105 protein-coding genes, 4 tRNA genes and 1 pseudogene (2 of these 110 cut by a window edge) are annotated in these 115,343 nt (G+C 57.1%); 56 read left to right on the plus strand and 54 right to left on the minus strand.

What is annotated here, in order from left to right:
* The 9 genes from MTP43_RS01385 to pgsA form a co-directional block, all read left to right on the plus strand.
* Positions 1-668: the 3' portion of a hypothetical protein gene (locus MTP43_RS01385; protein ID WP_249235005.1), read on the plus strand. The gene continues 646 nt to the left of window position 1, outside the view; 668 of the gene's 1,314 nt are visible here — the last part of the coding sequence; the start codon falls outside the window, past its left edge; it ends in the stop codon at positions 666-668.
* A gap of 17 nt (positions 669-685) precedes the next feature.
* A complete protein-coding gene (locus MTP43_RS01390) occupies positions 686-1,390 on the plus strand; it encodes a response regulator transcription factor (RefSeq protein ID WP_249235006.1) in 705 nt (234 codons plus the stop codon).
* Between the two features lie 89 nt (positions 1,391-1,479).
* Complete coding sequence (locus tag MTP43_RS01395) at positions 1,480-2,904, plus strand: sensor histidine kinase (protein WP_249235007.1); 1,425 nt, start codon at positions 1,480-1,482, stop codon at positions 2,902-2,904.
* Positions 2,905-3,133: 229 nt separating this feature from the next.
* The gene (locus tag MTP43_RS01400) at positions 3,134-4,081 is read left to right on the plus strand and encodes a DUF1385 domain-containing protein (protein ID WP_249235008.1); all 948 of its coding nucleotides are present in this window, start codon (positions 3,134-3,136) and stop codon (positions 4,079-4,081) included.
* Positions 4,075-5,046 (plus strand): N5-glutamine methyltransferase family protein, encoded by a 972-nt coding sequence (locus MTP43_RS01405; RefSeq protein WP_249235009.1) that lies wholly within the window; start codon positions 4,075-4,077, stop codon positions 5,044-5,046. The genes MTP43_RS01400 and MTP43_RS01405 overlap by 7 nt, the downstream gene beginning before the upstream one ends.
* A 116-nt stretch (positions 5,047-5,162) precedes the next feature.
* Complete coding sequence (gene recA, locus MTP43_RS01410) at positions 5,163-6,341, plus strand: recombinase RecA (RefSeq protein WP_112090925.1); 1,179 nt, start codon at positions 5,163-5,165, stop codon at positions 6,339-6,341.
* Complete coding sequence (locus MTP43_RS01415; protein ID WP_249235010.1) at positions 6,342-6,848, plus strand: regulatory protein RecX; 507 nt, start codon at positions 6,342-6,344, stop codon at positions 6,846-6,848.
* Positions 6,849-6,904: 56 nt separating this feature from the next.
* Positions 6,905-8,230 carry a 30S ribosomal protein S12 methylthiotransferase RimO gene (gene rimO / locus MTP43_RS01420; protein WP_015537255.1) on the plus strand — a complete coding sequence of 442 codons (1,326 nt, stop codon included), beginning with the start codon at positions 6,905-6,907 and terminating at the stop codon, positions 8,228-8,230.
* A gap of 20 nt (positions 8,231-8,250) precedes the next feature.
* Complete coding sequence (gene pgsA, locus MTP43_RS01425; RefSeq protein WP_015537256.1) at positions 8,251-8,850, plus strand: CDP-diacylglycerol--glycerol-3-phosphate 3-phosphatidyltransferase; 600 nt, start codon at positions 8,251-8,253, stop codon at positions 8,848-8,850.
* A 753-nt stretch (positions 8,851-9,603) separates the two neighbouring features.
* Here the strand turns inward: pgsA and MTP43_RS01430 are convergent.
* Positions 9,604-10,767: a trigger factor gene (locus MTP43_RS01430; protein ID WP_223473967.1), complete on the minus strand. Its 1,164-nt coding sequence runs from the start codon at positions 10,765-10,767 to the stop codon at positions 9,604-9,606.
* A 263-nt stretch (positions 10,768-11,030) separates the two neighbouring features.
* Between MTP43_RS01430 and MTP43_RS01435 the strand changes: the two genes are divergently transcribed.
* The 8 genes from MTP43_RS01435 to MTP43_RS01470 all read left to right on the plus strand — a co-directional run bounded on the left by MTP43_RS01435 (position 11,031) and on the right by MTP43_RS01470 (position 21,190).
* A complete protein-coding gene (locus MTP43_RS01435) occupies positions 11,031-12,203 on the plus strand; it encodes an NAD(P)-dependent malic enzyme (RefSeq protein WP_015537257.1) in 1,173 nt (390 codons plus the stop codon).
* A 15-nt stretch (positions 12,204-12,218) separates the two neighbouring features.
* A complete protein-coding gene (locus tag MTP43_RS01440) occupies positions 12,219-13,058 on the plus strand; it encodes a fumarate hydratase (RefSeq protein WP_005921212.1) in 840 nt (279 codons plus the stop codon).
* Positions 13,059-13,071: 13 nt separating this feature from the next.
* Entirely contained in the window at positions 13,072-13,626 is a 555-nt protein-coding gene (locus MTP43_RS01445) for a Fe-S-containing hydro-lyase (protein WP_005921214.1), read from the plus strand.
* A 206-nt stretch (positions 13,627-13,832) separates the two neighbouring features.
* Positions 13,833-14,222 (plus strand): metal-dependent transcriptional regulator, encoded by a 390-nt coding sequence (locus tag MTP43_RS01450; RefSeq protein ID WP_015537258.1) that lies wholly within the window; start codon positions 13,833-13,835, stop codon positions 14,220-14,222.
* 189 nt (positions 14,223-14,411) lie between these two features.
* Entirely contained in the window at positions 14,412-15,572 is a 1,161-nt protein-coding gene (locus MTP43_RS01455) for a GGDEF domain-containing protein (RefSeq protein WP_015537259.1), read from the plus strand.
* Between the two features lie 383 nt (positions 15,573-15,955).
* Entirely contained in the window at positions 15,956-19,252 is a 3,297-nt protein-coding gene (locus MTP43_RS01460; protein ID WP_212792392.1) for a DEAD/DEAH box helicase, read from the plus strand.
* A gap of 15 nt (positions 19,253-19,267) precedes the next feature.
* On the plus strand, positions 19,268-20,257 hold the full coding sequence (locus tag MTP43_RS01465; protein ID WP_005921228.1) for a dipeptidase: 990 nt from the start codon (positions 19,268-19,270) through the stop codon (positions 20,255-20,257).
* Positions 20,258-20,416: 159 nt separating this feature from the next.
* Positions 20,417-21,190, plus strand: a complete 774-nt coding sequence (locus MTP43_RS01470; protein WP_005921231.1) for a TSUP family transporter — start codon at positions 20,417-20,419, stop codon at positions 21,188-21,190.
* Positions 21,191-21,364: 174 nt separating this feature from the next.
* Here the strand turns inward: MTP43_RS01470 and MTP43_RS01475 are convergent, their stop codons facing one another.
* The gene (locus tag MTP43_RS01475) at positions 21,365-22,222 is read right to left on the minus strand and encodes a DegV family protein (protein WP_005921232.1); all 858 of its coding nucleotides are present in this window, start codon (positions 22,220-22,222) and stop codon (positions 21,365-21,367) included.
* Between the two features lie 200 nt (positions 22,223-22,422).
* Between MTP43_RS01475 and MTP43_RS01480 the strand changes: the two genes are divergently transcribed.
* From MTP43_RS01480 to MTP43_RS01495, 4 genes are all read left to right on the plus strand, one after another.
* Positions 22,423-22,812 (plus strand): CPBP family intramembrane glutamic endopeptidase, encoded by a 390-nt coding sequence (locus tag MTP43_RS01480; RefSeq protein ID WP_005921234.1) that lies wholly within the window; start codon positions 22,423-22,425, stop codon positions 22,810-22,812.
* A 13-nt stretch (positions 22,813-22,825) separates the two neighbouring features.
* Positions 22,826-23,326, plus strand: coding sequence for a nucleoside deaminase (locus tag MTP43_RS01485; RefSeq protein WP_044959752.1), 501 nt, complete (start codon positions 22,826-22,828; stop codon positions 23,324-23,326).
* A 240-nt stretch (positions 23,327-23,566) separates the two neighbouring features.
* Entirely contained in the window at positions 23,567-24,568 is a 1,002-nt protein-coding gene (ymfI, locus tag MTP43_RS01490) for an elongation factor P 5-aminopentanone reductase (protein ID WP_236130749.1), read from the plus strand.
* A 51-nt stretch (positions 24,569-24,619) separates the two neighbouring features.
* On the plus strand, positions 24,620-25,993 hold the full coding sequence (locus MTP43_RS01495) for a sigma-70 family RNA polymerase sigma factor (RefSeq protein ID WP_015537266.1): 1,374 nt from the start codon (positions 24,620-24,622) through the stop codon (positions 25,991-25,993).
* 66 nt (positions 25,994-26,059) lie between these two features.
* Here the strand turns inward: MTP43_RS01495 and MTP43_RS01500 are convergent, their stop codons facing one another.
* Both MTP43_RS01500 and MTP43_RS01505 read right to left on the minus strand, forming a co-directional pair.
* Positions 26,060-26,410, minus strand: coding sequence for a type II toxin-antitoxin system PemK/MazF family toxin (locus tag MTP43_RS01500; protein ID WP_005921241.1), 351 nt, complete (start codon positions 26,408-26,410; stop codon positions 26,060-26,062).
* A gap of 140 nt (positions 26,411-26,550) precedes the next feature.
* A complete protein-coding gene (locus tag MTP43_RS01505) occupies positions 26,551-26,958 on the minus strand; it encodes a holo-ACP synthase (protein WP_015537267.1) in 408 nt (135 codons plus the stop codon).
* A gap of 164 nt (positions 26,959-27,122) precedes the next feature.
* Between MTP43_RS01505 and MTP43_RS01510 the strand changes: the two genes are divergently transcribed.
* Positions 27,123-27,368, plus strand: a complete 246-nt coding sequence (locus MTP43_RS01510) for an IreB family regulatory phosphoprotein (protein ID WP_005921243.1) — start codon at positions 27,123-27,125, stop codon at positions 27,366-27,368.
* A gap of 223 nt (positions 27,369-27,591) precedes the next feature.
* Here the strand turns inward: MTP43_RS01510 and MTP43_RS01515 are convergent, their stop codons facing one another.
* Positions 27,592-28,542, minus strand: coding sequence for a tRNA dihydrouridine synthase (locus MTP43_RS01515; RefSeq protein WP_005921245.1), 951 nt, complete (start codon positions 28,540-28,542; stop codon positions 27,592-27,594).
* A 646-nt stretch (positions 28,543-29,188) separates the two neighbouring features.
* Positions 29,189-30,121 (minus strand): cysteine synthase A, encoded by a 933-nt coding sequence (gene cysK / locus MTP43_RS01520; RefSeq protein ID WP_113620718.1) that lies wholly within the window; start codon positions 30,119-30,121, stop codon positions 29,189-29,191.
* A gap of 236 nt (positions 30,122-30,357) precedes the next feature.
* Between cysK and MTP43_RS01525 the strand changes: the two genes are divergently transcribed.
* The 4 genes from MTP43_RS01525 (at position 30,358) to MTP43_RS01540 (ending at position 32,830) form a co-directional block, all read left to right on the plus strand.
* The gene (locus MTP43_RS01525; RefSeq protein WP_005922796.1) at positions 30,358-30,789 is read left to right on the plus strand and encodes an RrF2 family transcriptional regulator; all 432 of its coding nucleotides are present in this window, start codon (positions 30,358-30,360) and stop codon (positions 30,787-30,789) included.
* 10 nt (positions 30,790-30,799) lie between these two features.
* Complete coding sequence (locus tag MTP43_RS01530; protein ID WP_113620719.1) at positions 30,800-31,558, plus strand: nuclease-related domain-containing protein; 759 nt, start codon at positions 30,800-30,802, stop codon at positions 31,556-31,558.
* A 248-nt stretch (positions 31,559-31,806) separates the two neighbouring features.
* Complete coding sequence (locus tag MTP43_RS01535) at positions 31,807-32,130, plus strand: CidA/LrgA family protein (RefSeq protein WP_154252096.1); 324 nt, start codon at positions 31,807-31,809, stop codon at positions 32,128-32,130.
* Complete coding sequence (locus tag MTP43_RS01540; protein ID WP_055186729.1) at positions 32,123-32,830, plus strand: LrgB family protein; 708 nt, start codon at positions 32,123-32,125, stop codon at positions 32,828-32,830. Before MTP43_RS01535 ends, MTP43_RS01540 begins: the two co-directional genes overlap by 8 nt.
* A gap of 169 nt (positions 32,831-32,999) precedes the next feature.
* Here the strand turns inward: MTP43_RS01540 and MTP43_RS01545 are convergent, their stop codons facing one another.
* Both MTP43_RS01545 and MTP43_RS01550 read right to left on the minus strand, forming a co-directional pair.
* Positions 33,000-33,257, minus strand: a complete 258-nt coding sequence (locus MTP43_RS01545) for a heavy-metal-associated domain-containing protein (protein ID WP_097782938.1) — start codon at positions 33,255-33,257, stop codon at positions 33,000-33,002.
* 121 nt (positions 33,258-33,378) lie between these two features.
* Entirely contained in the window at positions 33,379-34,236 is an 858-nt protein-coding gene (locus tag MTP43_RS01550) for an AraC family transcriptional regulator (RefSeq protein WP_113620721.1), read from the minus strand.
* Positions 34,237-34,423: 187 nt separating this feature from the next.
* On the opposite strand from MTP43_RS01550, the gene MTP43_RS01555 reads away from it, so the two are divergent.
* Positions 34,424-36,685, plus strand: a complete 2,262-nt coding sequence (locus MTP43_RS01555; RefSeq protein WP_113620722.1) for a glycogen/starch/alpha-glucan phosphorylase — start codon at positions 34,424-34,426, stop codon at positions 36,683-36,685.
* Between the two features lie 154 nt (positions 36,686-36,839).
* Here the strand turns inward: MTP43_RS01555 and tatC are convergent, their stop codons facing one another.
* From tatC to MTP43_RS01580, 5 genes are all read right to left on the minus strand, one after another.
* Positions 36,840-37,637, minus strand: coding sequence for a twin-arginine translocase subunit TatC (gene tatC / locus MTP43_RS01560; RefSeq protein ID WP_005922805.1), 798 nt, complete (start codon positions 37,635-37,637; stop codon positions 36,840-36,842).
* A 2-nt stretch (positions 37,638-37,639) separates the two neighbouring features.
* Positions 37,640-37,837 carry a twin-arginine translocase TatA/TatE family subunit gene (tatA, locus tag MTP43_RS01565; protein ID WP_015537270.1) on the minus strand — a complete coding sequence of 66 codons (198 nt, stop codon included), beginning with the start codon at positions 37,835-37,837 and terminating at the stop codon, positions 37,640-37,642.
* Between the two features lie 101 nt (positions 37,838-37,938).
* Positions 37,939-38,481, minus strand: coding sequence for a twin-arginine translocase TatA/TatE family subunit (locus tag MTP43_RS01570; protein WP_113620723.1), 543 nt, complete (start codon positions 38,479-38,481; stop codon positions 37,939-37,941).
* 257 nt (positions 38,482-38,738) lie between these two features.
* On the minus strand, positions 38,739-40,514 hold the full coding sequence (locus MTP43_RS01575) for an ABC transporter ATP-binding protein (RefSeq protein WP_015537272.1): 1,776 nt from the start codon (positions 40,512-40,514) through the stop codon (positions 38,739-38,741).
* Positions 40,511-42,250, minus strand: a complete 1,740-nt coding sequence (locus MTP43_RS01580) for an ABC transporter ATP-binding protein (RefSeq protein ID WP_302183093.1) — start codon at positions 42,248-42,250, stop codon at positions 40,511-40,513. The genes MTP43_RS01575 and MTP43_RS01580 overlap by 4 nt, the downstream gene beginning before the upstream one ends.
* 147 nt (positions 42,251-42,397) lie before the next feature.
* Between MTP43_RS01580 and MTP43_RS01585 the strand changes: the two genes are divergently transcribed.
* The 5 genes from MTP43_RS01585 to mscL all read left to right on the plus strand — a co-directional run bounded on the left by MTP43_RS01585 (position 42,398) and on the right by mscL (position 47,470).
* Complete coding sequence (locus MTP43_RS01585) at positions 42,398-43,495, plus strand: SseB family protein (protein ID WP_097782943.1); 1,098 nt, start codon at positions 42,398-42,400, stop codon at positions 43,493-43,495.
* A gap of 82 nt (positions 43,496-43,577) precedes the next feature.
* Positions 43,578-45,395 carry a molecular chaperone DnaK gene (gene dnaK / locus MTP43_RS01590; protein ID WP_097782944.1) on the plus strand — a complete coding sequence of 606 codons (1,818 nt, stop codon included), beginning with the start codon at positions 43,578-43,580 and terminating at the stop codon, positions 45,393-45,395.
* 79 nt (positions 45,396-45,474) lie between these two features.
* Positions 45,475-45,702, plus strand: coding sequence for a DUF1653 domain-containing protein (locus tag MTP43_RS01595; RefSeq protein ID WP_044960207.1), 228 nt, complete (start codon positions 45,475-45,477; stop codon positions 45,700-45,702).
* A gap of 88 nt (positions 45,703-45,790) precedes the next feature.
* Positions 45,791-46,819, plus strand: coding sequence for a hypothetical protein (locus MTP43_RS01600; protein ID WP_113620724.1), 1,029 nt, complete (start codon positions 45,791-45,793; stop codon positions 46,817-46,819).
* 201 nt (positions 46,820-47,020) lie between these two features.
* Positions 47,021-47,470 carry a large conductance mechanosensitive channel protein MscL gene (gene mscL / locus MTP43_RS01605; protein WP_005922823.1) on the plus strand — a complete coding sequence of 150 codons (450 nt, stop codon included), beginning with the start codon at positions 47,021-47,023 and terminating at the stop codon, positions 47,468-47,470.
* Between the two features lie 139 nt (positions 47,471-47,609).
* Here mscL and MTP43_RS01610 read toward each other — a convergent pair whose 3' ends face one another.
* Positions 47,610-49,157, minus strand: coding sequence for an alkaline phosphatase (locus MTP43_RS01610; protein WP_044960210.1), 1,548 nt, complete (start codon positions 49,155-49,157; stop codon positions 47,610-47,612).
* A gap of 309 nt (positions 49,158-49,466) precedes the next feature.
* On the opposite strand from MTP43_RS01610, the gene MTP43_RS01615 reads away from it, so the two are divergent.
* The 3 genes from MTP43_RS01615 (at position 49,467) to MTP43_RS01625 (ending at position 52,060) form a co-directional block, all read left to right on the plus strand.
* Entirely contained in the window at positions 49,467-50,288 is an 822-nt protein-coding gene (locus tag MTP43_RS01615; protein ID WP_005922828.1) for a Cof-type HAD-IIB family hydrolase, read from the plus strand.
* 7 nt (positions 50,289-50,295) lie between these two features.
* Entirely contained in the window at positions 50,296-51,288 is a 993-nt protein-coding gene (locus MTP43_RS01620) for a 3'-5' exonuclease (protein WP_097782948.1), read from the plus strand.
* 109 nt (positions 51,289-51,397) lie between these two features.
* Positions 51,398-52,060, plus strand: coding sequence for a TVP38/TMEM64 family protein (locus MTP43_RS01625; protein WP_015537280.1), 663 nt, complete (start codon positions 51,398-51,400; stop codon positions 52,058-52,060).
* 115 nt (positions 52,061-52,175) lie between these two features.
* Here MTP43_RS01625 and MTP43_RS01630 read toward each other — a convergent pair whose 3' ends face one another.
* Positions 52,176-53,129: a hypothetical protein gene (locus tag MTP43_RS01630; protein ID WP_005922833.1), complete on the minus strand. Its 954-nt coding sequence runs from the start codon at positions 53,127-53,129 to the stop codon at positions 52,176-52,178.
* A gap of 16 nt (positions 53,130-53,145) precedes the next feature.
* Complete coding sequence (locus MTP43_RS01635) at positions 53,146-53,523, minus strand: DUF3592 domain-containing protein (protein WP_005922835.1); 378 nt, start codon at positions 53,521-53,523, stop codon at positions 53,146-53,148.
* A gap of 398 nt (positions 53,524-53,921) precedes the next feature.
* Between MTP43_RS01635 and MTP43_RS01640 the strand changes: the two genes are divergently transcribed.
* Positions 53,922-54,008, plus strand: a tRNA-Leu gene (locus MTP43_RS01640).
* A gap of 57 nt (positions 54,009-54,065) precedes the next feature.
* On the opposite strand, the gene MTP43_RS01645 is transcribed toward MTP43_RS01640, so the two are convergent.
* The 4 genes from MTP43_RS01645 to MTP43_RS01660 form a co-directional block, all read right to left on the minus strand.
* Positions 54,066-55,775, minus strand: a complete 1,710-nt coding sequence (locus MTP43_RS01645) for a recombinase family protein (protein WP_249235011.1) — start codon at positions 55,773-55,775, stop codon at positions 54,066-54,068.
* A gap of 98 nt (positions 55,776-55,873) precedes the next feature.
* The gene (locus MTP43_RS01650) at positions 55,874-56,128 is read right to left on the minus strand and encodes a hypothetical protein (protein WP_442900579.1); all 255 of its coding nucleotides are present in this window, start codon (positions 56,126-56,128) and stop codon (positions 55,874-55,876) included.
* Positions 56,129-56,439: 311 nt separating this feature from the next.
* The gene (locus MTP43_RS01655; RefSeq protein ID WP_020990051.1) at positions 56,440-56,682 is read right to left on the minus strand and encodes a helix-turn-helix domain-containing protein; all 243 of its coding nucleotides are present in this window, start codon (positions 56,680-56,682) and stop codon (positions 56,440-56,442) included.
* The gene (locus tag MTP43_RS01660) at positions 56,675-57,223 is read right to left on the minus strand and encodes a sigma-70 family RNA polymerase sigma factor (protein ID WP_249235013.1); all 549 of its coding nucleotides are present in this window, start codon (positions 57,221-57,223) and stop codon (positions 56,675-56,677) included. The genes MTP43_RS01655 and MTP43_RS01660 overlap by 8 nt, the downstream gene beginning before the upstream one ends.
* 373 nt (positions 57,224-57,596) lie before the next feature.
* Here MTP43_RS01660 and MTP43_RS01665 point away from each other — a divergent pair, with 373 nt between their 5' ends.
* On the plus strand, positions 57,597-57,926 hold the full coding sequence (locus MTP43_RS01665) for a helix-turn-helix domain-containing protein (protein WP_020990050.1): 330 nt from the start codon (positions 57,597-57,599) through the stop codon (positions 57,924-57,926).
* Between the two features lie 112 nt (positions 57,927-58,038).
* Here MTP43_RS01665 and MTP43_RS01670 read toward each other — a convergent pair whose 3' ends face one another.
* The 6 genes from MTP43_RS01670 to MTP43_RS01695 form a co-directional block, all read right to left on the minus strand.
* Positions 58,039-59,787, minus strand: a complete 1,749-nt coding sequence (locus MTP43_RS01670) for an ABC transporter ATP-binding protein (RefSeq protein WP_249235014.1) — start codon at positions 59,785-59,787, stop codon at positions 58,039-58,041.
* Positions 59,788-61,572: an ABC transporter ATP-binding protein gene (locus tag MTP43_RS01675; RefSeq protein WP_249235015.1), complete on the minus strand. Its 1,785-nt coding sequence runs from the start codon at positions 61,570-61,572 to the stop codon at positions 59,788-59,790. It abuts the gene before it with no gap.
* Positions 61,573-61,587: 15 nt separating this feature from the next.
* Positions 61,588-63,060 (minus strand): ABC transporter ATP-binding protein, encoded by a 1,473-nt coding sequence (locus MTP43_RS01680; protein ID WP_249235016.1) that lies wholly within the window; start codon positions 63,058-63,060, stop codon positions 61,588-61,590.
* On the minus strand, positions 63,057-63,830 hold the full coding sequence (locus MTP43_RS01685) for an energy-coupling factor transporter transmembrane component T family protein (RefSeq protein WP_005922853.1): 774 nt from the start codon (positions 63,828-63,830) through the stop codon (positions 63,057-63,059). The genes MTP43_RS01680 and MTP43_RS01685 overlap by 4 nt, the downstream gene beginning before the upstream one ends.
* Positions 63,831-63,944: 114 nt before the next feature.
* On the minus strand, positions 63,945-64,547 hold the full coding sequence (locus MTP43_RS01690) for an MptD family putative ECF transporter S component (RefSeq protein WP_097778663.1): 603 nt from the start codon (positions 64,545-64,547) through the stop codon (positions 63,945-63,947).
* A gap of 139 nt (positions 64,548-64,686) precedes the next feature.
* Positions 64,687-65,667 (minus strand): helix-turn-helix domain-containing protein, encoded by a 981-nt coding sequence (locus MTP43_RS01695; RefSeq protein WP_097778664.1) that lies wholly within the window; start codon positions 65,665-65,667, stop codon positions 64,687-64,689.
* Between the two features lie 241 nt (positions 65,668-65,908).
* On the opposite strand from MTP43_RS01695, the gene MTP43_RS01700 reads away from it, so the two are divergent.
* The 4 genes from MTP43_RS01700 to MTP43_RS01715 all read left to right on the plus strand — a co-directional run bounded on the left by MTP43_RS01700 (position 65,909) and on the right by MTP43_RS01715 (position 68,765).
* The gene (locus MTP43_RS01700; protein WP_249235017.1) at positions 65,909-66,238 is read left to right on the plus strand and encodes a plasmid mobilization protein; all 330 of its coding nucleotides are present in this window, start codon (positions 65,909-65,911) and stop codon (positions 66,236-66,238) included.
* A complete protein-coding gene (locus MTP43_RS01705; RefSeq protein WP_249235018.1) occupies positions 66,199-67,527 on the plus strand; it encodes a relaxase/mobilization nuclease domain-containing protein in 1,329 nt (442 codons plus the stop codon). The genes MTP43_RS01700 and MTP43_RS01705 overlap by 40 nt, the downstream gene beginning before the upstream one ends.
* Positions 67,528-67,638: 111 nt before the next feature.
* Positions 67,639-68,529: a BRO-N domain-containing protein gene (locus tag MTP43_RS01710; RefSeq protein ID WP_118564493.1), complete on the plus strand. Its 891-nt coding sequence runs from the start codon at positions 67,639-67,641 to the stop codon at positions 68,527-68,529.
* A 20-nt stretch (positions 68,530-68,549) separates the two neighbouring features.
* Positions 68,550-68,765 (plus strand): hypothetical protein, encoded by a 216-nt coding sequence (locus MTP43_RS01715; RefSeq protein WP_005935981.1) that lies wholly within the window; start codon positions 68,550-68,552, stop codon positions 68,763-68,765.
* Between the two features lie 117 nt (positions 68,766-68,882).
* Here the strand turns inward: MTP43_RS01715 and MTP43_RS01720 are convergent, their stop codons facing one another.
* Complete coding sequence (locus MTP43_RS01720; protein ID WP_156072421.1) at positions 68,883-69,083, minus strand: transposon-transfer assisting family protein; 201 nt, start codon at positions 69,081-69,083, stop codon at positions 68,883-68,885.
* 2 nt (positions 69,084-69,085) lie between these two features.
* Entirely contained in the window at positions 69,086-70,030 is a 945-nt protein-coding gene (locus MTP43_RS01725) for a hypothetical protein (RefSeq protein ID WP_442900580.1), read from the minus strand.
* Positions 70,031-70,285: 255 nt separating this feature from the next.
* Between MTP43_RS01725 and MTP43_RS01730 the strand changes: the two genes are divergently transcribed.
* Complete coding sequence (locus MTP43_RS01730) at positions 70,286-71,461, plus strand: IS110 family transposase (protein WP_113620654.1); 1,176 nt, start codon at positions 70,286-70,288, stop codon at positions 71,459-71,461.
* Between the two features lie 229 nt (positions 71,462-71,690).
* Here MTP43_RS01730 and MTP43_RS01735 read toward each other — a convergent pair.
* The 14 genes and pseudogenes from MTP43_RS01735 to MTP43_RS01800 form a co-directional block, all read right to left on the minus strand.
* A pseudogene (locus MTP43_RS01735) lies at positions 71,691-74,219 on the minus strand (YodL domain-containing protein); the annotation flags it as partial.
* Between the two features lie 105 nt (positions 74,220-74,324).
* Complete coding sequence (locus MTP43_RS01740) at positions 74,325-76,403, minus strand: DNA topoisomerase 3 (protein ID WP_249235019.1); 2,079 nt, start codon at positions 76,401-76,403, stop codon at positions 74,325-74,327.
* Complete coding sequence (locus MTP43_RS01745; protein ID WP_249235020.1) at positions 76,400-77,122, minus strand: DUF4366 domain-containing protein; 723 nt, start codon at positions 77,120-77,122, stop codon at positions 76,400-76,402. Before MTP43_RS01745 ends, MTP43_RS01740 begins: the two co-directional genes overlap by 4 nt.
* On the minus strand, positions 77,112-77,363 hold the full coding sequence (locus MTP43_RS01750; RefSeq protein WP_005942334.1) for a DUF4315 family protein: 252 nt from the start codon (positions 77,361-77,363) through the stop codon (positions 77,112-77,114). The genes MTP43_RS01745 and MTP43_RS01750 overlap by 11 nt, the downstream gene beginning before the upstream one ends.
* 18 nt (positions 77,364-77,381) lie before the next feature.
* Positions 77,382-79,367 carry a C40 family peptidase gene (locus MTP43_RS01755; RefSeq protein ID WP_249235021.1) on the minus strand — a complete coding sequence of 662 codons (1,986 nt, stop codon included), beginning with the start codon at positions 79,365-79,367 and terminating at the stop codon, positions 77,382-77,384.
* Positions 79,364-80,260: a DNA cytosine methyltransferase gene (locus MTP43_RS01760; RefSeq protein ID WP_249235022.1), complete on the minus strand. Its 897-nt coding sequence runs from the start codon at positions 80,258-80,260 to the stop codon at positions 79,364-79,366. The genes MTP43_RS01755 and MTP43_RS01760 overlap by 4 nt, the downstream gene beginning before the upstream one ends.
* Positions 80,257-82,659: a VirB4-like conjugal transfer ATPase, CD1110 family gene (locus MTP43_RS01765; protein WP_249235023.1), complete on the minus strand. Its 2,403-nt coding sequence runs from the start codon at positions 82,657-82,659 to the stop codon at positions 80,257-80,259. The genes MTP43_RS01760 and MTP43_RS01765 overlap by 4 nt, the downstream gene beginning before the upstream one ends.
* Positions 82,586-83,011, minus strand: a complete 426-nt coding sequence (locus MTP43_RS01770) for a PrgI family protein (protein WP_249235200.1) — start codon at positions 83,009-83,011, stop codon at positions 82,586-82,588. Before MTP43_RS01770 ends, MTP43_RS01765 begins: the two co-directional genes overlap by 74 nt.
* A 20-nt stretch (positions 83,012-83,031) precedes the next feature.
* Positions 83,032-83,895 carry a VirB6/TrbL-like conjugal transfer protein, CD1112 family gene (locus MTP43_RS01775; RefSeq protein WP_112116565.1) on the minus strand — a complete coding sequence of 288 codons (864 nt, stop codon included), beginning with the start codon at positions 83,893-83,895 and terminating at the stop codon, positions 83,032-83,034.
* Between the two features lie 86 nt (positions 83,896-83,981).
* Complete coding sequence (locus tag MTP43_RS01780) at positions 83,982-84,197, minus strand: Maff2 family mobile element protein (protein WP_005922889.1); 216 nt, start codon at positions 84,195-84,197, stop codon at positions 83,982-83,984.
* Positions 84,198-84,245: 48 nt separating this feature from the next.
* Complete coding sequence (locus MTP43_RS01785) at positions 84,246-86,051, minus strand: VirD4-like conjugal transfer protein, CD1115 family (protein ID WP_249235024.1); 1,806 nt, start codon at positions 86,049-86,051, stop codon at positions 84,246-84,248.
* A complete protein-coding gene (locus MTP43_RS01790; RefSeq protein WP_005933691.1) occupies positions 86,048-86,518 on the minus strand; it encodes a PcfB family protein in 471 nt (156 codons plus the stop codon). The genes MTP43_RS01785 and MTP43_RS01790 overlap by 4 nt, the downstream gene beginning before the upstream one ends.
* 100 nt (positions 86,519-86,618) lie before the next feature.
* Entirely contained in the window at positions 86,619-87,533 is a 915-nt protein-coding gene (locus tag MTP43_RS01795; protein WP_249235025.1) for a DUF6017 domain-containing protein, read from the minus strand.
* Positions 87,534-87,960: 427 nt separating this feature from the next.
* Positions 87,961-89,361 carry an MATE family efflux transporter gene (locus tag MTP43_RS01800; RefSeq protein ID WP_005922916.1) on the minus strand — a complete coding sequence of 467 codons (1,401 nt, stop codon included), beginning with the start codon at positions 89,359-89,361 and terminating at the stop codon, positions 87,961-87,963.
* A gap of 303 nt (positions 89,362-89,664) precedes the next feature.
* On the opposite strand from MTP43_RS01800, the gene MTP43_RS01805 reads away from it, so the two are divergent.
* The 9 genes from MTP43_RS01805 (at position 89,665) to MTP43_RS01845 (ending at position 99,047) form a co-directional block, all read left to right on the plus strand.
* Positions 89,665-90,168, plus strand: a complete 504-nt coding sequence (locus tag MTP43_RS01805; protein ID WP_005922920.1) for a CarD family transcriptional regulator — start codon at positions 89,665-89,667, stop codon at positions 90,166-90,168.
* A 306-nt stretch (positions 90,169-90,474) separates the two neighbouring features.
* Positions 90,475-91,443, plus strand: a complete 969-nt coding sequence (locus tag MTP43_RS01810; RefSeq protein ID WP_341271151.1) for an ABC transporter permease — start codon at positions 90,475-90,477, stop codon at positions 91,441-91,443.
* Positions 91,440-92,408 carry an iron chelate uptake ABC transporter family permease subunit gene (locus tag MTP43_RS01815; RefSeq protein WP_117526607.1) on the plus strand — a complete coding sequence of 323 codons (969 nt, stop codon included), beginning with the start codon at positions 91,440-91,442 and terminating at the stop codon, positions 92,406-92,408. The genes MTP43_RS01810 and MTP43_RS01815 overlap by 4 nt, the downstream gene beginning before the upstream one ends.
* 4 nt (positions 92,409-92,412) lie before the next feature.
* Positions 92,413-93,165 (plus strand): iron ABC transporter ATP-binding protein, encoded by a 753-nt coding sequence (locus MTP43_RS01820; protein WP_098924066.1) that lies wholly within the window; start codon positions 92,413-92,415, stop codon positions 93,163-93,165.
* A gap of 29 nt (positions 93,166-93,194) precedes the next feature.
* Positions 93,195-94,223 (plus strand): siderophore ABC transporter substrate-binding protein, encoded by a 1,029-nt coding sequence (locus MTP43_RS01825; protein WP_117526606.1) that lies wholly within the window; start codon positions 93,195-93,197, stop codon positions 94,221-94,223.
* A 124-nt stretch (positions 94,224-94,347) separates the two neighbouring features.
* Entirely contained in the window at positions 94,348-94,587 is a 240-nt protein-coding gene (locus MTP43_RS01830) for a hypothetical protein (RefSeq protein ID WP_249235026.1), read from the plus strand.
* Positions 94,588-94,764: 177 nt separating this feature from the next.
* Entirely contained in the window at positions 94,765-95,865 is a 1,101-nt protein-coding gene (locus MTP43_RS01835) for a leucine-rich repeat protein (protein ID WP_117526602.1), read from the plus strand.
* Between the two features lie 167 nt (positions 95,866-96,032).
* Positions 96,033-97,490 carry a vWA domain-containing protein gene (locus MTP43_RS01840; protein ID WP_333529172.1) on the plus strand — a complete coding sequence of 486 codons (1,458 nt, stop codon included), beginning with the start codon at positions 96,033-96,035 and terminating at the stop codon, positions 97,488-97,490.
* An 18-nt stretch (positions 97,491-97,508) separates the two neighbouring features.
* Positions 97,509-99,047: an AAA family ATPase gene (locus MTP43_RS01845; RefSeq protein WP_249235027.1), complete on the plus strand. Its 1,539-nt coding sequence runs from the start codon at positions 97,509-97,511 to the stop codon at positions 99,045-99,047.
* Between the two features lie 141 nt (positions 99,048-99,188).
* Here the strand turns inward: MTP43_RS01845 and nifU are convergent, their stop codons facing one another.
* From nifU to MTP43_RS01865, 4 genes are all read right to left on the minus strand, one after another.
* Positions 99,189-99,632 (minus strand): Fe-S cluster assembly scaffold protein NifU, encoded by a 444-nt coding sequence (gene nifU / locus MTP43_RS01850; RefSeq protein WP_005922938.1) that lies wholly within the window; start codon positions 99,630-99,632, stop codon positions 99,189-99,191.
* 2 nt (positions 99,633-99,634) lie between these two features.
* Positions 99,635-100,852, minus strand: coding sequence for a cysteine desulfurase family protein (locus MTP43_RS01855; RefSeq protein WP_097785377.1), 1,218 nt, complete (start codon positions 100,850-100,852; stop codon positions 99,635-99,637).
* Positions 100,853-100,985: 133 nt separating this feature from the next.
* A complete protein-coding gene (locus tag MTP43_RS01860; RefSeq protein ID WP_005922940.1) occupies positions 100,986-101,426 on the minus strand; it encodes a hypothetical protein in 441 nt (146 codons plus the stop codon).
* A gap of 52 nt (positions 101,427-101,478) precedes the next feature.
* Complete coding sequence (locus tag MTP43_RS01865; protein ID WP_015537291.1) at positions 101,479-101,802, minus strand: rhodanese-like domain-containing protein; 324 nt, start codon at positions 101,800-101,802, stop codon at positions 101,479-101,481.
* A 132-nt stretch (positions 101,803-101,934) separates the two neighbouring features.
* On the opposite strand from MTP43_RS01865, the gene MTP43_RS01870 reads away from it, so the two are divergent.
* The 5 genes from MTP43_RS01870 to MTP43_RS01890 all read left to right on the plus strand — a co-directional run bounded on the left by MTP43_RS01870 (position 101,935) and on the right by MTP43_RS01890 (position 104,759).
* A complete protein-coding gene (locus tag MTP43_RS01870) occupies positions 101,935-102,408 on the plus strand; it encodes an RrF2 family transcriptional regulator (RefSeq protein ID WP_015537292.1) in 474 nt (157 codons plus the stop codon).
* Between the two features lie 63 nt (positions 102,409-102,471).
* Positions 102,472-102,547: transfer RNA gene (locus MTP43_RS01875), tRNA-Trp, on the plus strand.
* Positions 102,548-103,161: 614 nt separating this feature from the next.
* Positions 103,162-103,238 (plus strand) — tRNA-Asp (locus tag MTP43_RS01880).
* 3 nt (positions 103,239-103,241) lie between these two features.
* Positions 103,242-103,317, plus strand: a tRNA-Thr gene (locus MTP43_RS01885).
* Positions 103,318-103,541: 224 nt separating this feature from the next.
* Positions 103,542-104,759 carry an iron-containing alcohol dehydrogenase gene (locus MTP43_RS01890; protein ID WP_015537293.1) on the plus strand — a complete coding sequence of 406 codons (1,218 nt, stop codon included), beginning with the start codon at positions 103,542-103,544 and terminating at the stop codon, positions 104,757-104,759.
* Positions 104,760-104,918: 159 nt separating this feature from the next.
* On the opposite strand, the gene cysS is transcribed toward MTP43_RS01890, so the two are convergent.
* The 8 genes from cysS to MTP43_RS01930 all read right to left on the minus strand — a co-directional run.
* Entirely contained in the window at positions 104,919-106,316 is a 1,398-nt protein-coding gene (gene cysS, locus MTP43_RS01895; protein ID WP_055186840.1) for a cysteine--tRNA ligase, read from the minus strand.
* A 572-nt stretch (positions 106,317-106,888) separates the two neighbouring features.
* Positions 106,889-107,641, minus strand: a complete 753-nt coding sequence (gene pflA / locus MTP43_RS01900) for a pyruvate formate-lyase-activating protein (RefSeq protein ID WP_097782972.1) — start codon at positions 107,639-107,641, stop codon at positions 106,889-106,891.
* On the minus strand, positions 107,628-109,880 hold the full coding sequence (pflB, locus tag MTP43_RS01905; RefSeq protein ID WP_015537295.1) for a formate C-acetyltransferase: 2,253 nt from the start codon (positions 109,878-109,880) through the stop codon (positions 107,628-107,630). The genes pflA and pflB overlap by 14 nt, the downstream gene beginning before the upstream one ends.
* Before the next feature lie 577 nt (positions 109,881-110,457).
* Positions 110,458-110,916 carry a hypothetical protein gene (locus tag MTP43_RS01910; protein WP_097782974.1) on the minus strand — a complete coding sequence of 153 codons (459 nt, stop codon included), beginning with the start codon at positions 110,914-110,916 and terminating at the stop codon, positions 110,458-110,460.
* A 4-nt stretch (positions 110,917-110,920) separates the two neighbouring features.
* Positions 110,921-111,958 (minus strand): lysylphosphatidylglycerol synthase transmembrane domain-containing protein, encoded by a 1,038-nt coding sequence (locus MTP43_RS01915; protein WP_113620735.1) that lies wholly within the window; start codon positions 111,956-111,958, stop codon positions 110,921-110,923.
* Positions 111,959-112,135: 177 nt separating this feature from the next.
* Positions 112,136-113,743 carry a glycosyltransferase family 4 protein gene (locus tag MTP43_RS01920; RefSeq protein ID WP_113620736.1) on the minus strand — a complete coding sequence of 536 codons (1,608 nt, stop codon included), beginning with the start codon at positions 113,741-113,743 and terminating at the stop codon, positions 112,136-112,138.
* Between the two features lie 34 nt (positions 113,744-113,777).
* Positions 113,778-114,572 (minus strand): hypothetical protein, encoded by a 795-nt coding sequence (locus MTP43_RS01925; RefSeq protein ID WP_170126657.1) that lies wholly within the window; start codon positions 114,570-114,572, stop codon positions 113,778-113,780.
* 66 nt (positions 114,573-114,638) lie between these two features.
* Positions 114,639-115,343, minus strand: partial view of an acyltransferase family protein gene (locus MTP43_RS01930; RefSeq protein WP_005922967.1) — the 3' portion only. The gene runs 411 nt beyond the window's last position; the window shows 705 of its 1,116 coding nt (coding positions 412-1,116); its start codon lies beyond the right edge, outside the window; the stop codon is at positions 114,639-114,641.

Below are 115,343 nucleotides of genomic sequence, written 5' to 3' on the forward strand. Positions count from 1 at the left end.
AGGTGGCGGTCAACGGCCTTTCCGCAGATAAGTTTTCCGGCTGCGCTTCGGTGGCGGCGGGTGCAGGCGCAGACGGGCGGCATTATCTGGTGCTGGACGGCTGGACCGGCATTTCCGGCAACAATCTGGCTTCGGTGCTGTTGTGCTACGACGAGAACAGCCAGCAAATGGTGCCCGCCACAAGGATCAGCAGCCAGCGGCTGTATAACGTCTCTCTGCGCAACGTGCCCACGCTGGTCAGCCGGGATCTGGACGGAGACGGCATCGTGGAGATCCCCACCCAGCCGGACGAGGCGGGTCTGCTGAACCTGAGCCAGAGCCGTCGCATGGATTTTATCGTCTGGATGGACTACACCAGCAGCCACCCGGAAAAAAGCTTTGGCCTGCTGGACGAGGAGACCAACTGTTATATCGAGCTGCCCGCCGAGTGGGAGGGCAACCTGAAACTGACCGACAGCGAGGAATATGACGGTGCAGTGGAGCTGCGCACCGTAGACGAGGATGAGCTGGTGCTGACGGTACGGCTGGCAAGGACCTCGGCCAATTCTACCGGCTGGACAAGGCTCGGCGTGGTGGCGTCCCGCCAGCTGCAGGCCAGAATGGGCCCGGACGTTTTGCTTGCCGACACAAACTATCGCCTTTCCAAGGCGTTGTATCTGCTGAATTAAGGAATGGAGGATGCTGCATGGTACGAGTGCTTGTTGTAGAAGATGAAACCAATATCCGCGATATGATCGCCCTGAACCTGCGCCATGCGGGGATGGAGGTGGTGGAGGCTGAAAGCGCCGAAGCCGCCCTGCCGCTGCTGGCGCAGAAACCCGGCTGCGATGCCGCCATTCTGGACGTGATGCTGCCGGGCATGAACGGATTCTCGCTGTGCGAGACCATCCGCCGCACCGACCAGCAGATCGGCATCATCATCCTCAGCGCCAAGGGGCAGGAGCAGGATAAGATCCGCGGGCTGTCCATCGGCGCAGACGATTACATGACCAAGCCTTTCAGCGTCAGCGAACTGCTGGCGCGGGTGGAGGCGCTGTGCCGCCGGGTGATCCGCACCAAGGAGGAGGACAGCAACGGGAACACCCCACTGGGCACGTTGACCAGCGGCGAGTTCGTGCTGGACGAGAACCGCCGCGTGCTGCTGAAGGCCGGTCAGCCCATTGAGTTGACACAGGTAGAGTTCCAGATTATGGAGCTGTTCTTCCGCAACCCGGGCACTGCGCTGGTGCGCGAAAAGATCCTGAAAGGCGTCTGGGGCGAGAACTACTTCGGCGATGTAAAGATCGTGGATGTGAACATCCGCCGCCTGCGCATGAAGGTGGAGGACGAGCCCAGCCACCCTACCCACATCATGACCGTGTGGGGCTATGGCTACCGGTGGGAAGAATAAAAATGTGATTCAGGAAAGTCCTACGGACTTTCCTGAATCACAAAAAAATATTTTTTATTATCTATACTCACCGAAAGGAGGACACTGTTATGCGAAGCGGTATCACCCGCCGCTGGCTGCGGGGCAACCTGCTCATCACCGTACTGGTGGTGCTGCTGGCCGAGGCAATGTTTTTGTACAGCTATACCCGCAGCTACTACGGCAGTGTGCAGCAGATCATGTACCGACGGTTCTCCTCGGTGACCGGTCAGCTGAAAATGTATACCGGCGATACCGCCCAGAGCGCGGCGGTCAGCCGCAGTCTGGCGCTGCGGCGCATGGTGGAACAGTTTGCCGATAAGGATAAATACGAGTTCATGCTGCTGGACAGCTACGGCAGCGTGATCGCCTCCTCCAGCGGTACGGACGCGGAGGGCATCGTCAGCAGCAGGGACTTTGAACAGGCGCTCGGTGCGCCGGACGGTCTGGGCGTGGCGGTGTACCGCACCCAGTCCGGCGAGATGGTCATGGCGGCCTGCTCGCTGGTGCCCTACGACGCCGAGGACGTGGCGGCTCTGCGGCTGGTCACCAGTCTGGCGCTGGTGGAGCGGCAGGTCAAAAACGCCGTCATCGTCAGTGTGTTCATTGCGGTGGCGATCCTGCTGTTCACGGTCATGTCCGGACTGTACTTTGTGCGGGGCATCGTGGTGCCGCTGGGGCAGGTGGAGCGCACCGCCGCCGGCATCGCCCGGGGCGAACTGGATGTGCGTCTGCCCCTGACCGGCGACCCCCACGACGAGGTGGACCGGCTGCGCGGCACTATCAACCAGATGGCTGAGGGTCTGGAAGAGACCGAGAAGATGAAGAACGAGTTCATCAGCTCGGTGTCTCACGAACTGCGCACCCCGCTTACCTCCATCCGGGGCTGGGTGGAGACCTTGATGACCTTGGACGACCCCACCGACGAGAACTACCGCAAGGGGCTGGAGATCATCAACAATGAGACCGGGCGGCTGAACAATATGGTGGAGGAGCTGCTGGATTTCAGCCGCCTGCAGAATGGACGCATCCGCATGGAGTGCCGCCCGCTGGACTTGGTGGCAGAGCTGACCGATGCGGTGCTCTTCTGCGAGGCGCGCATCCGGCAGGAGGGGCTGCTGCTCCACTACACCGAGCCGGAGGAGATGATCCCCGTCTACGCCGACCCGGACCGTCTGCGGCAGGTGTTCATCAATATTCTGGATAATGCCATCAAATACTCCGCCCCCGGCGGGCGCATTACGGTCAAGCTGTGGGCAGGGGAGTACAAAGCCTTTGTGGAGATCATCGATCAGGGACGCGGCATTCCGCCGGAGGATCTGGAAAACGTAAAGACCAAGTTCTACAAGGGCAGCAACTCGGTGCGCGGCAGCGGCATCGGTCTGGCGCTGGTGGATTCCATCATGACCGCGCTGGACGGCATGCTGGATATCAAGAGCACCCTCGGGCGCGGCACGGTAGTCACCTTGGGTCTGCCGCTGTACCATAAGGCGTGAGCAGCGCCATAAAAAGCAATTTTCTGGATGAAGGCTTCCCCCGGACGGGGGAAGGCTTTTATCTCAGGTCAAGTGGTATCATTTGATTTTCGTACAGCAGTGCCACGGACTACAGATTTTGTCACATTTGTGTGCTAGAATGAGCTTTGCTCGGGGATATGCCCCGGATAAAATACAAAAAAGACCGTTCTTTGCTGCAAGCGGCAGGGACGGATATCGGGAGAAGCCAATGAATCAACCTAAAAAGGAACGCTTTAAGACCAGCGTGGGCGGGCAGGCACTGATGGAAGGCATCATGATGCGCGGCCCCAAGCAGATGTGCTGTGCCGTGCGCAAACCGGACGGGACCATTGAGACCAAGCTCGACCCCACCCCCACCCACGGGGTATGGACGAAGATTCCGCTGGTGCGCGGCGCCATTTCCATGATCGAGAGCATGATCGTGGGCTATCGCTACATGATGTACTCGGCACAGGTAAGCATGGGGGACGATTACGACCCCGCCGAGGAGGAGACCGCCTTTGAAAAATGGGTGGGGGAGCATCTGGGCGAAAAAGCTGAGAACGCGCTGCTGACCGTGGCGGCGGTGCTGGGCGGTCTGCTGGCGATTTTGCTGTTCACCGTGCTGCCCACCTTCCTTGTGGGCGGGGTGAACCGTCTGCTGCCGCTAGGGCGATGGGGCAAGGTGGTGCTGGAAGCCGTGCTGAAGGTGGCCATCTTCCTGACCTATATGGTGGGCATCTCTAAAATGAAGGAGATCCACCGCGTATTCGAGTACCACGGTGCAGAGCACAAGACCATTGCCTGCTACGAGGCGGGCGACCCGCTGACCGTGGAGAATGTGCGCAAGTACACCCGCTTCCACCCCCGCTGCGGCACCAGCTTCCTCATTCTGGTGGTCATCGTCAGCGTGTTTTTGTACAGCGTGCTGCCGTGGGGCAGCATCGGCCTGCGGGTGGTGTGCAAGCTGCTGCTGCTGCCGCTGGTCATGGGCATCAGCTACGAGCTGCTCAAGTGGTGCGGCCGGTCGGATAACATTGCTACCCGCATCATCCGTCAGCCGGGCATCTGGGTGCAGCATCTTACCGTCTTTGAGCCGGACGACAGCATGATCGAGGTAGCCATTGCCGCCATCACCCCCGTGCTGCCCGAAAACCCGGAGGAAGGCAAATGGTAAACGAAGCAATGCTCCCCCGCACAGCGGTGCGGGAGGTGGAACAGCGGCTGACCGCCGCAGGCTGCCCGGACGCGGACTTTGACGCGCGGGAGCTGTTCCGGCTGGCGACCGGGCGGGACGTGCGGCTTTCCGACCGTCCGCTGACCGCAGAGCAGGCGGCGGCGCTGGAAGCCCTCTGCACCCGCCGCGCCGCGCGGGAGCCGCTGCAATACCTCTGCGGCAGCTGGAGCTTTTTAGATTTTGAGCTGGCGGTAGGCTCCGGGGTGCTCTGTCCCCGGGCAGATACCGAGGTGGTGGCGCAGGCCGCCGCCGAGACCCTTGCGGGCATTGCAGCGCCCCGGGTGCTGGACCTGTGCGCCGGGACAGGCTGTCTGGGGTTGGGAGTCAAGCGCTTTTGTCCCGCCGCGCAGGTGACCTGCGTGGAAAAAAGCCCTGCGGCCTTTGTCTATCTGGAAAAGAACGCCCGCTGCGCTCTGACCGGGCAGGGCAGACAGACCGAGAACGTGCTGGAACCCTCTGCGCTTGAACAGGCAGATGCCCCGGCCTTGGACTGGGGCCCGGCGCTGAACGCGCTGCGGGCAGGCAAAAAGCCCGTCTACGCGGTGCAGCCGGTGCAGGGCGACCTGTTCACCTACTGGGAAACCCTGCCGGAGGGGCAGCTGGAACTCATCGTCTCGAACCCGCCCTACCTGACCGCCGCCGAGATGGAGCAGCTGCAGCCCGAGGTGGCGCAGGAGCCTGCTATGGCGCTGGAAGCCGGGGAGGACGGCCTTGTGTTCTACCGGGCGCTGGCGCAGCACTACCAAAATGCGCTGTGCCCCGGCGGGGCGCTGGTGTTGGAGATCGGCTGGCAGCAGCGGGAAGCTGTAAGCGCCCTGCTGGCAGAGAACGGATGGGCAGATATCCGCTGCATACAGGACTTTGGCGGCAACGACCGCTGCGTGATCGCCTATCGCGCAAAATAAATTGGAAAAAACAAACAACTTCTTGTTGTAATATTTTGATTTTGTGTTATACTAAGAAGGAAAGCGAAGGACAGCCCGCCCTCTGCGGGCCCAAAGGATAAAAGGAGCAGCAGGCTATGGCAAAAAATCAGAACAACAACGTTGCACCGGCCACCCAAAAGACCGAGCCGGAAGCCAAGAAGGACGCGCTGGCTACGGCGCTGGCGCAGATCGAAAAGCAGTTCGGCAAGGGTGCCGTCATGAAGCTGGGCGACAACGCCTCCATGCAGGTGGATGCCATTTCCACCGGCAGTCTGGGGCTGGATCTGGCGCTGGGCGTGGGCGGCGTGCCGCGCGGGCGCATCATCGAGGTGTACGGCCCGGAATCCAGCGGTAAGACCACGCTGGCACTGCACATCCTTGCTGAAGCCCAGAAGAAGGGCGGCGAGGTGGCCTTTATCGACGTTGAGCACGCACTGGACCCCACCTATGCCGAGGCGCTGGGTGTGGATATCAACAACCTGCTGGTCAGCCAGCCGGACACCGGCGAGCAGGCCATGGAGATCTGCGAAGCACTGGTGCGCTCCGGTGCCATCGACGCCATCGTAGTGGACTCGGTAGCCGCCATGGTGCCCCGCGCCGAGATCGAGGGCGAGATGGGCGACAGCCATGTGGGTCTGCAGGCACGTCTGATGAGTCAGGCCATGCGCAAGCTGACCAGCGTCATCGGCAAGACCAACACGGTCTGCGTGTTCATCAACCAGCTGCGTGAGAAGGTGGGCGTCATGTACGGCAACCCGGAGGTGACCACCGGCGGCCGCGCCCTGAAATACTACGCCTCGGTGCGTATCGACATCCGCCGCGTGGAGGGTCTGAAGGACTCCTCCGGCCAGTTCATCGGCAACCACACCCGTGCCAAGATCGTCAAGAACAAGGTGGCTCCGCCGTTCCGTGAAGCCGAGTTCGACATCATGTTCGGTGAGGGCATCTCCAAAATGAGCGAGCTCATTGATGTGGGCGTCAAGCTGGGCATCGTGCAGAAGAGCGGCGCATGGTTCAACTACGGCGATATCCGTCTGGGTCAGGGCCGCGACAACGCCAAGCAGTTCTTAAAGGATAACCCCGAGATCGCCAATGACATCGAGGGTCAGATCCGCGCCAACGCCGATAAGCTGTACGCCACCCGCCGCCCGGCAGGCCGCGCCGCAGCCGCCGCAGCGGAGAAGCCCGCCGACCCTGCCGCCGCAAAAGAGCCGGTGGTCAAGGCACCCGCCCGCAGCAGCGAGAGCGAGCTGGATATCATGGTGGAGGACTAAATGGCCTTCTACCGCCGCCGACCCCGCCCGGATGCGGAAAAGTGTGCAGACCCCGCCAAGGCGCGGGCCAGCGCGCTGGAAACGCTGGCCGGGCAGGAGGTCTCTGCCAATATGCTGTATGAGCGGCTGTGCCGCCGCTATACCGAGCAGGCTGCTGCTGCCGCTGTGGCGGAGATGGTGCAGCTGGACTATGTGAACGATGCCCGCTACGCCGAAGCACGGGCACACAGTCTGCTGGCTGCCCGCAAAAGCCGCCGCGCCGCCGCCCAGAGCCTGCGCCAGAAGGGGCTTGCCCCCGCCGAGGTGGCAGGTGCGCTGGAAGCGGTCTACGCCCCGGAGGACGGCGGCGACGACCCGGAGCTGGAAGCCGCCGCCGCGCTGGTGGACAGCCGCTACCGCAAAAAGCTTGCTATCGGCCGTCGCGACCTTGTGGTGGCGGCGCTGCAGCGCCGCGGCTTTGCCTACACCACCATTAAAGAAGCCATCCGCAGGGTGGAGGAGGAATGACCCTCCCGTAAAATTTTAAAAGCATCCCTCAAAAGAGAAAGAGAGTATCATCCCTTATGAAAATTGCGTGTATTTCCCTTGGCTGCCCGAAGAATCAGGTGGATCTGGATGTGATGGTGCACATCCTGCTGTCTGCCGGGCACGAGACTGTGGCCGATCTGGCCGAAGCCGATGTCATCCTTGTGAACACCTGCGGCTTTATCGAGAGCGCCAAGACCGAGGCCATTGAAAACATTCTGGAAGCCTGCGCTTATAAGCAGCAGAACCCGAACCTGAAGGTCATCGTTACCGGCTGCCTTGCCGAGCGCTACCGCAGCCAGATCGAGGAAGAGATCCCGGAGGTGGACGCCGTTGTAGGCTGCGCCTCCAACAAGGCCATTGATACCATCGTGGAGCGGCTGTTCCACGGCGAGGATCATCTGGAAAGCTACGGCGCCAAAAAGGACTTCCCGCTGGGCGGCAAGCGCGTCATCGGCACGCCCGCCCACTATGCGTACTTAAAGATCGCCGAGGGCTGCAACAACCGCTGCCACTACTGCGCCATCCCGGGCATCCGCGGCCCGCTGCACAGCCGCGATATGGCCGACTGCGTTGCCGAAGCCCGCTGGCTGGCCGGTGAGGGCGTGAAGGAGCTTATTGTTGTGGCGCAGGACCCCACCGCCTACGGCGAGGACTGGGGCAAACCCGGCAGCATCTGTGAGCTGCTGGACAAGCTGAACAAGGTGCCGGGGCTGGAATGGATCCGCATCATGTACGCCTACCCGGAGCGCATCACCGATGAATTCATCGCCGCCATGAAGCGCAACGAGAAGGTGGTGCCCTACCTCGACCTGCCCATCCAGCACTGCAACGATACCATCCTCAAGAACATGAACCGCCGCTCCACCCGTGCGGAGCTGCTGGAGGTCATCGGCAAGCTGCGCCGCGAGATCCCCGGCATCACCCTGCGCACCACCCTGATCGCGGGCTTCCCCGGCGAGACCGAGGAGCAGTTCGAGGATCTGTGCAACTTCGTCAAGGAGGTGCAGTTCGACCGTCTGGGCTGCTTTGCCTACTCCGCCGAGGAGAACACTGTGGCAGCCAAGATGGACGGTCAGATCGAGCAGGAAGTCAAGGACAAGCGCGCCGAGCTGGTAATGCAGATCCAGACCGGCATCATGGCGCAGAAGCAGGCCGAAAAGGTGGGCCAGACCGTGCACGTTCTGTGTGACGGCATCGACGAGGAAAACGGTCTGTACCTCTGCCGCACCACCGGCGATGCGCCGGAAGTGGACGGCTGCGTCTGCGTTTCCAGCGAGGAACCGCTGTACCCCGGCCAGTTCTATGATGTGCTGGTAGAGGACAGCGACCTTTACGATCTGTATGGTACAGTCGTAAAATAACGAATTGGAGGATAAAACCTATGAATCTGCCCAATAAACTTACCCTGACCCGTATTATTCTGGTGCCGGTGTTCATGATCTTTGTGTCCCTGACCAGTCTGGACAGCATCGTGGATGGCAATTTTAACGCCACCTTCTACCTGCTGGCCGGCATCGTGTTCGCTGCTGCCAGCTTTACCGACTATCTGGACGGCCATCTGGCACGCAAGTGGCACATGGTCACCGATTTCGGCAAGTTTGCCGACCCGCTGGCCGACAAGCTGCTGACCACCGTGGCCTTTATCTACATGCTGCGGGACGGCGTGTGCAGCCCCGTGGTGCTGTGCATCATTCTGGCCCGCGAGTTTGCGGTGTCCGGCCTGCGCATGGTGGCCGCCGGTGCCAAGGACGGCAAGGTCATCGCCGCCAATATGTGGGGCAAGGTAAAGACCGTGCTGCAGATGCTGAGCATCATCTTCTACTTCTTTGGCACGGCACTGAGCTACCGCGGTACGGTGGACAGTGTTTCCATCGTGGTGGTGGTCTCCATCGCCCTGTGCTGGCTGGTGGCCGCTGTGACCGCCATCTCCGGCATCAAGTACCTGTGGGATAACCGCAGCTTTATCAACACCGCCAAGTAAAAATGTGGAAAACCAAAGGCCGCTGCACTTCACCGTGCAGCGGCCTTTTGACTGTGTGGGATGATTTGGAATGCCCTCCGCAGGGGTAGCAGGTGGTAGCCGGGGATGTTCTCTTTTGACACCAAAAGAGAACCAGAAAAGTGCCAGCGATTTCGACGCGCTGGAGCCACGAAAAAGGGGCTGCTCGCCCCTTTTAACCCCAAAGAAGTGAGCTACACCGGAAAAGACTGAAGATTCACGCCTGTTCGGCGTGAATCTTCAGTTTTTTCCGGCTCCGCCGATTTGAAGCCCCTCAGTCTCGCTACGCTCGACAGCTCCCCCCGGGGAGCCTTTGGCATGGCGACAAAGTTTCCGGCTCAACCGCAAAGTGTGCGGGCGTGCCCGCTCCCCCTCGGGGGAGCTGTCGCGTAGCGACTGAGGGGCTATAAATGGAGAAGCGAAAAAAGCGTTAAAGCGATAGCGCCGACTGGCGCAGCGCTAGCTTTTTTGTGCTTCGACTTCTTCTTTAGGATTGTCAAGGGCGAGCAGCCCTTGGCCCGTTGCGGGGTGGGTGGAGTCCAGAGGTAGGGAGGGGGGACTCGGAACACCCCTCCCTGCCTCTGGCCCAGCGGAGCGTCTTTGCACGCTGAAAGCAAGCAGAAAGTTGCCATAGCAGCAACGCTACATCTGCTGCTTCCCTTCACGCCCCTCTCGTGAAAAAGAAAAACCCGGTGCATCCGCAGACGCTCCGGGTTTCTAAAATTATAGATGCTGTCAGGAAAGCACGGCGCTTTCCTCCACCTTGTCCAACACTGCCAGCTGCAAGGCGTTCAGCATACTGCGCTGTGCGCCGTAGGTGTCGGCGTAGGAGCTGTTGGCGCTGTCGATCTGCTCCTGTGTGGGAGTGATGTCCAGCTGCTCCGCAATGGCCTGAAAGACCAGATCCTGCTTGGCCAGATGCTCAAAGTAAGCGTCGGAATCCGCCAGCATCGCGTCGGCATCGGCGTAGCCCTTGGCCTGTGCGTAGGCGTCCAGCTCCATGCCGTACTGGGTAGCCAGCTGAGAGTGGTAGTTCAGGAACATCCGGATGTAGTAGCTGGTGATCTGGGTGGGGACTTCTTTAAAGGTGGAGTTCGTGAGCAGGTAGTCCATCGCGGCGTTGTCCAGATTGTTGGCGTACAGGGCGCTGTCAAAGTACTGGCGCAGGGCGTCTGCGGTGTGCAGGTCGTCGCTGGCGGCAAAATTGGTCTCCACCCACTTGTCGGTCAGGGTGGGGACAACGCTCTGGGTGATGGCGTTCAGGGTCACGCTGAACACGGCCTCCTTGCCGCTGAGGGTGATGGTGTTGCCCTCGGCATCGGTGGAGTCGCCGTAGCCCTCCGGGAAGGTGACGGTCACATCAAAGGTGTCACCGATGTTGTGGCCGATGATCTGATCCTCGAAGCCGTCAATGAAGGAGTGGCTGCCCAGCGTCAGGTCGTAGCCGGTGGCGGTGCCGCCGGTAAAGGCTACGCCATCCACCGCGCCGGAATAGTCGATGTTCACGGTGTCGCCGCTCTGGGCTGCCCGGTCGGTGATGTTCTGGGTGGTGGCGTACTGGTTCAGCAAAGTGTCAATCTGAGTCTGGATCTCGGCCTCGGTGGGCTCGATGTCGGCCTTGGAAAGCGGCAGCGCGGACACATCCTCCGGCAACGTCACATAGTCCAGTGCGCGGATGCCGGTCCAGTGGCCGTTATCGTCCAGCCCCTCAGAATAATCGAAGCTGGCGTAGTCGAAATCTGACACCTTGCCGTAGATGGACACGCTTGCGCCGGATGCGGCAGAGGATGCCGTGGTGCCGCTCTGCTTTTTGAGCAGCATAAAGCAGGCCGCAGCTACGCACAGCACAGCAGCCACCGCGCACAGCGCACACAACAGGATCTTGGTAATGCGTTTCAAAAGAGATACCTCCTAAAAATAGCAGACCGTTTTCACGGAGAATGCAAATGTCATACCTTATTATTATAACGGAAAAATGCGAAAAGAAAAGATTTTTGCGAAAATTCCACAAATGCCGTCCGGCACAGGTATCACTTTTGCCCGCTTTGAGGCGGGAAATGCCGCAAAACCGGTGGAAATACCCGGACGGTTCTGTTACAATAAAACTGTATGAGCCTTTCCCTGCGGGGGAAAGCCTTTTGCTGAAATTGGAGGATAAAACCATGGATTACAATAAAGCAGCTCTGGAAATGCACGAGACCCACAAGGGAAAGGTGGGCATCGTGAGCAAGGTGGAAGTCGCCACCCGTGACGACCTGTCCACCGCCTACACCCCCGGTGTGGCAGAGCCCTGCCGCAAGATCAAGGAAAACCCGGAGGACGTGTACAAGTACACCTTCAAGGGCAACATGGTAGCCGTTGTCTCCAACGGCACCGCCGTGCTGGGCCTCGGCGACATCGGCCCGGAGGCCGGTCTGCCGGTCATGGAGGGCAAGGCCGTGCTGTTCAAGGAGTTCGGCGGCGTGGACGCCTTCCCTATCTGCATCGACGCCCACGATGCTGCCAGTGTCATCGCCGCCTGCAAGGCCATTGCGCCCACCTTTGGCGGCATCAATCTGGAGGACATCAAGAGTCCCGAGTGCTTCGAGATCGAGGAGACCTTGGAGCGGGAGCTGGACATCCCCGTGTTCCACGACGACCAGCACGGCACCGCCATCGTGGTCACTGCTGCCCTCATCAACGCCCTGCGGGTGGTGAATAAGAAGATGGAGGACGTGCACATCGTTCTGAACGGCCCCGGCGCTGCCGGTACCGCCATCATCAAGATGCTCATGACCGCCGGTGCCAAGGACATTATTGCGGTGGATCAGTTCGGCACCCTGTACAAGGGCTGCAACAGCGCCGAAGCCCACAAGAACTGGCTGGGCGAGGTGACCAACCCCCGCCAGATCAAGGGTGGCCTGAAGGAAGCGCTGGAAGGCGCAGATGTGTTCATCGGTGTGTCCCGCCCCGGCATCCTGACCACCGAGCTGTGCAAGACCATGAACAAGGACGCCATCGTCTTTGCCATGGCAAACCCCACCCCGGAGATCATGCCGGACGAAGCCAAGGCCGGCGGCGTGCGGGTGATGGCTACCGGCCGCAGCGACTTCCCCAATCAGGTCAACAACGTGCTGTGCTTCCCCGGCCTGTTCAAGGGCGCGCTCAGCGTCCGCGCCCGGGATATCAACAATGAGATGAAGCTGGCTGCTGCCTACGCCATTGCAGACCTCATCACCGATGCCGACCGCAGCGAGGAGAACATCATCCCCGGTGCGTTCGACCCCCGCGTGGCCGAGGCTGTGGCAAATGCCGTGGCAAAGGCTGCCCGCGAGACCGGCGTGGCACGACTGTAAGCGGAGGATACAGGCATGAGAACGATCTCCGCACAGAGCATTACGGATACGGTGGCGCGGCTCTGCATTAAAGCCAACACCCAGCTGCCGCAGGACGTGCAGGCCGCGCTGGAAAAGGCGCGGGAAGAAGAGCCGTGGCCGCTGGCAAAGAACACATTAGACCTGCTGTGGTCGAACCTTGGCGCTGCAAAGGAGAAAGACCTGCCCATCTGTCAGGATACCGGCATGGCCTGTGTGTTCGTGGAGCTGGGCACCGATGTGCACATTGACGGCAGCTTTGAAGCCGCCATCCACGAGGGCGTGCGCCGGGGCTACACCGATGGCTACCTGCGCAAGAGCATCGTGGCCGACCCGCTGCGCCGGGGCAACACCGGCGATAACACCCCGGCGGCCATCACGGTGCATCTGGTGGACGGCGAGGGCTGCCGTATCACGGTAGCACCCAAGGGCTTTGGCAGCGAGAACATGAGCCGCATCCAGATGCTCAAGCCCGCCGACGGCGTGGAGGGCTTTAAAAAGTTCGTGGTGGATACCGTAAAGCTGGCGGGCTCCAACCCCTGCCCGCCCATCGTGCTGGGCATCGGCGTGGGCGGCAGCTTTGACAAGGTGGCGTATCTTGCCAAAAAGGCGCTGCTGCGCCCGCTGGATATCCCCAACCCCGACCCCTACTACGCCCAGTTGGAGCAGGAGCTGCTTGCCGCCATCAATGCACTGGGCATCGGCCCGCAGGGCTTTGGCGGCAAGACCACCTGCCTTGGCCTTGCCATTGAGCAGATGCCCACCCATGTGGCGGGTCTGCCGGTGGCTGTGAACGTTTCCTGTCATGTGACCCGCCGCGCCAGCGCGGAGCTGTAAGGAGGGGAGAACGATGGAATACAGACTGACTACCCCCTGCACCGCGCAGGATCTTGCCCCGCTGAAAGCGGGGGATACCGTACTGCTTTCCGGCGTGGTGTACACCGCCCGGGATCAGGCACACAAGCGGATGATGGAAGCACTGGACAAGGGCGAGACCCTGCCTTTTGATCTGGAAGGCAGCGCCATCTATTATGTGGGTCCCACCCCGGAACGCCCGGGCGAAGTCATCGGCTCGGCAGGGCCTACCACAAGCGGGCGCATGGACGCCATGAGCCCCCGGCTGCTGGATCTTGGCAACAAGATCATGATCGGCAAGGGCAAGCGGGATGCCGCCGTCAAGGCAGCTGTGGTGCGCAACGGCGCGGTGTATCTGGCTGCGCTGGGCGGTGCCGGTGCGCTGATGGCAAAAAGCGTGCAGACGCTGGAAGTGATCGCATGGCCGGACTTGGGCTGTGAGGCGGTGCGCCGCCTGACCGTGCAGGATATGCCCCTGACCGTTGTGCTGGATGCCCACGGCGGCGACCTGTACGAGGAAGGCCCTGCGGCCTATCTGGCTGCGCTCTAAATTGCACCCTTTGCACAAAACAGGCGCGGCACAAAACCGGCAAAACAGCAGTTCTGTGCAGAAAAATATGGTTAGTTTAACAAAACTTGCTGCGAATTACTTGCATCAACCGCAAAAGTGTGATATCCTTTAACATACGACAGAGGGTACACATCCCCTGTCGGAAAAATCCCCCAGAGGGAATGAGGCAGGAGGCCGGACAAACCATGCAGATCCACCAATCCGCAGAAGATTATCTTGAAACGATCCTGATGCTGAGCCAGCGTATGGGCAAAGTGCGCTCCATTGACGTAGTCAATGAGCTGGGCTTTACCAAAGCCAGCGTGAGCATCGCCATGAAAAAGCTGCGGGAGAACGGCTATATCGCGGTGGACGGCGAAGGCAACCTGACCCTGCTGGAGCCCGGGCTGGAGATTGCTCAGCGCATTTACAGCCGCCACCAGCTGCTGACCCACTTCTTTGTGCAGCTGGGCGTGGACGAGCAGACCGCCGCCGAGGACGCCTGCAAGGCAGAGCACATCCTCAGCGAGCAGACGCTGGAAAAGATCCGCGAAAGCGCCCTGCGCAACGACGCCGCCCATCCGCAGGCAAAGTGATATGATTCCAAGAGACACCGGAACGCCGAAAGACGTTCCGGTGTCTTTTTTTGTATGAAATTTTCGGTTTGTGTTGCATATCTGTTACGGATTTGGTACAATAAATCTGTGCGGAAAAGGAACGTTGGAAGAGCGAAAAAGGGCCGGGACGGCGCAAAGCCGCCCTAGGGTAAAGGAGAGCGTTGCGGCATGGATGCGATTGCCCATACTCAGGTCAGTGTGGTCTGTCTGGTCACGCTGGCGGTCTTGCTGCGGGCGCAGCAGAAAATGCGGGATAAAAGTCTGCCCGGGCGGCTGTTCACGGCGCTGCTGTGGTCTGCCGGGGCGCTGACGATCGTAGATCATGGCAGTGCGCTGGCGCAGCTGGGCGCGTGGCAGGATCTGGGCATCCCCCTGACCTACCGGCTGAACGCCGGGGGCAGCATTTTGTTTTACCTGCTGGCGGCGTGTTGCTGCTTGCTGGTGTTTTTGTATGTGGAGGCAGAGCTGGGGCGTACATGGATGGAGGACGGCCGCAGGCTGGCGCTCAGCGCCGCACCGGTGGCGTTGCTTTTGCTGGCGCTGCTGACAGCGCGGGACGAAAACGGCTTCTGCTATCTGGATGCAGAGGGGCTGCGGGGCAGCACCCTGTTCTGGGGGGCGAAGCTGGTGGGGCTTGCCTATCTGGCGGCGGCCTTTCTCCGCTGCAGCTGGACGCTGAGCAACTGGAAGCAGGAAACACCCAAAGAGGAACTGAAGACCCTGCTGCTGCTCGCGCTTGCGCCGGCGGCAGGCTTTTTGCTGCAAGGCTGGCTGCCCGGGCGCGGGCTGCTGTGCTGCGGCATTACGCTGGGGCTGGTGTGCGTGTATGTGCTGGTGTTGCAGACCAAGTTCACGGTGGACACCCTGACCGGCGTCAGCAACCGCATCGTGGCGCTGCGGTATCTGGAAAGCGAACTGCCCTACTACCGCCGTCACCCCAACCGCTCGCTGCACTTCCTCATGATGGACATGGATCACTTCAAGCACATCAACGATGAATACGGCCACCTGGAGGGGGACGCTGCGCTGGTGCTGCTGGCGGGCATTTTGAAAAAGGTGTGCGCCAACTATAACGGCGTGCTGGCGCGCTACGGCGGCGATGAATTTTGCATCGCCTGCGGCTGCAACAGCGTGGAGGTGCGCACCCTGATCGCCTCCATCCAGCGGGAGCTGGACGCCGCCAACGCCGCCTCCGGCAAGCCCTACCAGATCGAGATCAGCATCGGCTGCGCCCGCCTTGAGCCGGACATCGCCACCGTGCACGACCTGATCGATAAGGCCGATCAGGAAATGTACCACCTCAAGACCCGCAAGCGCGGAATTTCCTAAAATAAAGAAAGCACCTGCAACCCTTCCCGTCTGTGCATTGGCACCCGAAGGCGTTCGCGGGTGCTTTTTCTTTGACCTGTTGAGAGCCAAGAAGCAACCCCGCAGTGCGGATGTTTCCGCAGGAAACAGGCACTGCAAATGCCGTTTTCCTCTACGACCCCTCCTGTGAAAAAGCAATTTCGAAACGCCCGCAGGCGTTTCGAAACTGCAAATCAAAATAATTCTTCCGCTGAAAATGGCTAGAGCGTAGCGGAAGCCATTCAAAATCATCCCGCCCGCGCTTTCTAAACGTTTTTTACCCTTCTGCCCTTGCATCCCGGGGTGGAACGCGGTATTCTTATAGAATAGACCGGAACCGCGACAGCACAGGGGAGGGAGACCACATGGACGCACAGGAGATCCGCGCATTGCTGGGCAAAAGCATCTTTGAGCGGGCACAGAAGTACCGCAAGCGCATCCTGCAAAGCAGCTGCACCACCAACGAGGACGGGGTGCGGCACCTGACAGCGCTGGTGCAGGGCAGCGGGCCGGACTGCTATTATACGCAGGTCTGGCTGCGGGAAAACGGCAGCTTTGTCAGCGCCTCCTGCGACTGCCCCTATAATCAAAACGGCGACGGCACCTACTGTAAGCACATTGGCGCGCTGCTGCTGCAGGACGCGGAAAAAAATCCGCCTGCTCCGGAAAAAAAGCCGGAGAGCATCCCCGGGGTGCAGCGGGGCGTGGCAGGCTTGAGCACCGAACCCCGCAAGGACAGTTACAGCGCCGGGCTGGATATGCTGTTCGGCCGCAAGTGGCGGGGCGAGGAGCCGGAGACCGACTATGAGGCCCAGCTGCTGTTGAAGCGCTACCAGCGGGAGGATGCGCAGCCCCAGCCCCAGAACGCTGCCCAGCGCACCGGCTTTGCTCTGCTGGAACCGGAGCTTACGCCGCACAATGGCCGTATCTGGCTGCGACTGCGGGTCTCGGATGGCATCGGCGGGCGGCAGTATCTGGTAAAAAGCATCCCGCAGTTTCTGGATGCGATCGAGCGGGGCGAAAGCGTCAGCTACGGGAAGTCGCTGGCCTTTGTGCACCGGTGGGACGCTTTTGCCCCGGATGCGCAGCAATTGCTGCGGCTGCTGCGCCGTCAGGTGAGCGCCCGGCAGGCGTTTGAAGCCGAGGGCACGGTGCGCTCCGGCTGGGAGAAAGGCCCGGCGGGTGGTCTGCCGCTGACCGGCGAAGGGCTGGATGCTCTTGTGGAGCTTTACGCCGCCGAGGGCGTTGTGGGCGGCTATACCCTTAAAGAGGGCTTGCCGGTCATCAGCCTGAAGGTGGAACGCCGCAAGGGCGGCGTGCAGCTAAGCTGCACCCCGGCACTCAGCGGGGTGCAGGGGCTGGACTATGCCTATCTGCTGGGCGAAAGTACCCTCTGGCGGATGCAGCGGGAGGAATGCCGCCGGGTGCTGCCGGTACTGGACACCTTTGGCGGGCGCAGTTTGTTCTTTACCAGCGCAGACGCCGCCGCTTTTTGCAGCTATGTGCTGCCGGAACTGGGCAACCGGGTCAACATCGTGGACCCCGACCGGCTGCTGCTGAACCAGATCCCGCTGGAACCGGTGGTGCAGTTTTATCTGGACGCCGATCGGGGGCTTACCGTCACGGCCTACCCGGTCTTTCTGTACGGAGAGGACAGGGTAGCCCCCGGCGAGCCGGTGCCGCCCGACCTTTTGCGGGATGCCCGCACCGAGAACCGGGCAAAGCGCCTGCTGGAGACCTATCTGGAACCCGAGACCGGCAAGCCGGGGCATTACAGCCTTTCCGGGGAGGAGGCGCTTTTCCAGCTGCTGGAAGAGGGCATTCCCGCCCTGCTGGCCATGGGCGAGGTGTACCAGACCGATGCCTTCCGCAACTTACAAGCCGCCCCGCCTAAAATTTCGGTAGGGGTATCGGTGCACGGCAGTGTGCTGGATCTGGAAGTGGACACCGGCGCGTTCCCGGTGGAGGAACTGCGGGAGCTTTTGCAGTCCCTGCACCAGAAAAAACGCTACCACCGCCTGCGGGACGGCAGTCTGCTGCGGCTGGATGACAGTCTGGAAGGGCTGGACGAGCTGAACGACACGCTGGAACTTTCCGGTGCAAAGCTGAAGGACGGCCACGCCGCCCTGCCGCTCTACCGTGCCCCCACGCTGGACTGGGCGCTTTCGGGGCAGAACGGCTTGCGGTTCGACCGGGACGATGCCTTCCGGCGCATCAGCCGCAGCTTCCACGCCGTGCGGGACAGCGAGTATACCCCGCCGCTCTCGCTGCAAAAGACCCTGCGCAAATACCAGCGGGACGGCTACCGCTGGCTGCGCACGCTGGACGGCTACGGCATGGGCGGCATTCTGGCCGACGATATGGGTCTGGGTAAGACTGTGCAGGTGCTCAGCTACCTGCTGGCCATGAAGGAGGGCGGGCAGCAGCTGCCCAGCCTCATCGTCTGCCCGGCGTCGCTGGTGCTGAACTGGCAGGAGGAATGCCAGAAGTTCACCCCGCAGCTGCAAAGTGTTGCCATGGACGGCGATGCCGCCCACCGCGCCGCGCTGGTCGATGGGTGGGCGCAGGCGGACATCGTCATCACCAGCTACGACCTGCTGCGCCGGGACGAAAAACTGTATGCCGGGCAAAGCTTTTACGCCTGCATTCTGGACGAAGCGCAGGCCATCAAAAACCACACCACCCAGAAATACAAGGCGGTGTGCCGGGTGAACAGCCGGGTGCGCTTTGCCCTGACCGGCACCCCGGTGGAGAACCGCTTGGGCGAATTGTGGAGCATCTTCTCCTTTTTGATGCCGGGGTATCTGCCCCCCTACAAGACCTTCTGCGCCCGGTTTGAAAAGCCCATCGTGCAGGACGAGGATGCCAACGCCGTGCGGCGGCTGAACCAATTCACCGGCCCCTTCATCCTGCGGCGCATGAAGTCCGAGGTGCTGCGGGAGCTGCCGCCCAAGACCGAGAACGTGCGCCGCGTTGAGCTGGAGACCGAGCAGCGCAAGCTGTATCTGGCAGCGGTGGTGGACGCCCGGGAAAAGCTGCGGGCGGCAAAGCCGGAGGACAAGATGACCGTGTTTGCCGTGCTGATGCGGCTGCGGGAGATTTGCTGCGACCCGCGTCTTGTGGCAGACAACTGGACCGGCAGCAGCGCCAAGCTGGAAGCCTGTCTGGAACTTGTCACCGAGGCAGTGGCGGGCGGGCACCGCATTCTGCTGTTCAGCCAGTTCACCTCCATGCTGGAACTGCTGGCAAAGCGGCTGGACGAGGCCGGGGTGAGCCACTTCACCCTGCAAGGCTCTACCCCGAAGCCGGTGCGTGCCGAGCAGGTGCGCCGGTTCAATCAGGGCGAGGCGGACGTCTTTCTGATTTCGCTGCGGGCGGGCGGTACGGGTCTGAACCTGACCGCCGCTGATATCGTCATCCACTACGACCCGTGGTGGAACCTTGCCGCGCAAAATCAGGCCACCGACCGCGCCTACCGCATCGGTCAGCGCAACCCGGTACAGGTGTACCGGCTGATCGCGCAGGACACTATTGAGGAAAAGATCGTGGAGCTGCAGCAGGCCAAGCAGTCACTGGCCGACACCGTTACCGGCGGGGCAGACGGCGCGATTTTGTCTATGAACCCCGAACAGCTGCTGCAGCTGCTGGGAGAAGAAGCATAAAGGAGTGTATCCATCATGAAGGTTTGGGATCTGCATTGCGATACCCTGTACGAACTGCGCCGCGCCGAAAAGGCGGGCGCACCCAAAAGCTTTTTGCACAACGATCTGCATATCGACCTTGAAAAATTGCAGCAGGGGGATTATCTGCTGCAATGCTTTGCGGCCTATGTGGATCTGGCCGACCCCGCCCCCGGGGCCGACCCGCTGGTGAGCGTGCTGGAGGAGATCGACATCTTCAAGCGGCTCATGGCGGCTTACTCGGAAAAGATCGCCCCGGTGTACACCGCTGCCGACCTTGAGCGCAACCGCGCCGAGGGCAAGTTCAGCGCCATGCTGACGGTGGAAGAGGGCGGCTGCTGCAAGGGCAGTCTGGGCGTGCTGCGGCGGCTGCAGGAACTGGGCGTGCGCATGATGACCCTGACATGGAACTACCCCAACGAGCTGGCAGCCCCCAACGCAAACCCCGGCGGGCCGCTGGTGGCCAACACCGAGACCGGCCTGACCGAGCGGGGCTTTGCCTTTTTGGAAGAGATGGAAAAGCTGCACATCACCGCAGACGTGAGCCACCTTTCCGATAAGGGCTTCTGGGACATCGCAAACCACAGCACCCGTCCCTTTGCGGCAAGCCATTCTAACTGCCGTGCCCTGTCGCCCCACAACCGCAACCTGACCGATGAGATGATCCGCGCACTGGCAGAAAAGGGCGGCATTGCAGGGCTGAACTACTGCGCTTCCTTTGTGGACGCAGACTCGGCACACCCCAAGCTTTGCCGCAGCACGGTGGAACGGCTGGCAAAGCACGCCGCACACTTCAAGCAGGTGGGCGGTATTGAGGTCATCAGCCTTGGCAGCGATTTTGACGGCATCGGCGGTCAGCACGAGCTGGAAACGGCGGCAGATATGCCGCTGCTGGCCGAGGCACTGCGCCGCGAGGGCTTTACTGAGGACGAGGTAGAGGCCATCTACTGGCGCAATGCATACCGCTTCTTTAAAAACAATCTGTAATAAAACGTCTTAAAATTGCAAAATGTGCCCGGGATACCCCTGCGCTGCGCGGGTATCCCGGGCTGTGTATTGCCCTGCGAGGGGAGGTTTTATATGGTCTAAGGCGCGCGTCCCCTGAAAAAGAACAAACGACTTGGAAAGATAAGAGGAATTATAACAATGGGTATCACGATTTCGCCGTGGATGATGGCGTTTCTCATGCTGATGACCGGCTTTGCAGGCTTTGTGGATTCGGCAGCCGGCGGCGGTGGGCTGATCAGTCTGCCTGCCTATCTGTTCGCCGGGCTGCCGCCCCACTACACCTATGCCACCAACAAGTTCAGCGCCGCCTGCGGCACCACCTTTGCCACGGCAAACTTTTTCAAAAGCGGTGCCATGAACGTGAAGGTGGGCGTTCTTGCAGCCATCGGCAGCTTTGCGGGCAGTGCGCTGGGCGCGCACATCGTGCTGCTGCTCAGCGATGAGATGCTGCGCACCATGATGTTCATCATCCTGCCGGTGGCGGCGGTCATCATTCTGTGGCAGCGCAACCTGCCGGACGAGAACCGGGACGATGGTACGCTGGATCTGAAAAAGATTTTGCTGGCGCTGGCCATCGGCCTTGGCATCGGCCTGTACGACGGCGTCATGGGCCCGGGCACCGGCACCTTTGCCATCATTGCCTTTACCACCCTGATGGGCTTTGATCTGCGCACCGCCAACGGCAACGGCAAGGTACTCAATCTGGCCAGCAACTACGCCAGCCTGTTCACCTATCTGATGAACGGTCTGGTAGTGTTCCACATCGGCATCCCCTGCGCCATCAGCAACATTCTGGGCAACCTGCTTGGCTCCCATTTTGCCCTGAAAAAGGGTGCCCGCTTCATCCGCCCCATGATGCTGGTGGTGCTGGTGCTGCTGCTGGGCAAGCTGATCTCGGACGCGGTGCTGTAAGGGCAAGGCGGGACGATTTGGAATGGTCTCCGCTTTGCTCTGGCCATAATCAGCGGAAAGAATATTTTATTTGTAGTTCCGAAACGCCTGCGGGCGTTTCGGAACTACTTTTTCACGGGTAAAAATAAAGTCGGGCAGCCCGCGGGCTGTCCGACTTGTTTTTGCGAATAGGTTTTATTCCAGCGTCAGCTCTTTATCAAAGAACGCGATGCCGAAGGCGCCGGGGCCGGTGTGGGTGCCAATGACGCAGCCGATCTGGCGCACCAGCGGTGCGTCCAGATGCAGGTTGTCCTGCAGGTAGGTCAGCAGCGGCTGCAGCTCCCGGTGGTTGACGGTGTAGCCCAGCAGCGGGGTGTAGCCCGGGTGGATGCCGCCCATCTCGTCGATCTTCTTGAACAGCGCCACATACACGCCGGGCAGACCGCGTGCCTTACCGGCCAGCGCCACCTTGCCCTCCATGACGGCGAGGATGGGCTTGATGCCCAGCATACCGCCCGCCACAGCTGCGGCGGCGGACAGTCTGCCGCCCTTGCGCAGATACTTCAGATCGTCCACGGCAGCTACCAGATGCAGGTGCTGCTTGGCCTTTTCCAGATCGGCGGCGATCTGGGTGATCGTCTTGCCGGCGTCCCGCAGCTGCACAGCCAGCCGCACCAGCAAGGACTGCCCCAGACAGACGTTCTCGGTGTTCACGAACACCACATTATCCACGTTGGCAAGGTCGGCAGCAAGTCTGGCGCACTGACCGGTGCCGGACAGCGCATCGGACAAAAAGATGCCCAGCACCTCGTCTCCGGCGGCAGCGGCGTCCAGATACAGCCGCTCGAACTGCTCCGGGCTGGGCTGGCTGGTGGTGGGCAGCTTGCGGCAGGCTGCCAGATGGGTATAGTATTCGCTGGGGGTCATGTCGATGCCGTCCCGCAGGACGGTGCCGTCCTCCAGCGTCACGTTCAGGGGGATCACGGTCACGCCCAGCTGCTGCGCCTCGGCGGGCAGGATGTCGCACGCGGAATCGGTGAGGATACGGATCATAATAATACCTCCGGTCTACCGGTAAAATACAGTATACGCAACGTTTTTGCTAAAAAGGTTGGAAATTATTATACCACCATTTAGGGCGATGTGTCAATGATTTGCATAAATTTGCCACGACAGAACGCCCAAACCTTGCGCACCCGGCGGCAGATATGGTACTATAACCGGGAACGAATCACAGCAGGAGGAGACCGACCATGCACAAGCTGAATCCCCGCACCGCCGCGCTGCTTTCGGCCTTTGGCTGGGCGGTAGGGTATCTGCTGGCGGGCAAGGCGCTGGCGGTGCTGCTGCCCGTGCCGCCCGGCGGCGCGGCGCGGTTTTTCCGGGTCTGCCTGCTGGCTCCGCTGGCGGAGGAAGGGGTGTTCCGGGGCGCGGTGCAGCGCCGGGCGCAGCCGCTGGGCAGGGGACAGGCCATTCTTTTGCAGGCGGTGCTGTTTGCCTTGCAGCACGGCAGCGTCGCTGCCATGGTCTATGCGCTGGTGTGCGGGCTGGGTCTGGGGTGGCTGGCAGACCGCACCGGACATCTCTGGCCGGGGATGCTGCTGCACAGTGCAAACAATCTGCTGGTACTGGCGATGGGATGAGAGGATGGGATACATGACCGATTTTGAACTGATGGGTCTTGCGCTGGAAGAAGCCGCCAAAGCCGCCGCCTTGGGCGAGGTGCCGGTGGGTGCGGTGGTGGCGCGGCACGGCGAGGTGGTGGCTACGGCGCACAACACCCGGGAGACCGAGAAAAACGCCTTGCACCACGCGGAGCTGCTGGCCATTGACGCTGCCTGCAAGGCGCTGGGCGGCTGGCGGCTGTGGGAGTGCGAACTGTTCGTCACCTTAGAGCCCTGCCCCATGTGCGCGGGCGGCATCATCAACAGCCGTCTGCGCCGGGTGGTGTACGGTGCTGCCGACACCAAGGCCGGGTGCTGCGGCTCGGTGACCGACCTGTTCGCGCTGCCCTTCAACCACCATCCGGTAGTGGAAAAGGGGCTGCGGGAGGCCGAGGCGCAGCAGCTTTTGCAGGCGTTTTTTGTTTCCCTGCGGGAAAAGCGGGCGGGCAGACCCCGCTGGAAGCCCCCGGTGCCCGAAAACAGGGGAAAATAAGGAAAAATAGTGGGAACTGCGTAAAAAATTGCAGTTCCCACTTTCTTTTTGGGCTGGATTGTGGTATATTATTCAATGGAATCTTGTCGAAACCCATCGCAACTGCAGGCAGGCACGCCAAAGCACCGGACCTTTGCCGGACACATAAACGGAACGCTGCACTGTCTGGGGATGGGCACAGGGTTTTTCCGGCTGGGGCACTGCGCCCGGCCGAGAATACCGAACAGGAGGGATATACTCTTGTACGAGGACGAGTTTGAACTGACCTTTCAAGTGCCGGAGGAAGAGAGCGCACCGGAGCCCCTTGCCGCACCGGCTGCAAAGCCGGCTGCGCCGGTGGAACCGGTGGTGGATGAACCTACCCGCATCATGACGCTGGGAAAAACGGCAGCGCCTGCGGTGGACGAACCCACCCGGGTGATCACGCTGGAAAAGCCCGCAGAGCCGCCTGCGGTGGAGCTGCCCGAAGCGCCTGCGCCGCAGCCTGTAAAAGAGCGGCCTGCCCCTGCCGCACCCGCTGCGGCGCGCCGGGTGCTGATCTCCGGCGGCGACCGGGGCATCGGTGCTGCCGCTGCCCGCGCCTTTGCGGCAGCAGGGTATCAGGTGGCGGTGCTCTACCACCAGAACGCAGCTGCTGCCGCTGCGCTGGAACAGCAGCTGCCCGGGTGCATCGCCATCCAGTGCGATGTAGCCAGCCGCGCCAGCTGTGAGCTGGCGTTCCACGCAGTGGAGCAGGCCATGGGCAGGGTGGATGTGTTGGTGTGCAACGCCGGCATCGCGCAGCAGAAGCTGTTTACCGACATCACCCCGGAGGAGTGGCAGCGGATGCTGGACGTGAACCTGAGCGGCGCGTTCCACCTGTGCCAGCTGGCATTGCCCGGCATGATCCGCCGCAAGCAGGGCCGCATTCTGACCGTGAGCAGTATGTGGGGCCAGACCGGCGGCAGCTGCGAGGTGCACTATTCCGCCGCGAAGGCCGGGCTCATCGGCCTGACCAAGGCACTGGCGAAGGAAGAGGGCCCCAGCGGCATTACGGTGAACTGCGTAGCGCCCGGGGTCATCGAGACTGACATGATGGCGGCTTTTACCGCCGAGGACAAGGCGGCGCTGGCCGAGGAGACCCCTGTGGGTCGGCTTGGCACCCCGGAAGAAGTTGCAAAGCTGCTGGTCTTTTTGGCCGGCGAGGATGCCGGATACATCACCGGACAGGTGTTCGGGGTGAACGGCGGCCTTGTGATCTGATGCACAGGGCAATATTACAGGAAATTCCCCGGAGTGGGAAGGAGAGAAAAAATGGGCATGACTTTGAAGGAACTGTTGACTAAGGGCGAGGGCACCCTCTCTGCACAGGAGGCCAAGGCGCTGGCGGCACAATGCCGCATGGATGTAGACACCCTCTACACCCTGCTGGAGGAGCGCGGCATTAAGGTCCTGGAGGAAGAGAACGAGCCGAGTCTGGACGTGGACAGCATCATTGCTGAGGTGGAGAACGCCGAGAACAACAACGATGACATGGGCCTTGCCGATGAAAACGAAGAGGATGCCGAGGAGAACCCGGCAGACCTGAAGGCTGCCATGGACGAGCTGCTGGACGACCCGGTGAAGAACTACCTCAAGCAGATCGGTCAGATCCCGCTGCTGAGCGCCGAGCAGGAGGTGGAGCTGAGCCGCCGCATCCATGCCGGTGCCGAGGCTGCACACATTTTGCAGGCAGACCGCCAGAAGTACGGCGCACCGGAGTACATCAAGAAGAACAGCGCCCGCTTCTCCTTTGAGGAGGACGAGAACAGCCGCAGCTACACCGAGGATCTGGACGAGGACGGCGAAAAGTCTGCCGAGGATGCCGAGGAAAAGGCAGACGAGGAAAAGGCCATGGAGGCCGTGGAGAACGGCCCCCTGAGCGAGGAACGCCGTCAGGAGCTGCTCAAGACCCGCCGCGACGGCCTGAACGCCCGCCGCAGCCTGAGCGAGGCAAACCTGCGTCTGGTGGTGTCCATCGCCAAGAAGCATGTCGGCCATAATCTGGCCTTCCTTGATCTCATTCAGGAGGGCAACATCGGCCTCATCAAGGCCGCCGAGAAGTTCGACTGCGACCGCGGCTTCCGCTTCTCTACCTACGCTACCTGGTGGATCCGTCAGGCCATCACCCGCGCTATCGCGGATCAGGCCCGCACCATCCGCATCCCGGTGCACATGGTGGAGACCATCAACCGGATGCGTCAGGCCACCAACCAGCTGGTGTACCAGAACGGCCACGAGCCCACCCCGGAGGAGCTGGCAAAGGCCATGGATATGAGCGTGGAGCGCGTGCGCGAGATCCAGCGCATGGCACAGGAGCCCGCCAGCCTGGAAAGCCCCGTGGGTGAGGAAGAGGATTCCTCTCTGGGCGATTTTGTCGCCGATGAGAACGCCGAAGCACCCGGCAAGGCAGCCGACCGCGCCATGGTGGCACAGCAGATCAATCTGGCACTCAAGAGCCTGACCCCCCGCGAGGAAAAGGTCATCCGCCTGCGCTTTGGTCTGGATGATGGCCGTCCCCGCACGCTGGAAGAGGTCGGCCGCGACTTCGGCGTCACTCGTGAGCGTGTGCGCCAGATCGAAGCCAAGGCCATCCGCAAGCTGCACAGCCGCAAGTGCCTGACCCTGCTCAACGGCCTGATCGAGTAATACTAAAAAATAGAGACACCGGAGCGTCTGTGGACGCTCCGGTGTCTCTGCTTTATAAATAAAATTTCAGTACGAGCTCAGCCCAAGGCTTACGTCCAGCGCCTGATCCACCCGCTTCTGGTCGGCGGCGGTGATCTGCCCGGCGCGCTCCCGCAGACGGTGCTTATCCAGCGTGCGGATCTGTTCCAGCAGCACCACGCTGTCCTTGGCAAGGCCGGTGTCTGCCGCCCGGATGTTGATGTGGGTGGGCAGGCGGGTCTTGTCCAGCCGGGATGTAATGGCTGCCGCGATCACAGTGGGGCTGTGCCGGTTGCCGATCTCGTTCTGTACGATCAGCACCGGGCGCACACCGCCCTGCTCCGAGCCCACCACTGGCGAAAGATCGGCGTAGAAAACTTCTCCTCTGTGTACCTCCATGGAATCTCCCTCCTGTTTGTCTGGAGGATGTGCCCCGCTATGTGATGCGTCCGGCGCATCCTGTCTGCTCTCAGTATGCGCAGGCGGGGTGCGGCTTATGCAGTGCGGGGGCGATATTCCATTGTATGCACAAAGGGTGGTCAGCTTTCCTCTTCCAGCGTGCAGAAGGCCAGCGCCATGCCGCCCTCGTGGCTTAAAGAGAGCCGGGCACGCAGCCGGTGCTGCGCCACCCATGCGGCAGTCTGCCCGCTGAAACGGTAAGCCGGGGCACCGTTCTCCTGCCGGACGGCCTCGATCTCACATAGAGAAAAGGGTTCCCGCAGGCCGGTGCCCGCCGCCTTGAGAAAGGCCTCCTTGGCGGCAAAATCTGCGGCGGCGCTGGCAAGGCGGTGGGCATTCAGCGGCGCAGGGGAGGCCTCCAAAAGCCCCAGTGCCGCCTGCTCGGCCGGGCCGTATACCCGGCGCACAAAGGCCGCCGCGTGAGCAGAGGAAAGGCTTTTTTCCAGATGGGAAAGGCTGCACAGGTCGCAGCCGATGCCGTAAAGCATACAAAGGCTCCTTTCGCGGGCAGAATGCCGCCCGGACATCGTTCATCTTGCCGGAACATTGCTGGAAATTTTGTGCAGGATGTGCAAATCCAGCGTAATTATCTTGAAGTTTCGGCGCAATTCGTGTACAATGGGACTAGTTTCAACCGAAGGGGGTGTATTGCGTGGGAGACGCAACCGCGATTTTCTCCATCCACGATAAAAAGGACTATGAGATCCACGAGATCGTACAACAGGTGTATGATGCTTTGAAGGAAAAAGGCTATAACCCGGTCAATCAGCTGGTGGGCTACATTTTGTCCGAAGACCCTACCTACATTACGACCTATAAGAATGCCCGTGCCATGATCCGCAAGGTGGATCGTGACGATCTGCTGCAGGCTATGCTGCGCAGCTACCTCAACGTGTAATACGGTCCTTTTCAGCCCCGCTGTCTTGCAAGACGGCGGGCTTTTTTTGCGCGTGGGACGATTGGGAATGGCCTCCGCGTTGCTCTGGCCATGTTCAGAGGAAAGATTATTTTAAATTTCGGGGTTCAGGAAAGTCTGCGGACTTTCCTGAACCCCATTTTCACGGGTGGGGTCGCAGGGAAAAGCCTCATTTATTATGGATAGGATGGTTTTGGAGACCATTTTAATCGTTTTCCACCAGCGGCAGGGTGAAGATCTGGTTCACCACCACCTCATACTCCCACGGCTCCCGCAGCTTTTTCAGTTGCTTTTCCAGCTTTTCTGCCCCGGCAAAGCAGTGGATGAGGTAGAACCAGTGCCCCTTCATCCGGCTGATGGCGCAGCCTGCGCTGCCAAACAGTTCGGTGTAGCCGTGGTACAGGTCGGTCAGGTAGCCCCGCAGCTCCTCTTTGGTGGCGGGTGCACCGCCCCGTGCTTTGCGGAAGAGTGCAGGGTCTGCGATGAGCCCGCGCCCTACCATGATGCCGGACAGGGCGGGGAACTCCTTTTCCAGCGCGTGGAGCTGGGCGGCGGTGGTCACATCGCCGTTGTAGCACACCGGCATAGTGCACCGGGGCAGCGCAGCGGCAAAGGCGGCGCGGTCGGCCTGCCCACGGTACTGCTGCCGCATCACCCGAGGATGGATGGTCAGCTCCGAGATGGGGTAGCGGCTATAAATTTCCAGAATGGCGGCAAACTCCTCCGGTTTCTCTACCCCCAGCCGGGTCTTGACCGAGACAGGCCCCTCGGCATGGGAGAATACGCCGTCCAGAAAGGCGTCCACCTTGGCAAGGTCCCGCAGCATTCCGGAGCCCTTGCCCTTGGCGGTCACCGTCCCGGCGGGGCAGCCCAGATTCAGGTTCACCTCGGTATAGCCCAGCGCCCGCAGCTGACCGATCATCCATGCAGCCAGCTCGCCGTCCTTCGCCAGCAATTGCGGGATGACCGGCGCACCGGGGTTTGCCTCCGGGGCAAGCTCTGCCATCTTCTTTTTAATGAGCACCCGGTTCTCCGGCGGGGAGATAAACGGCGCATAATAGAGGTCGGCAGCGCCTTGTGCGCCGAACCATTTCTGATGGGTCTGCCGCCAGACCCGGTCTGTGAAGCCCTCCATGGGGGCAGCATAATAAAGCATGGGCGTTTCTCCAAACGTTTTTGTTACCGGTATTGTAGCATAAAATTGCGTGAGGGAAAAGAGGAGGGGACGGGGGATGTTCTCTTTTGACACCAAAAGAGAACCAGAAAAGTGCCAGCGATTTCGACGCGCTGGAGCCACGAAAAAGGGGCTGCTCGCCCCTTTTAACCCCAAAGGGGTGGGCTGCACCGGAAAAAACTGAAGATTCACGCCTGTTCGGCGTGAAGATCTTTTAACCGTTTTTTCCGGCTCCGCCGATTCAAAGCCCCTCAGTCGCTGCGCGACAGCTCCCCCCGGGGAGCGGGCACGCCGGCAGCGCCGCGCTTTCGCAGAAAGCGGCGCTGCACCTGCCGTTTCCCTTTACGACCCCTTCTGTGAAAATAGCGTTTGGAGCGCTCCGCAGAGCTTGTCGGGGCAACGCCCCTCCATCTGCTAACGCAGACCGCTCTGCCGCTTAAAAGCCCCACTGGGGCTTTCATTGCTACGCTACGCTCCGCAAACGCGGTCGCTCCAAACGCGAAATATCAAATAATTCTTCCGCTGAATATGGCTAGAGCGCAGCGGAAGCCATTTCAAATAGTCTTGTCCCCAAACAAAAACTCCCGCCCTGCGGGGTGCAGAGCGGGAGAGGAGAGTTTTTTGGGGATTATTCAGCAAACAGCGGGGTGGACAGGTAGCGGTCGCCGGTATCGGGCAGCAGGACAACGATGTTCTTGCCGGCGTTCTCCGGGCGCTTTGCCAACTGGATAGCAGCCCAGACGGCAGCACCGGAGGAGATGCCCACCAGCACGCCCTCCTTGTGGCCGATCAGACGGCCGGTGGCAAAGGCGTCGTCGTTCTCCACGGCGATGATCTCGTCATAGACGGTGGTGTCCAGCACGTCCGGCACAAAGCCTGCGCCGATGCCCTGGATCTTATGTGCACCGGCAGTGCCCTTGCTCAGCACAGGGGAGGAAGCAGGCTCAACAGCCACCACCTTGACATCGGGATTCTTGCTCTTGAGGTACTTGCCAACGCCGGTCACGGTGCCGCCGGTGCCAACGCCTGCCACAAAGATATCTACCTTACCATCGGTATCCTCCCAGATCTCGGGGCCGGTGGTCTCGATGTGTGCCTGCGGGTTGGCGGGGTTCACGAACTGGCCGGGGATGAAGGAATTGGGGATCTCCTTTGCCAGCTCATCGGCCTTGGCAATGGCACCCTTCATGCCCTTGGCACCCTCGCTCAGCACCAGCTCGGCACCGTAAGCCTTCATCAGCTGGCGGCGCTCCACGCTCATGGTCTCGGGCATCACGATGATGATGCGGTAGCCCTTGGCAGCTGCCACAGCAGCCAGACCGATGCCGGTGTTGCCGGAGGTGGGCTCAATGATGACGGAGCCTTCCTTCAGCAGACCCTTGGTCTCGGCGTCGTCGATCATCTTTTTCGCAATGCGGTCTTTCACAGAACCAGCGGGGTTGAAGTACTCCAGCTTGGCAATAACGTGGGCGGGCAGCTGCTCTTCCTTCTCAATATGGCTGAGCTCCAGCAGCGGGGTGTGACCGATCAACTGATCTGCGGCGGTATAGATCTTGCTCATAATACTTGTCCCTCTTTCTGATATCGTTACGGGGCGTATGGCCCTGTCTTGTGCCGGGGTGCCCGGCTGTGATTCCCTCTAAACCTTTCAACCAACATCGTTTGTGGGTTTGATGGCATTATAGCCCTGTTTTCCCTGCTTGTCAAGGGGTTTTTTGAAAAAAGTAGGATTGAAAAGTGACTTACCCTGTTGTATAATGGGTTATAATAAATTTTGACCGGAAGGAAGTACGGATCATGATCGTTTCGACCAAAGGACGCTATGCGCTGCGGGTGATGATCGACCTCGCGGAGCATCAGTCTGAAAAATATGTTCCCTTAAAGGAAGTTGCCGCCCGGCAGGAGATCTCGGAAAAGTATCTGGAGAACATCCTCAAGGTACTGGTGCAGAACGGCTTTCTGGAGGGGCTGCGCGGCAAGGGCGGCGGCTACCGGCTGACCCGCAGCCCGGATCAGTACACGGTAAGCGAGATTTTGATGCTCACCGAGGGCAGCCTTGCCCCGGTAAGCTGCCTGACCCCCGGGGCTTCTGCCTGCGCCCGGATGGCCAACTGCCGCACCTACGAGATGTGGAAGGGGCTCAACGATCTGATCTCGGACTATTTTGGCAAGATCACACTGGCAGACCTTGCCCTGCCGGATCAGGCCGGCAACGATTATGTGATTTGAGGACATTATCGTGTTTGAGCAATTTCGATGGGATTTTCGTAGCCCGGAGGAACGGGGAGACGCTGGAGAAAACATTATTTATAAAGCCCTGAACAAAGTCCACGGTCGTAAAGCTCTTTTACCGAATTGTTATATCCCGGTAGGCCAAAAAGGAACAACTGAGATTGACATGGTCTTTCTGCACGAGTCCGGACTTTATGTAATCGAATCCAAAAATTACAGTGGCTGGATTTTCGGCAATGAAGAGCAAGAACATTGGACGCAATGTCTGAGGGGAAAATTTCATACAACGCAAAAGTACTCCTTTTATAACCCTCTCCGGCAGAATGAGACGCATATTTGCGCATTGATGGAACTGCTGAAGGATGATACTGTCCCATACTATTCCTATGTAGTATTTGGAAACAATTGTGAACTAAAGAACATTCAGCTCACAAGCGGAATGCATCATGTGACCTATGCCCTATATCTCCGAAGGGATATTGAGTATAATGCTCGGTGTACAGGCACTCAGCTATCAGATGAGAAAATGGATGCACTTTATGCAATACTTGTGAATTTCACAGAAGCAAGCGGCTGGCAAAAAGACGCCCATATAAGAGACGTTCAGGCAAAGCAATATCCAGTCGTTCAAGCGGATGGAACTTGGACTTGTCCGCGATGCGGCGGACAGCTCGTTATGAGGGTAGCTCAACGAGGGAATCACGCAGGGCAAACCTTCTGGGGGTGCTCGAATTACCCACACTGTCATTTTACCTATCAGGAATAATTGATTCTGCGCACCGGCCTTGGCCCGGTGCGTTTTTTTGTACAGTTCTGCGCAAAAGGTGCAGAACTTCTTGGCAAGATTTACGGTTGATGGAGCGGGCAGTCCGCGGTATACTTTTACTTTGTGTGAGACAGAAAATTCCGGGCAAAAAGCCCGTTGTCTGTTCGTTATAAGACCATAAGACCAGAAAGGGGAGTTCTGACACGAAGTATATTTTTCAGTTCGGGCGCATTCTTGCGTTCTGTTTTCTGGGCGAGGTGCTGCACGCGGTGCTGCCGCTGCCGGTGCCTGCCAGTGTGTACGGCTTGGTGCTGCTGCTGGCAGCTTTGACCGCCGGTGTTGTAAAGCTGGAGCAGGTCAAGGAAACCGGCACCTACCTGACCGGTATTTTTCCGCTGCTGTTCGTGCCCGCCGCTGCGGGCATCATGGAGCTGTGGGCAGAGATGGGACAGCTGCTGCTGCCCATCCTGATCGCCATTCTGCCGGTGACGGTGCTGGTAATGGCGGCCGCAGGCCGCACCACGCAGGCGCTGACCGCCCGCAATAAAAAAGAGGAGGCCGACCATGACTGAGCTGCTGAACGACTTTCTGACCGGCTCTGTGGCATGGGGCGTGCTGCTTACGCTGGCAGCCTTTGGGCTGGGTGTGCTCATCAACCGGGTGACCGGCAAGGCCATCTTTAACCCGCTGCTGCTGGGCAGTATTTTTGTCATCATTTTTCTGTCGGTGTGCAATATCCCCTACGGGGACTACAAGACCAGCGCCGCGCCGGTAAGCTATCTGCTGCTGCCCGCCACGGTGGCGCTGGCCATCCCGCTGTATGAAAAGCTGGATCTGCTCAAGGAGAATGCGCCCGCCATCATCGCAGGCATCTCGGTGGGTACGCTGGTCAGTCTGGGCAGCGCCTTTGCACTGGCGCTGGCAATGGATCTGACCCAGGAGCAGTACGCTACTCTGCTGCCGAAGTCCGTGACCACCGCCATCAGCATGGATGTGGCCGCTGAGCTGGGCGGCATTGCCGCCCTGACCGGTGCCATCGTCATCGTGACCGGCATCGTGGGTGCACTGCTGGCCGAGACCGTGTGCAAGCTGTTCCACATCACCGACCCCATCGCCAAGGGCGTGGGCATCGGCACGGCAGCCCATGCCGTGGGCACCAGCAAGGCGCTGCAGATGGGTGATGTGGAAGGTGCCATGAGCGGCCTTTCCATTGCCGTAGCCGGTGTGCTGACCGCCGTGCTCTGCCCGGTGTTCGTGGGCTTTGTCCACTAAAGCCGAGTGCAAATCTAAAGATACAGAAACACCCCCGGCGGCCATTGCGGCTGCCGGGGGTGTTTCTCTGTGGGTGGAAAACAAAAAAGAGGTGAAAAGAAGAATGGTTGGTAGAGATCAGTATTGCGCCTTATTTTTGTCGATACGGCTGAACACGGCGGGGGACATATCACTTTTTGAAAAAGGAGAACAGCCCCTTCTTTTCATACGGTGCGCTGTGGATGGTGCCCACATGGTACCCGGTGGCTTCAATGGCGGCGCGGAGCGCGTTTTCGTCCAGCGGCTCCTTGGAAAGGATCACGGTCTTGCCCTTGGCGTGGGAGGACGAGACTTTATCCACAGGAAATGCATTGCGCACGGTGTCATTGATATGGGCTTCGCACATGGAACACGCCATGCCGCCTACTTCTACGGTCGTCTGGATCATTTTTATACCTTCTTTCAGGAATATCTTATAAAATGATAGTTAGAATTGACTAACTTTTCACTCCGAGAAAAGCCGCTGCCCACATCATACGCCATACAGCCGCAGCTGTCAAGCGCTTTGCTTATTTTTTTCGGTACTCCCGCGGGGTCATGCCAAAATGCGCCTTGAACGCCCGGTTAAAATAGGAAAGATTCTCAAACCCGCACCGGGAGGCGATGGTCAGCACGGTCTCATCGGTGGTTCGCAGCGCCTCGGCGGCGGTGTTCAGCCGATACTCGTTCAGAAAGGCAATAAAGCTCTGCCCGGTCATCTGCCGGAACCAGCGCATAAAATGGCTGGCGCTGAAGGAGCAGACCCCGGCGGCATCGGCTACCCGGAGCGGCTCGGCATAATGGGCGGAGAGCCATTGCAGCACCGCTTTCAGCCGCTGGGTGTCGGCGGTTTCGGCGGGAAGCTGCTGCCTGCCCTGCGCAATGAGCAGGGCAAGAAAGCGCAGCAGCGCCCCTTTTACCAGCAGCTCATAGCCGGGGCGCTTGGCGCGGTTGGCATCCTCCAGCTCCCGCAGGCAGGCGGCGGCTTGCAGATAGCACAAATCGTTCGGGGTCAGACGCACCGGCAGCGAAAGCCGCCCGCTTTGCAGCGGCAGCAGATATTTTTCGGCGCAAAGGTCCTCTGCGCCGCCCAGCAACTCCGGCTCAAAGATGATATTTTCGTATTCCATGCGCTGTCCCTCTGCCTGCCGCAGCGCGTGGAGCGTGCCTGGGGCAAAAATAAAGATATCCCCCCGGTAGGCCGGGTAGGTCACCACGCCCACCTGTACCAGCCCCATGCCCTGCTTGACAAAGACCAGCTCCATGCTCTCGTGCCAGTGCAGTGCCACCTGCTGAAAATCCCCCGGAATGGTGCAGGGATACAAATTGAACGGAAACCGCACTGCACCGTGCTGTTTTGTCTCCTGCAAAGAAGCCTGATTTTGCATCGTCTCACCCCCCTGATGATAGGATTGTACCACAGTTTGCACTATTTAGGCAAGATTTTGAACGTTCTATGTGGTATATCTTGAAGTACAGATGTCAAACCTGTTTTCCGTAAGGTGTATCTGAAAACAAAGAAATAGACTGAATTTTCGACTTTTCAGATGCACCCTAGCAAAGGAGGATGCTTTTATGAGCTTTACCGAAACGTTACAGAGTATCACCGGCAAGCTGTTGGCAGACTGCACCGACCAAGAGCTGTATCTGGCACTGCTGGAACTTGTGCGGCAGAAGAGCGCCGACCGCGTGCAGCCGGTCACCGGGCGCAAGCTGTACTATATCAGCGCCGAATTCCTTATTGGCAAGCTGCTGTCCAACAACCTCATCAATCTGGGGCTGTACGATGAAGCCCGGTCTGCGCTGGCTGCTGCCGGAAAGCGCCTTTCCGACATTGAAGAGGTAGAGCCGGAGCCTTCTCTGGGCAACGGCGGTCTGGGGCGTCTGGCTGCCTGCTTCCTCGACTCTCTGGCAACGCTGAACCTGCCCGGCGACGGCGTAGGTCTGCGGTACCATTTTGGTCTGTTCCATCAGTCCTTTGAGGATGGCGTGCAGAACGAAAAGCCCGACCCGTGGCTCACTGCCCACAGCTGGGCGGAAAAGACCGACACCACCTACCCGGTGGAACTGGCGGGCAAGGAGTACACCGCCCGGCTGTACAAGCTGGCGGTCACCGGCTACGAGGGGCGCACCAACACCCTGAACCTGTTCGATCTGGACACCATCGACGAGAGCATCGTCCATGACGGCATTGCCTTCGACAAGACTGCCATCGACAAGAACCTGACCCTCTTCCTCTACCCGGACGATTCCGACGAGGCAGGCCGCCGTCTGCGGGTGTACCAGCAGTACCTGATGGTCTCTGCCGGTGCACAGCTCATTCTGGCCGAGTGCGCCGCCCGGGGCTGCAACTTCCATGATCTGGCGGACTACGCCGCTATCCAGATCAACGACACCCACCCCAGCATGGTCATCCCGGAGCTGATCCGTCTGCTGGGCGAGCGCGGCATCGAGTTTGAAGAGGCCGTGGAGATCGTCACCAAGACCTGCGCCTACACCAACCACACCATTCTGGCCGAGGCACTGGAAAAGTGGCCCCGCGCCTATCTGGATGCCGTAGTGCCGCAGCTGATGCCCATCATTGAAAAGCTGGATGCGCTGGCACGCACCCGCACCGAGGATGAGAGCCTTGCCATTATCGACAAGGACGACCGGGTGCACATGGCACACATGGATATCCACTTTACCCACTCTACCAACGGCGTGGCAGCGCTGCACACCGAGATTTTGAAAAACTCCGAGCTGCACGGCTTCTACGAGCTGTACCCGGAGAAGTTCAATAACAAGACCAACGGCATCACCTTCCGCCGTTGGCTGCTGGAATGCGACCCGCGCCTGACTGCAACGCTGGAAAAGCACATCGGCTCCGGCTTCCGCAAGGACGCCGCCGAGCTGGAAAAGCTGCTGGCCTTTGTCGATGACGAGACGGTGCTCAGCGAGCTGACCGCCGTGAAAAAGGCCAACAAGGAAGCGCTGGCAGACTGGCTGCTGCACACCCAGAAAGTGAGCGTGAACACCGATGCCGTGTTCGATATCCAGTCCAAGCGCCTGCATGAGTATAAGCGCCAGCAGCTCAACCTGTTGTACCTCATCCACCAGTACTACGAGATCAAGGCAGGACACCTGCCCGCTGTGCCGCTGGTGAGCATCTTCGGCGCAAAAGCCGCTCCCGCCTACACCATTGCAAAAGACATCATCCATGCGCTGCTGACCCTCTCCAAGGTCATTGCCGCAGACCCGGAGGTGTCCAAGTGGCTGCAGGTGGTGTTCGTGGAAAACTACAACGTCACCGCCGCCGAAAAGCTGATCCCGGCCTGCGACCTGTCCGAGCAGATCAGCCTTGCCTCCAAGGAGGCCTCCGGCACCGGCAACATGAAGTTTATGCTGAACGGTGCGCTGACGCTGGGCACCATGGATGGTGCCAACGTGGAGATCAGCCAGCAGGTGGGCGAGGAGAACATCTATATCTTCGGCCAGACCTCCGATCAGGTCATCCACCGCTACGCCGTGGGCGATTACGACCCCGCCCAGTGGGTGGAGGGCGATGCCAACATCCGCCGCGCCATCAGCTTCCTGACCGGGCCGGAGATGCTGGCCGCCGGTCATGCCGAAAACCTGACCCGCCTGCACGACGAGCTGATCCACAAGGACTGGTTCCAGACCCTGCCGGACTTCAATGCCTACGTTGTGCGCAAGGGACAGGCCCTCAGCGATTACGCCTGCGACCCCACGGGCTGGCGGCGTAAGTGCCTTGTGAACATTGCCAAGGCTGGCATGTTCTCCTCTGATCGCACCATTGCCGAGTACGACCGCGATATCTGGCATCTGGGCAAATGATCTTTTTTGAACCTGCGTTTCTCCTTTATTTTCTCATAGGCTGCTGCACAAAGCTGTGCGGCAGCTTTTTTGTTTCCGTGCCAACAAGAAACGCCGCTGCACAGCCGTGCAGCGGCGTTTGATTCAGTTGATGAAAACCGGAACAGAAGCGGGATCAGTCCTCGCTCTCCTCTTCTTCCTCGTCATCCTCATCCGTATCGCGCGGCTTATAGAAGATGCCGCTCAGGAAGATGCTGACGAAATACAGCAGCACCATGGGGAAAGCCACCATGCACTGGGACACGATGTCCGGCGGGGTGACCACAGCAGCGATGAAGAAGATGACCACGATGGCCACGCCGCGCACCTGCTTGAGGATCTGCGGGTTGATGATGCCCATCTTGGAAAGGATGATGGTGATCAGCGGCATCTCGAACACGCAGCCAAAGATGATGAACATGGTCAGGCAGAGGTTGACGTAGCTCTCGATACTGGTGGTGGTCTGGATGTACTCAGCACCCTCGATGCCGGTGCTGAGGAACCGCAGCATGAACGGCATCATGAGCTTATAGGCAAACAGCACGCCCACGCAGAACAGGATCAGACCCAGCAGCATGACCAGTTTGAAAAAGGTGCTCTCGCTCTTTTTCAGACCCGGCTTTGCAAAGGCGTAGATGTTGTAAAAGGCCACAGGCACCGTTACCACCACACCGGCCAGAATGGACACCCGGAAATACTGCATCAGTTTTTCCTGCGGGGCAATGGACACGAACTGGTAATAGTCGCGGCCCATGGCGGTAAGCAGATCGATCAGACGGTCTGCATACGCCAGCGAGACCACCACGCCCACCACAAACACCACCGCGCAGATGATGAGCCGGTTCCGCAGTTCTTTCAGATGGCCGGTCAGCGTCATGCTGCCGTCCTCTGCCATGACTTCGGCTTTCTTTTTGCGCTTTTTGTTTGTAGCCACAATTACTCCTCGTCTTCGTCCTTCTTATCAGCCTTCTTTACAGTCTCCTCGGACTGCTCGGCGTCCTCGTCCTCCATGCCCTTCTTAAAGCCATTGATGGTCTTACCGAACATCTTGCCCAGCTTCGGCAGGTTCTTGGGTCCAAAGATCAGCAGAACGACAACCAGAATGATCAGCAGCTCATTAGTACCAATACGCATAATAAATATCTCCTTTTTCTTGCCGCGCCGCGTGGCGGGCGTATTACAGAATGTATCTGGCAACCGCGGGCGCGGGTGCATCCATAAATAAGTAGGGGCGCTTACACCTTTGCTTCCTCAGCGGGTGCAGCTTCGGCGGCTTCTTCGGCTGCGGCAGGGGCTTCCTGCACAGGCTCAGCCACCGGCTCGGCGGCAGGCTGTGCGGCCTCGGCAGCGGCCTGCTCCGGCTTTTCGGCGGGAGCCTCCACAGTTTCAGCCGGGGCTTCGGCGGGCTGCTCGGGCAGTTCCTCCACAGCATCCTCGGTCAGGTCGGTGACCTCCTCGGTCTCAGCCTGCTTCTTGGCGGCTTCCTCCTTGCTGGTCTTGCCAATGCCGGTAAAGCTCTTGGTCACGTCCCGCATGCTGCTGTCGATATCTTTTTTGATATCAGTCAGGGGGGCAACAGCCTCTTTCAGGGGAGCCTGAATCTCGTTCAGCGGCTCCACCACGTTCTTCTGAATCTCCTCAGAAGCAGCGCCGGTGTATTTCTTCAGCTCGCGGAGCATCTTGCCGATCTTCTTTGCGTAGACAGGCAGCTGGTCCGGGCCGATGAACACAAACGCCACGATGACGATGACGATAAGTTCCCAAAAACCAATTTTCATAAGTAACGTTTCCTTTCCTGTACCAAGGGCATTTCCAAGACCGCCGCACACCACAGCAGTCTGCGCGTTTTTGCCCTTTTTGGCGGGGGTTCGGCGCACTGCGCGCCTTTGTTGCCCTATGTATACCGAAAAGTGGTGTACTGAATGTTAATATATTATTAATATTTTATGAACGAGTGCCTATTCGGCCTGTTTTATTTAACAAAGTGCATTTTCGTCATTCGTTATTACAGTTTGGATAGGATACAACAGCGTCCTCAGGTCTGCACGCCCTCGAACTGGCTATTGTAGAGCTTGGCGTAGAAGCCGCCCTGCGCCAGCAGCTGGTCGTGGTTGCCCTGCTCCACGATGTGGCCGTCCTTCATCACAAGGATGACATCTGCCTCCCGGATAGTGGAAAGGCGGTGTGCCACGATAAAGCTGGTACGCCCCTGCATCATGCGGGCAAAGGCCTTCTGGATGCGCACCTCAGTGCGGGTATCAATGGAGGATGTGGCTTCGTCCAAGATCAACATGGGCGGCAGGCAGAGCATCACGCGGGCGATGCAGAGCAGCTGCTTTTGTCCCTGACTGATATTGCCGCCGTCCTCTGCAATGACAGTGTCGTAGCCATCGGGCAGGCGGCGGATAAAGCTGTGGGCGTGGGCAGCCTTGGCGGCGGCAATCACCTCGTCCATGGTGGCGTCCGGCTTGCCGTAGGCAATGTTCTCCCGCACCGTGCCGGCACGCAGCCAGGTGTCCTGCAGCACCATGCCGTAGCTGCCGCGCAGGGAGGCGCGGGTCACATCCCGGATATCGGTGCCGGACACCTTGATGCTGCCGCTGTTCACATCATAGAAACGCATCAGCAGATTGATGAGGGTGGTCTTGCCGCAGCCGGTGGGGCCTACGATGGCAATGCGCTGGCCGGGCTGCACGTCCAGCGAGAGCCCCTCGATGAGCGGGCGGTCGGGCAGGTAGCGGAAAGAAACATCCTGCAGCTGCACATGGCCGTCCGGCTGCAACGCGGCGGCGTTTTCAGCCTCCGGCACCTGATCCTCGGCGTCCAGCAGTTCAAACACCCGGGCGGCGCAGGCCAGTGCGTTTTGCAGCTCGGTGACCACGCCCGAGATCTCGTTGAAGGGCTTCGTGTACTGGTTGGCGTAGCTTAAAAAGACGCTCAGCTGACCGATGGTGATGCCGCCGCGCACGGCGTACAGCGCACCCACAAGACCCACGCCTGCGTACACGATGTTGTTCACAAAGCGGGTGGCGGGGTTGGTCAGGCTGGAGAAGAAGATGGCCTTCAGGCTCACGTCCTGTAATTGTCCGTTCACTTCGTCAAAGGCGGCAAGGCTTTCGGCTTCGTGGCCAAAGGCCTGCACCACCTTTTGGCCTTCGATCATCTCGTTGACCAGCGCGGTCTGCTTGCCGCGGACGGTGCTCTGGCTCTGGAAGTAGCCGTAGCTGCGCTTTGCCAGAAAGCCCGCCACCACAAGGCTCAGCGGGGTAATGCACACTACCACCAGCGTGATGGGCACATTCTCCCGCAGCATGAACAGCAGGGTGCCCAAAATGGTCAGGATGCCGGAGAACAGCTGGGTAAAGCCCATCAGCAGGCCGTCCGCAAAGGTGTCCACATCCGCCACCATGCGGCTGACGATATCGCCGGAGGGGTGGCTGTCCAGATAGGACAGCGGCAGGGTCTGAATTTTGCGCAGCGCCTCGTTGCGCAGATCACGGCTGACCGAGAAGGTGATGCGGTTGTTGCACACGCTCAAAAGCCACTGCGCAAGGGCGGCTACGGCTGCCACCACCAGAATGCTTACTGCAATGCGCAGCACCCCGGCAAGGTCTACATTGCCCTTGCCCAGCATCTTATCAATGGCGTCGCCGCACAGGATGGGGATATACAGCTGAGCGGCTACGCTGACCGCCGCCACCAGCAGGCTGCACACCACAAAGGCGCTGTACGGACGTATTTTGTGCAGCACCCGGTTCAGGGTGGCCTTGCGCTGCTGCGGGGTCAGCTTGTTTTTTGCTTTTGCACTCATGCTTCTGCCTCCCCTTTTTTGAACTGGCTCTCGTAGATCTCCTCGTACACCGGGCAGCTGCTGCGCAGGGCGCTGTGGGTGCCGATGCCCACCAGATGGCCGTCATCCAGCACCAGAATCTGGTCGGCGTGCTGCAAACTGGCGGCACGCTGGCTGACGATGAACACGGTCAGTGCCCCGGGCAGCGCCGCCAGTGCCTTGCGCAGGGCGGCGTCGGTGGCGTAGTCCAGCGCACTGGCGCTGTCATCCAAAATCAAAATGTCCGGCTTGCCCACCAGCGCACGGGCGATGGTGAGCCGCTGCTTCTGTCCGCCGGAAAGGTTGCGTCCGCCCTGCTCCACCGGCTCGTCCAGCCCAAGGGGCTTTGCACGCACAAAGTCTGCGGCCTGTGCCGTTTCCAGCGCCGCCCACAGGTCGGCGTCGGTGGCATCCTTGTTGCCCCACAGCAGATTGGAGCGGATGGTGCCGCCGAAGAGCTGCGCCTTCTGCATGACCACCGCAACCCTGCCGCGCAAAGCGTCCCGGGGGTAGCTGGCCACAGGACGGCCAAAGATCTCCACGCTGCCCTCGGTGGCATCGTAAAAGCGCGGGATGAGGTTTACAAGGCTGGATTTGCCGCTGCCGGTGCCGCCGATGACGCCGATGGTCTGGCCTTTTTTCGCGGTAAAGCTGATATCGGTCAGGCTGGGTGCGCCTGCCCCGGCGTAGGTCAGACCTACATGGTCAAAGCGCACGGCATCGCCGGTCTTGTCGGCGGGCACTTCGCCCAGAAGCTTTGCCGGGAAGGTCATGCCGGGCTTTGTATCCAGCACCGCCTGCACACGGCCTGCGCAGGCCAGCGCCTTGCTGATCTGTACGATGAGGTTGGCAAGCTTTACCAGCTCCACAAGGATCTGGTTCATGTAGTTTACCAGCGCAATCACATCACCGGAGGCCATGCCGCCCACGTTGATCTCGATGCTGCCCACATACAGCAGCGCCACGATGGCAAGGTTGATGAGCACATAGGTCAGCGGATTCATCAGCGCCGAAAGATGGCCGACGTGCAGCTGCATCCCGGTCAGCAGGGCGTTGGCGTCCTCAAAGCGGTCGATCTCGCTCTGCTCCTTATCAAAGGCGCGCACCACGCGCACGCCGGTCAGGTTCTCGCGGGTCAGGCCCAGCACCCGGTCCAGCCGGGTCTGCACGGTCTTATACAGCGGCCGGGTGACCACCATCACGCCGAACACCACCACGCTGAGCAGCGGGATGGTGACGACAAAGATCATTGCCGCCCGGGCGTTGACCGTAAAGGCCATGACCATGGCGCCCAGCACCACAAAGGGGCTGCGCAGGAACAGGCGCAAAAACAGGTTGAGCCCGCTTTGCACCTGATTGACATCGCTGGTCATGCGGGTAATGAGGGTGCTGGTGCCCAGTGTATCCATCTCTGAAAAGCTCAGGCTCTGGATATGGGCAAACAGGGCGTGCCGCAGCGCGGTGGAGTAGCCCACCGCCGCCTTGGCGGAAAAATACTGCGCGGTCAGGCTGCAGGTAAGGCCGATGAAAGCCAGCAGCAGCAAAAGGCCGCACCGCACCAGAATATAATGCAGGTCATGTGCTGCAATGCCCACATTGACGATATCCGCCATGACCAGTGGCACAAACAGGTCAAAGGTGGCTTCCAGCATCTTAAAGAGCGGTGCAAGCACACTTTCGCGCTCGTAGCCCTTCAGGTAGCCAAGCATCCGGTTCAAAAAAATTCCTCCTTCGGGGTCAAAATACACCTTATTATAACGCGATGTATACTGAAAATCCAGTGCCGCAGCTGTGTTTTGCATTGTACAAGCTGCCAAATCCTGTTATACTAGAGCTGAGATTGATAGGGAAGTATGGTGAACACAATGGCAAGACGAACAGACGGCGGGGTACGCTTCCGCCCGGTGGGCCGCAGCCGCAGCCGCACCGCACCGGTGTACAGCCCGCGCGGCACCGGCTGCCCGGCCATCGAGCAGGCGGTGCAGGGGCTGTACAAGGGGCAGAACGAGGAGAGCTTCTGGACCCTGATGAGCGCTTTGAATTACGCGCTGGAGCTGGAAACCCATGTGCTGGTGCCGCTGCAGACGGCGCTTTCGGCGCAGGGTGCGCCCGCCCCGTGGATGGAGCATCCCATCCCGGCGGAAAAGGCCGACGGCCTTGCCTTGTGGACGCTGCGCAACGATAAGGGACGCTGCTGGCTGCCGCTGTTCACCTCGGTGGCAGCGGCCGGTGCGGACCGCAGCACCGGCAGCCGCCCCATGGCTGACCGCACCTTGGAGCAGGCCATGCAGCTGGCGCTGGACACCCCGGGCATCGACGGTGTGGTGCTGGACCCGTGGAGCAATTCCGCCTCGCTGGACGGTGCGCTGCTCAACGGTCTGCTGCACGCAGGCCACACCCCGGAGGGCCCCGGCGCAGAGGAGGCCGAAGCCGGGAAAGAAGCTGCCCGCGCCGGACACTGGGCGGCAGCGGCAGAGTGCTACCAGAAAGCCGCCGAGCAGGGCAGTTCTGCCGGGCTCTCGCTGCTGGGCGAGTGCCTGTATCAGGGGCGCGGCGTACCCAAAAGCGCTGCGCAGGCGCGCAAGCTGTGGAAGGCCGCAGCCGAAAGCGGAGAGCCCATCGCCCTTTTGAACCTTGGCGATGACTGCGCCGCCCGGGGCGACAACGGCAAGGCACTGCTGTGGTACCGCCGGGCGCGGCAGAACGCGGCAGCGATGCCGGATATCGAGTATACGCCCCGGGTCTGCCTGCGGCTGGCGCAGTACGAGACCCGCTACACCTCCCGCAAAAAGGCGCTGGCGCAGGCGGCAGAGGCAAAGCAGGCGTTTACCATTTTGCAGCGGGAGCACGAGCCGGACGCCGACCGCTGGCTGCAGGAGACCGAGCAGCTGCTCTATGCGCTGACCCACGAGCCGCCCACGGCTCCGGCGGCATACAACATAGAATCTTTACAATTGGACTAAAAAATGGTCACAGCCGTCCTGTAAGATAGACTGGAGAAAAAACAGCCCGCAGACACGGCGGACAAGAAACAGAGGAAACAGTATGAGCAAAGTGATCGGCATTGATCTGGGTACGACCAATTCCTGTGTGGCAGTGGTGGAGGGCGGCAAGCCTGTGGTCATCACCAATGCAGAGGGCGAGCGCACCACCCCCAGCGTGGTGGCCTTTACCAAGGACGGCGAGCGTCTGGTGGGCGGCGCGGCCAAGCGCCAGATCGCCACGAATTCCGGGCGCACGATCTCCAGCATCAAGCGGTACATGGGTTCGGACTACCGGGCGCATATTGACGGCAAGGACCTTGCCCCGCAGGAGATCAGCGCCATGATCCTTGCCAAGATCCGCCGGGACGCCGAGAGCTATCTGGGCGAGTCGGTCACCGAAGCCGTCATCACCGTGCCTGCCTATTTTGACGACAGCCAGCGCAAGGCCACGCAGGATGCAGGCCGCATTGCGGGGCTGAACGTGCTGCGCATCATCAACGAGCCTACCGCCGCCGCGGTGGCCTACGGTCTGGACAACGAAGCCGCGCAGAAGATCCTGGTCTACGACCTTGGCGGCGGCACCTTTGATGTGTCCATCATCGAGATCGAGGACGGCACCTTTACGGTGCTGGCCACCGGCGGCGACACCCATCTGGGCGGCGACGACTTTGACCAGCGCATCGTGGAGTACGCTGTGGCCGAGTTCAAAAAGTCTGACCGCATCGACCTGACCCGCGACCCCGCCGCCATGGGACGGCTGAAGGAGGAAGCGGAAAAGGCCAAGAAGGAGCTTTCCAGTGCGCCCTCTGCCCAGCTGAACCTGCCCTTTATCGCGGTGGGCAAGGACGGGCCGCACCACTTGGATATCGCGTTGTCCCGCCCGCAATTCGAGATGATGACCGGCGATCTGCTGTCCCGCACCGTGACCCCGGTGCAGAACGCTTTGCGGGATGCCGGCATCTCTGCCAGCCAGCTGGGCAAGGTGCTGCTGGTGGGCGGCAGCACCCGGATGCCCGCCGTGGAACGGCAGGTGCGGGAGCTGCTGGGTAAGGAGCCCAGCCACAGCCTGAACCCGGATGAGTGCGTTGCCATGGGTGCAGCGGTGCAGGGTGCACTGCTGCAGGGCGGCGGCAAGCTGGCGGGTGCCACCGGCGCGGCGGCGCAGGGACTGGTGCTGATGGACGTGACCCCGCTGACCTTGTCCATCGAGACGCTGGGCGGGGTCGCCACCCCGCTGATCACCCGCAACAGCATGATCCCCACCCGCAAGAGCCAGATCTTTACTACCGCCCGTCCCATGCAGACCAGCGTGGAGATCAACGTTCTGCAGGGCGAGCGCCATTTTGCGCGGGACAATAAGTCCCTTGGCAAGTTCAAGCTGAACGGCATCCGGGCAAGCTTCTCGTCCAAGCCCCAGATCGAGGTCACCTTTGATATCGACGTGAACGGCGTGGTGAAGGTATCTGCAAAAGACCTTGCCACCGGGCGGGAGCAGAACATTACCATTACCGGCAGCACCAACCTTTCCGAAAACGAGATCCAGCGCGCCATGGCAGACGCCGCCGCTTACGAGGCTGAGGACAGCCGCCGCAAGGAGCGCTTGAACCTGCACAATCAGGCCGAGGTGCTGGCCTACAAGGTGGATGAAGCACTTTCCAAGTGCAAAAAAGAGCTGGACAAGGACGAAAAGGCCCGCGTGAAGGCCGACCTTGCCAACCTGCGCCACTGCCTGCGCAAGGATAAGCCCGAAAAGATGAACGAGACTGAGGAAGCCGCCCTGCGGCAGGCCAAGAGCCAGCTGGAAGCCTCGGCCAACCACCTGATGCTGCTGTACTCTGCCGAGCAGACCCCCGGCGATGGAACGGACAGCACGCTGTAATATTTATAATATAAGGTTTGTGGGCTGCTGCACCCGCCCGGCGCAGCAGCCCTTTTTGCAGAAAGAGAAGGGAACAGTTATGAAGGAACTGCAATATCCGGTGCGCCCCGGGCGCTACCGCCACTTTAAAGGCAACGAGTATCAGGTGCTGGGCGTGGCACGCCACAGCGAGACCGAGGAGGAAATGGTGGTGTACCGCGCCCTGTACGGCGAGGGCGGGCTGTGGGTGCGCCCCGCCGCCATGTGGCTGGAAACCGTGACCCGGGACGGCGTTACCCAGCCCCGCTTTACCTATATCGGGGAGTGATGCGCCCGGCTTGAATCCCGTTATTGACCATAGGATTATTTTGCGGTAAAATGTGAGTATGATACCAAACAACAAAGGAGGTTTTCGTATGAAGGCCAAACGATGGATCTCGCTCCTGCTTGCGGTCAGCATGATGCTTGGTGTACTGGCGATGCCTGCTTTAGCTGCAACGCAGCAGCCGGAAAGCACCGCTGTTGTCAGCGAGGAACTGCCCGATGCCGCAGCGCTGAGCGCGGCAGAGGATGAAAATGATATCGTCAACATCCGCATCCGGGCGACCGGCAACCTTGTCTACGGCTCCGATTATAAGCTGGAGGTGGAGACCCGGCCCGAAAACACCCAGTATATCGCTGTGGTGCTGGGCACCAGCGGCGAAGCCTACGGCTATGTGACCCTGATGATCTCGGATAAGCTGCGCACCCTGCTCAAGCTGATCCCCCTGCCCAAAAAGATGTCCCAGACCCCGGACCAGGCCGAGGAATTCAACGTATACAGCTACCTCAAGCAGCTGATCGACGGCAACGATGTCAGCGTGCTGCTGCGGGTGGCGGACGAAGTAGTGTCGGTGATGGACACCGTCAGCTTCTTTGTCCCGGCCAGCTACCTGACCACGGTGAAGAATGTTTCCAACGGCATGAAGCTGGCGCTGAGCCTGATCCGCAAGTATCTGCCCGAGGGTGCGCTGAGCCGCATCTATCTGGACGAGCAGCCCAAGGACAGCGGCAAGTACTTTGCCGGTGCCATTGCGCTGGAAAGCAGCGATATCAACGCCGCCGGGTTTGCCATGTTCAAGATCAAGCCCAAGACCGAAAACGTCAGCCTGAGCTGGGCAGCCGATGCCCCGGCCAGCATGACCGTCTCCCAGCTGCAAAACGCTGATCTGACCGCCAAGGTGATCTCGGACGGACAGGTGGCTGAAAACGGCAAGGTGAGCTACACCTACAAGAAAAAGACCTTCCTGTGGTTCAGCAGCAAAATGAGCGGCGTGCCCACCGAGCCCGGCACCTACACCCAGACCGCCAAGGCGGGGGGCAACTACTCCTGCGGCAGCATCAGCCGCACCATTACGGTGACTGCTGACCCGCAGCCTGCTGCCGCAGAGCAGCCCGCAGCATAAATCAGCGGAAAACTATTTTTGAATAGGACGATCCCGGAAAGTCTGCGGACTTTCCGGGATCGTTTTTTCACGGGAGAGGCTGCTTTTTGTTTTCTATAAAAGGGGCTGCTTTACTCTTGCAAATCGCCGCACAATACGCTATTATAAAAATAAAAGAACCCCTTGCGGTAAAAAAAGGGAACAAGAAGGAGCGGTTTATCTATGGAGGAGAAAAAAAGCGGCATCAAAAAGTTCCTTGAAGAGTTCAAGGCATTTGCCATGCGCGGCAACGTGCTGGACATGGCAGTGGGCGTTGTCATCGGCGGTGCCTTCACCGCCATCGTCACCGCGTTGGTGGAGGACATCATCAACCCGCTGATCGGCCTGTTCTTCAAGGCAGATTTTTCCGATGTGGTCATCGGACTGGGCGGCTCCAGCATCAAGATCGGCGAGTTCGTCAACTCCATCATCAACTTCCTCATCGTTGCCTTTGTGCTGTTCGTTGTGATCAAGTTTGTCAACTCCCTGCACAAAAAGCCCGAAGCGCCCGCCGAGCCGGAGGAGCCCACCACCAAGGTGTGCCCCTACTGCCAGAGTGAGATTTCCATCAAGGCTGTGCGCTGCCCCCACTGCACCTCCAAGCTGGAGGGCTTTCCCGAAATGAAGGCCTGAAGCATTCAGCATTGACATTACAACAAAACCCTCCCTGCCGGGCGCAGTCTTTGCGCTTGCGGCAGGAAGGGTTTTGCACATTTTGAGGCTTGGCTGTGGAAAAGTGAAGCAGGAAGTGAGGTGGGAAAATCAGGCGCTCTTACTGAACCTTGGTCAGCTCAGCCAGCTTGTGGTAGATCTCGGTGTTGTCGTATACACCGCCGAACTTCTCGGCACCGACACCCATGGCGTACACGTTGACCATGGCACCGGTGTGGGCGTAGGTGGTGTGGTCCATACCTGACTTGTGGTTGATGGTGTGGCAGACAGCCATGCTGAAGGGGATGTAGGTGCCGTACAGCTCGTAATCCTGCTGGCTCATCTTGCTCTGGCTGGAGGAACCCACCTGCAGGGTGCGCTCGTAGGCCTTGCGCAGGTTCTCCACCTCATAGTCGGTCAGCAGCAGCTTGCCTGCGCTGGCGGCAGCGGGGTCGGTGGGCAGGGTCAGGCCAAAGACGTTCTTCACATCCTGCATGGCAGTCTCAAAGGGAGTCTTGTTGGCAATGTAGCCCTGCACATAGGTGGAATCAAACTTTGCGTAGGACATCTTCTGGTGTGCCAGATTGGTCAGGAAGGTGTCGTAGTTGGTGGTTTTGTAGCCGATGGCCATGCCGCCGGTCTCATGGTCGGCGGTGACAAGGATCAAAGTCTCATTGGGGTGGGCGTTGTAGAAGTCCACCGCAGCCTGCACCGCGTTGCTCATCTCCAGCACATCGTGGATGGAAGCAGCGGCATCGTTGGCGTGGCAGGCCCAGTCGATCTTGCCGGACTCGGTCATCAGGAAGAAGCCCTTCTTGTTGTTCAGCAGCTCGATGCCCTTCTTGACGTAGTCGGTCAGCTGCCACTCGCCGTTGGCAGCGTCCATGGCGTAGTTCATGGCCTTGCCATCGCCCAGATTCTCGGCAATGATCAGGGTCTTGCCTGCACCGGCGGTCAGAGCCGCTGCACCGGCCTGGGTAGTGACCACGTTGTAACCTGCGTTGGCAGCCACGGTATGGTTGTCGGGGCCGGCGCCGTCGCCGTTCACCTTCTGGAACTCGCCGCCAGCAAAGTACTCAAAGCCGGAGTTTGCCAGCTCCACGCCGATCTGGTAGTAGTTCTTGCGTGTCTTCTGGTGGGCATAGAAGGCAGCAGGGGTGGCGTGGTCGATGTTCACGGTGGAGATGACGCCCACCTTATAGCCCTTCTGGGCGTGCAGCTTTTCGGCGATGGTCTCGTAGGGCACATCGCGGGTCCACGGGCACATATTGATGACGCCGCTCTCGGTCTTGTGGCCGGTGGCGATGGAGGTGGCAGTGGAAGCGGAGTCCGGGCAGAAAGAGGTGCTGTCGTAGGTGGTCACGCTGCCCACCTGCGGAAAGCTGGTAAAGCTCAGGTCAGCCTCGGTCACAGCGCCGTTGTTGTCCACAGTGCCCTTGTAAAAGCGTGCGGACTGGATCTGGGCAGTGCCCATGCCGTCACCGATGAACAGGAAAACGTACTTGGGCTTTTTGAACACGTCCAGCAGACCGTTCTCTTCGTCTGCTGCGGCAGAAGCATCGGCCTCGGCGGCGTGAACGGCTACGGGGGCAGCCGACAGCATGCCCACTGCCGATGCCACGGCACCGGCTTTCAGGAAGCTGCGGCGGGAAATTTTCGCATTCTTCATAACAGATATCCTCTCTTTTTTCAGCCCGGCTTGGGGCGGTTCTACTATTTCTTGTGGGAACACCTGTATTGTAGCGCACCGCCCGCAGCGGCGAAACCAGCCCCGTGTAACACTTAGGTAAACCTTTGGCGCACGGAAGAGCGGCGGTGTAAAATGCGGGCAAAACAGGTAAAATCTGCCTGTAACGCCCGCCGCCGAGGCACTTTTTGCGCCGAACCGCCCCGCAAGGGTTGCAAGCAGGGGGCTTTTCATTGTACAATAGAAAGAGCAAGCTGAGATATACTTCTATATTGAGAGGATCTTTTAAATATGTCTGATATCAAAGTGCTGGCGCTGGATCTGGATGGCACCCTGACCAACGACCAGAAACTCGTCACCCCGCGCACCCGCGCCGCGCTGGACGCCGCCATTGAAAAAGGTGTGACCATCGTGCTGGCGTCCGGCCGGCCCACCGCCGGCATCCAGCCGCTGGCTGAGGAGCTGGGGTTGGACAAAAAGGGCGGCTGTATCCTGTCCTACAACGGCGGCAAGATCGTGGACTGCCGCACCGGCGAAACGCTGGTGGAAAAAACGCTGGACCCCGCCCTTGTGCCCGAGCTGTGCGCCTTTGCCGCCGCGCAGGATATTGCCATCCTGACCTATAACCGCGAGGGCATCGTCTGTGAGCGGGACAAGGACGAGTGGGCCAACAAGGAGTGCTTTACCACCAAGCTGCCCATGATCCATGTGGATGATCTGGCGTCCTATGTGAACTACCCCGTGTGCAAGATGCTCATCACGCTGGATCCCGCCCGCCGGGACGCGGTGTGCGCCGCCGGGCAGCAGCAGTTTGCAGGCCGCGCCGACCTGTACCCCTCCAGCCCCTTCTTTATCGAGGCGGTGCCGCTGGGCGTAGCCAAGGACGGCAGTCTGGCGGAACTTCTGCGCCGCATGGGGTTGACCCGCGAGAACCTGATGGCCTGCGGCGACGGCCTGAACGACCGCTCCATGATCGCCTACGCCGGGGTGGGCGTGGCCATGCAGAACGCCGAGCAGCCGGTAAAGGACTGCGCCGACTATGTGACCACCGCCGACAACAACCACGACGGCGTGGCCGAGGCCGTGGAGAAGTTTATTTTACGAGAGGACTAACAAAGCAATGCCGCGTAACTTGGTTTTATTTGATCTGGAATGGAACATCGGCTACCAGCCGTATACCTTTAACTACCATGGGGTGCAGCAGACCCTGCGGGGCGAGATCGTGGAGATCGGCGCCGTAAAGATCGACGAGGATGCCAATGTGCTGGACACCTTTTCCATCCATCTGCGTCCCCGCATCTTCCGCAAATTGCAGCACCATATCGCCAAGGTGACCGGCCTGACGCAGGCCGATCTGGACAGGGGCGAGCCCATCGTGCAGGGACTGCGCCGCTTTATGCAGTGGTGCGGCCCGGATGCCGAGTTTGCCGAGTGGGGTCTGGATGACGTGCCGGTGCTCAAGCAGAATTTGTTCCTGTGCAATCTGGACGAGTCCAGGCCCACCGTCTGGTATGACCTGCAGCAGGTCTTTCTGCGGGAGCATCCCCGCAAGGAGGGCGAGGGCATGACGCTGGAAAGCGTGGTCACCCGCATGGGCGTCCCCATGGAACGCCCCTTCCACGATGCACTTTCGGACACGCTGTACACCGCCGATGTCTGCCGTCTGCTGGATCTGCGCGCCGGTCTTGCCGCCTACCCCACCGAGGACGAGGCGCTGCGCCAGAGCCTGTGCCAGACCCCCGGTGACTACCGGGACTTTACGGTGTTCCACGGCTATGTGGAGCAGTACGCATGGCGGGCTGACCCCAAGATCAGCCAGATGCCCTGCCCGGAGTGCGGCACCACCCTGCAGCCGGACGAGATTTGGCTGAAAAAGGGCAGCAACAGCTGGTATACCCTGTGTCAGTGCCCCAGCTGCACCGGCAGCAGCAACGCCGCCGGGCAGGGCGTGTTCCAGCGGTACAAGCTGTCCCGCCGGGACGGCCTGCACTGGAGCTTTGCCCGCTGCGCCCAGATGCCGGACGCCGAAAGCCTTGCCCGCTGGGAAAAACTGCGCACCGCCCAGCTGGAGCGGATGCGCGCCAAGGCTGAAAAGCAGGCTGCGGAAAAATAAAGGCAGGAAAATCCCTTTTCATCTCGTAGTATTGGTAGCAGAGCCTGAAGCGTGTCGAAAAATGCACACTCTGTTCATGGCTCTGTCATAGAGAATGGATATACTAAGCATGATGCAGCCTGCCCGGGAACGTCCCGGCACCGCTGCACAGAAAGGGATCGGACACAGGATGCAAACCGCACTGATGGGCTGGGTGCACCAGCTTGGAACACTGGAATACTGGGAGGCGCTGCTGGCGGGCTTTGAGGGGCTTGGCCCCCTTGTGCCCATTTTGCTGGCGATGGTAGAGTCCTTTTTTCCGCCGCTGCCGCTGATCGCCATTGTAGCACTGAACGTAGCCGCACACGGCGGTCTGCTGGGCTTTTTGTACAGCTGGGCAGGCGTGGCGCTGGGCGGCATCATCATGTTTTTATTCTGGCGGCGGCTCATCAAGCGCTTTTTCTGGAAGGTAGCCAGCCGCTCCCCCAAGCTGGAAAAGGCACAGCAGTGGGTGAACCGCTTCGATACCTCGTCCCTGTTCATGCTGTCGCTGCTGCCCTTCACCCCCACCTCCTTCATGCACTTTGCCTTCGGGATGTCGGACTTTGACGAAAAGCGCTACCTGCGCGCTGTCCTTTTGGGCAAGGGTCTGATGGTGGCCATGATGGCTGTCTTTGGGCAGTCGCTGGTCAGCTCTCTGAAAAACCCGGTCTACCTTGTGCTCGCAGTCCTGCTGTGGGGCGGGATGTACTGGGTGAGCAAAAGGTTCTGCCGGAAGCATCATCTGGAATAACACGATACTGTTCGGGACAGCGGAACACCTGCGGGTGCGCCGCTGTCCCTTTTTGCAAAAAATGCCACGGCGGGCAGCCCGCAGACTGCCCGCCATGGCATAGATTACATGATTTTTATTTTGCTTCCGGTTCCTGTACAAGGGGTTCGGACGGCGGTGGGGTGAGGGTGGAATGCGCCACTACAAAGGCCGCAGCCTTTGCCCGGGCAAGGCGCTGGCGCACCTTGCGGGTGTCGTTCGCCGGGAAGGTGCGCTCTCCGTCCAGCTTCTCGTCCCAGTGCGCAAGAGCAGCGTTCACCTCGGCTTCGGTGGGCTGTAAGCCCTCCCGCTCGGCCACCAGCAAAAGCCCCAGCCAGCTGCGCAGCTTGCGCTCTGCCTGCTGGTGCAGCCACTGCCGGAACTGCTCCACCGTCTGCCCGCGCACGGCCAAGAACTGGTCAAAGTTGATACCGTTTGCCTGCAAGCTCAGATTGAACTGCCGCTGCTCGGCAAAGTAGTTGCCCGCTTCCAGCCGCTTTGGCACCGGGCCGGTCACCTCATCGCCCAGCTGCCAGACCAGCTCCTTTTCAGCCCGGTCCTTGGCCTGTGCGCAGCGCTTTGCGTAGAGCTCCCGGGTCACCCGGTCGCGCAGCGCGGCCTTGCCTGCGGCATCGGCGGCGCGTTCTTCATCGCCGTAGTTGCGGTTGATCTCCAGTTCAATGGTCAACCGGCGCAGCGGGTGGGGCTCGATAGGCTGCACAAAGCCGGTGTCCTGTCCCAGCTCCAGCGGTGGCAGGGTGTAGAACTGTGCTCCCGCCCGGAAGCCCTCGGCCTTGTTGACCGCCAGCAGCTCAAAATCTGGGTCGGTCACCGGTACAAGCTTCTGCTCCTGCACCAGCTGCCGGTAAAGAGGGTCAAAGCCCTCCAGAATGGTGCGGTTTACCGCTGCCGTCAGCAGTTCTTCCTCGTCCTGCGGGGCGTCCGGGGCGGCCTGCTCCTTTGCCAGCGCAGCGGTCAGCTCCTCCGCGCTTGCCGTGAATACCAACCGGCAGTCCCCCGGCTCAGCCATGCCGAAATGTTCCAGTTTCATGCGGTGTCCCTCCTTCTCAGCGGTTCATGATGCCGACCATCAGCACCAGCAGCGCCACGCCGATGCCAGCGTACAGCAGCTCAGCACCCAGCACGGACTTGTCGCCCTCTACGAACATCTTCTCCGGGGCATCCGGGTCGTAGTACAGGGTGACCACGCTGCCCTCGGCAAAGGGCTTGCCCTTGGCGGGCTTGGGATATTGCAGCCGGTGGCTGCCGCCTGCGGTGGTAAACTCCAGCACATAGGCAGCGCCGTCCCGGCTCTGCACCGTGCCGCTTACCGTGGCCTGCACGCAGACGCCCTTGGTGCGCAGCTGCTGCCGCGCCCGCACGCTGCGCAGCGCCATGTAAAACATGATCAGCGCGCCCACCAGAAAAATAATCACATTCAGCATTGTTTTCCCTCGTTTTTCCGTAATCGCCGGGCGGTGCCCGGACGTATAGACAGTACCGCATAATTCTAAGTGCCGATACGGCGCGCGAGGTGCGGCAGATGCTAAGCCAAAAGCGCAGATAATACTTTGTGTATTATCGAGCATTTTGGCAACGCAGATGCCGTGCCGCAGCCGCCGGAACGGTGCTTAAGCCGTCAGGCGGGAATTGTGCGGTACTGTCTATCGTTTATTGTACCATAATCTGCCCTAAAAAGCGCCCCACAGCCGCTATCCAGAGTGCACCAACTTTGCCGCAAAAATTTGTCGAATAATTTTGAAATTAAGCCTTGACATTTCCTTTGTATCTGGTATAATAACTATCGTTCCCGGCGCCACGGCGCAGGAACACAACAGAATATGCGGATATGGCGGAATTGGCAGACGCGTTAGATTCAGGTTCTAATCGGGGCAACTCGGTGGAGGTTCAAGTCCTCTTATCCGCACCATGACGAATGTTTTTACAGCATTTAGCTGTCAAAGAACATTCGTCATTTTTTTATTTGCTAAATAGCGACATCACAGGGGGCGTAGTTCACAACTACGCCTTTTCTTGTATTCACCGACACATCCGGTGTCGGCAAAGGAAGTGCGCTTGGAATCTCGATGGTGCCCACGCAGTTGTAGTGAATGCGGAGCCGCTGCTCCCATACACCGTTGACCTTTTCTGCATTGAACACTTCGATTTTTTCAACCAGTTCATTCAGCATCCGGGGTGTCAGCTTTTTTGCTCTGGTGTACTTGCGAACCAGACTGATAAACATATCCGTTGTCATAGTTCGGCTGCTCTGCTTTTCGATTTCGGAGCGGAGCTGTTTGATTTTCTCGGTCAGCTCCTTTTGCTCGTCCTCATATCTCCGGGACATTCTGGAAAAGCGTTCATCAGAGATCTTGCCGGAAACATTGTCCTCATAGATGCGCTCAAAGAGGCCGTCCAGTTCTTCATCACGGGCAAGGAGTGCTTTCAACTCTTTCTCTTTCAGCTTGCGGTCGGCTTCGTCTGCCTGCTGGGAGTGCCCGATAACAGCCTTCAAAAAGTCGTCCTCATAGAGGCTGGCAAACTTGGTCAGCCGCCGAATCTCGCCCAGCACCACTTCTTCCAGAAAGTCTACCCGGATGTAGTGGGTGGATTGGCAGGTGCCACGGTTGCCTTTGTAGTTGGAGCAGTTGAAATACTTGATTTCCGGGTTGCCCTGATTGAAGTGGAAATGCAGATTGCAGCCGCAGTCTGCGCAGACAAGCAAGCCAGAGAACATATTGTGTTCTCCGTTGCTGGTACGGCGTTTGCGCATTTTTCCGCGTTTCTGCTGTACCTGTTCAAACACGGCTCGCTCAATAATTGGCTCGTGAACATTTTGGAACACTACCCAATTTTCCGGGTCGTTATGAATCCGCTTCTTATTCTTGTAGGACTTGGAGTAGGTTTTGAAGTTCAGAACATCACCACAATACTCCTGCTGGTACAGAAGATGGGTAATCGTGGAGCCATTCCACTTGGTAGCGGGGCGCGTCTTGGTCTTTCCGGGACGGCCGATGCCTTTCTGAATCCAGTAGGTCTGCGGCGTCAGGATGCCTTCCTTTTCAAACTGGGTGGCAATCTGTTCTGTGCCAAAGCCCTCCAACGTCATATCAAAAATGCGCCGGACAACTTGTGCAGCTTCTTCATCAATGACCCAATGCTTGGGATTGTTCGGGTCCTTGATATATCCATAGGGAGGAAGTCCCATCGGTTCGCCGGAGTTGCCTTTGATTTTATTACTGATACGGCGTTTCTTGCTGATGTCACGGGCATACCACTCATTGAACAGGTTTCGGATGGGTGCCAGTTCGTTTTCTCCCTCGGCCGTGTCGATGTTGTCCGAAACGGCAACAAGTCGGATGTCATGGTCTGGGAAAAATTCTTCTGTCAGCCGCCCGACCTCGATATAGTTTCGGCCCAGACGGGAAAGGTCTTTGACGAACACAGCAGAGGCTTTTCCTTGTTCAAGCTGCTGCATCATTTCAACGAAACCGGGACGGTTCATGGTCACGCCGGAAATGCCATCATCCAGAAAGTGAACCAGATTGGTATAGCCTTTTTCCTTTGCAACTTTGGTGAGCAGTTTCTTTTGGTTGCCGATGCTGTAACTCTCGCCCTCCAAATTATCATCACGGGAAAGACGCTCATAGAGAAAAGCGGTTGCTTCACGGGATTTCTTGTTACTCGACTGTTTCATACTCGCTCCTTTCTTGGGACAGTCGAATAGCAAATTCACTTGTACACCTATATTATAACACAATCCGCTTTCTCTGTCCGCTGCCTCCCGAAAGGGCATTATAATTTTTTGCTTTCGGATTTCATCAGCCGGAGAAGAACTTCTCCTAAGGTCTGGGAACTTTCTTCTTTGAACACCGGCTCAACGATAAAGGAGCGATTGCCAATACGATAAGTTGAATCCAGAGTAAGTACCTCTGGATTTTTTGTTTTTTCAGGGTTTGTCTTTTTCGCTTGCATCGTAAAATCCCCTTTCTTAAAAATCAAAAAATGAGCCAACGGATGGCTGCTGGCAGCAGCCCACGGGAATCTCACCCCATGCATTCCTCATGCAGCCCTACTCATTGCCTGCGACGCTCTGAACGCTCGGACTTTGACGGTAAGGGAGTATCAGCCTGTCTGTATGTCATGGCCCGCAAGCAGCCGCACTTGCATTGCGGCGTGGTGGTGATCGCTCCACTTTTCAAAGAAAAGCATCGTGGCGCACCCGCCGTCCGGCTCGATACAGACAGCAACGTATCCGTTTGCCCTATGATGCACCGCCATTGTCCTGCGGGCTTTCTTTGTCAAAGAACTAGAAAAGGCATCGTATGGAAAGGGGAACAGCACACGATGCCTACGTTGAATCAGGTCAAGTCAAAATCAAGGATAGCAATTATCAGTTTTGCTTCCAGACGATTGCGCAGTTCTTCATCAACTTGCAGACGAGGATAGCCGTCAGAGCCATAGCTCGTCCGAGTTGACAGTGCAGCAATGTAGCTAGAATAATGCCGGACTACCCGGCTCACTGCTTCGGCGTCTCCTGCAACAGCGGCAGCGATTATCGGGTAAGGAAGCAGCGATGCCCGTGTGTGCGCAGATTTAGTCATCCGCTTCACCTCCCATCAGCTTTTTCAGCAGCCGATAGGCTTTATACCTGCGAGTATTGACCGTTCTTCTGGCCATGCCCATGCACTTTGCTATCTGTTCGTCTGTCATCCATAGAAACCAGTGCATCATAAAAATTTCCCGGTCTTTTGGTGACAGCCGTAGAAGTGCTGTGGCCAATCGGTCGTTCTCGATTAGCACAACAGCATTTCCCACGGGAAAAGCCGTATACTCCCATGAGTAACGATCGTAAACTGCAAGCTGGGCCACATCTGCCTCGGACAGTTCTTCCAAAGATGCAAAACGTTTTTGATGACGGCTGATCTGCCGATAGCCGTTACATGCCTCGCATTTCAACACCTTTTTGCAGTAGCTGTCAAAGGCGTGCTGCTTGTGTTCGTAGTAGCGGTTTGGTTTCAAGTTTTCACCTCCCCTCGTGCTGGGAGGCAGCTCTTTTCTTCCCCTTTCGCTCACTACTCGTTCACTAACGGTCCGGTTTGGCCGGTTTTCTGGATCTATCTGAAAAAATTTTTTGCCGTTCATAGAATTGTTCCTTTCGTTCTGTTCGGGTTTATAGGCCGGAGCAAAACGAGGCGGAGAACGGCATCCGATACCCAATCGTAGGTTGTAAAAATGCGGGGCTTTATCGGATGTGAATTGAAGTATATAAAAAGCGAGCCACAACTCACTTCTATGAGTATGGCTCGCCCCTATGTTATTTGAATATTTTTTTAATTGGTGTTAGGGCTTTTCGAGTGGGCGGTAAGCCCCATTTTATTTTGCGCTCCTTTATTTTGATACTCTTGTCCATATAGCTCTTTGCTTCAAATTGTGAGCTATAACTCACATAATGTGAGTTGTATGGTTATTTATATGAGCGATAGCACACCCTACAATGAGGTAGAGGTGATGTATAGTGAACAATCCTCTTGACTTGTTTGCATGGAAAGTGCGGTCAGAACGTAAGCGGCAGCATTTGACACAGAGAAAATTGGCTGAACGGCTCAATATGAACGCCCGTACAATCATAGATTTGGAAACCTGCCAGAGTAACCCCAAATTTGAAACGGTGGCTCTTGTCGCCAAAGAGTTAAATATCAGCGTGGATGCTGCCATTTTTCCAGACATGGTAAATCAGACGGTTTCAAAAACAGTTGTAGACTTCTTTGCCGGGAAAAGCGAGGCGGAAATTGAAAAATATATTGCGCTTTGCAAACAGGCGGAAGCATTTCAAAAAGACGAATAACGCGGTCGGATATATCAATCTCGGCCGCGTTATTTTTTACCTGTTTGTTTCTATGCGGACGGATTATGATATACGCACAATGGAACCTCCGCATCGCATACGCTGAATTTTGTTAAGCAAGGCTCCATCCAGCCGCATTCTTTCGGATGTTGACAAACTCCTGATAAATGCCGGGCTGCTTCAAAAGTTCTTCGTGCGTGCCCTGCTGTGCAATCTGGCCGTTGTCAATGACCAAAATCTGATCGGCATTCTGGATAGTATTCAGACGGTGGGCGATTACGAGAAGTGTCTTGCCCTTTACCAGTTCCGAGATGGCCTCCTGAATATAGCTTTCGTTATCAGTATCTACGCTTGCGGTAGCTTCATCCAAAATGATGATAGGGGCATCTTTCAAGATGCAGCGTGCAATCGAGATGCGCTGCTTTTCACCGCCGGAGAGTGTAGCACCGCCTTCACCAACTACGGTCTGGAATCCATCAGGCAACGCCATGATGAAATCATAGCAGCGGGCCTTCTTAGCAGCTGCATAGACTTCTTCCTCTGTGGCGTCCGGTTTACCTATGCTGATATTGTTGTAAATGGTATCTTGGAATAAGTACACTCGCTGGAATACCATGCTGATCTGCTCCATCAGCTCTGCCAAAGGCACGTTCCGAATGTCCATACCTCTTATTATTATGCTGCCAGATTTTACATCCCAAAGCCGAGCCAGCAAATTGGCAATAGTAGACTTTCCGCTGCCAGAAGGTCCGACTAAAGCAGTCATAGAATCTTTCTTCATGTCAAAGCTGATATGATGCAGAACTTCTTTGTCCTGATAAGCAAATACAACCTCGTTAAACTGAACTTCTGGCTGTCCCGGCTGTGCCTGTGCAGGAAGATGCTGCTTGCCCGTGTCGGGAAGTTCAGGCTCATTCAGGACTGATTCAATGCGGTCGAGAGCTGCATTCATAACGGTAAGGCGAGATGCTTCCCCATAAAGAGCTTTCAGCGGTCCAAAGAGGTCAAACACAAACAGCAGAACACCAAGCACATAGGCCAGCGGAAGTGCACCGCGCTGTTCCAATACAATCGACAAGCCGAAAATCGCCGCAATACCAATGCCGTAAAGGATATTCAGACTCATTGTCCATGGTGTCATTTTCTGCTCAAAAGCAAGGGAGGTGTTTCTGGAACGCTGGAAATTGTCAGTCAGTTCTTCTGATTTTTCGCCCAGCAGGTTGTAGCTCTTGATGACGCCAATGCCCTCCACAAAGGATAGCACCGCATCGGTCAGCCGTTCGCTCTGCTCCTGCCGCTCTGCGGCTTCCCGCAGGGAAACCTTGTTCATTCCTTTTGACACCAGCCATGCCAGAACCGTGACGGCGGCAGCAATCAAACCAAGCTGTACGTTCAAATAAAACATGAATACCAGCAGAATCAAGGAGGACAGCAGATAGCCCATCATGTTGCCCAGCGTACTCATAGCGACTTCTTCAATGAATACCATATCCGTGCTAAGAACAGAGCTGATTTTGCCAATGTTGCCGGAAGTAAAATAGCCCATCGGAAGTTTCCGCAGATGGCTGCCCAGTTCCATGCGTTTATCCGCAAACATCAAATATCCTGCGGCACTTTGCAGGCTGTCGCTGAGGTAATGAACAAGCATTTGCACCAACACTGCTGTGGCAAGTCCAAGGCCGATATAAAGGCAAGTCTGGCTGGTCAGTGTGTCAGCTGCAAAGCGGCTTAAAACTACAAAGGCAAGAACGATTGGCATTTTTGACAAAATGGATTCCAAAAACGCACAAACGAATGCACCTTGAATCCGGCCTTTATAACGGCCGGATAGTTTCAAAATTCTTGAAAACATCGCAAACATTTAGGCTCCCTCCTTTGCAGTGTGTACTTTCCATTCGGCACTGTCCTGTGCGGCTTTCCACAATTTCTGATATTCAGGGCAGGAGCGAATCAAATCCTGATGCTTACCCGCTGCTACCAATTTTCCGTGGTCGATGACACAAATTTGATCGGCATTCATAATGGCGGGCAGTTTGTGAGCAATCACCACGAGGGTCTTGCCTTTTACAAGTTCTGCAATGGCTGCTTCCATCTTTTCTTCATTTTCGGGGTCAGCATAGGCTGTTGCTTCATCAAGAACTACAATAGGGGCATCCTTTAAGATTGCTCGCGCCAGAGAAATACGCTGACGCTGACCGCCGGAGAGCATTTTTCCGGCATCGCCTGCCATGGAGTGAATGCCCTGCGGAAGTTTTTCAATGAACTCCATGCACTGAGCTTTCTTTGCGGCCTCTATTACTTCTTCATCCGTTGCAGTCAACCGACCGAGCCGGATGTTTTCCAGCAGAGAAGTATTAAACAAATACTGATCCTGCGCCACATAGGAGATACGACTGTTCAATGCTTCAAGGCTCATATCGCAAAGTTTCTGTCCGCCGATGGAAATGCTGCCCTTTTGCGGGTCATAATAGTGAATCAGCAGTTTTGCCAAGGTACTCTTGCCGGAGCCAGATTCACCGACAAGAGCAGTTTTTTGTCCAGCCTTTGCCGTAAAGGAAATATCATGGAGAACTTCATCCTCAATCACCGCAGGCTTTCCATCCGGGCCGGGCTGTGTTGTCTGGTAAGCGAAAGAAACATGGTCGTAAGTAACGGTGTCATCTATTCCATGGAATCTATCATTCGTCTGCTGAAGTTCCGGCGCATCCAACACCTGCTCCAATGCGGAGATTTTATAGTTGAGCTGGGGCATGGTTGGCAGAAAGCCAAGAGATTTCAGCAGCGGCATACCGATACTCAAAGAAAGACACAGCACCAAAATCAAATTGGGCAGAGCCGACCAGCCGCAGAGGACAAACCATGCACCCACAGGCAGGGTCAGGATGATGGTACAAGGAAGCAGGCTGCTGTAAATCGCCATCCACGGCCATGCCGCCCTATACCATGCCAGTGTATAGTTCCGATAATCTGATATATCTTTGCGGAACCGTTCGTAAGAATCTGCGTCTTTATTGAAAACCTTGACGACTTCCATACCGTTGATGTACTCAATAATGGTATTGTTCATCTTTTGCCCGGCCATATAGTAAGGTCCCATTTTCTTCATACCAACGGAATACATCGTCATCATGGCAACTAAGCTAAGCGGAATGGATGCCAAAGATAACAGTGCCAGCTTCCAGTCTACAAAGAACATTGCCACATAAACTGCAATGGGAACCATCAGGTTGGCGATGCCCTCCGGCATAGAGTGTGCCAGCAGAACTTCCAGACTGTCTACATCGTCCACGAACAGCTTTTTCACGGTGCCAGTGCCTTTGTCCTGAATAACACCCAGCGGCAGTTTTTCAAACCGTTTTTGCAGAGCCGTCCGCAGACGGAGCAGCGTGTCATAAGCTGCTTTATGAGAGAGATTCAGGCCCCAGCCATAGAAAAGAGCTTGCAGCACTAGACATACCAAGACCAGTATGACATGCTGGATGATAAAGGAAGCAGTGATTGCCTCCCCCATGACCAGCGGTGCAATTACCTGATATGCCAGCACAAAGGGAAAAACACCCAGCAGAACACTGACCAGCACGATGGCTGTTGCAACATAGAGTCCTTTTTTATGAGGTCCGGCATATTCAAATACTTTTTGGAACATAAGTCCAACCTCCTATCATGTGAAATATTTTTCAGAAAGAGATTTCAAAACCGTTGGCGATAACTGCTGATTTTGAATTGTTCCATCATCATCCAGCTGCACAACCTCTGTGCAGGTACGGACAATAAATTCAAAATCATGAGAAACCACGAACACGATTACCCCGGAATCGGAAAGTTGTTCAATCAGCTTGCTGACACGCACCATAGAATCATAATCCAAGCCGCTGGTGGGCTCGTCGAAGTAGATTACGGGGCTGTCCTTTACGATTGCCACTCCAATGGTAACCCGTTGTTTTTGACCGCCTGAAAGCGATGCTGGGTGTCTTTCCCGATAGTCCGACAGTTCCAATGCGTTCAATACTGCATCTATTTTTTCTTTGCAATCTTCCTGCATTCCAAGGGAAAGTTCTTCTTCCACGCTGCTGGCAAAGAGTTGATAGTCTGTATCCTGCATAACAAGATAGGAAAGTGACCGCCGCTGCCGGGGTGTGAGCTTTTTTCCATCAAGACGAACTTCTCCATGCCGCTGTTTCAACAGGCCAGTCAGAATAGACAGGAGCGTTGTTTTTCCGGCACCATTATGGCCTAAAATGCCTATCACGTCCCCCGAATGAGCTTCAAAGCTGACATTTTGGAATACTTCTGGACCTTTCTTGTAGGCAAAGCCTAAATCGTGGACTTCTAGTAAGTGCGTTGTATTTTGAGAATGCGGCTTTTCCTGATAATGCTCTGCATCACGTTCCGGGTATGCGGTTCGCAGACCATAAGAAATTCGTGTTTCTTCGGGCAAAGAGCAAAACTGTTCCCTTGTAAACTCATGCTCAATTTTTCCATTCTGTATCAGAAAAGCTCTGTCAATCAAATCTCGCAGATAGTAAAAGCGGTGTTCTACTACAAAAATGGTATAGCCGGCACTCTTGAGCTTTTCCATGATTTCAGCAAGCCGTTTGGTGGCGGCATAGTCCAGATTGGCCGATGGTTCATCAAAGATGTAGACCTTTGGGGCAAGCGCATAAACAGAGCCAATCGCAATCTGCTGTTTTTCTCCGCTGGATAACGCAAAAATTCTTCGATTCAGGTATTCGACCAACTCCAATTCTTTGGCTGCTCGTGCAATCCGATCAATGGTTTCCTCACGGGCCAGTCCGAGATTTTCACAGCCGAACGCCAATTCTCGTGTGGTATCGGTCATAAAAAACTGTGAGCGTGGGTCTTGAAAGACAGTTCCTACCTGTCCGGCCAGTTCGGAGGGCTTCATTTCCAAAAGCGAATGTCCATCCATAAGCAGATCGCCTTTAATTTCACCGGGGTAAAAATGTGGAATAAGTCCATTGAGGGAACGAATCAACGTTGTCTTGCCGCAGCCACTTCGCCCGGTCAGAAGAATAAACTCGCCGGTCCGTACAGTCATGTCAATGCCGCGGAGGGTAAAATCTTTGCTTTCTTCATAACGAAAGCTGAAATTCTGGAATGAGATCATCGTCATACCCTCCATAAAATGATTTTGCCGATTTGGGTCTGGTCAATAAAAAGCAGTCCGACCAAAAAGAGGATACCAAGCAGTGATACCACAATTTCCGGCCATGCAAAACGAATCGGGCGCAGTGCATACCGCTTACATTCCAATTCCAGACCACGCGTTGTGCCGGAGGCCGCCAGTTCATCGGTAACTTTCAAGCAGCGCATCAGCAACGGTATCAAAATGTACTCTATGGTTGCTAATGGGTGACATACCCGCTTCCACACTGTATCGCTGATACCGCGAATATCCATTGTGCTTCGGATTTGCCGATATTCAATCCGTAGGGTAGGAATATAACGGAACATGACCACAAGCGGAATCGTAACTGCCTGCGGCAGCCGCATTCTTTGGAGGGCTACCATCAAGTCATCCATATAAGTGGTCCGCAATATCCAGAGCCCCATCATTACAATGGGAATCAGTTTCAGAACGGTCACGCCAAATACGCTCATAATCACGCTCAAAACTGGAACTTGAACATAGCGGAGCAAGGCATTAAGATAAGCCACAACGATATAAGTTATTATCATTTTTGCGGCCCATTTTCCGCCATTACCTAAGGCAATGAACAGCCCATAAACCAGCATGAGCGCAAGGCTGACCACTTCTCCGGCCAGAAAATAACTGACAAAACCGATACAGACTAAGAGAAGAATTTTGCAGCGCGGGTCCAGAAGCGCAGTTCCATGAAGGGGCTGTCGCTCAATAATTTGTTTGATTTGTGTTTCATCCATTCTGATGCCTCCTTATCAACAGCAGAGCGCGGGACTACTTCCAGCCCCGCGCTCTGAAATCAGGCAGCCCGTTTGCCTGCGTTTGTATGATGGATTTTCAGGGGGCTGTTCTTGTTATTTTACAGAAACGAGTCCAGCCTTGATGAAATGCTTTTTCAATGCTTTCTGGCCGATAAATCCGCCAATCAGGCCGCCCACCAGTCCAGCAGCAACAATGACTACCAGCATGGGAACAGAAGTGATATTGAGCATTCCCTGAATGTACTCCGGGGCAATATTGTTTTTCTCCATTGCGCCAACAAACGCACTTTGAAGAAATTTGATGGGGCAGATAGCACTAAAAGCAAAAATAGCACTGAACAGCGCATAGGCCGCCATCATGGACTTCATTGTGATTTCATTTCGGCCCATGATCAGAAAATCGCAGATGACACCGCCAATTACCAAGCCGATGGGAAGGAACCAGAAAGCACCTACCAGCAGGAACAGGATAGCCTGAATTGCGGCACAAATGGTAAACACGCCTTTCTTCGGAACTTTGGCCAGCAGAAGCATCATAACGATGCCATTCGGAATAGCCACAACGGACGGATAAAACACGTTGGTCACTGGGCCAGCCACGCTCATAATAGTGCTGATAATCATGCAGATAATCCACATGAGCGCTGTCAGGATGCCAATGAGAATAAAGTCTTTCGCATTCAACTTTTGTTTCATTTTTATGCCTCCTCGCTTTTATCGGAAAATAAAAAATGCGATGTGGTTATTTGAAACTAACCACATCGCAAATTGTACCAATTTAGATTATCAAATCCAACCCAAAACCTACCCGTTTTGACCCAAAAACAGTCAGAAGCTACTTTTTATGGGTATCAAATCGGCTTTCACGGTAGTTCTTTGGCGCCACACCATATCGCTTTTTGAAAGCGGCGGCAAGATTGCTGGGCTTTCCGTAGCCAACGATTGCTGCAATCTCGCTTACATTTCGGTCCCCCTCCAATAGCAGCTGTGCTGCCTGTGTCAAACGCTGTTCAATTATGTATTGATGAATAGGCATACCATAAAATGATGAAAAACCGCGTGTCAATTTTGTTGTGCTTAAATGCACCAGATGGGAAAGTTCTTCACAGGATGGGGCAAACGCAAGCTGACTGTCTATAATCCGTTTAGCTTCCATAATGGCAGTCCGTTCCGTTCTGGACATGGAAACATTTTTTCCCATTAGAATATCCAATTCAAGGACTTCGCCTAAATAAATAGACAATAGCTCCAGAAGTTTTCCGTCAAGATATAAGTAACCCAATCCTCCACGGTATTGTGTAAATTGGCTTGTTTCCGCCAGAATTTGTTCCATGATGGGGGTCACAGGAACTTTTGAAATGCCATCAAGAAGTTTCTTTTCGTAAGCCGTTGCTTCCTGCCCATCAAAATAATCTGTGAGCAGCTGCGAGAAATAGGCAATCGGAATTTTTATACTCTTAAATGAAAAATTGCTATCCTTTTTATAGCAGGCATATTCGGTTCCTCCATGTCCCGCATAGATACAGGATTCATTTTTTTGAATCGTAATGGAACGCTTTTCATCAATGATGCCCCAAGAGATTCCATCATTCAGGCAGAAGATAATCTGCATATAATCTTTACTGACGGTTCCCTGTACATTCATATCCGACTGGTAACACATTTGCCAATCCGAAAAGATGATGCCGTGCTTGATTTGGGTCTGTGCAATTCGTCCTTTCCCCATATCAGACGGAATATCTATTGAAATTGTTTGGGGCGAATTGGCTATCAGGTCGTTGTATAGCTTACCAAGATAGTGACTTCCGTGCGTCATAGGATGAGGTTCACCTCCCATTTTGGTTAGTCTGTGCTAATTATGATACTTTATTTTTGCATCACAGTCAAGATGTAGCCAAAAGACAGGGTTTGAATTGTAGTATTAGTAGAGGGGACGGTTTAGGGGAGAACTTACAGAGCAAGCATAGGAAGTGTGTACCCACTTCCGTATTTTGCTCTGCAAAACAGCTTGTTGGGAAGTGTCCCAAACCCTCAAAACGGAAAGGAGAGTAAAACGAATGGAAGGCAGAAAACGAACCGTGCAGGTCAAATTTTATGTGACGGGAGAAGAACGGAGGTTGATTCGAGAAAAAATGAAATTGATACCAACCCGGAATATGGCCGCCTATCTGCGAAAGATGGCGATAGATGGTTATGTTGTCCACATCGACACCACCGACATCCGGGCGCAAACCGCCGAACTGCAAAAGATTGGTGTCAACGTCAATCAGATCGCGCGGCGGCTGAACAGCATGGGGCCGCTGTACACACAAGACGTTGCGGACATCAAGGGAGCATTGGCGCAGATATGGCAATTACAAAGATACATCCTATCAAGTCAACGCTGAAAAAGGCACTGGACTACATCGAGAATCCGGCAAAGACGGATGAAAAAATGCTGGTATCCTCCTTTGCCTGCTCCTACGAAACCGCCGACATCGAATTTGAACTGCTGCTATCACAAGCCATGCAGAAAGGCAACAATCTGGCCCACCACTTGATACAATCTTTTGCGCCGGGCGAAACCACGCCGGAGCAGGCCCACGAAATCGGACGGCAGCTTGCAGATGAAGTCCTGCAAGGCAAATACCCGTATGTGCTGACCACGCACATTGACAAGGGACATGTCCATAACCACGTCATCTTTTGCTCTGTGGACATGGTGAATCAGCGAAAGTATGTTTCCAACCGACAGAGCTATGCCTACATTCGGCGCACCAGCGACCGGCTGTGCAAGGAACACGGCCTGTCCGTGGTAATGCCCGGCCAAGACCGTGGCAAGAGCTATGCCGAGTGGGATGCGCACCGAAAGGGCACGAGCTGGAAGGCCAAGCTGAAAGCCGCCATAGATGCAGCCATCCCGCAGGCCAAGGATTTTGACGATTTTCTGCGGCTCCTGCAGGAGCAAAGCTATGAGATCAAGAGGGGCAAGTATGTGTCGTTCCGTGCGCCCGGACAGGAACGGTTCACCCGCTGCAAAACGCTGGGCGAAGCCTACACCGAGGAAGCTATCACCGAGCGCATCAAAGGGCGGTTTGCGGAGCGGAAGCCCAAAGAAAACCGCAAAATTTCGCTGCGGATTGATTTGGAGAACAGCATCAAGGCCCAGCAGTCTGCAGGGTATGAGAAGTGGGCAAAACTCCACAATCTGAAACAGGCTGCCCGGACGCTGAACTTCCTGACCGAGCATGAAATCGAAAGCTACCCGGATTTGGAAAGCCGGGTGGCCGAGATCACCGCCGCCAGCACCGAAGCTGCCGCTGCACTGAAAGCAGCAGAGCGTCGGCTTGCAGAAATGGCCGTGCTGATAAAGGATGTCACCACCTGTAAAGAGCTACGTCCACTGGTGCAGGAGTACCAGCGGGCCGCTGACAAAAAGCAGTTCCGGCGCAAACATGAAGGCACCTTGATTCTCTATGAGGCCGCAGCCAAGACCCTGAAAGAGCAGGGCTTTCAAAAGCTACCCGACCTCTACGCCCTGAAAGCCGAGTATAAGCTATTGGTCGAGCAGAAAGACCAGCTGCAGCAGCGGTACAGCGAAGCCAAACGCCAGATGCAGGAGTATGGTATCATCAAGCAGAATGTGGATGGCATCCTGCGGACAACACCGGGAAAGGAGCAGATGCAGGAACGGTAAATTTGCACAAAATATTGGTTGGATTTTTGAACTACAAACGCTTAGACTGGGTGGCGTTTCCACCCGAAATCATGTAAAATAGAACCAGACAACGAAAGCGAGGAACCCTCTATGGCAGAAGTGAACGATAACAGCTCTATCCAGCTTTTTGAAGATCAGAAAATCCGTACTGCATGGGATGCAGAAAAGGAAGAATGGTATTTTGCCATCGTTGATGTGATTGCTGTTCTGACTGACAGCGCAGACCCACAGAACTATTGGCGCGTTCTAAAAAAGCGTCTTAAAGACGAAGGAAATGAAACCATTACAAATTGTAATGGTTTGAAAATGACCGCTCCTGACGGCAAAAAGCGCAAAACGGATGTCGCTAACACTGAACAGCTCCTGCGCATCATCCAGTCAATCCCATCTCCGAAAGCTGAACCGTTCAAGGCATGGCTGGCAATGGTAGGCAAAGAACGCATCGAGGAAACAATCGACCCGGAGCAGGCCATTGACCGTGCGCTTGATACCTATTTGAAGAAAGGCTACTCCGAAGAATGGATTCACCAGCGGCTTTTGGCAATCCGTATCCGAAACGAACTGACAGACGAATGGAAGAAGCGCGGAGTGCAAAAGGGCAAGGAGTACGCCATCCTGACCGATGAAATCTCCCGCGCATGGTCCGGCATGACCACGGGGCAGTACAAGCGGCTGAAAGGTCTGACAAAAGAAAATCTCCGGGACAACATGACCGATTTGGAACTTGTGCTGACCATGCTGGCCGAAGCCTCCACCACGGATATTTCCAAAACTGCAAAGCCACAGACCTTTGAAGAAAACAAGCAGGTTGCCAAACGTGGCGGCAAGGTGGCCGGCATTGCACGGCAGGCTCTTGAAGCGGAAACAGGCAAGCCCGTTATCACAGAAAAGAATGCGTTTGACTTCCAGCAGCTTGTGACCGACATTGTAGAAGATGCCGCAGAACTGCCAGAGCAGTCTGCCGAAAAGAAAGAAAAATAATAAGATTTGGAGGATTTAATATGAAAATGACTGAACCCTATAATCTGGGACTTTTAGCCCTTATTTCAGCGGCAGGGGAAATTTCTTATGAAGAATTAAAGCAACGATACCTCCCGCCTGAGCAGCCCGGCGTAATTCAAGGCGTAACGGCGAGTTTTGACAACGATATAAAAACATTGGAAAAAGAAAAATACATTTCGGTACACGGGAATATCATTCGCTTTATCAGAAAGTGATTGACAGAAAAACAGCCGGACACAGCAGCCACAAGGCCACCGTGTCCGGCTATTTTCGTTTTGACAATGACACATTACTTTGATTAAAAATAATGCGTCATTGTCAAGCTGACGGTATCATTCACTCGTAAAATCAAACCTCTGTCCGTCAAAGTCAGCATCGGTCATGCGCTCCAACTTTGCAATGGTTCCATTCGCCAGCCGCCGCATTTCTGTGTCCATATCCGGCAGGGCGGCCAGCATCCGTGCCATCGTGCGGCGGCGGTCAGAGGTGTGGTACATACAGATCAAATTTTCTTCTTCCACGCTGAAATTCATGGTCAGACCTCCATTTCGTGCTGTTTGCTGCGGGCCGCTGCCTTTTTGGGGCTGGCGGCCTGTTTTGTTTCGGAAAGCTGCTTGCGGACAGAAGCACGGGGTTTGCGAATGTTCTTACCTCGGTTCTCGTTTTTGTCAACCAGCGCGTAGATGCCAAAGCGGTCTTTCACACTGGACAGGTGCAGGGACTTATACGGCAGCATGGCAATCAGCCAATCCGTGTCCCGGCTGGATGCCAGCTTGGTGAAGTAGGGAGATACCTCCACCATAAAATGATTCTTGTCCGGGCTGTTGGGAGCAGCCATACGTTTCATGTCTGCCGCAATGCGCTGCGCCTCGGCCTCGATCAGCCCAGTGTGCAGTGCCGCAAGATGTTCTTTGAAATCACCGGGCCGTGCCGGTTCTCGACTGCGCTGCTCCTGCCGGATGGCCGCTTGTAGAAGTTCCGGGTCACGGGGCTGCATTTCATACCGCACGAACTCTCCAAAATATTTGTCCGAGCGGCTGTTGAAATGCTCTTTGGGGCCAATTTCCCGCATCCCACTTTCGTAGATCAGGCGATTGGCACCCACAGGCAGAGCGGCATCCCGGATATGCTGGAAATGCTGCTGGTAGTCCAGTTCATACAGATTGCCTTGCACGGTTCCATTGGCCGCACCGGTCAACTCCACCGCATAGGCAAGAATCCTGTCATGGGTCTGTTCACCGCAGAATTTCCATGTATTGTAGGCTTGGGTATCTTTGAGCAACACATCCCGTTCCCGGAAGCAGAATGTTCCAGAGGGCCGGGACAGCCACAACAGCAGCTTATCTTCCGGCTGGTCGCTGCGGGCGGCCTCCCGCAGCATCTTGATGTCATAGGCAAAATCGCTCTGGTAGTATGCGGTGTTCTGGTGCATGATAGCTTCCAGCGCAGCAATCACATCCATATTTTCAAATTTCTGCACGGTTTACACCTCGTATTATAAAAGAGTAGTATTTATAGACCGCTCTCCAGCGGTATGCTACAATGTTTAGGATGCTGTGGATTGGTAATTTTCACCTACCGTAAAGACGGTTTATTGGAGGCTCCAACCACAGCCTCTTTGTTGAAATGTTAATCAGTTAGATACCGCCAGACGGTTTATTTAGAACGAGGTTACAAGAGCAAAGAAGTCTGTGGTCCTGAACAGCATCGAAATAAATATGCCGGAGGTATCAAAATGGTTTGTGTTGGAATTGATGTTGCCAAGGATAAGCATGACTGCTGTATTCTTGATTCAGACGGAATGGTTCGTGCTGACTGCTTTACCATCCCCAACAACATGGATGGATTTAAGCAACTGCTTCAAACGATTCGAAACTGTACCCAAAAGTCAGACAAAATAAAAGTAGGACTTGAGGCTACCGGACATTACAGCTACAACATTCTTGGATTTCTTCTTGACAAGGACCTGGCCGTCTATGTCATGAATCCTTTGCACACCAACCTGTACCGAAAAAGTCTCAGCCTTCGCAAAACTAAAACCGATCGTGTGGATGCAAGAACGATTGCAACTATGCTATTGTCCGATGTAGACCTCAAGTCCTACACGGATACAGCATACCACAACGAAGAGTTAAAGTCACTAACAAGATACCGATTCGATAAGGTTCGTGAAAGAGCCAAGCTGAAGCAGTCAGTGTCCAGACTGGTCACGATTCTGTTTCCAGAACTGGAGAAGCTCGTTACCTCTCTCCATATTGCTTCGGTTTATGCGCTCCTCAGTGAATATCCCGGTGCAAAACAGATTTCAGAAATTCATCTCACCAAGCTGACAAATCTTCTTGCAACAGCGTCCAAGGGACGCTACGAAAAAGAAAAGGCCATCCAGATTCGAGAGGCCGCCAGAACTTCCATTGGTTCTGTCATGTCTGCCAAATCTCTAGAATTGAAGCACACCATTAAACTCATTAAGGAACTCACCTCCGAGATTGATGAAATTGAAGATTCGATTCAGCAAATCATGGATGAATTGCATCCACCGATTCTTTCTATTCCCGGAATGGGTGTTCATTCCGCTGCCATGATTCTTGCTGAAATCGGCGATTTCTCCAACTTTGATTCTCCTGACAAAGTCCTTGCTTACGCTGGCTGCTCTCCGTCTACATACCAGTCAGGCAAACTCACAAACTGCTATGCTCACATGGAAAAACGCGGTTCTCGCTATCTGCGATACGCTCTCTACAACGCAACCAAGTACGTCTGCCACTGGAATCCCGTCTTTGCTGAATACCTTGCCAAGAAACGTTCTGAAGGAAAACACTACAATGTTGCCCTGTCCCATGCCATGAAGAAACTCGTGCGGCTGATCTATGCCTTGCAAAAGTCTGGAAAAGCGTATCTTACGGCTGCTTGATTTTCTCCAGAGCCTGAGCGAAATCCAAGAACAACTTAGCTGGCGCAGCGAACCCTTGACAAACCGAAGCATTCAAATGCTATCCTGTTTTTGCGAGGGTTAGCTGGGCTTGCTTTGCTATTCTCTCCGTCGCCCTCGCTGTCCCAAGACCAGCATTTGAATGCTGTTTGTCATGGGCAGCGAATGGTTGACGGATTTTAGGGGATTTTTTCATTTTGGGGCTTGACTTTTAATAGTTAGTCTCCAATTCCTTTGACTTTTCCCGTGGCTGTGTTTGCTTGCTCTGCTCCTTTTTTGCGGCATCCAGCTGTGCCCGGATGGACGGCTTTTTCGGTTTGGCTGTGCGGGACTTCTTGGCTTTTGGTGCCTTTTCCTCGGCCTTGACTGCGGCGGCAAGGTCCGTCAGAGAAATTTGTTCTCCGGCCTTTGCTTTTGCCTCCAATTCACCCAGAGAGGGCGCATTGTTCAGCACACCATCAATCATATTTTCGTTTTGTTCCGTGGAAAGTTCTGCGGTGCGCAGCGGGTTTCCCCGCAAGAACTCCGGCACCTGCTGAAAGCCTACGCTGTCGCAGTAGTGGGCGGTATCCTGCCCGTTCTGATGCAACACCACCACATCCGAAACGGACAGCGAATGCCCCTTAAAGTCTGCCGGATGGTCCACATTGAACGTGCGGTAGATGTCCTCCAACGTGGTGCCAGCAGTCAGCGGCGCGGTGTACACTTCCGTATAGTTGGACTTGTCCACGGTCCGGCCAGCGGCTTGCAGGCGGTCGTAAGGTTCAAAACGGTAATCACGGGTGGAATCCTCATTACGTAGCTGGTAGATGGAAAAACTGCCCTGCTGCGGTGATTCGAAGCCTGCCGCCGCGTATTCCTCCACGGTCATTCCAGCAGCGGCCGCTTCCTGCTCGATCTCGGCCTGTACCTGTGCCTTATAGTCCTGCAAGCTCTGGTCAAAGTCGGTCAGCTTGGGCGGTTCCGGCAAGTCATACTGGCCTTGATTGAGCAGCGGGCGGCAGTCCTGCACATAGGTCACAACGGCGTTATAGTAGGCAGTCTGTTCCGACGAAGCGTTCTGTTCCTCCTGCAAAGCAGCGGTAGCGGTTTGCTCCATAGCCGAAAGATTGCAATGCTGTTTGAGGTATGGAATAAATTCGGTCAGCACCATTTTGCGCTCCGCCTTGTCCTGCTCCCACGCTTCCGGGCCTTTGTTGTGCAGAACAAAATTTTTCCAGTTCTCGTCTTTAGCGTAGTATTCATGGTAGCTCTGGATGTGCTGAATCAGAGAGCCGTCACCATCACCGAAATCCTGCCGTCCCTCGTAGTTATCCGGCTGGCCATTCAGGGTAAAGTCAATGCGGAAGGCCGTTTTGTCGTACCAGCCGCCCGTGTAGCCGTCCTTTTCCCGGTCCGTGTGCTGGGCGGTGTCCAGTTCTTCAAAGACGCGGTTTGCCACGGACAGCAGCATGATTTCGCCGTCCTGCAGCTTGTCACTTTCGCTCCAAAGAATTGTGACCGTAGGTTCTGCGGCGGGGTCTGGAATTTTAACGGGTGCGGGAATTTCGTTGGCCTTTTCCGCCGCCTCTTGGAACGCCGCCAGCTTGTCGCCCAATAGGACTTCCGACACTGCGGCTGTCTGCCCCAGCAGATTAAGTGCTTCCTGCCCGGCATTTGGCAGGGTCAGACCGGGCGCGTCTAGCTGGCCTCCGTCCAGAGCCTTTTTGTCCGCATCATACAGTGTATAGTCATAGCCGGAATCACAGGTCTGGATGAATAAAATATTGCCGTTGTCCAGCGCAAATGCGGCTTCCTGTGCGGCGGAAAGGTCTGCTTCCCGCTGCTGGCGCAGTTCTGCCAGATGTTCGTCCAGCGCGGAGATCAGCTCATGGGCCGCGCTACGAATAATTTCCAGAGAGGCTTTTAGCTCGGCCAGTTCCCGGCCGGAACTCCACCCGGCCACATAACCAAAGGAATACTCGGACGTGTCCAGCCCGTAGTGCTGGCAGACGGCATAGGCCACGCTTTCGGCCTGCACCTCGCGGGTGCGGCTGTCCGGGCGGTTGGTCTGTTCCGGGTCGTTGGGGTCGATGGCGTGCAGCTTTGCATGGGCAATCTCATGGATGGCTGTCTTGATGGTTTGCAGCTGGCTCATGCCCTCTTGAATGGCAATGCGGTTGTCGAGCAGATGAAAGTAGCCGTGCGCCCCGCCCTCGATGCCCTCAAACCCGATGGGCACCGGGGATGACTGCTCCAATGCCTTGAAAAAATCTTGGTAGTCCTGCACGCTGCCGGACAGTTCATTCACCGCGATAGAGGGCAGAGGTTCGCCCTCGGTCTGGCTGACATCGAACACGGAAACCACCTTAAAGGCCGGAATCTGCACCGTTTTTTCTTCCGTCAGCGGCTTTCCATCCTTATCCAGAATCGGCTTGCCCTGTTCGTCCAGTTTTTCCGTTTTCTGCTTGACCTTGTACGGCGCAGGAGCAAGGATTTTGATGCCTTTTTCGCCTTTCTTTACGGTGCGGTGGAACGTGTCTTTCCACTTGTTGAAACCCGCCACCAGCTGTCCGCCCTGCATGGCGATCAGCAAGGTGTTGTTGAAGCTGTAATTGTGGAATTTCGCCATCGTGGTGAGGTAGGCTTTGTAGCGGTCGCTGTCGAACAACTGCTGAATGCCTGTTTCCAGCCGGTCCGTGATTTCTTTCATCCGTTCTGCGCTGTCCTTGCCGTTCAGGATAATGGGAATAACTTTCTGCTCCATGATGTAAACTCCTTTGTTTTGCTATCCTACGGATAGAGAGAGCCGGTTATGGCAAAATGAATGCTTCACCTTACCATAACCGGCCCTCGTATTTTTGCCTTACTCTTTGCGCTCTACCCGGTAATTGACGTACTTGTCTCCCGTATCTGCCAGAAGCACCGTTGCATCATAGGTTTTGCCTGTCTTTTCGGAATAGAGGCCCTTGACCTTTGCCTTACCGTTTTTGAGCAGAGCAGCGGCAATCTTCGGTGTGAACGCCTTTTTGCGCTGCTCAAAGAAGCGGTCATTCTTCCACATCACGAACTGACAGCTACGATTCCCACAGTAGAAGTTTTTCTTGCCCTCATAGACGTTTTCACTGCACCGGGGACACTTGCCGATAATAACCCGTTCCGACTGGAACAGGTTTTGCTTATCTGCACTGATACAAGAATAGGTCTTGACCAGCTGGCGCACCTGCGCTTCAATTTCGGCCATGAACTCGTCCGCGTCTGCATTGCCCTTGGCAATCTCGGTCAGGCGATTTTCCCATTCGGCGGTCAGGACGGGAGAGGTCAGGCTTTCCGGCAGAACCACCGCCAGATTGATGCCGTCCTTGGTGGGGACAAGCTGTTTGCCCTTGCGCTGCACAAAGCCCATTTGCACCAGCTTTTCCAGAATCGCCGCACGGGTGGCGGGAGTACCCAGTCCCTTGCGCTCTGCTTCCTCTGGCATATCCTCGGCCCCAGCCCGCTCCATTGCTGACAGGAGCGTATCTTCGGTGTAGGCTTTCGGCGGGGATGTGAAGTGTTCCGATACGGTAGAAGTTACGCGGAAACTCTGCCCCTCGGCCAGTTCCGGCAGGGTGTTCAGGGCTTCCGTTTCTTCTTCGCCGTCTGCTTTCATGGTGGAGCGGAACCGTTGGTCGATCTCTTTCCATCCGGGGACAAGCACCGTTTTTCCCTTGGCGGTGAACTCGTTCCCTGCACAGGAGAACACGGCGGTCACTGTTTCGTACTCGTGGGGTGCGGCCACCGCACAGAGCAGTTTGGAGCAGACAAGGTTCATCAGCTTGCACTCACTTTCCGCAAGGCCGGTGAAGCCCTGTTTTACAAATTCGGCCGTGGGAAGGATGGCGTGGTGGTCCGATACCTTTTTGCTGTTCAGAATCCGGCCCACTTCCGGGGTCAAGTCAAGCTCTTGGGCAAAGGGCAGCAGCTCTAGCAGGTCAGACACAAGATGTTGTACTGTCTGGCCCATATCCTCGGTTAGATATTGGCTGTCGGTGCGGGGATAGGTCAGCAGTTTCTTTTCGTAAAGCTGCTGGGCGTAGTCAAGGGTCTGCTTGGCGGTGAAACCGAACAGACGGTTTGCTTCCCGCTGCAAGGTGGTCAGGTCATAGAGCTTGGGCGGCTGTTCTGTCTTTTTCTCCCGTTTGACAGAAGTACAAACGGGAGTTGTGCCTGTGCATTTTTCTTTGAGAGAATTTGCGGTTTCTGCATCCGCAATGCGCCCACTGTCTGCTTTCAAGCTGCCGGACTGGATGCCGACCGTATAATACTTTTCTTTCTGGAAGCGCAGGATTTTTGCGTCCCGGTCCACCAGCATTTTCAGTGTCGGGGTCTGCACCCGGCCTACCGTCAGGGTTTTGTGATACAGCACCGAAAACAGCCGTGTTGCATTGATGCCCACCAGCCAATCCGCCTTTGCACGGCAGAGGGCCGATTGATACAGAGCATCATAATCCGAATCCGGGCGCAGGTTTGCAAAGCCCTCCCGGATGGCTGCATCCTCCATGCTGGAAATCCAGAGCCGCTTCACAGGTTTTGTGCAACCGGCCATTTGGTAGACGAAACGGAAAATCAGTTCTCCCTCCCGGCCTGCGTCGGTCGCAGCGGTCACGCTGTCCACGTCCGGGCGGTTGAGCAGGGCGCGGACGATTTCAAACTGCTGTTTCTTTTCGTCCGGGACAATGAACTGCCACGGCTGGGGCAGGATGGGCAAATCTTCATACCGCCACTTGCAGTATTTTTCATCGTACTGGCCCGCCTCTGCAAAGGACACCAGATGCCCGATGCACCAGCTGACCAGATACCCGCCGCCCTGCCAATAGCCGTTTTGCTTTTCATCGGCCCCGATCACGGCGGCAATGCTGCGGGCCACACTGGGCTTTTCGGCAATCACCAGCTGAACGCTCATGTTTCGTCCTCCTGTCCGTTCTCCGAATGAATCTCGATTTCAGCCGGTTCCTCGTCTGCATCCTCGTCCTCGCCAAAATCGTATTCGTCCAGATCATCGTGCCCGGTGGTATCGGCCTTGGGCTTGCGGAACTTGAAATAATAGAGTGCCGCGCCACCGCCCGCCAGAGCCAGCGCCAGCAGAATCATCAGACTGACCATGTTGGATTTCGGCTTTTCCTGCGGCGTTTCGGTGTCGGTTTTCACAGCTTCCGGGGCTGTGCAGTTGCGCAGGCTCTTTTCACACAAGGAGCAGTTTTCATTGATGTTCCCGGCCTCACATTTCACGGTGCAGGTGCAGAACTCGGTGTCCTGCGGTTCTTCATCCAGCAGGGCCAGCAAGTCGGCATCGTCCACTTGGTTCAGGAAGTGAACGGACGTTTCCTTGTCCTCGTTGGCACGGTCAATGAGAATGTAAAAATAATTCCCGGCTTTGGTGGTCACGGTGATAAGCTGTTTGTCCCCGTAGAAATCATCCACCAGTGTTGCGTTGCCTTTGGGCGTGATGGACACGCCCTCCGGCTCCATGCCGCCCGTAGTGGGTTCTTCTTCAATAATCTCCGGCAGAGGTTCCGGGGCAGGGTCAGTACCGCTTGCGAAAGCGGGCATGGAAAAGGAGCAGAGGCAGAGCAGGATGGCCAGCAGTCCAGCAGCGAAACGGTTCCAGTTATCAGGTTTCATCGGCGGCATCCTCCTGTTTGTGGTACGGTGTGGCGGTGGGTGCAGCATTCAGCGCACCGCTGCGCAGGAAAGCCGCGAACTCGTCCGGCTTCATGTTCATGCTGCGCACCAGCTGAATAATCTGCAGGTTTTCCTGTTCAGTCTTTGCAGCTTCCAGTTCTTTCAACTGCTGCTGGTATTCGCTGATTTTTTCTTTGAGCCGTTCGATGTCACGCTCAATGCGGGAAAGTCTTTTTGCCATACAAAATCCTTTCTGGCGTCACGGTAAACGCCCATAGCTGTAAAAATGTTCCTGCCAATATTTTGAGTTGAGGTTTGTGTAAGAGATAGGGTCGCCGCAGTGCAGCATGATGGAATTGCCTACATAGATACCGCAATGGCTCACGCCGGGGGTATCGTAGGTTCCCTTGAAAAACACAAGGTCGCCCGGTTTGACCTGCGCCGTCGAAACAGGGGTGCAGAGGTTGTAAAGGCCCTGTGCGGTCTGGCGGCCCACGTTCCAGCCGGAGTGATTCAGCACCCACGAAATGTAGCCGCTGCAATCAAAGCTGGTGCTGGGCGAACTGCCGCCCCACACATACGGGTAGCCGATGTACTTGGTTGCTTCCTCCATCATGGCGGCAAACTTATCATCCTTTAACGCTTCCGGGGGAATATCGTAGTAGGTGGGCTGCTTGATGGTGGACGCATTGGGGTATTGCGCTTTGCCAAACAAATCCGGCCGGTTGCCCAGCGTGCGCATATAGAGCGAATAGGCACTGAGCTGTTCTTCGGTCAGTACTTCCACGGGCAGGTGGGATAAATCCTTGTTCTTCAGCTTGACCGTGCAGATGTAGTATTCATACGGTTCTTGGTAGGTGATAACTTGCGGCACGCCATACGGGCCAATAATAACCATCATTTTTGTACGGTAACGTATCTGCATGGTCACGGTCTCGGTCAGGATGTACTGCTTTTCAAAGAGCATTTCAATCTCGCTTTGCACCTCGGCCAATGTAAAAACGCCATCATGGAGCGCGGACAAAATCGAGATTAGCACATAGGGGTCATGCTCGATTTCGTCCAGATAAAAATGGTATTCATCGTAGTTGTGGGTGGCCTCGTAGGTGTCGAGATACCGTTGCAGCTTTTGTTCCAGCTTGGCATAAGCCTTCTCTGCACCCAGCATATCCTTGTCCTTGGAAAAATAAGAGGATGCCGTCACGCCGGTTCCAGCGGTGCCCGCCATCACGGTGCAGGACTGCAAACCCGTTATCAAGAGCAGAGCCAGCAGACCGAACACCGCCACGATCAGAATGGTTTTCCAGTTCCGGGCCGCAAATTCGGCTACCCGTTCGCCGCCCTCGGCCGCCAGCTTCGTTACCCGGAAACCGTTCTCTGCGGTGGCGGTTGCACCCTGCGCGGCGGCTTGTCCGGCCTGCCGTGCAGCTTTGGCATACTGCTGTTTGATACGCCGTTTCTGCCACATCCGGGAAATGGGGTTGCTGGCCGCCTGTGCAATTTGCGGATTGTCCCGCAAGGATTTCTGGTAAAAGTATTCTGCATTGGCAGACATGAGCTGACGCTCTGCCCTTTCCACGGCCTTGTAGGGTTTCATCTTGTGGTGCCGGATGCCGCTGCGGATGGCTTTGGCGGTCTGACGCTCCGCCAGTTCTTCACCCTTGTGGCCACCCTCCACACCCACATTTTCGTGTTCGACTTCATGGATTTTTCCGTGAGCGAACAGCAACGCTTCCGACAGTGGCCGACTGGCCGGGTTTGGTTTCAAGCTGGGCGGGCCTTTGTCCTGCTGTTCAAAGCGCAAGGTAGATTTTGCCTTGCCGCTGGCAGCATCGTAGACTTTTTCCTTGACCGGGACACGCTTTTTGGGCAGAGCAGCGCGGGCCGTATCCAGCTTGTCGGCTTTCGCTTCCGCCTTTTGGATGTACGGCTGCAACGCCGGGTCTGCCCGTTCTTCTTCGGTCAGTTCCAGACGGGCAGCGGAACGGTGCAGACCATCTTCACTTTCGGCGGTGGCCGCTGTTTCTGTTGCCTTTTTCGATTTCTTTTTATTTTTATGCCCGTCCTTGATGTCCTCGGCCCGTTCCAGAATTTTTTCTGCCTTGCCCTCGGCATCCGTGGAGTAGTCCTGTTCCGCTTCCCGACTGGAAATGTTCTCCACAGTACCGTCCGCTTGATTTTCCACCACCAGACCGTCACGGGTCATGGTCTGGGTGACTTTGGCTTTTGCCTGCAATTCTTTCAAAGTTCTTCACCTCCCATCGGACAGCGGCCCGTTTCAATGTCCGCAATGTATTTGAGAATCGGGAACACCTGCGGCGGCGAAACCGCATTGCCCAGCGTTTTCATCCGCTTGCTGCGGTTCGGCACCTCTTCGGTCAAACGCGGGATGTCGGCGGGTTCTTCGGCCCAAAGGGAATGTCCGTCCATTTGCGCGGGAAACCCATCAGCCACTCTACCCAGTCCGGGTTGAGGTAGGGCTTTTCCAGCGTGGTGGGGGTCATCCGGTAGACCACATGGGAAAGCCGCGCCGTCCACGCCTTGCCGTCCTTGTTCATCTTGCGGTAGCTTCCGTTCGCAGAGATTTGGATGTCCAGTCCCTTGCCCACATCCCCGGTGTCGCTGGCAAGGGGCGTGGGAAGCAGCGGAGCCGATGATGAATACTCGTTTCCGCTCGTGCCACGCGCCAACGGCAGCAGCAGGTAATACGAAAACCCGAACATCGTAACCTGCCTGCTCCAAGTCAATGAGCGTTTTGTCGAGCCCCATACGGAGGAAGCCAGCAACATTTTCTCCAAGCACCCAACGGGGCTGCAATTCCCGGATAACCCGCAGCATTTCGGGCCACAGGTAGCGTTCATCGTGGAAGCCGCGCTGCCGCCCTGCGGTGGAGAACGGCTGGCACGGGAAGCCGCCTGAAATGAGGGTGACGGTGCGAAGTCCTGTTTTTTCAAAGAAAGCCTCCTTTGTTACTGTGGTGATGTCCTGAAAACGGGGCACCTCCGACCAGTGGCTTGCCAGAACAGCGGCGGGAAAGGCTGCCCACTCGCATTGACAGACCGAAGTAAAACCCGCCGCTTCTGCGGCAAGGTCAATGCCGCCGATGCCGGAAAACAAGCTAAAATGCGTTAAGCTCATAGCTCCACCACCTCGTTGAGCCGGGTGGTCATGATTTTATAGAGCTGGGTGTTTTTCGGAATGGGATTGGAAAACGGCAGCACCACATTTTCAAAAATCAGCAGTCCTTCGCCCGGTTCGGAATTGTCGATGTACTTCTGCTGGTCTGCGGAGAGGTTCAGCCGTTCCGAAAGGATTTTGCGGTCGCCGGATGCCTGATTCAGCAGCGTGATGAAGTCGCTGTTTTCCAGAATGTTCTCAATCTCCGGGGAAGAAAGAAGGTCCTTCACATTTTGGGTGGCACCTGTGGGCACGCCGCCCCATTTGCGGAAGCGCTTCCAAATCTCGGCACTGTACGCGGCGGTCTGTTCCTCTTTCAGCAAAAGGTGGAACTCGTCTGCAAAATACCATGTGGCCCGGCCTTGACTGCGGTTCTGGGTGACGCGGCCCCATATCTGGTCTTGGATAATGAGCATCCCCAATTTTTTTAACTGTTTTCCTAACTCTTTGATGTCAAAGGCCACAAGCCGGTTGTGGATGTCCACATTCGTTTTGTGGTTAAACACGTTCAGCGAGCCGGACACATACAAGTCCAATGCCTGCGCTACCCGGTCCGCTTCCGGCAAGTGCTGGTCGAGCAGGGCTTGGTGGAGGTCAGACAAAATCGGCATATTCTCCGGGCAGGGATTCGCCAGATAGGGGCGGTAGATGGCTTTCACGGCACGGTCTATCACGGTGCGTTCGATCGCTTCCAGACCTGTTTTGCCGCCCATAACCAGTTCACAGAACGACAGCACAAAATCCGATTTCAAGGCCAGCGGGCTATCATCCTCGGAGTAGTTGAGGTTGATGTCCAGCGGATTTACATAGTCCTTGCTGGTAGGCGAAAGTTTAATGACCTGCCCATGCAGCCGCTTGACCAGCGGATAATACTCGGCCTCTGGGTCTGAAATAAAAATATCGTCAGCAGTCGTTAAAAACACACTGACGATTTCGGACTTGCAGCTCATGGATTTGCCGCTGCCGGGCGTACCCAGCTTTAGGCCGTTGGGACACCGGGCCTGCTTGCGGTCCAGCATGATCATGTTGTGGGATTTTGCGTTGATGCCGTAGTACATAGCGGCTCCGCTCTGGAAAAGCTCCTGCGTTACAAAGGGCACGAACACCGCCACGTTGGAGGTGGTAAGGCTGCGCTGAATCTTTATCTGGTTGATGCCCAGCGGCAGGCTGGACACAAGGCCCTGCTCCTGCTGGTAGTCCAGCCGGACAAGGGAGCAGTTGTACTTCTGCGCCACACCCGCCGCTTGGAACACATCGTTGCCCAGCTTTTGCTTGGTGTCGGCCACGTTCAGCACTAAAAAAGTCAGCATGAACAATCGCTCATTTCTTGTTTGCAGTTTGTTCAGCAGCTTTTTGGCATCCTCGCCGTAGGTGGCAAGGTCGCTGGGGAGGATATCCATGTCGTACCCGGAACGGACAGCCTTTTTCTGTTCCTGAATCTTCATGGCGTCAAGGTCTGTGATCTTCCGCTTGATGGTTTTGATGGCCTCGGTCTGGTCAATGGCCTGCACATGGAGATTGACGAGAATGCCGCTTTCCGTTTTGAGGAAGTCGGCCAGCATTTCGTCCGAAAGTTCCGGCGCAAGGATTTGTAAAAAGCTCACAGCTCCATACTTTCCGCCCAAACCAAAGGTTTTGGCCGTACCGAAACAGAGGGAGGACGGGGCCACAAAATCCTTGGTAGACAGGCCGGAGGGTGCCAGCCAGTCCCAGTCAAAACGGAACGGTTCGCCGTCCGGGTGGAAGATGCCGTGCAGCACCTCCAAACGCTCCTGCCCGTCCATGACGTGTGCCACGCAGCCCATGGTCTTGAAATAGCCCAGCAGGTCAAGGCCAATGCGCGTCAGCCGCGACCGTGCTGTTTTCAGGCTGTCGGCCTCGATGGTGAACGTCAGATATTTGGTTTTGACAATGCCGTTGTTGCCGCTGGCAAGCTGCTTTTGCAGGATGGCGGTGTACTCGGCGCGGATGTCGTCAAAATCATCCCCCTGCGGTGCGATCTCAAAACTTTTTGCGTACTGCACCGGGTCAACTTTGCGATTGAGAAACGAAAGCTGCACATGGATGGAGGCATCCACATAGTTGTACAGGTCGCACAGGTGTTCAAAGATGGCGGTTCTTGTTTCCGGCTGGGCCAGCTGATAACTGATGTCCTCAAAGGCAATGCACTTGGAGAACGTGCGGCGGTCAATGCGGCACACACCGTCCGGGTAGATGGCCTCATACGGGATGGTGGCCTGTGCCGTGCGGGGCTTGCCGTCACCCTTGTACTTGCGGATAACGGCATCAATTTCTTTTTTCTGGGCGCGGGTGAGCTTTTTGGGCTTTTCGGTTTCGCGGGGTATCGTTTTTCTGGACAATGGCCTTTACCTCCTGTTCCATTTGGTGTTGCCGCACAAGGGCGGCGTAAGCATTGTTGGTCTGATAGGGCCTTTCCTTGGGGCGCAGGAAACAGCACTGAATCATTTGCTGAATCACTACTTCAAGGGGCTGGCCGTGCCGCTCGAACAGAGCGAACAGCAGCCCCGGCAGCATGGCAAAAATCATCAGCAGGGCCGCTGCACTGTTGGAAAGATAGTTCCGGGCCAAAAAATAAAGCGGTCCGCCCGTTAAAAGCGCACCGCCGAAGCAGACCAGCTGCCGCTTGGTCAGCCCGAATAAAACTTTGGATTTTACATGGGTCAAATCTTTGGGAACGGTCACGTACGCCATACGTTTTTCCTTTCTCGGCTTTAGTGGGCACCGAACACCGACTTGCTGATGCTGCCGGTCTTGAACAGACAAAAGCAGAGCAGCACGGTGTAGCCCATGCAGCCCCAGATGGCCCCGGCAATGTCTGCCGCGCCCGAAATATTGCGTATCAGCACCGCATAGATGCCCACGACAATCATAATCAGGAAGGCTTGGAACCCCAGTGCCAGCAAAGACTTCAAGTAGTTCTGCCCGGTGCTGCGCCACTCGCTGCTGCCCATGGTGGCAAGCGGGATAGGCCCCAGCGCGGTCACAACGTAAATCTCGATCATGCGGCCATAGGTCACAAGGAAGATGCAGATAGACAGGATGTTCATGGTCAGGCCCACCACAAGGGTCTGAAACCACAGGCTGAGCAGACTGCCGATGGTCATGCTTTCCAGCTGAAATTCCAGTCCGGGTATCAGGCGGTCAAAGTGGATGGATGTTTCACCGATGATCACGCCGGAACTTTGGTTGACAACGCTCTGGGTGGCATCGAACACGCCCATGACGATGTTCCATGTGTTGCTGACAATGAGGATGGCAAAGGCAGACTTGAAAATCCAGCGGAAGAACATGGAGGTGTCGAAGTCGTGCATATTGTTCTTTTCGGTAATCATCTGGATAAGCTCATGGCACATCACAAGGGCAAGGATGGCTGCGGCAATGGGCAGCACCACCGTTTCGGAAAGGTTGCGCAGCATATTGAAGATACCACTGTTCCATGCCTGCGGGGTGGAGCCGACATCCGAAGCGATTTCGCCCACCTTGGCGTTTACGTTGTCGAACAGGCCGGAGAGGTTGCCCGTGATGCCATCTATCAAAATGCCTTTTATCCATTTCTCGATGATCTCACTAATCAAGCAAAGATACCTCCTTTCCCGCGCCCTCCCATGTCAGCGGGAGAGCGCGGTGGGGTCTCAAAGGTGGATGTACGGATAAGTTGAGGTTAGCCCAGCAACCCGGACAGAAGCGGGACAAGGGTCACGCCGATCAGGGCAACGCCACCGCCCGCGACCAGCTGCTTCACGCCCTGGCTCTTGCTGCCGGGGTTATCCTGTCCGTAGCCCTCCAACAGGTTGATGCCGCCCCATACACACAGGGCACCGCCCAGACCGACCACGATGGTCTGCAAAGTATCGACTGCACTGTTGAAAAATTCCATAAGGTCCTCGCTTTCTGCCACTTGTTCTGCGGCACTCAAAAATAAAAATCATTCGGCTGCATCTTCATCCGACAGGTCGATTTCGTACAGGTCAAAACTTTCGTCCTGTGCGACTACCTGCTGCCGCTTCCGGTGCAGGGTGGATAAGAACCTGTCCACATCAAAGGTGTTTTTCTTGTCCGCGTCCGCAAGGTATTTGTAGTGCGGGTGCTTGGTGATGTCGAACTTCTCCGAGAAGAACGGCCTCACACCCCGCAGCTGCAAAATACATCTGCCGCCGTCCATAATTGCGATTTCGTCCTCTGACATCAACGCCTTTCCTAATTTTTGATAGTTCAGTCCGTGGGAGGTTTGAGAACCCCGGTTCTCGCTGGTGTTGAAACTGTCGATGGTCTCTTTCCCCAGCGCATCGGAGATCTCTTTGGCATTTTTGCCCCGCCCACTCAAAAAGAGAATAGAATCGCAGTTGTCCGAAATGATTTCGGCCGCATCTTTGTAGATTGTTTTCAGCTGCGACTGGCTCTGCAAAATGATGGATGCCGAGATTTCCCGGCTGCGGATGGTGGCGATCAGCTTGTCGAAGTTGGGAATCTGCCCGATGTTGGCGAACTCGTCCAGAATCAGCCGTACATGGACAGGCAGCCGACCACCGTATTTATCATCCGCACGGTCACACAGCAGGTTGATAAGCTGGCTTTGGAGCATGGCGAGAATGAAGTTGAACGTGGTGTCCGTGTCGCTCATAATCAGGAACAGCACGGTCTTTTCATCCCCGATGGTGTCCAGCTCCATTTCATCGTCCTCCATCAACTCCCGCACTTCCCGGATGTCAAATGGGGCTAAACGGGCACCACAGCTTATCAGGATGGAGGAACGGGTCTTGCCCGCCGACAGCAAAAACTTTTTGTACTGCCGGACAGCGAAGTGGTCCGGATCTTTCTGTTCCAGCCGTTCAAACATGAGGTCTACCGGGCTTTGAAAGTCCGGGTCATCTTCACGGGCTTCACTGGCGTTTATCATTTCCAGCAGGGTGGTGAAGTTCATTTCCTCTGCCGGTGCCTCGTACCAGATGTAGCCGATGAGCGCGGTGTAGAACAGCCGTTCCGACTTCACCCAAAAATCTTCTGCTGATTTTTCACCCTCGCCCTTGGTGTTGGCAATCAGGGTGTTCACCAGCTTCAGCACATCCTTTTCCGAGTGGATGTAGACAAAGGGGTTGTACTTCATGGACTTGGAAAAGTTTATCGTGTTCAGGATTTTCATCCGGTAGCCTGCCCGCTGGAACATTTGGCCCGTTTCGAGAACCAGAGTACCTTTCGGGTCAGTGACCACAAATGAGGTGGGATAGTCGGAAGTGGGAAAGCATTGCATGAGGTTGGGCTTGACGTAAAACCGGGTCTTGCCGCTGCCGGAGCCGCCGATCACCAGCACATTCTTGTTCCGGGCCGTCTTGGGGTCTTTGGGCCGCCCGGTCATGGTCAGGCGTTCGGTCTGGGTCAGTAGGATGTTGTTTTCAAACTTGGGGTCGATGTACGGGGCAATGTCTTTGGCGGTGCCCCACCGGGCAGAACCGTATTCCTCGCCCTTGCGGTACTTCTTGGCGTTCTTGCCCTTGCTGTACATGATGAGCCGGACAGCCACCGCCCCGGCAACGCCCACGCAGAGGTCAAACGGATGCAGGCTGGGCAGCGGGTTTGCAAAGGCAGCCGAGATGCCGTTCGTCAGGTGCAGCAGCTTGGCCGAAGCATCCACGCCCGCCGCCAGACGGTATGCCTGCCCGCATTTGGCGAACAGGTACACGAACAGCAGATACGGCAGATTCAGCAACAGCAGCTTTTTCAGTTCAGGCTTCATCGTTCCAGCCCCCTTTGCTTGATTTTTTCTTTGGCACGTTTCGGCTGCTGGGCGGCTTTCTGCTTGGCTGCTGCCAGCACCTTGCGGATAGAGGGCCGCTGCTCCTTGGAGAGCGTTTTGGCGGTGAACTCCCGGAACGCCTGTTCCAGATTGTCCGCATCCTTGGCCTTGAAGATCACGATGTAGTGGGGCGGCTGGGTGGTTTTGTCCTTGCGCAGGGTGAAGTCTACGCCGTACTTTTTGGCGCAGGGCTTGAACGCCCCGATGTTCGCCTCCGTGACTTCAATGTTGGTCAGAGCCGCGCCGTGGGCTTTCAGCTGTTTCAGGCTTTGCTTGCCGTGGTGCAGCTTTGGCCCCTTGGCCCGGTGTTGCAAATATTTTTTCAGCGCAGCTTGCAACGCTTGGGCGGTGAGTTTGCCTGTTTTCATGGACAAGGCAATGGTTTTCTGGGTAACTTCTTCCTGCAATATGAATCCCTCCTTGTTGCAGAAAATTCAGAGCGGCAGCTAGGGTGGAACCACCAGCCGCCGCAGGTAGGTAGTGCGCATAGGGTGACGCTCCTTTCGGTCAGTTGTTGGGCGGGCGGCCCCAATCAGGCTGCGCCATATCGTGCGCCACAAGGGACGCATAGTAGCTGTTGATGGTGCTGGGCGCGTTAAAAAGCATGGCCCGCAGGTATTGCTTGATGTTACGGACTTTGGTGGTGTTATCCCGCAGGCAGTCCATGACGAACTCGATGTGATGGCTGTCCAGCTTCAAAAATTTCGCCTTGACCAACTCTGCCGGGTAATCGTCCCCGGCCACCCGGATGGACTTGCGGGAAGTGCAGACCGTTTCCAGCAGGATGTCCACGATTTCGTCCAGCTGTTCCCGGTCTATCCGGGGATTCTGGATGAGGGTGTCATACTCGATGTTCTCCAAAATCAGGCCCCGGTAGATTTGATAGGCCGTTTCCTTTCGGCTTCCGGTCCGTTCCGGCGGCGGTGCCGCTGCCTCGTCCTCGTCCAAAGGCAAGGGGTTTGGGGAATGGATAGGAATGGAATCGGTATTTAATCTCTCTTTCTTTTGTTTTTCTGTAATTAGTTTATCTTTATTTAATTGCATTGGATTTTCCAACGTAGGGTTTTCCTGCGTGGGATTCTCCAACGTTGGATTTTCCAATGTAGGTGAAACCGATGCAGGAACGGGCTGCGGCAGCTCGAAGATCACATAGTCTGCGCCGCGCAGCCGCCCTTTCTCGTCCCGTTCTCTGGAACGCTGGATGTAGCCCGCCTGTTCCAGTTCCCGGATGGCCTGCCGTATCGCATCGATGCTTTCCCGGTTGATACGGGCCAGCCCTTGCAGGGTGTAATCCCAATCTTCCGGCAGTGAGAGCATTTGGGAGAGTAAGCCTTTGGCTTTCAGGGACAGGTTCCTGTTCCGCAGGTGGTGGTTCGACATGACCGTGTAGCCGCTGTTCTTTTCTACCCGAAAAACTGCCATTTCACGGATGCCTCCTTTCGCTGTAAACAAAAAAAGCAGCGTTCATTTGCTCCCGGTGGTGGGAGAAGTGAACGCTGCGCGTACTTGAGAATTTTTAGGTTGTGTGGTATATAAAGGGCAACTGGGTTTCAAACACGGCTGCCCATCGGGGTGCGATACAAGCAAGTTGCTATCCGATGACCTCAAAAACAAATTGTACTACGATTGTTTTTAGAAAATGCTGTATCACTACTCGCACCAAATAATGAAAATCCGAACCTTTTCTCGATAGGAGAAAGGTTCGGATTTTTGTTTTATTGGCTCATGGATCGTGTCGGAATTTACGGCTCAGGCAAGACTTTCAATGACCTTGGCGCTTTTTTCAATGCCGATAACCCCGCTGTCCAGCGCAATATGATAGTTGGCGGCATGATGATGCGTTTTTCCATTAGACTTCTCCTTTCTGGTTCAGTTCACGGTAGGTTTTGCAGATCAGATAGCCTGCAATCAGGAAGGTGAGGATATCCGACATGGGCATGGAGTACAACACACCGTCCAGCCCGAAGAACCGGGGCAGCAGTAGGGCAAAGCCCACGCCGAACACCACCTCACGCACCATGGACAGGGCGGTGGATTCCGCTGCCTTGCCCATGGCCTGCAAAAAGATGAAGCAGGCTTTGTTGACACAGGCCAGAATGATCATGCACAGGTAGATGCGGAAGGACTTCACGGCAAAATCGGTGTAGTAAACGCTCTCGTTGGCGGAACCAAACAGGGCGATGAGCTGCCGGGGAAGCAGCTCCACCAGCACCAGTGCAACGGCACCCACTGCGGCTTCTGCCAGCAGCAGCTTCGTGAACAGCTCCTTCACACGGGTGGGCTTTTTGGCGCCCATGTTGAAGCCCACCACGGGGATGCAGCCAGCCGCCATGCCCACCACGATGGAAATGACGATCTGGAAGAACTTCATCACGATGCCAACAACTGCCATGGGAATCTGGGCGTACTGCTCCTGCCCGAACACGGCATCCAGTGCGCCGTATTTGCGGATCATGTTGTTGATGGCTGCCATTGCCGCCACAAGGCTGATCTGGGACAGAAAGCTGGTCATGCCAAGGGTCAGGGTACGGCCGCAGATGGAGCCTTTCAGCCGGTAGTCACCCTTTTCAGGGCGAATGATCTTCATGTGCAGCAGATACCACACTGCCAGCGCTGCCGTGACCAGCTGACCGATGACGGTAGCCACCGCTGCGCCCATCATGCCCCAGCGGAAGCCGAAAATGAAGATGGGGTCCAGAATGATGTTCAGCGCCGCACCCGCAAGGGTGGAGATCATGGCAAACCGGGGGTTGCCATCCGCGCGGATGATGGGGTTCATGGCCTGCCCGAACATATAAAAGGGCACGCCCAGCGTGATATAAAAGAAATATTCTTGGGAGTGATGATAGGTCTCGGCGTTCACCGTTCCACCGAACATGGCAAGAATGGTGTCCGCAAAAATCAGATAGAGCGCGGCCAGCACAATGCTGCTGACCAGACACATCACCACCGCATTGCCGACGCTCCGCTTTGCCTTGGGGACTTCGTTCTGCCCAAGGCTGATGCTGACGAAGGCGCAGCAGCCATCACCGATCATGACGGCAATGGCCAGCGCTACCACCGTCAGGGGGAAAACGACCGTATTGGCGGCATTGCCATAAGAGCCGAGATAGCTGGCGTTTGCAATAAAAATCTGGTCCACGATGTTGTACAGCGCACCCACCAGCAGCGAAATAATGCACGGGATCGCATACTTTTGCATCAGTTTGCCGATGCGTTCCGTGCCGAGAAATTGATTGGAACTTTCCATGGGATTCACCTTACCTTTCCATTTTGAGGACAAAAAAAACAACGGGCAGCCCTCATGCAACCGGTTTTACGCATGAGTGCTACTCGTTGTACGAAATCATTATAGCCTGCCTGTCTGGAATTTGCAAAGGCAGTTTTGCACAAGAATTGTACTGGGCATTCTGCGCAGATTGCACGAGGAAAACTTTGTGGAAGATGCCCTTTGAAGCCCGCCAACCTACCGTGGTACAATAAAGTAAAGAGTAAAATTACGCTGGAAAGTCTGTTTTTGCAGCCTTTTCATACAAGGGAAAGAGGAAATACCATGTCACGGTTTCAAGCGGGAGCGCTGGTGGTCTACGGAAATCTGGGAGTGCACGAGGTGGAAGGGGTCGGGCTGCGGCGCTTTTGCGATGAGCCCGCCAGAGAGTATTACACCCTCCGGCCTTATTTTTCGGATTCCCACGATCGCAGCTATATCCCCACGGAAAAGGAAGCGGCGCTGCGCCCGGTGACCCCGGCGCAGCAGGCAGCAGCCGACCTTGCACGCATCAAAACGGAGAAGCTGCCCATCCCGGCGGGGGTACAGACAGCGCTGGCAGAACACTATCAGGCGCTGCTGCACACCAACGATTTTTACCAGTACCTGACCCTGTTCAAGGAGCTGGGGCAAAAGCAGACCCAGCAGCAAAGCCGCGGCCGAAAGATCAACGCTATGGATGCGTACTTTTACCAGATGGTAGAGCGCGTCCTGCGGGAGGAGCTGGCGGTGGCGTTTGGGGAATCGCAGCAGGAAGCCGGCAGGCGGCTGCTCGAGATTTTGCGCTGAAGCTGCATGGTGATTTTTACCAACAAATGCAAAGGCTCTTTTTGTTCGGAGCAACTTTGTAGGAATCAACAAAGAAGGATGGTTTGTTATGTAAAACCTTCGTGAGAGTTTGCCACTTGAAACCCATCAATGCCTTATGATATAATCCCTTCAGCAGAACGCGCTGTGTGTGAACACGTAAGACCAGTTTCTTCACACACAGGCGCTCTCTTTTTTTGTTTCAATAAAGTTAGTTCAAACTAATTTAAGGGAGGGCTTCTCATTCGTAACGGTCGTTCCACTATTTTTCTTGGCATTTTACTGCTGATCCTTTCGGTCGGCTCTCTGTTTGTCGGGGTGCTGGACATCCGGCCTTCTGACCTGCTTACAGGCAGCGTGGAAACATGGGAGATCTTTCTGATCTCCCGCCTGCCGCGTCTGCTTGCCATCCTCTGCACAGGCATTGGCATGAGCGTGGCGGGGCTTATCATGCAGCAGCTCTGCATGAACAAGTTTGTTTCGCCCACCACAGGCGCAACGATCTCTTCTGCGCAGTTTGGCATTCTGCTGGCTTTGCTGTTTGCACCGGGTTCTACCCTGTGGGGACGTGCTGCCTTTTCCTTCGTTTGTGCCGTTCTGGGTACATGGGTCTTTGTCTGGTTCATCCAGAGTATCCAGTTCAAAGATGTTGTCATGGTCCCGCTGGTCGGCATCATGTTCTCCAACATCGTAATGGGCGTCACCAATTATCTTGCCTACAAATATGAAATGACACAGGCTCTTTCCAGCTGGCTGGTCGGTCATTTTTCCACCGTCATTCGTGGGCGGTATGAGCTTGTCTGGCTGACGGTACCGCTGGTGATTCTGGCATTTGTATTTGCCAACCACTTCAATATCGTGGGCATGGGAAAAGACTTTTCTCAGAACCTCGGCGTTCCGTATGATCTGGTGCTGTTTATGGGGCTGACCATTGCTGCCATGATCACGGCATCCGTTGTTGTCGTGGTCGGCTCGATCTCCTACATCGGCCTCATCGTGCCCAATATTGTAGCAATGTTCAAGGGTGACCAAATTCGAGGAACGCTGGTGGATACCGCTCTGTTTGGTGCATTGTTCGTGCTGGTCTGCGATATGATCGGACGGGTTGTGATCTATCCCTACGAGCTGCCCATCGAGCTGATCGTTGGCGTCATCGGCAGTATCCTGTTTGTCGGTCTGCTGCTGTATCGGCTTCGGCATGGGCGCAAGGCAGTCCGACTGGACAAAGCTGCCAAGAAAACCGGAGGTGCAGCATGAAAACGCACAAAAATCATCTGCGCCTGCTGATCCTTCTGCTTCTTGTTCTGCTGGCCTGCGCGGGCTATATGACAGTGGGAGTCTACTTTGAAAACCAAAAATTATTTGCCTACGCCATGCGCATCCGCACGCCCAAGCTGATCGCCATGCTCATCACGGCATTTGCCATTGGAAGTGCCTCCATCGTGTTTCAGTCCATCATCAACAACACCATCGTCACGCCCTGCCTGTTGGGCATGGATCAGCTTTATTCGCTAATCCACACGGCGGTGTTCTTTGTGGCGGGTTCGGGCAGCTTTCTGGCGGTCAATGCCAACGCAGCCTTTGCGGTAGACCTTGCCATTATGGGCGCTGTTGCCACCGTAATTTACAGCTATCTGTTCCAGAAAACGAACCACAATGTTCTGTACGTCCTGCTCATCGGCACGGTGCTGACCTCGTTCTTTTCCAGTGTCCAGACGACTTTGGCCCGTGTGATGGACCCCAACGAGTACGACACGCTGCTGACGGATCTGGTCGCCAGCTTTTCCAATGTCAATTCGGCGATTCTGGTACTGTCCGTTGCGGTTCTGGCGCTGGTCGCCTTTGCCCTCCGGAAAGAGCTTGTGCTGCTGGACGTTCTGACACTGGGCAAAGATCAGGCCATCAATCTGGGTGTGGACTATGACCGCTGTATCCGCCGCCTGCTGCTGGGGGTCACGCTGTACATTGCAACAGCCACCGCTATGGTCGGGCCGCTGGCATTTCTGGGGCTTATCATTGCCAACCTTTCCCGGCAGTTCCTGCGCACCTACCGGCACAGCCAGCTCATCACCGGCTCTGTTTTGTTCGGCATGATCGTTCTGATCGGCGGACAGCTTCTGGTGGAGCGGGTGTTCGTTTACTCGGTTCCGGTCAGCGTGTTCATCACCGTGGGCGGCGGCGTGTATTTCCTGTATTTGCTGCTCACCCAGAGAAAGGCATAACACCATGTTTGTAAAAGAGATCACCAAACGCTACGATGGCAAAGCCGTTGTCGATGGCGTGAGTTTTGAAATTCCGAAAGGTAAAGTCCTTTCCCTCATCGGTCCGAACGGCGCAGGAAAATCCACCGTGATGGGAATGCTGTCCCGGCTGATCGCACGGGACAGCGGTCTTGTGGATTTTGAGGGGACGGAGATCACGCGCTGGAAAAGCCGGGAGCTGAGCAAGCGGCTCGCCATCCTGACCCAAGCGAACAATGTCCAGATGAAGCTGACTGTCCGGGAACTGGTTGCGTTTGGCCGCTTTCCGTACTCCGGCGGACGGCTGACCCAAGAGGACAACGAGATCATTGACCGTGCCATTGCCTACATGGAACTGGGCGATTTTGAGGAGCAGTTCATCGATGAACTGTCCGGCGGTCAGCGGCAGCGTGCCTATATAGCCATGGTCATTGCACAGGACACCGAGTATATCCTGCTGGATGAACCGACCAACAATCTGGATATTTACCACGCAACCAACCTCATGCGCATCGTCCGCCGCCTGTGCGATGAGCTGGGCAAAACGGTGATCCTTGTTCTGCACGAGATCAACTATGCTGCGTTTTATTCCGACTACATCTGCGCCTTTGTGGATGGAAAAATCGCAAAGTTTGGCACCGTGCAGGAAGTGATCACCAAAGAAAACCTGTCCGATATCTACAAGGTAGACTTTGAGATCATGCAGATCGAAGGCAAGCCTTTGTCGATATATTATTGATTTCAGTACTTTTAAAAAGGAGCATTCTTATGAAGAAAATTTCTCGTCGTTCGTTTTTGACCGCTATGGCCGCTGTGAGTGCAGCGGGTGTTCTCGCCGCCTGCGGCGCTTCCTCCTCCACGGCAAACTCTGTGGTGTCCTCTGTGGCAGCATCCAGCGAAGCCGCAGCCTCTTCGGAAGCTGCACCGGAATCTGTGACTATCAAGGCGTTCAACGGTGCAAAGGAACTGGTAGATGTGGAAGTGCCCTTTGACCCGCAGCGCATTGCAATCCTCGAACTTGCTTCTCTGGACATTCTGGATGAACTGGGCGTTGGCGACCGTGTGGTCGGCACGGCATCCACCTCTCTGGATTATCTTCAGAGCTATGTCACCAATGACAGCATTGCGAACCTTGGCAACATCAAGGAGGTTGATATGGAAGCAGTCATGGCCTGTGAGCCGGATATCATCTTTATCGGCGGACGCCTGTCCAAATCCTATGATGCCCTATGCGAGATCGCACCCGTTATTTTCCTTTCGACCGACGCCGAAAAGGGCGTTGTGGAAAGCACCCGTGAAAACGCCATGACCATCGCTTCTATCTTTGGTCTGGAAGACCATGTGGAAGCTTTGATGGCGGATTTTGACAGCCGCATCGACGCCCTGAAAGCCTTTGCAGAGGGCAAGACTGCCATCATCGGCATGACCACCAGCGGCAGCTTCAATGTTCTGGGCAACGATGGCCGATGCTCCATCATCGGCAAGGAGATCGGCTTTGAGAATATCGGTGTGGATGCCAATATCGACACCTCGACCCACGGCAACGAGGCTTCCTTCGAGTTCATTGTGGACAAGAACCCCGACTACATCTTCGCCATGGACCGCGATGCAGCCATTGGCACCGATGGCGCGCAGATGGCACAGGAAATCCTGGAAAACGAGCTGGTCAAGAGCACGGATGCTTACAAGAACGGCCACGTCGTTTATCTGGCACACCCGAATGTCTGGTACACCGCAGAGGGCGGCATTCAGGCACTGAGCGAAATGCTGAGCGATCTGGAAAACGCACTGCTGTGATTTTTTTCGCAAGTTAAGAAAATAGTGCAACACGAAAACAGCATATTTGCGATATGCAATCCAACGATGTTGCAAACGATCAAAAGTTGGATTGCGATGGCTGCTGCGGTTCCGTAAGCTGGATATGAGCCTGAAAGACCAGCGGCAGGCGCTGGTGGATACCTTCATCAATGCGATTTATCTGTACGATGATAAGGTTTTGATAACCTTCAACTATAAAGGAGGAACACAGACCGTGACTTTTGGAGAAGCGGCAGAAGCCGCATCAAAGGGAAATGGTTCGGATTTGGATTGCTTTACTGCACCACAAAAAAGACAGCTTTTGATAGCTGTCTTTTTTGTTTTATACGGCAATTTCGTTTAACAGCACCGGCGGGGCAGAGAACTTGAACGAGATGTGACAAAAGGGGAGTACCGGCAGAGCTGCCGGGTGTCGCGCCCCGCTGCACAGACCCGTTCAAATCTTTCTCTGCACTGGACAATCACCCCCTGTTCGCGGTATACTGAAAGCTGAATACAATGCAAAAAACGAGGTCGCAGCATGGTAGAACAGGCAAACGAACTGATATTGGATATCTTGCCCCTTTCGGCACAGACGGCACGGCTGGTGCGGGTGTACGGCACAGCGCCCTGTGTGGCGCTGCCGGGCACACTGCCCGCCCCGGAAGGCGGCAGTCTTGCTTTGACCGAGCTGGGCGACTACTGCTTTTCCGAAAAGCCCCGCAGCCTGCCTGCACCGGATGCCCTCTGCCGCTGCGCGGTAGGCGCGGACGGCGCGGTGCGGCTGACCCGGGCATTCGGGCTGGCGGTGGGGCAAAAGCCCGCCCGCCGGTACGATTTTGATCTTGACGCCCCGGCAGAGGACGAACCGGAGCTGCATCCGGTGTGCGGCAGCTTTCTGGAGGAAGTCACCCTGCCGGACAGCGTACAGGTCATTGGCAGCTGCGCCTTTTACAACTGCCGCAGCCTGCGTCTGCTCACGGTGGGCAGCAGCAGCCTGACCGTGGGCAGCGATGTGTTTTTGAACTGCTTTGCGCTGGAGACCCTGCGGGTGCAGGCCGCACCGGAGCAGCCCACCGGCCTGTTTGCACTGGTGAACAACATCACCGAGGCGGTGCAGGCGCAGTTTTGGCCCGCCGGTGCCGCCGCACCGCTGGCGGCGCTGTGGTACCCTGCCTACTGGGAGGATATCGAGGAGACCCCCGCCCACATCCTGCTGCACACCTTTTCCGGGCAGGGATACCATTACCGGCAGTGTTTTCTCGACAATAAATTCCTTCCCGCAGAATATGACGCCATCTTCCCGCAGGGGCACGATGCCGATGACGCCGCCGTTATGACCATGCTCTGCTTTGCCCGCCTGCGGTATCCGTGGCAGCTGACCGAAGCTGCTGCCGGGCACTACCGGGCGTTTCTGGCAACCAACACCGACCGGGTGTTCGCCCGCCTTTTGAAGGCGCAAGACACCGACAGCATCCGCGCCCTGCTGGCGCTGGACGTGCTGGATAAAGCCGCCTTTGCGTCTGCCGCCGCCCTTGCCGCCAAGGCGGAGAACGCCGCCGCTGCCGCCCTGTTGGCAGATGCGGAACACAAAAAATATGCCCCCCAGCCCAAAAAGCAGCGGTACGATTTTGATTTTTAATGGGAGTGCCCTTTCAGTCAAGGACACTCCCTCAGGCTGCTCTCGCTGTTCGCAGCCAGCTCCCTCTGGGAGGGAGCCTTTGGCAGTAAGGGTGAGTTTCCGGTTTTGCCAAAGGCCCCATCATAGAGGGGGCTGTCGCCGTAGGCGACTGGGGGAGTTTATAAGGGATGACGATGCGTTGTGAGGTGAAATCATTGCCAAAGGAAAAATTTTTCGACCCCCGCAAGCCTTTCCAGTCCCAGCGGCCAGAGACCCACGAGGAGTGGCAGGCGCGCATGGGCGGCGAGGTGCTGGCGGTGGTGCGCAGCGGGCTGTATCTGGACTTCCGGTTTCTGGATATGGCGCTCAGCGCCCTGTCCCCCGCCCCGGACGAGCGCTGCCGAGTGCTGGCTACGGACGGACAGACCCTGTATTACCAGCCGCAGCGCCTGCTGCAGCTTTATCAGGAGAACCCGAAGTATCTCAACCGGTTGTATCTGCACACCGTCTTCCACTGCGTGTTCCGGCACTTATGGCTGAAAGGCCGCCGGGAGCCGCAGCTGTGGAGCCTTGCGTGCGATATCGCGGTGGAAAACGTCATCGACAGCTTACAGCGCAAAAGCGTGACGCGTCCGCTGACCTATGTGCGGCAGAACGCCTACCGGCAGATCACCGCCGAGGAAAAGGTGGTGGCGGCAGCCCCGGTGTACCGCTGGCTCACCCGGCAGACGCCCGGCGTGCTGCGGCAGCTGGAACGGGAATTTGTCACCGACGACCACCGCCTGTGGCCGAAGGATGCCCCGGAGCAGCCCCAGCAGATGCCCACTCCCCTGCCGCAGAAAACGTGGCAGAAGATCGGTGAGCGGATGCAGACCGAGCTGGACCTGCGGGACAAGGAGGCGGGCGAGGGCACCGATGCACTGAAGCAGCAGGTCAAAGCCGCCAACCGCAGCCGCCGCAGCTACAAGGACTTTCTGCGCCGGTTCTGCGTCCTGCGCGAGGAGGTCAAGCTGGACCCGGACGAGTTTGATTTGAACTTCTACACCTACGGCCTTTCAGTGTACGGCAACCTGCCCCTTATCGAGCCGCTGGAAAGCCGGGAGAGTAAAAAGATCGAGGAGCTGGCATTGGTCATTGATACCAGTTACTCCACCTCCGGCGAGCTGGTGCGCGCCTTTCTGGCCGAGACCTACACCCTGCTGAAAGGGAGGGAAAACTTTTTCCACCGCATGAATCTGCACCTCATTCAGGCCGACAACGCCGTGCGGCAGGATATTTTGATTCGCAACGAGGACGAACTCATCCACGCTATGAACCACTTTGAGCTGCGGGGCGGCGGCGGAACGGACTTCCGTCCGGCCTTTGAATATGTGGACCAGCTCTGCGCCGAAAAGAAGTTTTCCAACCTGCGCGGCCTGCTGTATTTCACCGACGGCATGGGCACCTACCCGGCGCGGCGCCCCGGCTACGATACCGCCTTTCTGTTTTTAGGGGAGCGGTTCGATGATGCCAACGTGCCGCCGTGGGCGATGAAGGTGGTACTGGACGAAGAAGAATTTACCGGTGCGGCAGCCCGCCCCGCCAGCGCCCTTGCGGACGCTCTGGCCGAGGAGGATGACCTGTACCACGAGCTGAACAACTCCTGACAAGAGGGGGAAAATATTATGAATATCAAACGTGCCAAGGAAGAGATCGAACATACCGTAAAAGCCTACCTTGCCAAGGATGTGCTGGGCGAATACGCCATTCCCGCCATCCGGCAGCGTCCCATCCTGCTGATGGGGCCTCCGGGCATTGGCAAAACGCAGGTGATGGAGCAGGTGGCCCGGGAGTGCGGGGTGGCGCTGGTGGCCTACACCATCACCCACCACACCCGGCAAAGCGCTGTGGGTCTGCCCTTTATCCGGCAGCGCCACTACGGCGATAAGGACGTGTCGGTGACCGAGTACACCATGAGCGAGATCATCGCCAGCATCTACGCCAAAATGGAAGCCACCGGCCTTTCCGAGGGCATCCTGTTCATCGACGAGATCAACTGCGTGTCCGAGACGCTTGCCCCCACCATGCTGCAATTTTTGCAGTGCAAGACCTTTGGCAATCAGGCCGTGCCTGCGGGCTGGGTCATCGTGGCAGCAGGCAACCCGCCGGAGTACAACAAGTCCGTCCGGGATTTTGACATCGTCACCCTTGACCGCGTGCGCCGCATGGACATCGAGCCGGATCTGCCGGTGTGGAAGGACTACGCCCGCGCTGCCCATATCCACAGCGCCATCCTGAGCTATCTGGAACTGCATCCCCAGAACTTTTACCAGATCAATGCGGACGTGGACGGCACCCAGTTCGTCACCGCCCGCGGCTGGGAGGATCTTTCCAACCTGCTGGACACCTACGAAACGCTGGGCTTGCAGGCAGACGAGGAGCTGATCCGGGAATACATCCAGCACCCGAAGATCGCCGAGGACTTCTCGGCCTATCTGGACCTGTACTACAAATACCGGGATGACTACGGCGTGGAGGAGATCCTTGCCGGGCAGGCAAAGCCCGCCGTGTTCGCACGTCTGCTGCAGGCCCCCTTTGACGAGCGGCTCAGCCTTGTCAGCCTGCTGCTGGCAGGGCTGGACACCCGCTTTACCGCTTCCCTGCAGGCGGATGCCGTGGCCGATGCCTGTTACGCCTTTTTGCGGGAGACCAAAAAGGCGCTGGCTACCCTGCCGGAGGATATCCCGGACGGCTCCGCAGAGCTGTTCAGCCAGCAGATCAAGGACTACGAGACGGAGACCCAGCAAAAGCGCGATGCCGGGCTGCTGGGCAGGGCAGAGCTGACCAACCGTCTGCAGGTGCAGGCCGCGCTGCACCAGTGGGAGGGCGAGCTGCGCCGCGCTAACGCCGCCGGCACGCAGGAAGCCTTCGACCTGCTGCGCGGACAGTTCCGTGCGCTGGCAGACCAGCGCGAGGCCACCCAAAAGACCGCCGCTGCTGCGCTGGAAGCCGCCTTCGACTTTATGGAGCAGGCGTTTGCAGAAAGTCAGGAGATGGTGGTGTTCGTCACCGAGCTTACGGTGAATCCCGCTTCCCACCAGTTCCTCACCGAGAACGGCTGTGAGCGGTACTTCAAGTACAACAAGGATCTGCTGCTGGATCACCGCAAGGCGGCTTTGCAGCAGGAGCTTGCCGCCGAGCAGCGCCGTCACGGCGGGGTGTAAGGCGCGGAAAACGGATCTATAACTTTGGGACACCGGAGCGTCTGCGGACGCTCCGGTGTCCCTTTTCTCACAAGTGGGGACGCAAAAAAAGGACACCGCACGAAGCGGTGTCCTCTTTTTTTGCTTAGGATACTGTCAGGATCAGTGGCCGCAGCTCTCGCAGTGCTCACAGTCCTCTTCCAGCTTGCCCACGATGGGTTCCGGGTCGATGCCCTGACGGCGGTAGTAGTCGGACAGAGCAGCCTTGACAGCCTGCTCGGCCAGAACAGAGCAGTGCACCTTGACCGGGGGCAGACCTTCCAGAGCCTCCACAACGGCCTTGTTGGTCAGCTTCAGTGCCTCGTCCACGGTCTTGCCCTTGATCAGGTCGGTGGCCATGCTGCTGGTGGCAATGGCTGCGCCGCAGCCAAAGGTGAGGAACTTGACGTCCACGATCACATTGTTCTCAATCTTCAGGTACATGCGCATGATGTCGCCGCACTTGGGATTGCCCACTTCACCCACGCCGTTTGCATCGGGCAGCTCACCTACGTTGTGCGGATTTGCGAAATGCTCCATGACCTTGGCACTATACATACTTGCCATAATTACTGTTCTCCCTTCAGGCTGAACTGGCGGGCCTTGTTCTGACCCTGCAGCCACATACAACTCATAGCGCGGCGGCGGGGAATGACCTCCTCCAGCACGTCACACAGATATTTTGCTTCTTCCATGGTGTTCTGCGGGCCAAAGGTGAACCGCATGGAACCGTGCCCGATCTCCTCCGGCAGGCCGATGCTCAGCAGCACATGGCTGGGGTCCAAGCTGTCGGAGTTGCAGGCAGAGCCGGTAGAGGCGCAGATGCCGTGCATATCCAGATCCAGCAGAATGGTCTCGCCCTCCAGACCCGGGAAGCTGATGTTCACATTGTTGGGCAGACGGGGACTGCGGCCGCCGTTCAGGCGGGCTTCCGGGATGTTTTTGAGGATGCGGTCGATGACGTAATCCCGCAGCTCGCTCTCGTGGGCCATGCGCTCATCCAGATGCGCCGTGGCGATCTCCAGTGCCTTGCCCATGGCAGCAATGCCGGCCACGTTCTCGGTGCCTGCACGGTGGCGGGCCTCCTGACTGCCGCCATCGATCAAGTTCTGGGGCCATACGCCCTTACGGCAGTACAGTGCACCCATGCCCTTGGGGCCATTGAACTTGTGGGCGCTCATGGACAGCATATCCACGCCCAGCTCCTTCACATCCACGGGGATGGCACCCACAGCCTGCACCGCATCGGTGTGCATCCACACGCCATGCTTGTGGGCAATCTCGGCGATCTCCTTGATGGGCTGGATGGTGCCGATCTCGTTGTTGGCCATCATGATGCTGACCAGTGCGGTGTCGGGACGGATGGCAGCCTCCACGTCCTCGGGGCGGATGTAGCCCTCGGAGGTGGGACGGATATAGGTCACCTCAAAGCCCATGCGCTCCAGTGCAGCCATGCTGTGCATGATGGCATGATGCTCAAAAGCGCTGGTGATGAGGTGCTTTTTGTTCTGGCGTGCCTTGGTAAAGGCGGTGCCCTTTACCGCCCAGTTGTCGGCCTCGGAGCCGCAGCTGGTAAAGAAGAGCTCAGCCGGACTTGCATTGATGGCCTTTGCCACCTGCGCACGGCCGGTGTCCACGAATTCCTTTGCCTCATAGCCGATGCTGTAATGGCTGCTGGGGTTGCCGCAGGCACCGCTCAGGGCTTTGACCATCATTTCCAGTGCCTCGGGAGCACAGGGAGTGGTGGCAGCATTATCCAGATAAACCACTTTTTCCATGTTTTCCATAGGAATGATCCTTTCTTATTGAACGCGTCTGCGGGAGCCTTAAATGCCCTGTGCAGATGCGGAATCCTTTCAACGGATAAGTTATACCATATCATTCCCTAGTATGTCAATATGAATACTGGATTTTCGTGATTCAGTCACCTTTTTTGCCCTTTCCGGTCAGCTTACCCAGCGCCACCTTCCACTTGGGGTAGCCCCAGCGCTTATCCTCGGCAAAGTCGTCCGCCAGCTTCCACGGGAAGATGCCGCCGTCAAAGTACAGGTTTCCGGCTTCGTCCACCCGGTCCAGCTTTTTGGGCAGATAGCTTTCGTCGTAATAGCTCTTGCGGCGGTCCGGCAGTACCCAGTGCAGCGTGCCGTCCTCATCCATGCCGGACGCCCACACGCCGAACACAAAGGTGGCAGCCTCGCCATAGCAGTGCTGCTCAAAGCGGATAGCGCCATCGTAGTAGAACTTGATGACCTCCAGCGTGCCGGATTCCTTTTTGCCGTCCCGCCCTAAGGTAGGGCGGTAATCCTGCTGGTAACGGCAGCCGCAGTGACTGCCCGCGAACTCTTTTGCATGGAACGACATGGCATGGTTTCCTTTCTGTTGTGGGTTTGTGCTTCTTATAAAGTATATAACCTTAAAAATGCCCCTCAAAATCGCCCTCGATCTCGTAGGGCCAGCTTAAAATGCCGCCAAGGTCCCGCAGGTGGGTGTAGCCAAGGGCTTCCAGCTTCTGCACAGCGTCGGCGCTGCGGCGCCCGGTGCGGCAGTACACCAGCCACAGGGCGTTTTTGTCCGGCAGCACCTCGGCGGCGCGGTCGATGACCTGCCCCAGCGGCAGCAGCTTTGCCCCGGGGATGTGCCCCACAGCGTATTCGTCCGGCTCGCGCACATCCACGGCGACAGCCTTGCCGGTATCCAGCAGACGGATGGCGTCTGCGGCGGTGATCTTTTCTGTCATACTCTCACTCCTCAAAGATAGGTTCTGTTCCATCCTATGATAACAGACCTTTTTTGTTTGCACAAGAGGTTTCTCCTTTGCAAAATCCGAGTAACGTGCTATACTATAAACTGCAACAAGGAGAGGACTACCATGAAATTTTCCACCAAGAGCCGCTACGCCCTGCGCCTGATGGCGGAGCTGGCGCGCTATGCGCCGGGCACAACCGTCAGCCTGAAGGAGATCAGTGAGCGGCAGAACCTGAGCCTGAAATATCTGGAACAGATCGTCACCCCGCTGGCGCGGGTGGGGCTGGTCAAGAGCGAGCGGGGCAGTCAGGGCGGCTACCGCCTGACAAAAGATCCCGCCGACTACACCGCCGGCGAGATCCTGCGCGCCATCGAGGGCAGCGTAGCGCCCATTCCGTGCCTTGGCAGCGTGACCAACGAATGCCCCATGTCCGAGCAGTGCTTCACCCTGCCGTTCTGGGCGGGGCTGGACGAGGTGATCAACCAGTATATCGACAGCGTTACGCTGGAACAGTTGGCAAGCCAACTGCCTGCGCCGGATTCCGCCGCGCAGGAGAGCTGCTGCAGCTGCGGCGGCGCGAAAAATGAGAATAAGTAAAAATAAGGCTTGACATTCCCCGTTGCATCGGCTATAATAATCAAGCATTCAGCGAATGTATATAGGGGTATAGCTCAGCTGGTAGAGCAGCGGTCTCCAAAACCGCGTGCCGTGAGTTCGAAACTTACTACCCCTGCCATGACGCACAGGTTCTTCGGAACTTGTGCGTTTTGTTTTTTTGCTTCCTCAGTCGCCAGCGGAGTGTAAAGACGCTCCGCTGGGCAAGAGGCGGCTGCCGGGGATGTTCTCTTTTGACACCAAAAGAGAACCAGAAAAGTGCCAGCGATTTCGACGCGCTGGAGCCACGAAAAAGGGGCTGCTCGCCCCTTTTAACCCCAAAGAGGAGGGCTACACCGGAAAAAACTGAAGATTCACGCCTGTTCGGCGTGAAGATCTTTTAACCGTTTTTTCCGGCTCCGCCGATTTGCAGCCCCTCAGTCGCTGCGCGACAGCTCCCCCCGGGGAGCAAGCGCAGCAGCTGCCGTTTCCCGCCACGACCCCTCCCGTGAAAATAGCGTTTGGAGCGCTCCGCAGAGCGCGACAAACGCGAAATTTAAAATATTTTTTCCGCTGAAGATGGCTAGAGCGAAGCGGAAGCCATTTAAAATCGTCTCAGCGCCCCAAACAGCCCACCTTTACCCGCTTTTGCAAAAAATTGCATTTTCCGCAAATTTGTGCTTGACAACAGACCGACTTTCCGATATAATAGAGCACGTTCCCGCGGTAAGATGCCGCACGAACTTGAGCGATCATGGCCCGGTAGCTCAGTTGGTTAGAGCACCAGCCTGTCACGCTGGGGGTCGTCGGTTCGAGCCCGATCCGGGTCGCCATTTGCTGCTATAGCTCAGTTGGTAGAGCGCATCCTTGGTAAGGATGAGGTCTCCAGTTCGAATCTGGATAGCAGCTCCAAAGGCAAGCACCTCGAAGTCTTAGGATTTCGGGGTGTTTTTTTGCGCTTTTTTCAGGGCAGGAGGACTGTTGCATCCTACTGCTTGTGGAAACCGCCCAAAATAGAACGACTTTTTCTCCCGGTACGTCAATTGAAGCTGCCTCCAAATTGTTATATAATTAACATAATAATGAAATATGGCACAGTGCTGCGTGTGCCGTACTATTTTTGGAGGTTTTGTATTATGGCTCGTTTTACTCTGCCCCGTGATCTGTACCATGGCAAGGGCGCTCTGGAAGCGCTGAAATCCTTCACCGGAAAAAAGGCAATGATCTGTGTCGGCGGCGGCTCCATGAAGCGCTTCGGCTTCCTGGACCGTGCTGTGGAGTACCTGAAGGAAGCCGGCATGGAAGTGGAGCTGTTCGAGGGCATCGAACCCGATCCTTCCGTGGAGACCGTCATGCGCGGTGCCGAGGCCATGCTGAAGTTTGAGCCCGACTGGATCATCGCCATGGGCGGCGGCTCTCCCATCGATGCAGCCAAGGCCATGTGGATCAAGTACGAGTACCCCGAGATCACCTTTGAGGAGATGTGCAAGGTGTTCGGCATCCCGCCGCTGCGCCGCAAGGCACACTTCTGTGCTATTTCCTCCACCTCTGGCACTGCCACCGAGGTGACCGCTTTCTCCATCATTACCGACTACCAGAAGGGCATCAAGTACCCCATCGCGGACTTCGAGATCACCCCGGACGTGGCCATCGTTGACCCCGATCTGGCTGAGACCATGCCCAAAAAGCTGGTTGCCCACACCGGTATGGACGCCATGACTCACGCTGTGGAGGCTTATGTTTCCACCGCGCACTGCGACTACACCGACCCGCTGGCCATCTTCGCCATCCGCATGATCCAGGGCGATCTGGTGGACAGCTACAATGGCGATATGTCCAAGCGCGACTCCATGCACAACGCCCAGTGCCTTGCCGGTATGGCTTTCTCCAACGCACTGTTGGGCATCGTGCACTCCATGGCCCACAAGACCGGCGCTGCCTTTGCAGACTACGGCGCACACATCATCCACGGCGCGGCCAACGCCATGTACCTGCCTAAGGTCATCGCCTTCAACGCCAAGGACCCCGAGGCCAAAAAGCGCTACGGCGTCATCGCAGACGAGATGAAGCTGGGCGGCGCAAACGATGACGAAAAGGTCAAGCTGCTCATCGAGTACCTGCGCGGCATGAACGACGCGCTGAACATCCCCCACTGCATCCAGCACTACGGCCCGGACTCCTACCCCACCGAGCAGGGCTTTGTGCCGGAGAATGTGTTCCTGGAGCGGCTGCCCGAGATCGCCAAGAACGCCATCGCCGACGCCTGCACCGGCTCCAACCCCCGCCAGCCCAGTCAGGAGGAGATGGAGAAGCTGCTCAAGTGCTGCTACTACGATACTGAGGTGGATTTCTGATCCGTCCTTTCTTTATTACGCCTCCTTCCCTATGGACAAAAGCCCCGCAGAGCATACCGCCCTGCGGGGCTTTTGCCGGTTTCGCCTGCATTCTCCCGTGAAAAAAGGGGTTCGGAAACGCCTACGGCGTTTCCGAACCCCTTTCATACTACTAAGGCGTTACAGCTTGCTCAGCTGGGGACCCTGTGCGGTGTCCTTGACAGCCCAGCCCAGTTCGGTCAGCTGTGCGCGGATGGCATCAGCGGTGGCCCAGTCCTTGGCCTTCTTGGCAGCAGCACGCTTCTCCACCAGCGCGGTCACCTCGGCGGGCACTTCGTCCTTCTTGCGGTTGTACAGCAGACCCAGCACGCCGGTGATCTCGTCAAAGGCGGCGGCAGCGGTCTCCAGTGCAGCCTTGCTGGAAGCAGCAGACAGGGTGTTGATCTCCTTGACCAGATCAAACACGGCAGCAAGCGCATCCGGGGTGTTCAGGTCGTCGTCCATGGCGGTGCAGAACTTGGTGCGTGCCTCGGCGGCCTTTTCCTTCAGGGTCTCGTCGGTGCCGAAGTCGGTCTTGCTCAGGGCAAAGTCCAGATTCTCGCGGCAGGTGTACAGGCGCTCCAGACTGTTCTTGCAGCTCTCGATGAGGTCTACGGTGTAGTTCAGGGGCATGCGGTAGCCGGCGGTCAGCATGAAGTAGCGGATGGGCTCGTAGCCGTAGAGGTTTGCCACATCCCGCACGGTAAAGAAGTTGTGCAGGCTCTTGGACATCTTCTGATTGTCCACGTTGATGAAACCGTTGTGCATCCAGTAGCGGGCAAACTCGCAGCCGTTGGCGCACTCGCTCTGGGCGATCTCGTTTTCGTGGTGGGGGAAGATCAGATCCTGACCGCCGCAGTGCAGGTCGATGGTCTTGCCCAGATGGGTGCGGCTCATGGCGCTGCACTCAATGTGCCAGCCCGGGCGGCCCATGCCGTAGGGGCTTTCCCATGCGGGCTCACCGGGCTTTGCAGCCTTCCAGACGGCAAAGTCGGCGGGATCCTCCTTCAGATCGTCCTCCATACGGCTGCGCAGCTCGCGGTTGCCGCTCTCCAGATCGTCCAGATTCAGGTGGCTCAGCTTGCCGTAGCCGGGGTCGCTCTTCACCCGGAAGTACACATCGCCGTTCTTGGCAACATAGGCGTGGCCAGAGTCGATCAGATCTTTGACGATATCCAAAATCTGGGGGATATGCTCGGTAGCGCGGGGCTGCACGGTGGGCTTTTCGCAGTTCAGACCGGCGGCATCCTTCAGGTACTCGGCCTCAAAGCGCTGTGCCACCTCCTTCATGGAGGTGCCCTCTTCCTGCCCCTTCTTGATGAGCTTATCGTCGATATCGGTGATGTTGGAAACGTAGATCACCTTGTTGCCCCGGTATTCCAGATAGCGGCGCAGAGTGTCGAACACGATCAGCGGACGTGCGTTGCCGATGTGGATATAGTTGTACACGGTAGGGCCGCAGACGTAGATGCGGTACTCGCCGGGCACCTGCGGCACAAATTCTTCCTTCTGTCGGGTCAGGGTGTTGAAGATCTGCATGGTCAATTCTCCTTTTTGTTCCAAACAGAAGCCGCAAAACAAAACGCCCCCGGAGCGGTGCACAAGGCACAACTCCGAAGGCGGTTTTAAAATCAAAATCGCGGTTCCACTTCTGTTTGTCGCTCAAAGCCGGTAACGGCGGCGTACCGCACGGCGATACTTCCCCACGGGGTTCCCGCCGCGTGCTGTCCGGGCGCACTTTGCGCAGCGGTCTGCAAACAGGCTTCCAGCCAGTGGCCTGTTCTCTCTGCGCAGACGGTGTGCGGCGCTACTCTGCCCGGATAAACGCATTTATCCTTTTACCCCTTTATTATAGCGGTGCGGTGCAGGGAAGTCAAGGAGGGAACAAAGAACGATTCAGAATGCCCGCCGCGTTGCTCTGGGCATCCTCAGCGGAAGAATTATTTTAAATTTCGGGATATCGGAACGCCTGCGGGCGTTCCGATATCCCATTTTTACCCGTGAAAAGGGCCCCCGGAGCGTCCGCAGACGCTCCGGGGGCCAAAATCATAGATATTCTTTCCGCTGAAATTGCGCAGAGCGAAGCGGAGCGCAATCAAAACGGTGGTGCTTTACCCGGGATAGCGGCTCACTTCCAGCAGTTCTTCTGCCCGCTTTACCTGCTCTGCCGTGGGCGGTACTGCGTCCGGCAGGGGATAGGGGATGCCCAGCTTCTGCCACTTGAACAGCCCCAAGGTGTGGTAGGGCAGCACCTCCACCCGCTGCACCGTTTTCAGGCTGCGGATAAAGTCTGCTGTTTTGCGCAGCCCTTCCTCGTCATCGGTCAGCCCGGGCACGAGGACGTGCCGGATCCACAGCGGGATGCCGAGGTCGGAGATGTGCCGCGCCATGGCAAGGATGTTGGCGTTGTCCTTGCCGGTGAGCTGCCGGTGGCGCTCCGGGTCGATCTCCTTGAGGTCAAGGATCACCAGATTGGTGTTAGCCATCAGGCGGTCGAACGCGGCCAGATAGGCCGGGTCGTCCGGGCGGAAGGGCTGCCCGGCGGTGTCCAGCGCCGTGTGCACGCCCTTGGCACGCGCCAGCGTGAAGAACTCGGTCAGAAAGTCCAGCTGCCGCAGCGGCTCGCCGCCGCTGACCGTGATGCCGCCCTTTTTGCCCCAGTAGTTGCGGTAGCGGTATACCCGCTGGAACAGCGCTTCTGCCGTCCACGCCTCGCCGCCCTCTGCCCATGTTTCGGGGTTGTGGCAGTACTTGCACCGCAGGGCACACCCCTGCAAAAACACCACAAAGCGCACGCCGGGGCCGTCCACCGAGCCGAAGGATTCCAGCGAGTGGACGTACCCAAGGGTCTTACAGGACGCCATGGCAGGTGCGTGCCAGCACGTCCAGCTGCTGCTCGCGGGTCAGGTCGATGAACTTGACAGCGTAGCCGGAAACGCGGATGGTGAAGTTGGCGTACTCTTCCTTCTCAGGGTGCTCCATGGCGTCCAGCAGCTTCTCCTTGCCAAAGACATTCACGTTCAGGTGGTGTGCGCCCTGATCGAAGTAGCCATCCAGTACCTGCACCAGATTCTCCACGCGCTCGTCCTCGCTGTGACCCAGTGCCTCGGGGTTGATGGTCTGGGTGTTGGAGATGCCGTCCAGCGCCCAGTGGTAGGGCAGCTTTGCCACGGAGTTCAGCGAGGCCAGCAGACCGTTCTGCTCTGCACCGTAGCTGGGGGTAGCGCCGGGGGCAAACGGGGTGAAGGCGGCGCGGCCATCCGGCAGAGCGCCGGTGTACTTGCCGTACACCACGTTGGAGGTGATGGTCAGGATGGAGGTGGTAGCCTCGGAGTTGCGGTAGGTGTGGCGCTTCTTGATCATCTCAAGGAAGGTCTTGAGCAGCCACACGCCGATCTCGTCGGCGCGGTCGTCATCGTTGCCGTACTTGGGGAAGTCGCCCTCGGTCTCAAAGCCGGTGGCAAGGCCGCTCTCGTCGCGCACCACCTTCACCTTGGCGTACTTGATGGCGCTCAGGGAGTCGATGACGTGGGAGAAGCCTGCAATGCCGGTGGCAAAGGTGCGGCGCACATCGGTGTCGATGAGTGCCATCTCGGCTTCCTCGTAGTAGTACTTGTCGTGCATATACTGGATGAGGTTCAGCACGTTGACATACAGCCCGGCCAGCCAGTCCAGCATCTGCACATACTTGGGCAGCACCTCGTCATAGGTCAGGTACTCGCTGGTGATAGGGGCATAGTTGGGGCCGCACTGCTCGTGGCTCTTCTCATCCACGCCGCCGTTGATGGCGTACAGCAGGCACTTGGCAAGGTTGGCGCGTGCGCCGAAGAACTGCATCTCCTTGCCGGTCTGGGTAGCAGACACGCAGCAGCAGATGGAGTAATCGTCGCCCCAGACGGGCTTCATCACGTCATCGTTCTCGTACTGGACGCTGCTGGTGTTGACGGACACCTTGGCAGCGTACTTCTTAAAGGCCTCGGGCAGGGCAGAGGAGTACAGCACGGTCAGGTTGGGCTCCGGTGCGGGGCCCATGTTCTCCAGCGTGTGCAGGAAGCGGTAGCAGTTCTTGGTGACCATGCTGCGGCCGTCCATGCCGATGCCGCCCACCTCCAGCGTTGCCCACACGGGGTCGCCGGAGAACAGCTGGTTGTAGCTGGGGATGCGGGCAAACTTGACCATGCGGAACTTCATGACCATGTGGTCGATGAGCTCCTGTGCCTGACTTTCGGTCAGGATGCCCTTGTCCAGATCGCGCTGGATATAAATGTCAAGGAAGGTGGAGATGCGGCCCACGCTCATGGCGGCGCCGTTCTGGGTCTTGATGGCGGCCAGATAGCCGAAGTACAGCCACTGGCAGGCCTCCTTGGCGTCCTTGGCAGGCTGGGAGATGTCGTAGCCGTAGGCCTCGGCCATCTTCTTCATGCCCTTCAGGGCGCTGATCTGGCGGGCAATCTCCTCGCGCAGACGGATGACGTCATCGGTCATGGTGCCGTCGCCGCAGTTGGCAAGATCCTCCTGCTTGAACTGGATCAGGGCGTCAATGCCGTACAGGGCAACGCGGCGGTAGTCGCCCACGATGCGGCCGCGGCCGTAGGTGTCCGGCAGACCGGTGATGATGTGGGTGTGGCGTGCCTTCTTCATCTCGGGGGTGTAGGCATCGAACACAGCCTGATTGTGGGTGCGGGTGTAGTCGGTAAAGATCTTGTGCAGCTCGGCAGAGGGCTGGTAGCCGTAGGTGGTGCAGGCCTGCTCTGCCATCTTGATGCCGCCGTAGGGCATAAAGGCGCGCTTGAGGGGCTTGTCGGTCTGTAAGCCAACGATCTGCTCCAGATCCTTCAGGTTTTCGTCAATATAGCCGGGGCCGTAGGAGGTCAGGCTGCTGACCACCTCGGTCTCCATATCCAGCACGCCGCCCTTGGCGCGCTCGGCCTTCTGCAGCTGCTGCAAAGCACCCCAAAGCTTATCGGTAGCCTCGGTGGGGCCTGCCAGAAAGCTTTCGTCGCCGTCATAGGGGGTGTAGTTCTTCTGGATGAAGTCACGCACATTGACCTCTTCCTTCCAGATGCGGCCTTCAAAGCCTTCCCACTGTTCAAACTGGATCATTGGAACCTCCTTGCTCCATTACGCAGTTAGCGTTTTCTAACTAATGAGCCTTTGAAAAACCGCTCTGTCTGGGCGGTTTTCTGGGGGCGAAACGGTCTTGCGCTGCCGACAGCGGCAGCCCTTACTACAAGGTGTAGACAAAAATAAAAATCTGCCCACAAAATCTTGCGTTATTATAATAGCAAGAATCGTTTTAAAAAGCAATAGAAAACAAGTGGGTTTTCTTCCAGCGGAAAGGCTGTTCTTTGGGCAGAATGTAGAAAAACGCCGAAACCCCGGCGGCACGGCAACTTTGCGAAAAAATTTGCAAATTAAGGGTTGACAAGACTAACTGACTGTGGTATCCTGTTCTCGCAGCGGCGGTTAGCTAATTCTAACCACGTTGCACCAGAAAAAGGAGCGTCTGCAAGCGCTCCGCTCCATTCCTCCATTCCTTTCTCTTTTCTACGGGAAGCGGCAGCACGGTTTGCTCTGCTGCTTCCGGCGCGGCACCGGCTGTGTTTGGTACCACAGCCGACGCAAAGAAAACAAAAACGGGACGTGCAGCTTGACCAACTGCACGCCCCGTTTTTTGTTTTTACTGCCCCATCCCCGCCAGCTGTTCATACAGCTGCGCTGCGCCGCCGCCGGGGTATTTTACGCTGACAAAGGCGCTGTTCAGGATGCACACGCCGTCAGAATACACCGTCAGCAGAAACTTCTGGTTCTCGGCATCGTCATAAAAGCTGACGGTGACCGACTGCACCGGGAAGGTATCGTGGGTGTAGGCAGAATAGTTCTGGTTCAGCTTTTTGCGGCAGGAGACGGTGGAAAGCAATTCTGCCGTTTGTTGGAACTCTTCGCTGTCCATGGAGAGGAGGTGATAGTCCATGTCGTTTGTGCTGCCAAAATGCGCCACTTCCTCGGTGCGGAGCGTGCCCTGCGAGCTGGCGCGCACCAGCGCTTTCAGGTCGATGGGACGGTACAGCACCGCAAAAGCTGCCAGTGCAAACAGGATAAAAAATAAAGCGGTGCGGGGAATGTGGAAGCTTTTCATCTGCTCACCCCTCCTTTGGCGGCTCCATTTGCGCCAGATGCCGCTGGGCGATGAAAAAGCCCGCGGCGCTGGCGGCAAATACCACATAATAGCTGGCGATGCGGTAGAGCATCAGCACGCTCATCACCTCGCCCTGCTCCAGAAAGCTGCCGAACACCAGCAGAAAGGCGGTTTCGATCGAGCCCATCCCGGCTACATTGGGCAGGGCATTGGAGACGAAGAGCATCAGGCTGGTGAGCAGCTGCACCTGCCAGAAGCCCAGCGGGGAAAGCCCCATGAACCGGATGCACAGGTAGGGCAGGCAGAACAGCCCGAACAGCTTGAGTGCCTGCAGGGCAAAAATTTTCAGGCAGCGGGGCTTATCTGTCAGCAGGCGGCGGCTCTCGGTGCCCAGCACCTCCAGCTGTTCCAGCCAGTCGGCGCGGCGCTGCTGCCACTTTTCGGTCTTGGGCAAAAAGCCCAGCAGCCAGCGGGCGAGGTTCTGCACCAGCGGCGAGACGCACAGCAGCACCAGCGCCACAATAATTACCGCTACCACAGCGTATGCCATGGGCAGATACCGCATGACACCGGTGGTGTTGGCGGCAAGCCAGCGGTGCTGCAACAGCAGCATCACGGTGGCGTACAGGAGCACCGTGCTCTTGTGGAAAACGTATTCCAGCGTCATCAGCCCTGCGCCGGGGCCAAGCGGCAGCCCGGCCCGGTGCAGGTAGTACAGCTGCACCGGAACAGCACCGGCACCCAGCGTGACCACGTTGCCAAAGGTGCCGCACCAGCCCACATCCAGCCCCTGCCGCAGGGTGAACTGCGGCAGACGGCTGCGCACGATGACCCACGCCACGCACCCCTCCAGCAGGGGGTAGCTGATGCCGACCGCCAGCACCGCCAGCACCTGCCACACCGAAAGCTGCGCCAGCGCCGCAGTGATCTCGGCCCAGTGATCCTTAAAAGTGAACACGATGATGCAGGTAAGTGCCAGCAGCACCAGCAGAGAGATCACGGCCTTTTTGCGGGAGGGCTGCTGCGCGGCGGCTTGGCTCATGGAAACAAAACTCCTTTCACAACCGGAAATTCTGGAACCAGTATAGCACATCTCCCGCCGCCCTTTGTGAACGGAAGCGGAACTTTGTTGGGCAATTTGGGGGATTTGATAAAATGGGGAGACCTCTCCCGTGAAAAAGCAATGCCGGGCAGCGTGCAGCTGTCCGGCAGTGTTTTTTCATGATTCTTCCCCGTCCGTCAGCTCTTTTACCAGCCTTGTCAGGGTGGCGACATAGGATTCGTTGGAGAACTGCTGCTCATACAGGCGGCGGCAGCTGCCGTGCATGGCAGCCAGCGCCTCTGGGTGCTCGATGGCCCAGGCCAGCTTGTCGGCCAGCTGCTGCGGGTCGTCGTCCTTGTAGAGGAAGCCGTCCACGCCCTCGGTCACCAGCCCGGCGGTGCCGGTGTGCTCCGATACGATGGAGGGCTTGCCGAAGATCAGTCCCTCGGTGACGAAGGTGGGCATGGGGTCATCCCGGGAGGCGCACACCACGCAGTTGCACTGCTCCATCAGGGATTTGACCTCCGGGCGCTCCAGCCGCTTGCGGTAGAAAACGGTCTGGGGATAGTCCCGCACCAAGCTGTCCACGGCGTTGTACATCCCCTTGTCGGCGGCTTTGCCCACAAAAAGGAAGGCAGCTTTTTCCCGCACTGCAGAGGGCAGCAGCCGGATGGCGTTGCAGAAGATGTCCGGACCCTTGCGGTGTTCCAGCGAGCCTACCGTCACAAAGAGGGGACGCCCCCCGGCAAAGCTGATGTCATAGCGGGAGAATTGCTCGGCTGCATAGTCCGGCAGACCGTAGATCAGCTGCTCGATGGCAAAATCCGGCCGGACGGAGTGCATGGCGGCGGTGGCGTGGGAGCCTACGGCGCAGAGGTGCACGTTTTTGCCCAGCGCCTTGGGGATGCTGTGGGAGATGAAGGGGTAGCCCGCAAAGGCATCGTGCAGCCACCACAGCACCGGCACAAAGGAGCCGTTCAGGGTGTTCACCACCGGCGCTTCCACCACCGTGTTGGCCAGCACAAAGTCTGCGCTGGTGGCCAGCCCCCACAGGGCGCTGGAAGTAACGCAGTCCGGGCGGGTGACCACAGCGGCCCCGGCGTCCAGAAACAGCGGCAGCGAGCCTTCATCCGAGGGTCCCAGCACCACCACCTCAAAGCCTAAGCTACGCAGCACCGGCACGGCACTTACCAGCACGATGGGCGCACCGGTCATGGTCAGCTCATGGCTCAAAATCAGCGCACGGCGGCCCTTGGCAGAGAATACATCGTCGGCGCACAGCTCCCGGCGGAAGTGCAGCAGCGCCTGCGGGATGCAGCGGCTGTGCTGCGCCATGGCGTGGGCCAGACGCAGCAGTTCGGTAACGCTGTCCTTGCCCCGGGCGGCGGCGCGTACCTTGTCCAGCAATGCGCGGGACACCAGTGCGCAGCTGCTGCCGGGCAGGTGCCGGGTGCTCAGGTACAGGGCGGTGGAGCCGTCAAAGCCAAAGGAGGCGTCGCAGACCGCAAGGTCTGCGCCCTCCCGCAGGGCGGCGGCAAAATAAGTCAGGGCGGTGGGGGTGCACTCCACATCCTCGCTTACCAGCAGCACCCCGGCTACATCGGGGGTCAGCTCGTCCTCAAGCCGGGTCACCAGACGGAACTTGCGGTGCAGCTGGTTTTGCAGCGCCGCTTGCAGCGCCTTGTGACGCCCCGGCGCGTAGACCAGAAGATAGGTGCTCTGGGTATCGGTATAGACCTGCTTGCACAATTGCTTGCGCTGCAGGGTACTGTAACTGGTGTACATGATCCAACTCCTCCGGGCAGAATATCGGGCGGGCTCAGTGACCGCGCACTAGGTTCAGCAGTCTGCGCAGCGGGGCGGTCAGCCGCCAGCTGCTGCTGGCGCGCATCGTTTCCAGCGAAACCTGATATTCGTGCTGGATGCCCTGCAAGGTCAGCAGCTGCTGGTTCAGCCGCATACACTCGGCGCGGCTGGCCTGCAATACTTCCTCTGCCTCCTGCGCGGCAGCGGCGTTCTCAAGCTTCAGGTCGTTCAGCGCCCGCAGCAGAGACTTGCCGGGCTGCTCGTGCAGAAAACGTCCCAGCGGGTAGTAGTGATAGTTCACCGCAAACTTCATGCCGGCACCAAAGCCGGTGGTGCAGTGCAGCGAAAGGTTGGGGTCTACGTCCAAAAACAGCAGGCTGTCCTCCTGCAGCAGAAGGCCGTTGACCGACTGGAAGCTGATGCGCTCGTCCGAGATGGCAAGGTCGGTGATGCAGCAGGCCAGCTCGCCGGGGTCCAGCCGGATGGCGCGTGCGTCCTCCGGCAGGACAAAGGTGACCGAGACCTCGTGGGTCAGTTCGTTGTAGACATCCTCGGTGGCAGTCAGGCATTCCCGGGGCGAAAAGCCGCTGCCGGTGTCGTAGAACAGCTGCGGCAGGGTAAGGGTGATATTCTCAGCCTCGGCGCTGTGCTTGGCAAGCTCGGTCTGGCAAGCCAGCAGCTGCTGCTCCAGCTCCAGACACCGCTGCGCCAGCTGGGAAACACCCTCGTCCGAAAGCTTGAGCTGCTGCTCCAGCTCGGCAATGTGCGCCTGCATGGCAGCAGGGGTCATGGGGGCATCGTGGTTCATAACGGGATCCTCCTCTTCCTTTATCCTATAACAGCTGCACCGCCGCAGCCAAAACATTCAGAAAAATCAGTGCCGCGGGGCGTAATGTACCTGAGGGGTGCGCCGCCGGGCGGGGAACAACTTGATGATCAGATCCCGCCGCCGCTGCAGCAGGGCGCAGATCAGCCAGATGGAGCCCAGCGAAAGGATGTATTGCAGGCTGATGCCCAAAACAGGGCGGTCGGCGTATTTGGCGGCGAACAGATACCACGGAATGGCGATCAGCTCCACCGTATGTACGCAGAAGATGTACAGAGAACGGCGGCCAATGGCCTCGAAAAAGCGCACCAGCGGGTTGCGGCGCTGGCTCCAGCGCAAAAACAGCCGGATAAACAGCAGACCGGCAAGGCCGTCCAGCAGGATGCTGATGGGGCCCAGCGACCACTCGGCCATGGATACACAGTCGGTGCGGCGGGTGGCAAGGGCGGCTGCCGGGATCAGCAGTACGGCTGCCCACAGGATGCAGGACATCCGGCGGGACAAAGGCTGATCCAGCCAATGCTGCCGTTTGGCAAGGTAGCCAAGGTACAGGTACGGCGTGATCACCGCGCCCTGGATCAGGCAGAAGGGCAGCTCCCATACAAGGCTGGCACCCCAGCCCAGCAGGGCGGCACCGCCCACCGCCCAAGGGATGTACCGCTCCGGGAAGATGTTCAGGATAACGTCCAGTAAGATCCAGCCCATCAACAGCGCCAGCAGATACCACATGGGCCCACAGGAAAAGAACTCCTG

The organism is Faecalibacterium sp. IP-1-18 (assembly GCF_023347355.1).
In the GTDB taxonomy this organism is placed as follows: Bacteria; Bacillota; Clostridia; order Oscillospirales; family Ruminococcaceae; genus Faecalibacterium; species Faecalibacterium prausnitzii.

Excerpts from the sequence above, each read along its gene's own strand:
- MTP43_RS01390 (WP_249235006.1), top strand. The coding sequence starts at position 686 with ATGGTACGAGTGCTTGTTGTAGAAGATGAAACCAATATCCGCGATATG.
- MTP43_RS01395 (WP_249235007.1), top strand. The coding sequence starts at position 1,480 with ATGCGAAGCGGTATCACCCGCCGCTGGCTGCGGGGCAACCTGCTCATC.
- MTP43_RS01400 (WP_249235008.1), top strand. The coding sequence starts at position 3,134 with ATGAATCAACCTAAAAAGGAACGCTTTAAGACCAGCGTGGGCGGGCAG.
- MTP43_RS01405 (WP_249235009.1), top strand. The coding sequence starts at position 4,075 with ATGGTAAACGAAGCAATGCTCCCCCGCACAGCGGTGCGGGAGGTGGAA.
- recA (WP_112090925.1), top strand. The coding sequence starts at position 5,163 with ATGGCAAAAAATCAGAACAACAACGTTGCACCGGCCACCCAAAAGACC.
- MTP43_RS01415 (WP_249235010.1), top strand. The coding sequence starts at position 6,342 with ATGGCCTTCTACCGCCGCCGACCCCGCCCGGATGCGGAAAAGTGTGCA.
- rimO (WP_015537255.1), top strand. The coding sequence starts at position 6,905 with ATGAAAATTGCGTGTATTTCCCTTGGCTGCCCGAAGAATCAGGTGGAT.
- pgsA (WP_015537256.1), top strand. The coding sequence starts at position 8,251 with ATGAATCTGCCCAATAAACTTACCCTGACCCGTATTATTCTGGTGCCG.
- MTP43_RS01435 (WP_015537257.1), top strand. The coding sequence starts at position 11,031 with ATGGATTACAATAAAGCAGCTCTGGAAATGCACGAGACCCACAAGGGA.
- MTP43_RS01440 (WP_005921212.1), top strand. The coding sequence starts at position 12,219 with ATGAGAACGATCTCCGCACAGAGCATTACGGATACGGTGGCGCGGCTC.
- MTP43_RS01445 (WP_005921214.1), top strand. The coding sequence starts at position 13,072 with ATGGAATACAGACTGACTACCCCCTGCACCGCGCAGGATCTTGCCCCG.
- MTP43_RS01450 (WP_015537258.1), top strand. The coding sequence starts at position 13,833 with ATGCAGATCCACCAATCCGCAGAAGATTATCTTGAAACGATCCTGATG.
- MTP43_RS01455 (WP_015537259.1), top strand. The coding sequence starts at position 14,412 with ATGGATGCGATTGCCCATACTCAGGTCAGTGTGGTCTGTCTGGTCACG.
- MTP43_RS01460 (WP_212792392.1), top strand. The coding sequence starts at position 15,956 with ATGGACGCACAGGAGATCCGCGCATTGCTGGGCAAAAGCATCTTTGAG.
- MTP43_RS01465 (WP_005921228.1), top strand. The coding sequence starts at position 19,268 with ATGAAGGTTTGGGATCTGCATTGCGATACCCTGTACGAACTGCGCCGC.
- MTP43_RS01470 (WP_005921231.1), top strand. The coding sequence starts at position 20,417 with ATGGGTATCACGATTTCGCCGTGGATGATGGCGTTTCTCATGCTGATG.
- MTP43_RS01475 (WP_005921232.1), bottom strand. The coding sequence starts at position 22,222 with ATGATCCGTATCCTCACCGATTCCGCGTGCGACATCCTGCCCGCCGAG.
- MTP43_RS01480 (WP_005921234.1), top strand. The coding sequence starts at position 22,423 with ATGCACAAGCTGAATCCCCGCACCGCCGCGCTGCTTTCGGCCTTTGGC.
- MTP43_RS01485 (WP_044959752.1), top strand. The coding sequence starts at position 22,826 with ATGACCGATTTTGAACTGATGGGTCTTGCGCTGGAAGAAGCCGCCAAA.
- MTP43_RS01495 (WP_015537266.1), top strand. The coding sequence starts at position 24,620 with ATGGGCATGACTTTGAAGGAACTGTTGACTAAGGGCGAGGGCACCCTC.
- MTP43_RS01500 (WP_005921241.1), bottom strand. The coding sequence starts at position 26,410 with ATGGAGGTACACAGAGGAGAAGTTTTCTACGCCGATCTTTCGCCAGTG.
- MTP43_RS01505 (WP_015537267.1), bottom strand. The coding sequence starts at position 26,958 with ATGCTTTACGGCATCGGCTGCGACCTGTGCAGCCTTTCCCATCTGGAA.
- MTP43_RS01515 (WP_005921245.1), bottom strand. The coding sequence starts at position 28,542 with ATGCTTTATTATGCTGCCCCCATGGAGGGCTTCACAGACCGGGTCTGG.
- cysK (WP_113620718.1), bottom strand. The coding sequence starts at position 30,121 with ATGAGCAAGATCTATACCGCCGCAGATCAGTTGATCGGTCACACCCCG.
- MTP43_RS01525 (WP_005922796.1), top strand. The coding sequence starts at position 30,358 with ATGATCGTTTCGACCAAAGGACGCTATGCGCTGCGGGTGATGATCGAC.
- MTP43_RS01540 (WP_055186729.1), top strand. The coding sequence starts at position 32,123 with ATGACTGAGCTGCTGAACGACTTTCTGACCGGCTCTGTGGCATGGGGC.
- MTP43_RS01545 (WP_097782938.1), bottom strand. The coding sequence starts at position 33,257 with ATGATCCAGACGACCGTAGAAGTAGGCGGCATGGCGTGTTCCATGTGC.
- MTP43_RS01550 (WP_113620721.1), bottom strand. The coding sequence starts at position 34,236 with ATGCAAAATCAGGCTTCTTTGCAGGAGACAAAACAGCACGGTGCAGTG.
- MTP43_RS01555 (WP_113620722.1), top strand. The coding sequence starts at position 34,424 with ATGAGCTTTACCGAAACGTTACAGAGTATCACCGGCAAGCTGTTGGCA.
- tatA (WP_015537270.1), bottom strand. The coding sequence starts at position 37,837 with ATGCGTATTGGTACTAATGAGCTGCTGATCATTCTGGTTGTCGTTCTG.
- MTP43_RS01570 (WP_113620723.1), bottom strand. The coding sequence starts at position 38,481 with ATGAAAATTGGTTTTTGGGAACTTATCGTCATCGTCATCGTGGCGTTT.
- MTP43_RS01575 (WP_015537272.1), bottom strand. The coding sequence starts at position 40,514 with ATGAGTGCAAAAGCAAAAAACAAGCTGACCCCGCAGCAGCGCAAGGCC.
- MTP43_RS01585 (WP_097782943.1), top strand. The coding sequence starts at position 42,398 with ATGGCAAGACGAACAGACGGCGGGGTACGCTTCCGCCCGGTGGGCCGC.
- dnaK (WP_097782944.1), top strand. The coding sequence starts at position 43,578 with ATGAGCAAAGTGATCGGCATTGATCTGGGTACGACCAATTCCTGTGTG.
- MTP43_RS01595 (WP_044960207.1), top strand. The coding sequence starts at position 45,475 with ATGAAGGAACTGCAATATCCGGTGCGCCCCGGGCGCTACCGCCACTTT.
- MTP43_RS01600 (WP_113620724.1), top strand. The coding sequence starts at position 45,791 with ATGAAGGCCAAACGATGGATCTCGCTCCTGCTTGCGGTCAGCATGATG.
- mscL (WP_005922823.1), top strand. The coding sequence starts at position 47,021 with ATGGAGGAGAAAAAAAGCGGCATCAAAAAGTTCCTTGAAGAGTTCAAG.
- MTP43_RS01610 (WP_044960210.1), bottom strand. The coding sequence starts at position 49,157 with ATGAAGAATGCGAAAATTTCCCGCCGCAGCTTCCTGAAAGCCGGTGCC.
- MTP43_RS01615 (WP_005922828.1), top strand. The coding sequence starts at position 49,467 with ATGTCTGATATCAAAGTGCTGGCGCTGGATCTGGATGGCACCCTGACC.
- MTP43_RS01620 (WP_097782948.1), top strand. The coding sequence starts at position 50,296 with ATGCCGCGTAACTTGGTTTTATTTGATCTGGAATGGAACATCGGCTAC.
- MTP43_RS01625 (WP_015537280.1), top strand. The coding sequence starts at position 51,398 with ATGATGCAGCCTGCCCGGGAACGTCCCGGCACCGCTGCACAGAAAGGG.
- MTP43_RS01630 (WP_005922833.1), bottom strand. The coding sequence starts at position 53,129 with ATGAAACTGGAACATTTCGGCATGGCTGAGCCGGGGGACTGCCGGTTG.
- MTP43_RS01635 (WP_005922835.1), bottom strand. The coding sequence starts at position 53,523 with ATGCTGAATGTGATTATTTTTCTGGTGGGCGCGCTGATCATGTTTTAC.
- MTP43_RS01645 (WP_249235011.1), bottom strand. The coding sequence starts at position 55,775 with ATGAAACAGTCGAGTAACAAGAAATCCCGTGAAGCAACCGCTTTTCTC.
- MTP43_RS01655 (WP_020990051.1), bottom strand. The coding sequence starts at position 56,682 with ATGACTAAATCTGCGCACACACGGGCATCGCTGCTTCCTTACCCGATA.
- MTP43_RS01660 (WP_249235013.1), bottom strand. The coding sequence starts at position 57,223 with ATGAACGGCAAAAAATTTTTTCAGATAGATCCAGAAAACCGGCCAAAC.
- MTP43_RS01670 (WP_249235014.1), bottom strand. The coding sequence starts at position 59,787 with ATGTTTGCGATGTTTTCAAGAATTTTGAAACTATCCGGCCGTTATAAA.
- MTP43_RS01675 (WP_249235015.1), bottom strand. The coding sequence starts at position 61,572 with ATGTTCCAAAAAGTATTTGAATATGCCGGACCTCATAAAAAAGGACTC.
- MTP43_RS01680 (WP_249235016.1), bottom strand. The coding sequence starts at position 63,060 with ATGACGATGATCTCATTCCAGAATTTCAGCTTTCGTTATGAAGAAAGC.
- MTP43_RS01685 (WP_005922853.1), bottom strand. The coding sequence starts at position 63,830 with ATGGATGAAACACAAATCAAACAAATTATTGAGCGACAGCCCCTTCAT.
- MTP43_RS01690 (WP_097778663.1), bottom strand. The coding sequence starts at position 64,547 with ATGAAACAAAAGTTGAATGCGAAAGACTTTATTCTCATTGGCATCCTG.
- MTP43_RS01695 (WP_097778664.1), bottom strand. The coding sequence starts at position 65,667 with ATGACGCACGGAAGTCACTATCTTGGTAAGCTATACAACGACCTGATA.
- MTP43_RS01700 (WP_249235017.1), top strand. The coding sequence starts at position 65,909 with ATGGAAGGCAGAAAACGAACCGTGCAGGTCAAATTTTATGTGACGGGA.
- MTP43_RS01705 (WP_249235018.1), top strand. The coding sequence starts at position 66,199 with ATGGCAATTACAAAGATACATCCTATCAAGTCAACGCTGAAAAAGGCA.
- MTP43_RS01710 (WP_118564493.1), top strand. The coding sequence starts at position 67,639 with ATGGCAGAAGTGAACGATAACAGCTCTATCCAGCTTTTTGAAGATCAG.
- MTP43_RS01715 (WP_005935981.1), top strand. The coding sequence starts at position 68,550 with ATGAAAATGACTGAACCCTATAATCTGGGACTTTTAGCCCTTATTTCA.
- MTP43_RS01720 (WP_156072421.1), bottom strand. The coding sequence starts at position 69,083 with ATGAATTTCAGCGTGGAAGAAGAAAATTTGATCTGTATGTACCACACC.
- MTP43_RS01730 (WP_113620654.1), top strand. The coding sequence starts at position 70,286 with ATGGTTTGTGTTGGAATTGATGTTGCCAAGGATAAGCATGACTGCTGT.
- MTP43_RS01740 (WP_249235019.1), bottom strand. The coding sequence starts at position 76,403 with ATGAGCGTTCAGCTGGTGATTGCCGAAAAGCCCAGTGTGGCCCGCAGC.
- MTP43_RS01745 (WP_249235020.1), bottom strand. The coding sequence starts at position 77,122 with ATGAAACCTGATAACTGGAACCGTTTCGCTGCTGGACTGCTGGCCATC.
- MTP43_RS01750 (WP_005942334.1), bottom strand. The coding sequence starts at position 77,363 with ATGGCAAAAAGACTTTCCCGCATTGAGCGTGACATCGAACGGCTCAAA.
- MTP43_RS01760 (WP_249235022.1), bottom strand. The coding sequence starts at position 80,260 with ATGAGCTTAACGCATTTTAGCTTGTTTTCCGGCATCGGCGGCATTGAC.
- MTP43_RS01770 (WP_249235200.1), bottom strand. The coding sequence starts at position 83,011 with ATGGCGTACGTGACCGTTCCCAAAGATTTGACCCATGTAAAATCCAAA.
- MTP43_RS01780 (WP_005922889.1), bottom strand. The coding sequence starts at position 84,197 with ATGGAATTTTTCAACAGTGCAGTCGATACTTTGCAGACCATCGTGGTC.
- MTP43_RS01785 (WP_249235024.1), bottom strand. The coding sequence starts at position 86,051 with ATGAAGCCTGAACTGAAAAAGCTGCTGTTGCTGAATCTGCCGTATCTG.
- MTP43_RS01795 (WP_249235025.1), bottom strand. The coding sequence starts at position 87,533 with ATGGCAGTTTTTCGGGTAGAAAAGAACAGCGGCTACACGGTCATGTCG.
- MTP43_RS01800 (WP_005922916.1), bottom strand. The coding sequence starts at position 89,361 with ATGGAAAGTTCCAATCAATTTCTCGGCACGGAACGCATCGGCAAACTG.
- MTP43_RS01805 (WP_005922920.1), top strand. The coding sequence starts at position 89,665 with ATGTCACGGTTTCAAGCGGGAGCGCTGGTGGTCTACGGAAATCTGGGA.
- MTP43_RS01815 (WP_117526607.1), top strand. The coding sequence starts at position 91,440 with ATGAAAACGCACAAAAATCATCTGCGCCTGCTGATCCTTCTGCTTCTT.
- MTP43_RS01820 (WP_098924066.1), top strand. The coding sequence starts at position 92,413 with ATGTTTGTAAAAGAGATCACCAAACGCTACGATGGCAAAGCCGTTGTC.
- MTP43_RS01825 (WP_117526606.1), top strand. The coding sequence starts at position 93,195 with ATGAAGAAAATTTCTCGTCGTTCGTTTTTGACCGCTATGGCCGCTGTG.
- MTP43_RS01830 (WP_249235026.1), top strand. The coding sequence starts at position 94,348 with ATGAGCCTGAAAGACCAGCGGCAGGCGCTGGTGGATACCTTCATCAAT.
- MTP43_RS01835 (WP_117526602.1), top strand. The coding sequence starts at position 94,765 with ATGGTAGAACAGGCAAACGAACTGATATTGGATATCTTGCCCCTTTCG.
- MTP43_RS01840 (WP_333529172.1), top strand. The coding sequence starts at position 96,033 with ATGACGATGCGTTGTGAGGTGAAATCATTGCCAAAGGAAAAATTTTTC.
- MTP43_RS01845 (WP_249235027.1), top strand. The coding sequence starts at position 97,509 with ATGAATATCAAACGTGCCAAGGAAGAGATCGAACATACCGTAAAAGCC.
- nifU (WP_005922938.1), bottom strand. The coding sequence starts at position 99,632 with ATGGCAAGTATGTATAGTGCCAAGGTCATGGAGCATTTCGCAAATCCG.
- MTP43_RS01855 (WP_097785377.1), bottom strand. The coding sequence starts at position 100,852 with ATGGAAAACATGGAAAAAGTGGTTTATCTGGATAATGCTGCCACCACT.
- MTP43_RS01860 (WP_005922940.1), bottom strand. The coding sequence starts at position 101,426 with ATGTCGTTCCATGCAAAAGAGTTCGCGGGCAGTCACTGCGGCTGCCGT.
- MTP43_RS01865 (WP_015537291.1), bottom strand. The coding sequence starts at position 101,802 with ATGACAGAAAAGATCACCGCCGCAGACGCCATCCGTCTGCTGGATACC.
- MTP43_RS01870 (WP_015537292.1), top strand. The coding sequence starts at position 101,935 with ATGAAATTTTCCACCAAGAGCCGCTACGCCCTGCGCCTGATGGCGGAG.
- MTP43_RS01890 (WP_015537293.1), top strand. The coding sequence starts at position 103,542 with ATGGCTCGTTTTACTCTGCCCCGTGATCTGTACCATGGCAAGGGCGCT.
- cysS (WP_055186840.1), bottom strand. The coding sequence starts at position 106,316 with ATGCAGATCTTCAACACCCTGACCCGACAGAAGGAAGAATTTGTGCCG.
- pflA (WP_097782972.1), bottom strand. The coding sequence starts at position 107,641 with ATGGCGTCCTGTAAGACCCTTGGGTACGTCCACTCGCTGGAATCCTTC.
- pflB (WP_015537295.1), bottom strand. The coding sequence starts at position 109,880 with ATGATCCAGTTTGAACAGTGGGAAGGCTTTGAAGGCCGCATCTGGAAG.
- MTP43_RS01910 (WP_097782974.1), bottom strand. The coding sequence starts at position 110,916 with ATGAAAAGCTTCCACATTCCCCGCACCGCTTTATTTTTTATCCTGTTT.
- MTP43_RS01915 (WP_113620735.1), bottom strand. The coding sequence starts at position 111,958 with ATGAGCCAAGCCGCCGCGCAGCAGCCCTCCCGCAAAAAGGCCGTGATC.
- MTP43_RS01920 (WP_113620736.1), bottom strand. The coding sequence starts at position 113,743 with ATGTACACCAGTTACAGTACCCTGCAGCGCAAGCAATTGTGCAAGCAG.
- MTP43_RS01925 (WP_170126657.1), bottom strand. The coding sequence starts at position 114,572 with ATGAACCACGATGCCCCCATGACCCCTGCTGCCATGCAGGCGCACATT.